Source organism: Rhizobium phaseoli (genome assembly GCF_003985125.1).
Classification (GTDB): domain Bacteria; phylum Pseudomonadota; class Alphaproteobacteria; order Rhizobiales; family Rhizobiaceae; genus Rhizobium; species Rhizobium phaseoli.
Window position 1 is genome coordinate 57,672 of record NZ_ML133576.1, and the last position, 100,925, is coordinate 158,596.

A 100,925-nucleotide genomic window follows, 5' to 3' on the forward strand; every position below is an offset into this window, starting at 1 on the left:
TTGAGAGGCCAAATTGCCGAGCGGACTGGATCTCGACCCGCACCGCCGATGAGGAGCCGCCATAAAATCGAGGATCGGCTGCATGGACAATATCAAAATGCATTCGAAAGCCAGATTGGGTCTATCAATGCTACCAAAGTCAGTTCGCCGTTGACAGGTTGGTTGCTTCAATAAGCGCTGCCGCTGCGGCCGAAAGACGAGTTACGTTCGGGATTGTCCAAATTTCTGACAGCTACTGGCTTCGGTTTGATCGACCGGGTAACCCTTGATGCCGCAACCGGGACATAGGAACTGTTCGGATACTTGCTGATAAAGTTGCGATAGGCTTGATCGGTGTTGCTTCGCCGTGCGTTGCGCCAGGCCACTTCTTCATCGGCGGTAGGCGCATTTCGGTAACCGCTGATCATCGACGCCAGCGTCATATTCGAGCCTTGAGAGGTGCATGAGGCAAGAATCAGCGTTCCGAGGATAGAAATTTTGCGAAGCATATGTTGCCCTCCCCGCAGCTTATTTTAGTAAGCATTCACAAACTACCGAAGTCAATGCCCGCAAGGTCAAACTCATTATTTTCGCTGGTACGAGGCGGCCTTGAAGGACTTCTCCGGCCTTTCAAGCAACGAATAGATGCACGTTTCAACTGACAGATTAATCAGCGGCTTGTCCAGGGTGCCCGCCTTTTCGCTATGACAACTGTTCGGCGAGGAATTCCTCGAAGCTCAGCCCCAACGTCACCTCGCGCGAGATCGCCCATTTTTGCAAGATAAGGTCGTAGCGTCGGCGAACATAGTCCTGATATTGCCCGGACGAAAGCGACGGAAGGTGGCGCACCTGCGGAATGAATTCGGCCGGCGTCTCTACCCGGGACATGAGTTCCTGATGGAAATCGGAAAGAACGATGATCGGATATTCGTTCTTGGCCATGCAAATTTTACGGATGGACTCGATGGCTTCGAGAAAGCCGTCTGGTCTTGGCCCGAGCCAGGTGACAAGCGTTCGCGACTTTGCCCGATTGTGCGCATCGGCAATCGTATAGCGGAGCGCCTCAGGGATTGTCTGCTCTCGCCTCAAGAACGCGAAAGGGTCGAAAGGCATTCTCATGTTGAACAAGCCGCGCAACGGGGTGGTTGGTAAAACCATCTGGTGGGTCTCCGTGCAAAGGACTGGCTTGTTCGACAATCTAGCAATCTCGTTCGCCTGCCTAAGATCACTCTCGACAAAGATCTCAGCGTCACACTGCCGATAAAAGGCCGCCTTGAATTTTGCATGCGTGCCCCGCCGCCGACGCTCCGCCGCGCTCGGCAGATCCAGCATGATGAGCTTGCCGTAGTCGATCGCATTTGTACGTAGCCAGGCCTCGGTCAAGGACCGGTACTTCTCGAGCCGGCTGGTCACGAGATAGGCGATGAATCGCGTCGGTTTGTGAAGCGCCCGTGCATTTCTCAAGAAGGCTTCATAGGCCGGGCCATCGTCATTTTCCGTATCGGTCGGGTCGAGGCAGAGCACCCCATCAATATCGATGCACGCCTTCGACAACAGGCCGTGATGCATGAAATTCCACTGGAACAGCCTGGGCTGTTCGACGACCTCGAATATAAAGTCGACATCGTCGTCGCTACCGTGCAGGCCGTAGACCGCCGCGAAGACAAATTGAGCGCGTGTTTTGCATGCCATCAATTTGGCTTTGGCTTCCCGCATGGCGCCGCCGGTATTGATGCTGTCGTCGAGGACAAGAACCTTTCGAACATCCGACGCGCTCCTGAACGAAGCGGTATTCTTCGTTGCACCGAACGAATAGACGCGGCCTTCGATGAAGCTGTCCAGATCGGTCGTCGGCAGGTTGGCGACAAGGCCGAGCATGTTCGCAGCCAGCAGGCCGCTGCGTGGGATACCGACGACCAGATCGATCTCGCGAGGCAGCATGTGCAACCCGTCGACAATCGTTCTGTGCAGATCCGATATCGAGCGATACGCTATCCCCATGCCGATACCCCTTTCAGGTCACCTCCGAAACGTCATTTGCCGTTCTGTTCCAGAAAGAGATCGACCTGGGCTTCGATCTTCTGCCGTGTTGCCGTGTCGAGCTTCTTGCCGATCGCCGCGCGCGCTTCATCGGCTCGATTGACGCCCAGCTTTTCGGCCAGCACCCCATAATAATAGGCGAGCGGCACATCCGCCTTTCCCGTGAAGCTGCCTTTGTCGTAACCGAAGGCAAGATCGAGATTAGCCAGTTCCAGGCCGCGATTGGCAGATAACTTGAAGAGGGAAAGCGCTCGGTTCCGATCGGCAGGAAGTTTATCGGCGCCTTTCAGGTACAATCTCGCGGCATAATAGGGGGCGTATTTGTTGCCCATGTCCGTTGCCTTGAGCAGGGTCTCCAAGCCACGTCCAAGGTCCTTCTTGCTGCCCTCTCCGCTGATATAGGCCTGGCCTAGATTTGCCATGGCGTCGATCTGGCCCGTATCGGCCGCCGCAGTGTAAAGTGCGACAGCCTGCGAGGCATCCTGCTTTACCCCCGTGCCCAGCCTGTAGCAGTCACCCAGCGCCGTGATGGCGTTGGCCCACCCGCTGGAAGCGGCAAGACGATACCAGAGAATGCCTTCTTCCGGCGCCTTCGAGACCCCTTGGCCAAGAATATAGGCCGTGCCGACGTTGGTGCGCGCGCGCAGGTTGCCCATTTTTGCGGCCGCCATGTAGTAGGAGAGCGCCTGGTCGTAGTCGACCTTCCGGCCAATCCCCATGCGAGCCATATAGCCAAGGTTGACGAGAGCCGCGCTATACTGATGGCCGCCGGCGACTTTATAGAAATACTCCGCCCAATTATATCGACCGGCGATCTCGAGAACACGACCAAGCTGATACTGCAGCCGGGGATTGTTCGGGTCTGCTGCAAGCGCAAAGGCGCAGGCCCGTAACGCGTCGCGAACATTGACGAGACCATTACTGACGCCGGGAACCTGTCGCTGCGGATCGTTCGGGTCGGCACCATAAAGATCGCATTCGGTCACAAGACTGCGCATCCCGCCCGCCGTCTCAGGCAGTACACTCGGCCACATTCTGAACGTTTCGCTCACCGCCCGCTCGCCCGATTGCTGGAAGACGAACTCCTTAGCCTCGGCCTCGCCCGCGCTCGGCACCTGGCTGGCAATGGATGAGGCGACAAGGCTCTCGCGCACATAGAGCCCGCGTTTCGAAAGGGCGGCAACCTGGACACGACTCTTTTCCTCCGCCTCGGCCGCGTGCGCGCTTTGGGGAAAGATCTTCGCGAAGCGCTCGAAATCGGCAGGATCCGGACTATCCTTGATGAAGGTCCACAGCACCTCGTCAATTTTAACCGGGCTCGAGGTTTCGGCGGGGGGAACGACGGCTTCCGCGTCCAAGATTGCCGCCTGTGGCCGGAACACGAACCGCGTTTCAATCGAACCGGTGATCCAAGGTATTTGGGCATTGCCAGTCGCTTGCCTGACATCGCCGCGAACCGTTCGAAACGTGTCATAAACATCCAGGTTCGGTCGCTGCAGGGCATTGGCGAGCGCCGACGAATACGGGCTATTCAGCCCGGTGCCATCATAGGCGACTTCACCGGCGCTCGTTGCGTAAGCCACCAAGACCTGCCCACTTCCCGCCTCAGTGTCTGCCAGCCCCTGATGCAGACCCTGGAAATTGGCAGCCGGATTGTTTCTGCATGCATCAAGAATGAAGAGCTTCAGCCCGACGGGGTCGTTCTTGACGATATCGATGAGGTCGTTGAGCACGATTGCATCGGCAACGACCCGTTGCGCGGAGCTGGTATCGACGTCCACCGGCAATAAGAGATTGCGGCCGGCGGCCTGCAAGGCGTGGCCGGCATAGTAAAAAACGGCAATATCGGCACCGACCAGATGCGTCCGAACCGTCTCTTTGAGATCCCCGACCGCCTCTTTCTTCAGGTCGTAAAACAACAGTACGTCAAAATTCAATTCGGTGAGCGTACTGGCGATCAGCTTGGCGTCATTCTGGGGATTGCTCAACGGCGCAAAAGGATAGTCGCTATTGCCAATAACAATTGCCGCACGCCTTTCTGCGTGAGCAGATCCCGTGAAGACTTGACACGCGATCAGTAGGAACAGGCAGATAAAAAAACGTAAGACTCGTCCTTGCGCAGATGTGGAAACCATCACTATCGCTCCATGACAAGACCGCGCCCGAAACCATCGGAGCAAAGCCCGAACGTCGCTTTGTCTGCCTCATTCCCACAATTGAGAATTTGAAGTGGATTCGCGCCCGGATAATCTCAGCCAGTCTAGCTATTTACACACCAAGGAGTGGCCCTTCTGCAATACACAAATGAGAGCGAATCTCATCTGATGCACCCGCATCATTATGCCGTCGATCGTGCTTAGCGCCGACTATAGCCCACTCGGTTTCGCGATCTTCGAAAGCTTCGATTACTTCGCATAGAGCGCGCGTGAGCGCTCGAGATGCTTGAGGAGCGCCGTTTCCGAGCCGTCGACATCGTTGGCTTCGAGGCGGTCGACGATTTCGTCGTGTTCTGCGAGGGTGAACTTTTCCTTGCCGGTCCAGATCAGCATCTCGGTATGATATTCCTTCAGCCAGGCGAGCATCGCCTCGCTGACGGCGACATAGATCGGGTTTCCGGAGATCTGGGCGATGCGGGTGTGGAATTCCATATCGGCGTCGATGAACTCTTCGGCCCGCCCGAGCGAGGCGCGCTGACGTTCGATGATGTCTCGGAGATCGCTGATATCATTTGCCGAAGCGCGCTGTGCGGCCTCGCGGGCCATGCCGCGCTCGAAGAAGATGCGGGCGCTCTTCAGATGTTCGAGCGAGTCGGCCGATTGCGACAGCATGATCTTGGCGGTGAGATCGACCTGGCGGAAGATCGATTTTGCCGTGAGCCGCAGTACCTTCGCGCGCTCGCCGTGCGAGATGCTGACGAGACCCTTGTTGGCGAGCGATTGCATGGCTTCGCGGATCGCCGGCCGGCCGACGCCGAAGCGCTCCATCAGCACCCGCTCGGAGGGCATTTCATCGCCGGGCTGAAGCTCGCCTGAGGTGATCATTCGCTCGAGTCGATCAAACACTTCGTCGGAGAGTTTCCGGCGGACGATTTGTTCGATGGGCTGGGTCATGAGATCTCGCTGGCTCAAAATGCTTCCTCCTAACAGTTTTCCGCGCCGAGAACAAAGCTTGCGGCTGAAAATTTGCGCCGCCGAAGATTCCGCTTTTCATCAGTTGGAATACTCATTATACCAGATCATGAGTTGACGCCATGACAATCTCCGTGGCGAGAGGAGCAGCCGGCCGTTTCATGATGATAACCCTGACCTACCGCATCGAAACGCCCGGCAGCGTCGAGGCGATGGCGGACAAGATCGCCAGCGACCAGTCGACCGGAACCTTCGTGCCGGTTCCCGGCGAGACTGAGGAGCTGAAATCACGCGTCGCCGCCCGGGTTTTGGCGATCCGCCCGCTCGAGAATGCGCATCATCCGACCTGGCCCGAGGCCGCGCCCGGCATGCTGCTTCACCGCGCCGATGTCGACATCGCCTTCCCGCTGGAGGCGATCGGCACCGATCTCTCCGCCCTGATGACCATCGCGATCGGCGGCGTCTATTCGATCAAGGGCATGACCGGCATCCGCATCGTCGACATGAAGCTGCCCGAAGCTTTCCGGAGCGCCCATCCCGGGCCGCAGTTCGGCATAGCGGGCAGCCGGCACCTCACCGGCGTCGAGGGCCGCCCGATCATCGGCACCATCGTCAAGCCGGCACTGGGGCTGAGGCCGCACGAGACGGCGGAACTCGTCGGCGAATTGATTGGGTCGGGCGTCGACTTCATCAAGGACGACGAGAAGCTGATGAGCCCGGCCTATTCGCCGCTCAAGGAGCGCGTTGCCGCGATCATGCCGCGCATTCTCGATCACGAGCAGAAGACCGGCAAGAAGGTCATGTATGCCTTCGGCATCTCGCATGCCGATCCTGACGAGATGATGCGCAACCACGATATCGTCGCTGCGGCCGGCGGCAATTGCGCCGTCGTCAACATCAATTCGATCGGCTTTGGCGGCATGAGCTTCCTGCGCAAGCGCTCCAGCCTGGTGCTGCATGCGCATCGCAACGGCTGGGATGTGCTGACGCGCGATCCGGGCGCCGGCATGGATTTCAAGGTCTATCAGCAGTTCTGGCGGCTGCTCGGCGTCGATCAGTTCCAGATCAACGGCATCAGGGTCAAATATTGGGAGCCGGACGACAGCTTCGTCTCCTCCTTCAAGGCCGTGAGCACGCCGCTCTTCGATGCCGCCGATTGCCCGCTTCCCGTCGCGGGCTCCGGCCAGTGGGGCGGGCAGGCGCCGGAGACCTACCAGCGCACCGGCCGCACCGTCGATCTTCTCTACCTCTGCGGCGGCGGCATCGTCAGCCATCCCGGCGGCCCAGCGGCCGGTGTGCGCGCCGTGCAGCAGGCCTGGCAGGCGGCGGTCGCCGGCATTCCACTGGAGGTCTATGCCAAGGACCATCCGGAGCTTGCCGCCTCGATTGCCAAGTTCAGCGACGGCAAGGGCGCGTGACGGCGATGGATGAAGTTCTCGTCAGCTATTACGGGGATGATTTCACCGGCTCCACCGATGTCATGGAGGCTTTGGCCTCGAACGGCGTCGAGACCGTGCTCTTCCTAGACATTCCCAAGCCGGAGCTGCTTGCCCGTTTCAGCCATTGCCGCGCCATCGGCATTGCCGGAACGAGCCGCAGCGAGACGCCGGCATGGATGGAGGAGCAGCTTGCCCCGGCCTTTGACTGGCTGAAATCGCTTGGCGCCGCCATCTGCCATTACAAGGTCTGCTCGACCTTCGATTCCAGCCCCGGCATCGGCAATATCGGCAAGGCGATCGAGATCGGCCGCGCGAGTTTCGGGCAATCCATCGTGCCCGTCATCGTCGGCGCGCCGCAATTGAAGCGCTATACCGCTTTCGGCAATCTTTTCGCCGCCTATCAGGGCCGCGTCTTCCGCATCGACCGCCATCCCGTCATGAGCCGCCATCCCGTCACGCCGATGGATGAGGCGGACCTCGCGCTGCACCTGTCGAAGCAGACTTCCCTCCCCGTGCTGCTTGCCGATCTCGTCGCGATCGCCGCGGCGGATGCCGACCGGCGGGTCGACGAGCTGGCGTCGGATCGGGAAGGCATTCTGTTGCTCGATGTCGATTCCGACGCGACACAGGCGGCAGCCGGCCGGCAGATGCTGCGTGTCGCCGCCCGCTCGGGAGGCTTCGTCGCCGGCTCCTCGGGGGTCGAATATGCCCTGCTCAGCGCCTGGCGGCAGGCCGGCGTGATCGGCGGAGGCAGCGCCGATTTTCCTGATATCGGCCCGGTCGAGCGGCTTGCCGTCGTCTCCGGCAGCGTCTCGCCGACAACCGAACGCCAGATCCGCACGGCCGTCGAAAACGGTTTCGAAAGCATCGCACTCGATCCGCTTGCGCTGGTCTCGAATGGCGAGGCTGCGGTGGATGCGGCGGTGCAGGCGGGTAGCCGGACGCTGAAGGAAGGCCGGAGCGTCATCCTTTACACGGCGCTCGGCCCATCCGCCGACCGCGGCGCCGATATCGACCGGCTTCCCGGCGCACGCCACCGGCTGGGCAGCGCCCTCGGCACAATCCTGCGCAGGCTGATCGAGCAGGAAGCACTGCCGCGCGCGGTCGTCGCCGGCGGCGACACGTCGAGCCACGCGCTGCGGCATTTGAAGATCGACGCGCTGACGACGTTGCTGCCGCTGCCCCAGACGCCGGGCTCGCCGCTCTGCCTCGCCCATGGCGACTATGCGCCGACCAATGGCCTGCAGATCGCGCTGAAAGGCGGGCAGGTCGGCACGGATGACTATTTCGCGCAGATCCGCGACGGGAGGAAGAACTGAGATGGTCGTCTGGGTCGGCACCAGCTTCAAGATGAACAAGACGCTTGAGGAAGCGCTCGCCTTCGCGCGCGGCCTCGCCGATGCGGATCTTGAACGCGATCCCCGCGTGCAGCGCTTCGTCATCCCCTCCTTCACGGCGGTGCGCGAGGTCAAGCGCGTGCTTTCCGAGACCTCGGTGAAGGTCGGCGCCCAGAACATGCATTGGGAGGATGCCGGCGCCTGGACCGGCGAAGTTTCGCCGCTGATGCTGAAGGATTGCCGACTCGATCTCGTCGAGCTCGGCCACTCTGAACGGCGCGAACATTTCGGCGAGACCGACGAAACCGTCGGCCTCAAGGTTGCCGCTGGCATCCGCCACGGCCTGACGCCGCTGGTCTGCATCGGCGAGACCCTGCAGGAGCGCAACGAGGGCCGGGCCGACGCCGTGCTACGGCGGCAGGTTGAGGCCGCACTGAGGGGTGTCGACACCGAGGCCGGCGAGGCTTCGATCCTGCTGGCCTACGAGCCGGTCTGGGCGATCGGCGTCAACGGCATTCCGGCGACGGCCGGTTATGCCTCCGAGCGGCACGGCAAGATCGCCGAGGTGGCGAAATCCATTCTCGGCCGCCCGGTGCCGGTCCTTTACGGCGGCAGCGTCAATCCCGGCAATTGCGAGGAACTGATCGGCGAGCCTGATATCGACGGCCTGTTCATCGGCCGCTCCGCCTGGTCCGTCGAAGGCTATCTCGACATTCTCGCCCGCGTCAGCGCGGCGATCGACCGCTCATCTCCACGCCAGACGGCGAGTGAAAGGAAACTGCCATGAAGATCGCAATTGGCGCCGACAGCGCCGGCAAACCGCTCCTGGATGTCATTGCCGCCCATCTCGCCGGCAAGGCGGATCTCGAAGTGCACGATCTCAGCCAATCCGGCTTCTATGCCGATCTCTCCCAGCGCCTGGCGCAGACGATCGTCGACGGCGAGCATGAGCGCGGCATCCTGTTCTGCGGCACCGGCATCGGCGTGTGCATCTCCGCCAACAAGGTGCCGGGCATTCGCGCCGCCCTCACCCACGACACCTATTCGGCCGAACGTGCAGTGAAATCCAACAACGCCCAGATCATCACCATGGGCGCGCGCGTCATCGGGCCGGAACTGGCGAAATCGATCGTCGACGTCTGGCTCGCCTCCGAATTCGATCCCGATGGCCCGTCGGCCGGCAACGTGCAGGCGATCGACCGGCTCGATGCGGAAAAACATGGGCCCTAAGCCCCTAAGTAATGATATGGTGATTGACTCATCATACCAGTATATGCTCCTATCCAGAACTGAAAAGGTGAGGAAAACATGACCAAGATTGCTCTCTTCGGCGCCGGCGGCAAAATGGGATACCGGCTTGCCAAAAATCTCAAAGGCTCGCGCTTCGAAGTGCGTCATGTCGAGGTGAGCGATGCCGGCAAGGCCCGCCTGAAGAACGATCTTGGCCTCGATTGCGTGCCTGTCGATGCCGCGCTCGACGGCGCCGACGTCGTCATCCTCGCCGTGCCGGATACGGCGATCGGCAAGGTCGCGGCCGGCATCGTCGACAAGCTCGCTCCCGGCACCATGGTGGTGGCGCTCGATGCCGCCGCGCCCTTCGCCGGCCATCTGCCGAAGCGCGACGACCTCACCTATTTCGTCACCCATCCCTGCCATCCGCCGATCTTTAACGACGAGACGGATATGCAGGCCAAGAAAGATCATTTCGGCGGCCTTTTCGCCAAGCAGCACATCGTCTCGGCGCTGATGCAGGGTCCCGACAGTGCTTACGCGCTCGGCGAGGAAATCGCCAAGGTCATCTGGGCGCCGGTCATGCGTTCGCACCGGGTGACGGTCGATCAGCTCGCCATGCTCGAACCCGGCCTTTCCGAAACCGTCTGCGCCTCGCTGCTCGTCATCATGCGCCAGGCCATGGACGAATGCGTGGCCCGCGGTGTGCCGGCGGAAGCCGCCCGCGATTTCCTGCTCGGCCACATGAACGTGCTCGGCGCGGTCATCTTCAAGGAAGTCGACGGTGTCTTCTCGGATGCCTGCAACAAGGCGATCGAGTTCGGCATCCCGGCGCTGATGCGCGACGACTGGAAGAAAGTTTTCGAACCGCAGGAGATCGCTGAAAGCATTCGGCGCATCACCTGAACCGGCCCGGGGGAGGCAAGCCTCCCCCTGCTACCGCTCCGGAGACGGGGCACCGCTCCGGGGAGACGGAGCGTCATTCACAACAGGGAGGAAAGAATGAAACTGACACGCAGACTGACACTCGCAGCCTTCGCCAGTGCGCTGGCGCTCGGCACGGCCATGCCGGCCTTCGCGGCCGATCTCATTGCCATCATCACCCCGGCGCACGACAATCCCTTCTTCAAGGCCGAAGCCGTCGGCGCCGAAGCCAAGGCGAAGGAGCTCGGCTACGAGACGCTCGTCATGACCCATGACGACGACGCCAACAAGCAGTCGGAAATGATCGATACGGCGATCGGGCGCGGCGCCAAGGCGATCATTCTCGACAATGCGGGCGCGGACGCTTCCGTCGCCGCCGTCAAGAAGGCCAAGGATGCCGGCATCCCCTCCTTCCTGATCGACCGCGAGATCAACGCGACCGGCGTCGCCGTCGCCCAGATCGTCTCGAACAACTATCAGGGTGCGCAGCTCGGCGCGCAGGAATTCGTCAAGCTGATGGGCGAGAAGGGCAACTATGTCGAGCTGGTCGGCAAGGAGTCCGACACCAATGCCGGCATCCGCTCGCAGGGCTATCACGACGTCATCGACGATTATCCCGAGCTGAAGTCGGTCGCCAAGCAGTCGGCCAACTGGAGCCAGACGGAAGCCTATTCGAAGATGGAAACCATCCTTCAGGCCAATCCGGATATCAAGGGCGTCATCTCAGGCAATGACACCATGGCGATGGGCGCGATCGCAGCCCTGCAGGCCGCCGGCCGCAAGGACGTGATCGTCGTCGGCTTCGACGGCTCCAACGACGTGCGCGACTCCATCAAGTCGGGCGGCATCAAGGCGACGGTGCTGCAGCCCGCCTATGCGCAGGCGCAGCTCGCGGTGGAGCAGGCCGACGCCTACATCAAGAACAAGACGACGCCGAAGGAAGAGAAGCAGCTGATGGACTGCGTTCTCATCAATGCCGACAATGCCGGCAAGCTCGAAACCTTCGCCCTGACGAACTGATCAGCCCCAATTGCGGAGGGTGCAATGTTGCGCCCTCCGCAATGCATTTTGCAAGACGCCGAGGTTCACCCGCATGTTGAGAATGAAGGGCGCATTGCTGGCTGCCGTCGTGGCGGCGGCCCTGCCCGGTTGCAAGATCATCAAGACGCCGACCGCGGAGGAGAAGGCGGCGGCCGCAGCCAAGACCGCTTTCGATCCGAATGCCAAGGTCGAGGCGATCTGGCAGCCTCAGGTCGTGCCCTATTTCGAAAAGCGCGCCGGCGAGCTGAAGGACGTCATGCAGCTCGTTTCAACGAGCCCGGATGCCGCGGGCGAAAAATACGGTAATCCGCGCAAGCAGAGCAGCTCGCCCTGGACCTATGCGGTGAAGATCACCGGCACGGTCGTCGCGGCCGACACGGCCTCGCGCGCGGCGACGCTCGATGTCGACGCCGATGGCGACGGCAAGGCCGATGCGAAGGTGCAGATCGGCCCGGCGCTACGCGGCACAGCACTGCGCGACACGCTCGATTTCGTCAATTTCAACGAGTTCAAGAACCAGATCGAATGGGCGCAGTTCGGCAAGGCGTTCAACGAGAAGGCCAATACCGCCTTCCTCTCCGCCGTCCCGCGCGATGGTCTCAACGGCAAGACGGTGACGGTGATCGGCGCCTTCCCGCTGCCGAGAAGCGGCGAGCTGCCGCTCGTCACACCTTCGGAACTGAAGGTGGGATCATGACGGCGGCAGACGCACATCAGGACGATATCATCCTCCGTCTCGACGACGTGTCGAAGGTCTATTCCGGCATCGTCGCCGTCAAGCGCGCCAATCTGGAGCTGCGCCGCGGCGCGGTGAATGTTCTCGTCGGCGAAAACGGCGCCGGCAAATCGACGCTGATGAAGATTATCGCCGGCGTCGAGCGCCCGACGCTCGGCCGCATCATCCTGGACGGCAAGCCCGTGTCCTTCGACAGCCCGGCCGACGCGCAGGCGAACGGCATCGGCATGATCTTCCAGGAGCTCAATCTCTTCGCCAACATGTCGGTCGCCGAAAACATCTTCACCCGGCGCGAGATCACCCGCGGCCTGCTCGGCATCGATCACAAGGCGCAGGTCGAAAAGGCCAATGAATTTCTGCGGCGCCTCGATGCCGGCATCGAGGCGGACACGATGGTCGAGGACCTGCCGATCGGTCAGCAGCAGCTGGTGGAGATCGCCAAGGCGATGTCGCTTAATGCCCGCATCCTGATCATGGATGAGCCGACCTCGGCGCTGTCGGCGGCCGAAGTCGAAATCCTGTTCAAGGTGATCGCCGAGCTGAAGGCGCAGGGCGTGGCGATCGTCTATATCTCGCACCGGCTGGAAGAGCTGATGCGGATCGGCGACTACATCACCGTGCTGCGCGACGGCCAGATCACCGGCCATGCCACGGTGCGCGATATCGACACGCGCTGGATCGTCCGTTCGATGATCGGCTCGGACGCCAAGGATTTCGCCAAATCCGTCACCCATTCCATCGGCAAGGAAGTCTTCCGCGCCGAAAACATCACACTTCCCCGGCCGACCGGCGGGCTTGCGGTCAACGACGTTTCCCTGTCGGTCAAGGCGGGTGAGATCCTTGGCATCTACGGCCTGATGGGCGCCGGGCGCAGCGAATTCTTTGAATGCGTGATCGGGCGCCATACGCATTCGACCGGCAAGATCTTCATCGACGGCAGGCAAGTGCGCGCCCGCGACACCACGCGGCGCATCCGCCGCGGCCTTGCGCTGATCCCGGAGGACCGGCAGCGCGAGGGGCTGGTGCAGGTGCTCTCCATCGCTTCCAACCTGACGCTCGCGAGCCTGTCGCGCTTCACCCGGCTTTTTCATATCGACAGCGGCGCGGAGAAGAACGCCATTCAGGAGGCGATCCGCGATCTCTCCATCAAGGCGCCGAACCCGGATTTCGAGGTCACCTCCATGTCCGGCGGCAACCAGCAGAAGGTCGTCATCGGCAAGGCGCTGATGACCAATCCGAAGGTGCTGCTGATGGACGAGCCGAGCCGCGGCATCGATGTCGGCGCCAAGGCCGACGTCTTCCGCACCATGCGGCGGCTGGCGGCAAACGGGCTCGCCATCCTGTTTTCGACCTCCGACCTCGAAGAGGTCATGGCGCTATCCGACCGCATCGCGGTCTTGAGCAATGGCCAGCTCGTCGCCGTCTTCGATCGGGACGAAGCGACGGAAGACGCCATTATCGCGGCTTCGGCCAAGGGACACGGACATCAAGGGAAACTCGCGTCATGATGGCGGCTACCTCAACTCTTGCGCCGAAGGGCGCCAACGGCTCTGCGCTTCTGACGCTGATGAAGCTCAGGACCTTCATCGCGCTCTTTGCCGTCATCATCTTCTTTGCGATCTTCGCGCCGAACTTCACCTCGACGGCGAACATGATCCTTATGTCGAAGCATGTGGCGCTGAACGCGTTCCTCGCGATGGGCATGACCTTCGTCATCATCACCGGCGGCATCGACCTTTCGGTCGGCTCGATCGTCGGGCTCTGCGGCATGGTCGCCGGCGGGCTGATCCTCTACGGCATCGAGCTGCCGATCGGCTACACCATCTATTTCAACCTCTTCGAGATCGTGCTGATCACGCTGTCGATCGGCCTTGTCATCGGCCTCATCAACGGCCTCTTGATCACCAAGCTCAACGTCGCGCCCTTCATCGCCACGCTCGGCACGCTCTATATCGCCCGCGGCCTGGCGCTGCTGTCCTCTGATGGCCAGACCTTTCCGAACCTCGTCGGCCGGCCGGAATATGCCACCACCGGTTTCGACTTCTTCGGCGCCGGCCGCATTCTCGGCCTGCCGGTGTCGATCTGGATCCTGATCGTGCTGGCGCTCGCGGCCGCCTATGTCGCGCGTTCGACGCCGATCGGCCGCCACATCTTCGCCGTCGGCGGCAATGAGCGGGCGGCGCGCATGTCCGGCATCCGCGTCGATCTCGTGAAAATCTTCGTCTACATGTTCTCCGGGCTTTGCGCGGCGATCGTCGGCGTTGTCATCTCCTCGGAGCTGATGGCCGCCCATCCGGCGACCGGCGAAAGCTTCGAACTCAATGCGATCGCCGCAGCCGTGCTCGGCGGCACCTCGATGTCGGGCGGCCGCGGCACGATCGGCGGCACGATCATCGGCGCCTTCGTCATCGGCATCCTTTCCGACGGTCTCGTCATGATGGGCGTTTCCTCCTTCTGGCAGATGGTCATCAAGGGCCTCGTCATCATCATCGCCGTGGTCGTCGACCAGGCGCAGCGCCGCCTGCAGCAGCGCGTCACCCTCATGCAGATGGCAAAGGCAGGTTGAGATGGCCGGATTGAAAGGCGCGCTGATCGGCTGTGGCTTCTTTGCGATCAACCAGATGCACGGCTGGAACGATGTCGAAGGTGCGGAGATCGTCGCGATCTGCGACCGCGATCCCGAGCGGCTGAAGCTCGTTGGCGACCAGTTCGGCATCGAGCGGCGCTACAGCGATGCCGAGGCGATGTTTGCCGATGGCGGCTTCGATTTCGTCGATATCGCCACGACAGTCCAAAGCCACCGTGCCCTGGTGGAAATGGCCGCGAGGAATAAGATCCCCGCCATCTGCCAGAAGCCCTTCGCCAGGACGCTTTCGGAGGCGAAGGCGATGGTCGAAGCCTGCCGTGCTGCCGGCGTGGCCTTGATGGTGCACGAGAATTTCCGTTGGCAGACGCCAATCCAGGCGGTGCGCAAGGCGCTCGATGCGGGCGCCATCGGCACGCCCTTCTGGGGCCGCTTCTCCTTCCGCTCGGGCTACGACGTCTTTTCCGGCCAGCCCTATCTCGCCGAAGGCGAGCGCTTTATCATCGAAGATCTCGGCATCCATACGCTCGATATCGCCCGCTATATCCTCGGCGACGTCAGCGCGCTGACCGCCCGCACCAAGCGGGTCAACCCTGGGATTAAGGGCGAGGATGTCGCGACCATCCTGCTCGATCATGAGAATGGCGCGACCTCGGTCGTCGACGTCAGCTACGCCACCAGGCTGTCGAAGGAGCCCTTCCCCGAGACGCTGATCGAGCTCGACGGCTCCGAAGGCACGATCCGCCTCAGCCAGGGCTACGGTCTGGAGATCACCAACGGCAAGGGCACGACCAGGATGGATGTCGCGCCGAAGCTGCTGTCCTGGGCCTCGCGGCCCTGGCACAACATCCAGGAAAGCGTCTATGCGATCGAGCAGCATTGGGTCGACCAGCTCAGGCGCGGCGCAGAGCATTCGACCTCGGGCGCCGACAATCTGAAGACCTTCGCCCTCGTCGAGGCCGCCTATGACAGCGCCGCCCGCGGCCAGACGATCGATGTCCGGGCTCTGCTGCGATGACCGCCGATGCGTTCCAGCTTTACGGCACCCGCACTGCGGAAAGGCCGCCGGTCCGCCTGACGGCGGGAAAGCTGACGGCCGATCTCGCCGACGGCAATCTCCGCACGATCCGCTACGACGGGACCGAGGTGCTGCGGGCGATTTCCTACCTCGTCCGCGACCGGGACTGGGGCACCTACAGCCCTGACATCACCGACCTCAGGATCGAGCAAGGCGAGCATCGTTTCGAGGTCGCCTATCTCGCCCGCTGCCAGGGACCGGACGCGACAACGCTCGTCATCGACGTCCGCATCAGCGGAGATCGCGACCGGCTCGATTTCGAGGCCGAAGCCATCTCGGGGACCGGCTTCGAGACCAATCGCTGCGGCTTCTGCATCCTGCATCCGATCGTCGGCGTCGCCGGTTCGCCGGCGGCGGTCGAACATGTCGACGGCCAGATCACGGCGACGCGTTTTCCCAATGTCATCGAGCCCTGGCAGCCATTCAAGGATATGCGTGCCATCACCCATCAGGTCATGCCTGATGTGAGCGCGGAATGCCGGATGGAGGGCGACACGTTCGAGATGGAAGATCAGCGCAACTGGTCGGACGCCTCCTACAAGACCTATGTCAGGCCGCTCGCTCTGCCCTGGCCTTACCAGATCCCGGCGAACCAGCCCGTCCGGCAGAAGACGTCGCTGATCATCAGCGATATCAGCCGCTCCGTTGCGCCATCAGCCGCGACGCAGAGCAGCGTCATAAGGCTTGAACTCGGTACGCGAACCGGCACCATGCCCGATATCGGCGTGATCGTGACGCCCGAGGAGGCCGAGGCGACGCGCGCGGCCACGTTCCTCCTGTCGGAGATCGCGCCCAAGGAACTGCTCTTCCATTTCGATCCCGATGCCGGGCACGGCCTCGACGCGCTAGAGAACTTCGCCGCGATCGCCGCTCTCCATCGCGGCCGCTCGACGCTGGAGATCGCGCTCCCTTGCAAATCATCGCCGGCAGTCGAGGCACCCGAAATCGCCCGACAGATGCAGCAGGCGGGATTCAAGCCGGACGCGATCCTGATATCGCCTTCCGTCGATCGGCAATCGACGCCACCCGGCAGCAAATGGCCGGACTGCCCTCCTCTCGAGGAGGTCTATGCCGCGGCCCGCGCCGCCTTTCACGGCAACCGCATCGGCGGCGGTATGCTGAGCTATTTCACCGAGCTCAATCGCAAGCCCGTGCCGGCAGGCGAGATCGATTTCGTCAGCCATTGCACCAACCCGATCGTGCATGCGGCCGACGATCTCAGCGTCATGCAGACATTGGAGGCGCTGCCCTTCATCACGCGCTCCGTGCGCGCAATCTACGGCGACAAGCCGTATCGCATCGGCCCGTCGACGATCCCGATGCGGCAGAACCCCTATGGCAGCCGCACGATGGACAATCCGGCCGGCGGGCGCATTCCGATGGCCAACCGCGACCCCCGCCACAATGGCCGCTTCGCCGAGGCCTTCGCGCTCGGCTATGCGATCCGGGTGCTGGATGCCGAGCTCGAATGCCTGACGCTTTCGGCGCTGACCGGTCCTTTCGGCCTGATCGCCGGTCGCGATGAGCCGGTTCAGCAAGGCGGGCGGCGGCCGCTCTTCAACACGGTGCGGACCTTGTCGGCACTTGCGGGCGCCTCCTGGCAGGAATGCATCTCGTCCTCGCCCTCCGAGGTGCTGTCTTTCGTCGCAAGGGATGCCGTTGGCGCCAAGCTCTACGTGGTCAATCTCACAGGCGAAGAGCGAAGAGTGGATGGCGGCGCATTGGACAAAGAGGTGCGGCTTGCGCCGTTCGCGACGGCCGCCTTGCCGCTAGAACAGGATGATTTTAGGCCCGGTTGGCCTAAAATCTGAATCCTGCTCTAAATTAAAGAGTTAGAGCATGATGTCGTCCGAAAACCGCTCACACTTTTCGCCATCATGCTCTAGCGGATTGACCTCTGGCCCGCCCGCCGCATCTATGCAGTCGGAGCTCGTTCTGGGAGGATCGGCGTGAAGACGAAGAAGCTTATCAATGCGGGCGCGGATGCCGTCGATGAGATGCTGCAAGGGGTCCTCGCGGCGCATCCTGAGCACCTCTACGCCGTGGACAGCATGCCGCGCGCCATCATTGCCAGAAGCGGCCCGCGCAAGGGCAAGGTCGGGCTGGTGATCGGCGGCGGCTCCGGGCACGAGCCGACCTTCCTCGGCTATGTCGGCAAGGGGCTTGCCGATGCCGCCGCGATCGGCAATGTCTTCGCCTCGCCGCCGCCCGATCCGATCATGGCCTGCGCCATGGCCGTCGATGGCGGCGTCGGCGTGCTCTTCATGTACGGCAATTATGCCGGCGACGTCATGAACTTCGATATGGCCGCGGAAATGCTGGCGCTCGACGACATCGCGGTGCGCACCGTTCTGACCACCGACGATGTCGCGTCCGCCCCAGCCGATCAGCAGGACAGGCGGCGCGGCGTGGCCGGCAATGTCTTCATCTTCAAAGCGGCCGGCGCTGCCTGCGATCTTCTCTATTCCTTCGACGAGGCCGAGCGCGCCGCGCGCCATGCCAATGCGCGCACCTATACGATGGGCGTGGCGCTCTCGCCCTGCTCGCTGCCGCAGACATTGAAGCCGAACTTCCAGATCGGCGAGGAGGAGATGGAGATCGGCATGGGCATCCACGGCGAGCCTGGCGTGGCGCGCGGGCCGCTGAAGACGGCCGATGTGGTGACCGACGAACTGATGGACAATCTTCTCCGGGAGATGAAGGCCGAGCGCGGCGACCGCGTCGCCGTCCTCGTCAATTCGCTCGGCTCCACGCCGATGATGGAGCTCTACATCATGATGCGGCGCGTCAAGGCGCGGCTCGACGGGGCCGGACTTGTCATCCACACATCGCTCGTCGGCAATTACTGCACCTCGCTCGAAATGGCCGGCGCCTCCATCACGCTCATGCATCTCGACGACGAGCTTCAGCGGCTGATCGACCATCCCTGCGATTGCGCCATGTTCAGGAGGTGATCGATGGCGATCACGACCAAAGACCTGCAGCACCTCTTTGCCATGATCGCTGTAGACATCTTGGCGCAGCGCGACCATCTCTGCGAGCTGGATGGCGCGATCGGCGATGGCGATCACGGTATTGCCATGGACGCCGGCTGTGAGGCGGCGGCCAGGGCGGTCGCCGCGCTCGACGCTACACAGACTCCGCCGACGGCCGTCTTCAACACCGCGGCAAAGGCATTCCTGAATGCGGTCGGCGCGTCTTCCGGCCCGCTGTATGCCACGGCCTTCATGCGCGCCGGAGCTGCAGTCAAAGACAGGCCTGAACTCAGCGATGACGACTTCCTGCGCGCTTTTGCGGCGATGGCTGAGGGTATTCAGGAGCGCGGCAAGGCCAAGCCCGGCGAAAAGACCATGGTCGATGCCTGGAGGCCCGCGGCGGATGCGGCGCTCGATGCCTGGCAGCCGGGGGCCTCGTTTCACCAGTGCTTCGATCTGGCCGAGCGGGCGGCGCGCCGGGGATGCGAAGCGACGAGGGATATGACGGCGGCCAAGGGGCGGGCGTCGCGGCTGGGCGAACGGGTGATCGGCCATATCGACCCCGGCGCGGCGTCGGCCGCGATCGTCATCGCCTCGATCGCGAAATTCGCACAGCATCGTGATGGTTAGCTCATCATACCAGTTGACATGTAAATGATCATCTGCGACAAGGGGCCGGCTTATCAAGAGGAGGACGGTAATGCTGACCCTATCCGCGAAATTGAAGACGGCGAGCATCGTCGCGATCGCCGTGGCGTCTTTCGCCGCGACGCCGGTTCTTGCCGAAGACATCACGCTCTGGACCCTCAACTTCGACAACAATGCCGCCAATACGGCTCTGAAGAAGGTGGCATCCGATTTCGAAGCGGCGAACCCGGGTACGCATGTCGAGATCGTCCAGCGCGCCGTCGACGAGCACAAGACGGCGCTGCGCGTCGCGGCCGGCTCCGACAAGGGCCCCGACATCTACTTCAGCTGGGCGGGCCTCGGCCTTGGCGGCGAATTTGTGAAGGCCGGTCTCTCCCTGCCCCTCGACAAGTATTACACCGAATATAAGTGGAGCGACGAACTGCTGCCGTCCGCAGCCGCCTTCGCCGATCTCTATCCCGGCGGCAAGCACGGCGTTCCCTTCACATTCAAGGGCGAAGCCGTCTATTACAGCAAGAAGCTGTTCGAACAGGCCGGCATCACCGAAGAGCCGAAGACCTATGACGAGCTTCTCGCCGCCGCCGAGAAGCTGAAGGCTGCCGGCATTCCCGCCTTCACCTTCGGCGGCACGGTCAACTGGCACGTCATGCGCCTGATGGACGTCATCCTCGAAACCAAGTGCGGCGCCGAGAAGCACGACGCGCTGAAGGCGATGACGTTGGACTGGACCAAGGAGCCCTGCGCGACGGACGCCTTCGCCGAATTCGCCAAGTGGACCAAGGACTACACGCTGCAGCCCTTCATGGGCATCGACAACAAGCAGTCCTACAGCCTCTTTACCGCAGGCCGCGCGGCGATGATGCTCGAAGGCGACTGGCTGGTCAGTCAGCTCAACGGCTCCGGCGCCAACCTCGACGATTACGGCATCTTCCCCTTCCCGACCAATACCGAACGTCTCTATGGCTTCGCCGAGTACAATTACATCAGCACCAAGAGCAAGAATCCCGACATCGCCGCCAAGTTCCTCGACTATTTCCTGTCGACGAAGGTGCAGCAGGATCTGCTCGGCCAGCTGAGCTCGACCTCCGTCAACAAGAACGTCCAATATGCCAACCAGAAGCCGCTCGAGGCGGAATGGCTGGGCATCTTCCAGAAATACGGCAAGGTCTACATGAACGGCGACCAGGCTTTCCCGCTCGATGTCACGACGGAATATTTCCGCGTCATCAACGACGTCGCCTCCGGCAACACCGAGCCGGCCGAGGCGGCCAAGCAGTTGCAGACCTTCATCGCCAGCAGAACCTGATTCCTCCCAAGCGCCGGCCGATCGACCATGTTGATCGGTTGGCACCTTCTTTCGCGAGCTGGCTGCAAAGGCCCTGCCAGCGCATCGGCGCAAAAATCGGAATCGATTTTCGGAAAGCACGATGCGCAGATTCAAAGCGCTACAGCGTCCTTCGTGCGTCTGAAGGACGCGCGGCGCTGTAGGAGGAAAGCATGTCACTTCGACAATCGACGCATGATCCGCGCATGCAGGCGGCCATCCTGCTGGTGCCGGCGCTGGCGATCTACGCGGTCTTCGCGCTCTACCCGATGCTCAACGTCGTCATCCTGAGCTTCCAGAAGTGGAACGGGCTCGATGCCAACCGGCAGTTCGTGGGCATGGCCAATTATTCGGCGATCTTCACCCGCGATCCGGTCTTTTGGGTCGCCTTCCGCAACACCGTGATCTGGACCCTGATGAGCCTGATCTTCCCGCCTCTGGTCGGCCTGTTGCTGGCGCTCAGCCTCAACCAGAAGATCTTCGGTCGCAACGGGTTGCGGGCGATCTTCTACCTGCCGGTCATCATTGCGCCGATCGCCGTCGCCACCATGTGGAAGTGGATGTACGATCCCTTCTTCGGCCTGTTCGCCCAGCTGCTGACCTCCTGGGGCATGCAGGGCTGGATCAAGGACTGGCTCGGCAACAAGGATATCGCGCTTTACTCCGTCTTCGTCGCCTATCTCTGGCAGACGGTCGGCTTCTCCATGGTGCTGTTCCTCGCCGGCCTGCAGAACGTCTCGCAGACGCTGGTCGAGGCGGCGCGCATCGACGGCGCCGGCCGCTGGGCCGTGTTCAAGCATGTGACGCTGCCGGCGCTTCGTCCGACGATCACCATCGTCCTCGTTCTTTCCGTCATCTCGTCGCTGAAGGCCTTCGACATCGTCTATGGCCTGACCGGCGGCGGCCCTGCCCAGTCCACCCAGATGCTGGCGCTCTGGGCCTTCACCCAGGCCATGCAGATCTTCGATTTCGGCCGGGGCGCGGCAATCTCCGTCGTCCTGCTGCTGATCACCATGGCCGTCGTCATCCCCTATCTGAGATGGACCCAGAGGCATGAGGAGGTCGAATCGTGACAGCAGTGCCGAGCGATACCGCCGCCGTGCATGCCGATGTCCAGCCGTCGTCGATGAAGCGCGACCCCGTCCTGATCGGTCTCTGGATCGCGCTCGTTCTCGTGGCGCTTATCTGGGTGGCGCCCTTCATCTTCATCGTCTTCACCTCGCTGAAGACGCCGGCGGCGGTGACGAGCACGGGTGCCTTCATGCCGCCGACCGAGCTTGCCTATGACAATTACAGCGCTGCCTGGAGCCGCGGCAATTTCGCGAACTCCTTCTTCAACAGCGTCATCATCACCGTCATCAAGGTGCCGCTCGGCCTGTTCCTCTCGGCCATGGCCGCCTATGCGCTGGCCAAGATCAAGCTGAAGATCTCGAAGGCGCTGCTGCTTCTCGTCGTCTTCGGCACGATGATCCCCTTCCAGGTGATGCTGGCGCCGCTCTTCACGCTGGTCAATTCCTTCGGGCTGATCGACACCTATCCCGGCGTCATCCTGCCCTACATCGCCTTCGGCGTGCCCTACCAGGTCTTCATCCTGCACGGCTTCTTCAGGAGCATTCCGAAGGAGCTTTCGGAAGCGGCGCTCATCGATGGCGCAAGCCATTTCACCATCTTTCGCAGGATCTTCCTGCCGGTCTGCCTGCCGGTGCTCGCCGCGCTGCTCATCCTCGATTTCGTCTCCACCTGGAACGAATTCGCCATGGCGCTGGTGCTGCTGCAGGACCAGCACATGTGGACCCTGCCGCTCGGCCTGATGTCGTTCCAGGGTCAGTTTTCCAGCAATTACGGCCAGCTCAACGCCGCGATCGTCATGACCGTGCTTCCGGCGACGATCGTCTATCTCATGTTCCAGCGCTACTTCGTCTCCGGCCTCACCTCCGGCGCCGTCAAGGGCTGATCGCGAAATCACTTTACGAGGAGAGACAGAATGTCCGATGCAGCAGTCGAAAAATGGGGCGTGTTCGAGGCCGCCTTCGAAGGGCCGGCCGGCGGCAATCCCTATCTCGACGTGGCATTCGATGCCGTCTTCACCCATAAGAGCCGCGAAGTGCGCGTGCCCGGTTTCTACGACGGCAACGGCACCTACCGCATCCGCTTCATGCCCGACAGCGAAGGCGAGTGGTCGTTCAAGACGCGCTCCAAGACCGCAGCCCTCGACGGCAAGACCGGCGCCTTGATCACGACCGCCCCTTCATCAGGCAATCACGGCCCGGTGCGGGTGCGCAACAAATTCCACTTCGCCTATGCCGACGGCACGCCGTTCCTCTCCTTCGGAACGACCTGCTACGCCTGGACGCACCAGCCACTCGAGATGCAGAGGCAGACGCTGGAGACGCTGAAGAAGGCCCGCTTCAACAAGATGCGCATGGGCGTTTTTCCGAAGGATTATCCCTATAACGTCAACGAGCCGCTGCATGCCAGCTTCGAGCAGGGCGCGGACGGCAGGCAAGATTTCGACCGCCCGAACCCCGCCGCTTTCCGGCATTTCGAGCAACAGGTCGCGGCGCTCTGCGCCCTCGGCATCGAAGCCGATATCATCATCTTCCATCCCTATGACCGCTGGGGCTATGCCGACATGTCGGCGGCGCAGGATTTCCGCTATGTCGAATATCTCGCCGCGCGACTTGCCGCTTACCGGAACGTCTGGTGGTCGCTCGCCAACGAATATGATTTCCTGATCGACACCAAGCCGATGGAGCAATGGGACCGCTATTTCCACATTCTGGAGGAAAACGATCCCTACCAGCACCTGCGCTCCATCCATAATGGCGACGTGACGGCCAATTTCGATCACCGCAAGCCGTGGGTCACGCATACCTGCATTCAGAACCCCGACGTCAAGCGCACCCAGGAATGGCGCAACGCCTATGGCAAACCCGTCATCAACGACGAGCCCGAATATGAGGGCGACATCCTGCAGTCCTGGGGCAATCTCCATGCCGGGGAACTCGTGCACCGCTTCTGGATCACCATGGCCCGCGGCGGCTATGCCGGCCATGGCGAGACCTATTCCCATCCAGAGGATCTGATCTGGTGGGCCAAGGGCGGGGAACTCCGCGGCGAGGCGTGGAAACGGATCGGCTTCCTGCGCGATCTGCTGGAGGCGGACGTCAAGCACGGCCTCGAGCCGCTCGGCGTCATCGGTGAATGGCCCTGGTCGCGCGTATCCGGCGCGCGTGACGGCGATGGGGATTTCCGCCTGATCTATTTCGGCGAGCATCAGCCTGTCGTCTGGTCCACCGGCCTGCCGGTCGATGGCGACGATTACGATGTCGATATCATCGACACCTGGGAGATGACGATCACCCCGGCCGAGAAGGTGGCGGCACCCGTTCCGCATCCGACGCGCCACGGCTCGGTCGTGCGCGGCGGCAAGCCGGACGCCGCCTTCGGCGTCAAGATCCCGCGCAAGCCGTTCCAGGCGCTGCGCGTGCGCAGGAAAGGATAGATCCATGTCCGGCTTGAGCATCAGAAACGTCAAGAAATCCTTCGGCCCGGTCGATATCATCCACGGCGTCGACGTCGAGATCGCCGATGGCGAATTCACCATTCTCGTCGGCCCCTCCGGCTGCGGAAAATCGACCTTGCTGCGCATGATCGCCGGCCTCGAAGACATCACCGGCGGCGAGATCAGCATCGACGGGCGGGTGGTGAACAATCTGCAGCCGAAGGATCGCGACATCGCGATGGTCTTCCAGAACTATGCGCTCTATCCGCAGATGACGGTTTCCCAGAATATGGGATTTGCGCTGGAGCTTGCCGGCGCTAAGCGGCCCGAGATCGAGAAGAAGGTCGGCGAGGCCGCCGCCATTCTCGGCCTGCAGCCGCTGCTCGACCGCAAGCCGGCGCAGCTTTCCGGCGGCCAGCGCCAGCGCGTCGCCATGGGCCGCGCCATCGTCCGCGATCCGAAGGTCTTCCTCTTCGACGAGCCGCTCTCCAACCTCGATGCGAAGCTGCGGGTGAAGATGCGCGCCGAGATCAAGGCGCTGCACCAGCGCCTGAAGACCACGATCGTCTACGTTACCCACGACCAGATCGAGGCCATGACCATGGCCGACAAGATCGTCGTGCTGCATGGCGGCCGCGTCGAGCAGATCGGCAGCCCGCTGGAGCTTTACGACAAGCCGCGCAACATCTTCGTCGCCGGCTTCCTCGGCTCCCCGGCCATGAATTTCCTCGAAGGGACGATCTCCGATGCCGGCAGCCCGGCGCTGGCGCTGAACGGCGGTGCGCGCGTCAAGCTGTCTCGCGCGCCGGCCAGTTCCGCCAACCGGCCGCTGACGCTCGGCATCCGTCCCGAAGACATCGCCTTCGGCGGCGAGACCGGCGTCGATGCCGTGGTCAAGGTGGTCGAGCCCACGGGATCGGAAACCCATGTCGCGGTGGAAGTCGACGGCAGGGAACTGACCTGGGTGGTGCGCGAGCGTGTCGATCTCGCTCCCGAACAGCCGGTGAAGCTCTCCTTCGAAACGTCGAAGGTGCATTTCTTCGACCAGCAGACACAACAGCGGGTGAACTCGTGATCTGCGGTGCAGCAACTGAAGCATAGAGAACTTTCAGTCAGATGGTTTCATGCCGGGATCGGTTGCAGCGACCGTGAATTGAGGGAAATAGCTTCCGTCGCCGCCTCTCCGAGCAGGCATTCGCAACCGCGGTCATTTGCCTCGCGCATGGTCGTCTGGATACAGACCTCCGTCGTCACGCCGGGAAACACCAGTTGCGTGACGTCCCTCCGCTGCAGTGTTTCTCGGGGGGCATAGAAGGCGCCGCTACCGGGCTTTTCGATGACCACTTCGCCCTAGGTCGGGCTGGTGGCATCCATCGTTGCGTTCGCGCCCCCCCGGATATCTCTTTTCCTGGTAGCAAATTCCACCGGCCGGAATGTCAGCCCCGACAAGGCGCTTTCGGCCGAGAAGTTGTCGTCGCGATCGGGAGATCGCGCGGCAATTGCCTGAGCAAGTGTAGCCTTGCCGGAACCAGAGGCTCCAATCAATATCGCTGCGGGCATGGTGTCCTCCGCGGGGAAGCCGGCGCCGGGCCGTCAACGAATAACGGAATCTTGATCGGTCGCAACGGTTTACCGATCGCCGCGTCGGCCTATGTGCAGGGTGATCACGCTGAAGACGCTGGCGCTCAGCCAGCGATGGGGAGGGTGGGATGCTCCAGATTCGCAAATCATTGGCAGCCGCAGCAACCGTCGTCGCGGTTGTCGTGTCCTTGTCTTCGTGCACGACCAGCTCAACCGACTCGGTGCAAACCGGCTCGATTGGATACAGCAGCGTCGACTATGGACTCAGACCTGCCTGCCGGGACGGCTTCGGCAACGATCGCCCCTGCAGCTACTAAATCGTAGAGCCGGTCGGAGCGACATCAGGAGATGAGCCGCCGGAAGCAGATATTCATCCCGCTTCAGCGTTGTCGTGAGCGTTCAAAGTAGCGATTCACGACGTCCTTGACTTCGCTTGAACGGAACCCCGGAACCCATCTGTGCGGTATCGCGACGGTCCTTTCAAGAGGTTGCCGCTTGCGCAGCACTTCAAGTATCTCCGGATCAGCCTCTTTCCGTACAGTTAGATAAATGAATCCCGCCCACCGGGCCTCTGGGATATCAACACGTTCGATCATCTGCCAAGGGATGAGCTTCGGCAGCCGTTGGCCAGCGATGCCGTCGGGCCCGATCACCATTGTGGGCTTCGTGAAGTCCACCTGCCGAGCCTTTACCGCGACATAGACGATGAGGGCGAGGAACAGGATCGCGAACAGGGCCTCTCCGACACCGCTCGTACGGGTGTGCATTTCGATCTGCCCAAGGGCGATAAGTAGGAGGTAGACGGAACAGAGTGCCATGACGCCAAGGATCATGAAGAGGTGTCTCACACTCCCTCGCAAGACGAGAATTGGTTGGGTGGCGTTTGCGTCACGATCAGTGGCGGGAGAATGTTCATCAGTCATCGGTTGAATTCAACGCTCCACGCAAGTAATTCCGATACTGTGTAGAGCCGCGGCCCTTCGTTACAACCATCTACCGGAAAATCGTTACGAACACCTGCAAGCGTGATACACAACCGAGGTAGTGCTCTAGGAAAGGCGGTCATGCGGTATCTTCGGTCAGGGCCGCGTCGGCTTCACACCCAGGAGATGGGCGGTCCGCGCGCCAAAACGGTGGGGCTCAGGTCAGGCGAGATCGCCGACCGGAATATTCGCGTCATCCTGGAAGCGATCCGCCGGCATGGGCCGCTGACGCGCACCGAGCTTGGGCGACATAGCGGGCTGACCGGCCCCGGCATCACCAATATTCTGCGGCGGCTGGCGGAGGAGAAGCTCGTCACCTCGAACCGCCGCAACGGGCTCGGCGGCGGCGCCACGGCGACGGAATTCGCGTTGCGGCCAGAAGGCGCCTTTTCGGTCGGGGTCAAGCTTCGCGAGCGGCGTGGCGAGATCGTGCTCGTCGATCTGAGCGGCCAGGTGCATGAGCGGGCCTATTTCGAGGTGGAGCCGGCGAACAAGGTCGGGCTTGTGCATGCGGCCGTCCGCGACATGGTCGATCGGCATGCCGCCAGGCCGGTCATCGGGCTTGGCATCGCCACCAACGACTGGACGGAGGACGAGAGCGACGCGATCGCCGCGATGTCGACGATCGCGCGCCCCTATGTCGAGAACGAATGCACCGCGGGTCTTCTTGCCGAGCGCACGATCGGCAGCGCCCTGCCGGAGGGTGGGCTCGCGATGATCGTCATCGATGACGACGTGCAGGCGGGCTTCCTCATCCGCGGCGCTCCCTATTCCGGCGTGCACGGGAGGGCGGGCAGCATCGGCGAAATGCTTACCGGGCCCGACAATGTTCGGCTCAACACCGTCGTCGGTTTCGGATCGCTGCGGGCGCGCATCGGCGACGAAGATTTCGCCCGGCTGCTGAACGGCGAGGAATTCTCCTGTCCCCTGCTGTCGCAATGGATCCGCGAGGCGGCCGGCCATCTTCTCGATCCGATCATCGCCATGGCCGGCTTCTTCGCCCCGAGCACCGTCATGATCGGCGGAGACCTGCCGCAAAGCGTGATCGAGGCGCTGATCCACCAGCTTTCCATCGAGCGGCGCGATACCGCGACGCGGCCAATCATCACGCCATGGATTTCGCCGATGCGGCCCGCCAGCTTCAGCGGCGGCGGCGTAGCGCTCGGCGCGGCGCTGCTGCCCTTCCTCAACACGCTGCTGCTGCCGCCGGCATCGGCTTAAGTGAGCGCTTCGTCTTTGTGACTGAGGTCGGAGGCGAGTGCCTTATCGAGCACCTTCTGGATATTCGCCGCGCGGCGGAACGACGGCTCCTGGGTTTTGCCCGCCCGCACCGCCTGGACGAAACGCTGGTAATTGGTCTCGACGGGATCGAAGGGCACGTCGCGCCAGGTCGCCGTGTGGACGTCTTCGCCGAGGCAGGCGCGCAGCGTCGATTTGCCGGTATCGTAGATCATCTCGACCGAGCCGGTTTCGCCGTAGACCCTGAGGCGCAGCTGATCCATCTGGCCGGCGGCGGTGCGTGTCGCCTGGATCGTGCCGATCGCGCCATTGGTGAAATCGACATTCATGGTGAAACTGTCATTGGCATCGAGATCATACTCGCCGATCTTGTGGTCGGGCGCCTTGTCGAAGGTCTTCAGCCGGGCGAAGACGTGGGCGACGTCGAGGCCGGAGCCATAAGAGGCGAAATCGACGATGTGGATGCCGATATCGCCGAGCGCGCCGTTCGAGCCGTGCTTCTTGCTCAGCCGCCACAGCCATTTGCTTTCGCTCTTCCAGTCGCCCCAGTGCCGGCCGACCAGCCAGCTCTGCAGATGCGACGCCTCGACATGGCGCACAGCGCCGATCTCGCCGGCGAGCACCATCTGCCGGCCCTTCTGCAGCGCCGGCGAGTTGCGGTAGGTGAAATTGACCATGCCCACCTTGCCTGCCCGCTCGATCGCCTCGGTCATCTCCATGGCCTTCGCCGCATCGGTGGCGAGCGGCTTTTCGCAGAAGACATGCTTGCCGGCGGCGATCGCCTGCAGCGTCGTCGGGTGGTGGATGCTGTCGGGCGTGACATTGGCGACCGCATCGAACTCGCCCCAGGCAAGCGCATCCTCGAGCGAGAGGAAATGATTGGCGATGCCGTGTTCGGTGCAGAAGGCCGCGAGCCGCTCCGGAACGACATCGACGCCGCCGACGACGCTGACGCCTTCGATCGCCTTGAAGCGTGCGGCATGCTGATTGGCCATGCCGCCGGTGCCGAGAATGAGTAGACGCATCTTATCCTCCATGGGCTGACTTCCGGCTGCGCCGCAGCCGGGCAAAAACCAGACCGGGCCATCGCGACCATCGCGATTGCCTCATGGCCTTCTTCAGGAAAATTGCGAGAGCAGATATACCGCGGGCCTGAAAGGCGCGCCCCGTCACTTTAATTGGCGCATGCCCCCTTCCGAAAATCAGGGCGCGCGCTAGCTGCTGTTGAATGTCGCCAGCATCTCAACCTCCCAGGCTTTCGCCTCCCAAAGCTGTGGCTTGACATCAAATCAAAGTAACTTAATCTAATTAATGCAGCACGGAAATGAGGAGAGGTCAACCGACCGCCAGGCTGTATTCGTTCAAAATGGGGAGGAGACCCATCATGAAGAGCGCCACCGTCAGCGCATTGACGCTGAGCACTGTCTTATTTTCAGCATCCGCCATTTTTGCCCAGGAACTTGCCACCAAAGACCGGATCGGCCTTGCCGATGCGCCGAAAACCCTCGTCGTCCGCCTGACGAACGACAGCCCGAACAATTCCGATCCCGCGATCGCCGAGGGCTATCAGAAGATCTTCGTCGATTTCATCAAGAAGCACCCGGACTGGAAGCTGCAGATGCAGTTCATGTCCTCCGACATCGGCACCGAACAGGCCAAGATGCTGGAGCAGGCCAAGGCCGGCAATGCGCCCGATTGCGCCGCTGTCGACTCCTTCGTGCTTTCGCAGTTCATGGTCAACCACGTGCTGGCCGATTTCACGCCCTATTTCTCCAAGGAAGAAGTGGACGATCTCTTCCCCTTCATCCGCGCCGGCATCACCGACAAGGACAAGACCATCCGCGCCTGGTGGTGGGATACTGACCTTCGCGTGCTCTACCGCAACAAGTCGATTGTATCAGATGCGCCTGCGACCTGGGACGACCTGAAGAAGGCCGCGATTGCCTCCACCAAGGAAGGCATGGAAGGCGTGCTCTTCAATGGCGGGCGCTGGGAAGGCACGACCTTCGACTGGCTCGCCAACTACTGGGCACTCGGCGGCAAGCTCGTCGACGACAGCGGCAAGCCGGTGTTCGGCGAAGGCGAGAACAAGGAGAAATTCCTCAAGGCGCTTAACTACTTCAAGGATCTCGTCGATTCCGGCGCAGCTCCCAAGCGCGTCAGCACCATTGCCAACTACGACGACATGAACGCTGCGGCCGCGGCCGGGACTACAGCGCTCTTCATCGGCGGCAACTGGCAATATGCACAGCTGAAGGCCACTCTCGACGAGGACGAATTCAAGAACTGGACCTTCTCGCCGATCCCCGGCCCCTCCGCCGACCAGCGCTCGACCGGCACCGGCGGGTGGACAATCGCCTCCTTCAGCAAGGACAAGGACAAGATCGAGATGTGCGCCAATCTGGCGCGTGACGTCTATATGGGCCCGGGCAACGCGCTGCAGCAGCAGCTGCCGACGAGGAAGTCGCTCTTCGACAAATACGAGGTCTTCTCGACGGAAGCCAACAAGACCTTCGCCAACGCCCTGGTCGACGGCCAGGCCCGCCCCGGCGTGCCGATCTATCCTGAAATATCGAACCAGATCCAGATCATGATGGGCGACGTGCTCTCGGGCACGAAGAAACCGGAAGAAGCCCTGGATGCCGCATTCAGCGCGGCGATCGAGGCCTACAAGCGGCTGTGATGCTGCGTCGCTAGGCAGCCCCTCATCCGGCTGCCGCCACCTTCTCCCCGTTGTGACGGGGAGAAGGGGACAAGCCGCAAGCTCCCCGTTTCCATCTACCCCTCGCAGGGCACGTCCCCTCTCCCCGCGAGCGGAGAGAGGTTAGGGTGAGGGGCAGCGGCGATCTCCAACGCTTCAGACAGCGGCGGCGCCTGCCTGCGGGCGTCGCCGGCTTTGCCAAATCAGGACAGGGAAGCCAATGAGCCCAATTGCCATCGAGGCCGACAGCCCGCCTCAAAGCAGAACGTTCATGCGCCGTTTCGCCGGCGCTCCCCTGCCCTGGATCATGCCCGTGATCATCGTCATCGGCATATTCTACCTTTATCCCGTCATCGATGTTTTCCGGCTTTCCTTCACCAATGCGACGCTGATCGGTGAAAATCAGGACTATACGCTCGGCTCGATCACCAATGCATTGAGCTCGCCGCAGCTGCCCGACATTTTATGGGCCACCCTGATTTTCGTCGGCGGCAGCGTCATCGGCCAGCAGATCCTTGGACTTGCCGTCGCCGTCACCGTCATCCGCGGCGAAAAGCGCGGCCTGTTCGGCACCACGATCCTCCGGACGACGGCGCTCATTGCCTGGGTCGTTCCCGGCATTGCCGGCGGTATCATCTGGCAGATGCTGTTTTCCGAGGCGCCCTATGGCGCGCTGAACAGCATTCTCAGGCTCATGCACATGCCGACCGTTGCCTGGCTCTCCGATCCGGCGATGGCGCCCTGGTCGACGCTGATCTCCAACATCTGGCGCGGCACCGCCTTTTCGATGGTCGTCATGTATGCGGCGCTAAAGGCGATCGATCCATCGCTCTATGAAGCCGCCGAGGTCGACGGCGCGACCGCCTCGCAGCAGTTCTTCTTCGTTACGCTGCCGCAGCTGCGCGCCGCGATCCTCGTCAACATGATCCTGATTACCATCCAGACGGTGAACACCTTCGATGCGATCATCACGCTGACCGGCGGCGGGCCGGGCCGCGCGACCGAGGTGATCTCGCTCTACGTCTTCAACATCGTTTTCCGGAACTACGACCTGTCGGGCGGCAGCGTGCTCTCCGTGCTCATGCTGATCATCAGCCTCGGCCTTGCCTTCGTCTATGCGTCGTTCCTGCCGAAGGAAGAAGAGCAATGAGCGGACGCACTGGAACGCGGCTCGGCGATGCCTTCAGCTATCTCTTCATGCTGGTGATGTTCGTCTTCTTCGCCGGCCCCCTCACCTATCTCTTGTCGATGGCGCTGCGCGACAAGCGCGAGGTCTATCGCGGCGCGGCGCGTTATATTCCCGACAACCCCACCATCCAGAATTTCATCACCGTTCTCAACAACAGCTATTTTCCGATCTATCTCTGGAACGGGCTGAAGCTTGCCGCCTTGAGCGGGCTCGGGGTGCTGATCGTGGCACTGCCCGCGGCTTACGCTTTTTCTCGCTTCCAGTTCCGCGGCAAGGGCCTGTCGATGATGGGGCTGCTGCTCTTCCAGATGATCTCGCCGCTCGTCATCATGGTGCCGCTTTACCGCTACATGAACCGGCTCGGCCTGCTCGACACGCATTTTGCCGTCGTCATGGTCTATATCGCGCTCGGCGTTCCGCTGGCGACCTGGCTGCTGAAAAGCACGGTCGACGGTATTCCGCGCAGCCTCGACGAAGCCGCGATGATCGACGGCTGCAACCGCTACTCGGTCTTCTGGCGCATCATCCTGCCCTTGTCAGCGCCGGGCATCGCCTCGGTCTTCATCATCACCGTCATTGCCGGCTGGTCGCAATTCCTCGTGCCTTTCCTGCTGCTCACCAAAAATGACCTGATGCCGATCGGCGTCGGAATCTTTAACTTCCGCGGCATGCAGACCGACTCGTCCATCCAGCTACTGGCCGCCGCCTGCCTGATCTCGGTCGTTCCGGCGATCGTGGCCTTCCTGTCGCTCCAGAGGCTGATCCTCGGCGCGATGACCAGCGGCGCGGTGAAGGGATGAGGCCGGTCCTGCTTTTCTGGCGCGAGGAAGGATGTGACGTATGAACCAGATGCCCGGCGCAAAGCTCTCCCCCGATCTGACGGGCGCCAATGTCGAGGACGCCGGCGAACACAACAGGGCCGTCGTCCTGCGCTGCATCCATCGCCAGGCGCCGATTTCGCGCGCCGAAATCGCGCGGCGCACCGGCTTCACCAAACCGGCGATCGCCCGCATCGTCGACCGGCTGCTGGACGAGGGCCTGATCATGGAGGCCCGCCGCCGGCACGGGCTGCGGGGCCAGCCGGCAATCGAGCTCGAAATCAATCCCGACGCCTGTTTCGCGATCGGCATCAATATCGACCGCGACCATCTGACGATTCTGGCCGTCGATGCCGTCGGCAATGTGCGCGCCCGCGTGCATCACGAAAAGCGCTTCATCCTGCCTGGTGAATTCATGCAGCTGACTTCAGATGCGATCTCGCATTTCCAGCGCAGCCGGCTGATCGACGATGCGCGCCTTGCCGGCATCGGCCTTGCCGTGCCGGATTGGCTGGGTGAAATCTCGCTGCTCGGCAAGCCGGATGCCTATCAGGAATGGACGGAATTCGACGTGCGCGCCGCACTCGAGAACCTGACACAGCACCCCGTCTTCATCGAGAACGAGGCCAATGCGGCAGCCCTTGCCGAGCTCGATTACGGCCTCGGCGCTGAAAGCAGCAGCTTCTTCTATATCGCCGTCAATGCCTGCCCGGGCGGCGGCCTTGTGCTCGACGGCAACGGCCATCGCGGCGCCATGGGTCTCAGCGGCGAGATCGGCTGGCTGCCGATCGCCGACGGCCGCGACGGCAAGGGCCAGAAGGTCCAGCTTCTCGGCGAGATCTTCTCGCTGTTCTTCCTCTATGATTTCCTGGCCAAACACGGCATCAAGGTCGACATTCCCCAGGATCTGCTGACGCTCGACGCGCATGGCAAGCGTCTCGTTTCGCAATGGCTGAAGGAAATGAGTGCGCATCTGGCGGTCGCCGTCAAACATATCGCCATGATCGTCGATCCCGACGCCGTGCTCGTCGGCGGCCGGCTGCCGATCCGCATCGTCGACGAATTGCTGCGTTATGTGCACGAACATCTCGACGCCGAGGATACCAACCTGCCCTCGCTGCATCGCGCCTCGATCGGCGAGGACGCCTCGGCCATCGGCGCAGCGGCGATGCCGATGGCAGCCGCCCTCATGCTCGCATCGGCGGACGTGGCGCAACGCACCCGCTCGCCGCTGAAAAACATGGATCGCCTGAACGGCTGAAACGGGCAACAGGCCCGGGAGGATATGGTGAAGATCGGCTTCTATACCTCGACATTCAATGACCGCCCGCTGGAGGAAGTGGTGGACTTCGCCGCCTCGGCCGGTTTCGACGCCATCGAGATCGATGTCGGCGGCCATATCAAGACGCCGGACCGGGTGGCGGACGCCGTCGCGCTTGCGAGGCAGCGCAACCTCTTCGTCTCCTCTCTCACCTATTTCGGCAACCAGCTCGATGCCGACCGCGACAAACGCCGGGAGCTCCGGGCAAGGACGGCGGAATTCGCCCGGGCGATCGGCGAGACCGGCGTGCCGATCTTCGTGATCTTCCCCGGACGCGACGACAGCGCGGGCGAGGAGGCCAATTATGACGATTTCGCCGACTTCGCGAACGGGCTGATCGCCGAGACGCGATCCTCCGGCCTGACCTTCGCGATCGAGAACTGGCCGGGACCGAAAGACAATTTCGTCGGCACGACGCCGAAGGGATGGCAGGCGCTTTTCGCGAGGATCCCGGACCGCCGCTTCGGGCTGGAATTCGATCCCTCGCATCTCATCCGCATCGGCGTCGATCCCTATCGGGCGTTGGAGGCGGTGAAGGATCGCATCGCCATCCTGCACGCCAAGGACACGGCGATCGATCGCGAGGCGCTGCAGGCGCTCGGTTATCACAGCAGGGGCTGGTGGCAGTACAAACTGCCGGGGCTTGGCCTCCTCGACTGGCCGCGTTTCATCAGGCAGGCGCGCAGCCACGGTTTTAACGGCACGCTTTCGATCGAGCACGAGGATGCCGCCTATGGCTGGCCGGGCAAGGATCTGGCCGCCCGCAAAGAGGGCGAGCGCCTCGGCCTCGATTATCTCAAAAATGTCTTGAACGGACTTTGACGGCGAATTCGGGAGGAGTTTCATGGCCCATGTTTCGGTCAACAATGCGCGCAAGGATTACGGCGCATTCAAAGCCATCAAAGGCGTCTCGGTCGATATCGGTGATGGTGAATTCGTGGTGCTGGTCGGCCCCTCCGGCTGCGGGAAATCGACGCTGCTACGGATGATCGCCGGCCTCGAAGGCATCACCTCGGGCCAGATCCAGATCGGCAAGCACATCGTCAACGAGCTGGCGCCCAAGGATCGCGACATCGCGATGGTGTTCCAGAACTACGCGCTCTATCCCCATATGACGGTCGCCAAGAACATGGGCTTCTCGCTGCGGCTGAAGCGCATGCCGAGGTCGGAGATCGACCACCGGGTCGGCAACGCCGCCAAGATTCTCGGCCTCGAAAATCTCCTGGAGCGCTATCCGAAGCAATTGTCCGGCGGTCAGCGGCAACGCGTAGCGATGGGCCGCGCCATCGTGCGCGATCCCGCCGTCTTTCTCTTCGACGAACCCCTGTCGAACCTCGACGCCAAGCTGCGCGTGCAGATGCGCTCGGAAATCAAGGAGCTGCACCAGCGGCTGCAGACGACCACCATCTACGTCACCCACGACCAGATCGAGGCCATGACCATGGCCGACAAGATCGTCGTCATGAAGGACGGGTTGATCGAACAGTCCGGCTCGCCGCTCGAACTCTACGACCGGCCGAGCAATCTGTTCGTCGCGGGGTTCATCGGCTCGCCGGCGATGAATTTCATCAAGGGCAGCATGACCGAGGACGGCTTCCGCACTGAGGATGGCCTGCTGCTGCCGAGCGAGCGCCGCCCGCGCGACGCGGTTATCTACGGCATCCGTCCCGAACATATCAGTCTCGACCCCGACGGCATCGAGGTGACGACCATCGTTGTGGAGCCGACCGGCTCGGAAACGCTGGTCCTCGTCCGGCTGGGAGGGCAGACGCTCACCTGCGTCTTCCGCGAGCGGATCAGGGCCGCCCCCGGCGATGTCCTAAGGATCGCGCCGATCCACGATGCCGTACACCTTTTCGGCGCTGACGAGCAGCGCATTGCCACAGGTGAAGCGCTGTTGAGTTAAGCCCGCCGAATGCCCCTCCCCTTCGGCCGGGCGCCGCCGGGGGCGCGTTATAAGCGCCCCCGGCCCAACTCCCCGGCCTTTCCGGACATCATGCAGCACCGACCGAAATTTGAACGCGCAGCCAAAAGGTTAATATGCGTTAACCTTAAAATTCTTGGCCGGCATCAGAGAATCGCGGATAATAACGGTTAGACGGGCTTTTGAGCCCGAAAATCGTTATCCGAGAGATTGCCGCCGATGAACGCTAATTTGAATGCCTTGAAGGCAGCACCACTGCATTTCGAGGATCAGATTCTCGAACATGGCGACGTGATTTCAAAGAAGCTGCATCTGCTCAGCGTGCAGCGTTTTCCGCCGAATGCGAAGAAGACGCTGCGCAGCTTCTCGCTGGCGGAGGTCGCCAATTATGTCGGGGCGTCGCAGAGCACGCTGAAGAAGCTGCATCTCGAAGGCAAAGGCCCCTGCCCCAAGACCTCGCCTTCCGGGCGGCGCTCCTACGGCGCCGAGCAGATGCTGGAACTGAGGCGCTATCTCGATGCGCATGGCCGCTCCGAAAGTCGCATGTATGTGCCCCATCGCCGCGGCAATGAGAAACTGCAGGTCATCGCCGTCGTCAACTTCAAGGGCGGCTCCGGCAAGACGACGACGGCTGCCCATCTTGCCCAGCATCTGGCGCTGACCGGCCATCGCGTGCTCGCCGTCGATCTCGATCCGCAGGCCTCGCTCTCTTCCCTGCACGGCTTCCAGCCGGAATTCGACCAGGCCTCCTCGCTCTACGAGGCGATCCGCTACGACGGCGAGAAGAAGAAGCTCTCGGAAATCATCCACCAGACCAATTTTCCCGGCCTTGATATCGTGCCGGCCAATCTGGATCTGCAGGAATATGAATACGATACGCCGCTCGCCATGGCCGACAAATCGAGCAATGACGGCAAGACCTTCTTCACCCGCATCTCGCGTGCGCTCGCCGAGGTCGACGACCGCTACGACGTCGTCGTCATCGATTGCCCGCCGCAGCTCGGCTATCTCACGCTGACGGCGCTGACCGCGGCGACCAGCGTCTTGATCACCATCCATCCGCAGATGCTCGACGTCATGTCGATGGGCCAGTTCCTGCTGATGCTCGGCGGCATACTGAAGCCGATCCGGGCGGCCGGCGCCGAGGTGAACCTTTCCTGGTACCGCTATCTCATCACCCGCTACGAACCGACCGACGTGCCGCAGGCGCAGATGGTCGGCTTCATGTCGACCATGTTCCACGAATTCATGCTGAAGAACCAGATGGTCAAATCGACGGCGATTTCGGATGCCGGCATTACCAAGCAGACCCTTTACGAGGTCGAGCGCTCCTCGATGAACCGGGGAACCTATGACCGGGCGATCGAGGCGATGGACGCCGTCAATGCCGAGATCGCCGGCCTCATTCACCAAGCATGGGGACGGTGAGTTTGTCGGCTGACAAATTCGCCGTTTCCTTGAAGCAAATCAATGGAATGCCCGCAATCGGAGAAAGTCATGGCACGAAAGAACCTGCTTGAGGGGCTGGCCGAAATGCCTGACGAGAGCGCCGGCGCGCCGAACTATCCGATGCGCGGGGCCGGCCGCTCGCTCGTCCGCTCGCTGGATGAGCTTGCCAAGCAGGCGGAAAAATTCCTCGAAGGCGAGGCGGTAGTCGATCTCGACCCTGACACCGTCGAGGTCTCCTTTGTCAAGGACCGGCTGTCGGAGGACGACGAGGCGTTCCGCGCGCTGGTCGAGGCGATCCGCGTACGCGGACAGGACACGCCCATTCTCGTGCGTCCCCATGGGACGATCGACGGACGCTATCAGGTGGTCTTCGGCCACCGGCGCCTGCGCGCCGCCCGCGAGCTCGGCCGCAATGTCCGCGCCGTCGTCAAGGCGATCGACGACCGCACCCATGTCATCGCTCAGGGCCAGGAAAATTCGGCCCGCGCCGACCTCACCTTCATCGAGCGGGCGCTCTTTGCCCGGCGGCTGGAGGAGCTCGGCTATGACCGGGAGGTGATCTCGACGGCGCTCGCCGCCAATGCGGCTTCGGTCTCGAAGATGATATCGGTGATGGAGCGGCTGCCGCAGGAAGTCGTCCAGGCGATCGGCCCGGCGCCCGGCGTCGGGCGCGAGCGCTGGGTGGAACTGTCGCTGCTCGCCGGCAAATCGGCCAATGCCGCAAGTGTCGCCAAGGTCCTCGAAGGCGACAACTTTCATCAGTTACCTTCCGACAAACGTTTCGAAGCGCTCTATGCGGCGCTGAACAAAAGCGCGCGGCCGGTGAAGAAAACAGCGGCCGCCAGGAAGGTGACATGGCAGCCGCTTGATAAGGCTGTCCACGCGGAAATGAGGAATGACGGCAAGGCGTTCTCGCTCTCGATGAAGGCGAAAAATGCCGGCCGTTTCGGTGAATTTCTCTCCGGCAGGCTGGATGCGCTCTATGAGCAATTCCTCGCCGAGGAGGGCAAACAAGGAGACTGAAACCGCAAAAGAAAAAGGCCCCCAAACGAACGAGTCGTGGAAGCCCTTCTCACATCCTTAAGCAAGACAGAGAATCGCATTTTCACGAATCCCCGTCAAGAGTCCTGAAGCGCGCACCCCGTGTCTTTTCAGACGCGCAAATGACGCTGCAGCACTTTTCCCTCGCATCGTTTCGGTGAGCGGACTTCTTTTGCCTGAACAGAGGTGAAGGAAATGGAGAGTGAATCTGTGACGACGCCCTTCGGGCGGCGGCCGATGACGCTTGCCTTTTTCCGATCCGTCTGCGAAGCCCGGGCAGGGCTCGGCGTGACCGACCGGGCGCTCACCGTGCTCGATTCGCTGCTGAGCTTCTATCCCGAGGACGAGCTCTCCAGTGAGAAAGGGCTGGTGGTCTTTCCCTCGAATGCGCAGCTTTCGCTTCGGGCACGCGGCATGGCCGCCGCCACGCTGCGCCGGCATCTCGCCTTGCTCGTCGAGGCCGGCCTCATCTCCCGCAAGGACAGCCCGAACGGCAAGCGTTATGTCCGCCGCGGCCGGGATGGCGTGATCGAAGAGGCCTATGGCTTCAGCCTCGCCCCGCTGCTGGCCCGCGCCTCGGAGATCGAGGTGATGGCGGCTCGGATCGCCGCCGACCGGCAGATGCTGCGCGCGATGAAGGAGCGGCTGACCATCTGCCGGCGCGACATTGCCAAGCTTCTTGCCGCCGCGGCCGCGGAAGCCGTTCCGGGCGATTGGGAGCACGTAACTTCAATGTTCCAGACGATCCTGCAGGGTATCCCGAGGGCCGCGACCATCGAAAGCCTCAGGCCGATCCTCGAAGACCTCGAGGCGACCCGCGAAGACATCGCCAACCTGCTGGATCTTCATGAGAAAATGCGGATAGCGAGCACCAGTGAATCCCAGATTGAGCGTCACATACAGGATTCCCACACCGAATCTATATCTGAATCTGAACCGAGCTTTGAAACGCGGCAGAGGCAAGCGGCGGGGCAGCCTGACTGGCTTTTGCGATCGGCAACGAAGCCGCAGAAAGACGGGCTGCGAGCGCAAACAAACCACCGGGAGGAATCGCGCTTCGCCGTTGGGCCGAGGGCAGGGGAACTGACATCCTTCCCCCTCGCCACTGTTCTCCTGGCCTGCCCCGACATCGCCGACTATGGCCCGGGTGGGGTGATAGGCAGCTGGCGGGATCTGCTGACAGCCGCCATCGTGGTGCGCTCGATGCTCGCCGTCAGTCCGTCCGCCTATGAGGCGGCGTCACGCGTGATGGGGCCGGAAAGCGCCGCCATCGTCATGGCCTGCATCCTGCAAAGGGGAGAGTGCATCAACTCCGCCGGAGGCTATCTCAGGCACCTGACGCGGCGCGCCGAACGGGGTGAATTTGCACTCGGCTCGATGCTGATGGCCCTGCTGCGTGTAAAAATCCCGGCTGTCGGCCGGGCCGGGAGCTAATCGTGCTTACCTCACGCTGCGTCGCGATAGCTCCGCGTGCCGGACTCTGCCCCGCCCAATTCGAACTGGGTGACCAGTTCGCGCAGCCGTTCGGCTTCGCTGGCCAGTGTGACGCTGGCGGCGGTTGTTTCCTCCACCATGGCCGCGTTCTGCTGGGTTACCTGGTCGAGTTGGCCCATGGCCGAATTGACTTCCGACAGGCTGGTCGCCTGATCGCGCGCCGAGGCGGCGAGCGCTTCCATGCGCTGGTTGATATCGACGATGAAACGGCCGATGTCGCTAAGCGCCGCGCCGGTGTGGTTGACCAGCTCGACGCCGCTCGCGACCTTGGCGGATGCCCGCCCGATCAGCTCCTTGATCTCCCGGGCGGCCTGGGCCGAACGCTGGGCAAGCTCGCGCACTTCCTGGGCGACGACGGCAAAACCCTTGCCGGCCTCGCCGGCGCGTGCAGCTTCGACGCCTGCGTTGAGCGCCAGCAGATTGGTCTGGAAGGCGATCTGGTCGATGACGCCGATGATATTGTTGATCTGCTTGGAGGATTCCTCGATCTGACCCATGGCGTCGACGGTCTGAGCCACCACCTTGCCGGATGCCATCGCGCTGCGATTGGCGTTGTCGGCAACGTTGCGCGCCTCTTCGGCGATCGTGAAGGCTTGGCTCACCTTGGCGGTCACGGCGTCGAGCGCAGCGGCGGTCTCCTCGAGCGTCGCAGCCTGCCGTTCGGTACGGCCGGAAAGTTCGCTGGAACCGTTGTTGATCTCGCGAGTGCCCGAATTGATGATCGACACGCTTTTTGAAACCGAAAGCAGCGTGCCGCCGAGCTGCTCCACCGATGCGTTGAAGTCGTGCCGCAGCGGCTCGAATTCCGGCGCGAACCGATCCGAGAGCTGGAAGGCGAGATCGCCCTCGGCGAGACGTTTCAGGCCGGCGGCGAGGCCCGAGGTCGCAGTCTTCAGCCGTGCTGCAGCGCTGCGCTCCGCCTGCTCCTGGTCGGCCAGCCGGTTTGCTTCGGCCAGACGCCGGTTTTCCTCGGCCTGGCTTTCCAGCCGGATCCGGGCGATGGCGTTCTGGCGGAAGATTTCGACGGAGCCCGCCATCAGCCCGATTTCGTCGCCGCGCCCGGCATAGGGGATCGCCTTATCAGTCTCGCCCGCGGCCAGTTCCTGCATGGATCGGGTGATGCGCTGGATCGGACGCGACACATGCCGGGCGATGGCAATGAGAATGCCGAGGCCGATGATGGCGGCAAGACCCGCGAGCGCCAGTTCGGCTTCGATCTTCGATTCCAGGGCCTTGCCCGCTTCGGCGACGCTTTCGGTCGCGATCCTGTCGACGATACTGTTGACGGTTGTGATGCCGGTCATGATCGCCTGCTGCGAGCGCGCCAGCTTCTCGGCCGTCGGGACTTGGTCTGCCTGCTGCAGGCCGAGGCTCACCTTGACGTCCGTTTCCCAGGCGCCATGCGCCTCGCGAAGCGAGCGCACCCCCTCGGTCAGCGACATTGCGAGATCAACGCGCCCAAGTTCATCGAGCGATTGCGAAAGTGCGCCATTTCTTTCCTCGAACGCTGCCTTGACCTCGGCTGCCGGCACGAAATTCGTCATCGATAGTACCCGGTCGACCACCGATGTCGCCTGCCGGAACTGTTGTTCGATATGGGCCGACGCCAACTTGGCGTTCACAGCCTCCTGCACCACAGCGGCGACCCGGGCCTGGCCGGTGATAGCCTGGTTGCCGATCAGGAGGGCGCTGCCGAAGCCGACGACGATTGTCGCCACCATGGGGAAGAGTATCTGCATGCGTATGGAGAGTGTCATGATATGCACCTCAGTTTGGCAACGTCGGCAGGGGAATGTCCTGCTTCTCGGCGGTCAGAGTTCCCAAAAAGGCGATCAGATCATCGCGCTCCTGGTCCGTCAGCAGGAAGGGCATCATGGCGGCATCTTGCGAGGGGCGGCCGACGCCGCCGCTTTCATAATGGGCAATCACCTCGTCCATGCTCTTCAGGCTGCCATCGTGCATATAGGGGCCGCGATAGAGCGTGTTTCGCAGTCCCGGCGTCTTGAAAGCATGCTGATTGTTCGGACTGCTCGGATCGATCTTGAAGCGGCCCATATCCTCATCCGGCAGGCCGATGTCATGGAACTTGTTGTCAGTGAAATTCCAGCCGGAGTGGCACGCGGAACAGCCGGCGCTACCGGTGAAGACCTCGAAGCCGCGCTTGGCGCCGTCGGAGACCGCCTTCTCGTCGCCATCCACCCAGCGGTCGAAGGGCGACCAGTTGGAAACCACGGTCCGCTCATAGGTGGCGATCGCCGTCAGGATCGTCTCCCTTGTGATGCCCTTTTCGGGGAAGACCTCGCCAAACCACGCCTTGTAATCGGGAATGTTCTGCATTTCAGCGACAGCAGTCTCGAGCTTGCCGTTCATCTCGGCGGCTGCGGTGATGGGGCCCGCCGCCTGCTCCTCCAGATTCTGCGCGCGGCCATCCCAGAAGAAGGGGGACACCCAGGCGACGTTCAGAACCGTCGGTGCCTGCCGGGCGAGCGCGGTATTGGCCGCGCCGATCGGTGTCTTCACCGGCGTCTCGAAGCCGAAGGAAGGATTATGACAGCTGGCGCAGGTCATGTTCTTGTTGCCGGAAAGCCGGGGATCGAAGAACAACATCTTGCCGAGCGTCGCGAGTTGCGGCGAATAGGGCGTCACCTTCTCGAAAGGCACCGTCAGCGGCCGCTTGTAGGCGGAAAGATCGGCCGCCGCGGACTGGGCTGCGGCCATTGCAAAGAGGGAAGCTGCAACCAGAAAGCGCATCGTTTTAGAACGTCCAGCGAGATTTAATAGCTGGTGCTTAAATTAGAGTAATAGCGTTAAAGCTCTGTAAAGCGTGAAATAACTGAAGTTATAACTACCTTACGTTGCACAGGAAATAGTCTGACCTGAGAATACACCAGCAGGTTATTCTTCCACTGCATGTCGAGCGCAATATTCTTCAAGACTTCTGCGTCATGGTTGCTTTGACGACGAGGAGGGCAGCGTCGGCGAGCCCCGCAAAGGCCGCGCCGGCGGCGAAGGTGATGGCCGGCCCCGCGGCTTCCCACCGGGCGCCCGCCACCACACTGGCAAGCAGAATCCGCCAGGCGCGCCGTCGTCGACCCGTTGCAGCATTCTTATGCGGCAAACGGCAACCTGCCGTGGAAACGCACCGGTCTGGCGGCAGGAGGAGCAAGACCTACGTCGGTTACCCTATTGGACGGCGTTTCTTTTGCGGAGGAGGGCGGCGCGGATCTGCTCGTTCTTGCTGATGACGGGAGGAGGGACCGGCGCCACCTCCTCGGGCGGCTCGGACTTGTGGGCGGTCTGCTTCAGGCTCAGGAAGCGCTTCTGCGCGACCAGCCTGTCCTCCTGCGACAGCGCTTCAACGGGTTCGCCCTCGAGATTATGGCGCATGGAATCGGGTTGGGCGCTTGCGAAATAATAGCGCCGACAGTGGACATAGGCAGCGGTCGCGCGCCGGAGCGCCGTCACGCCGGCATCAGGCTTTAAGAGCGGGCGCAGCTCGTTGAACAGGCCGACGACGAAGGGGAGGACGGGATCACCGGGCTTGGCCGGAAGCACGCCGACCGGCCGGATCAACAGCGAGTTGATCGCGTTTGCCTTCTCAACATCGAGCTCGGTCGCCGCTATCGGCCCGCGGCTGATCTTCCAGGGTTTGTTCATGTAAACTCCATAACGGCCGACTGTGATGGTATCTTGAAGGAGGGGGGGTAGATAGAGGCGCAGTTCGCAAATTGCTAGCCCCGCGCTAGCCGTGCGGCGAGCCGGGTATGAGATTCGATTTCCGAGTTGACTGGGCCAGCCTGATCCGCCGGCCATGCATCTAATCGTTTTTTGTCAGGAAGTGCATTGACCTCTGGCTTCGATTACATTTCTTATCCGCGCCCAAGAAGAATGACCGGCCGCGGGGAGGATGCATGCGGGTTTTCTCGAATATTGAAGAGCTGCGCCACACGCTCGACGCGCTGAAGCGGCAGGGGCGCACCGTCGGCCTCGTGCCGACCATGGGTTATCTCCATGCCGGGCACATGCAGCTCGTCACGCGCGCCCGGGCCGAAAACGACATTGTCGTCGTCTCGATCTTCGTCAATCCGCTGCAATTCGGGCCGGCCGAAGACCTCGGCAAATATCCGCGCGATCTCGAACGCGATGGCGCCATGCTCAAGCAGGCCGGCGTCAACTTCCTCTTCGCGCCCGGCGTCGAGGACATGTATCCTCGCCCTATGGAGACGGTGGTCGACGTTCCCGATCTCGGCCGCGAGCTCGAAGGCGCAGTCCGGCCCGGCCATTTCGCCGGTGTCGCCACCGTCGTTTCTAAGCTGTTCAACATCGTCCAGCCGCAGACCGCCTATTTCGGAGAGAAGGACTACCAGCAGGTCGTCATCATCAAGCGCATGGTGGAGGATCTCGCCGTGCCGGTGCGGGTGATTGCGGTTCCGACGGTGCGCGACAGCGACGGCCTCGCTCTGTCGTCGCGCAATGTCTATCTCAGCCCCGACGAACGTCGCGCGGCGGTGATCGTTCCTCAGACGCTCGATGAGGCCGAGCGCCTGGTCTCCGAGGGTCTCACCGATGCCGGGGAGCTCGAGAAAAAGCTCACCGCCTTCATCGGCCGGCAGCCCCTGGCAAAGGCGGAAGTTGTCGCCGTCCGGGATGCTTCGACGCTCGCGCCGGTCGCTAGGATCGAAGACCCCATCGTCGTGGCGCTCTTCATCAGCATCGGCACGACGCGGCTTCTCGACAATCGGGTGATCCGTAGCCAAAGCGCCGGGGACAATAACATCGTCCGGAACAACCGCATGACCGGGCAGTCCGGAAAGGGAGTGACGAAATGAGCGCCACCGGAACCCAGAAGCGCCTGACGCCAGCCCGCATCTCGGCCATGAAGGGCGGCAAACCGATTGTCTGCCTGACGGCCTACACCACGCCGATTGCACGGCTGCTCGATGAGCATTGCGACCTGCTGCTGGTCGGGGATTCGCTCGGCATGGTGCTCTACGGCATGGAGACCACCATCGGCGTCACGCTCGATATGATGATCGCCCACGGCAGGGCTGTGATGCGCGGCGTCGCCAAGGCCTGCGTCGTCGTCGACATGCCGTTCGGCAGTTACCAGGAATCGAAAGAGGTTGCATTCCGCAACGCCGTGCGCATCCTGCAGGAGACCGGCTGCGACGCCGTCAAGCTGGAAGGCGGGGAGGAGATGGCCGAGACCATCGGCTTCCTGACGAAGCGCGGGATACCGGTCATGGGGCATATCGGGCTGATGCCGCAGCAGGTCCAGACCGCCGGGGGCTATCGTTCCGTCGGGCACTCCGAACACGAGACCTCGAAGATCCGGCGCGACGCACATGCCATCGGCGGCTCGGGAGCTTTTGCCGTCGTCGTCGAAGGCACGGTGGAACCGCTTGCGCGCGAGGTGACTTCAGCCATACACATACCGACCATCGGCATCGGCGCCTCGGCCGCGTGCGACGGCCAGGTTCTGGTCTGCGACGACATTCTCGGGCTCTTCAACGATTTCAAGCCTCGTTTCGTCAAGCGTTACGACGATCTTGGCAAGAGGGTCGCGGATGCCGCCGCCGCCTATGCCGACGAGGTGCGCGCGCGGAAGTTCCCCACAGCCGACCATACCTTCAAGCGAAGGCCGTAACGCGAAGGCGCTGGCACTTATCGATCCTCAACCTTCCCCACAAAGGCAAGTGTTGGGCACCGACTGCGACAGCCGTCGTTCGTCACCCCTCGGCATACTGCTCCCGCATCGCCTCCGCCGAGCGGCGCACCGCCTCGGCGACCTCCTGCAACTGCTTGGCCATCGGCGTGGAATTGCGCCAGACCATGCCGATGGTTCGCGATGGCTGCGGCGACGGGAAGCGGGAGATCGAGACATGGGCCGAGCGCGTTTCGACCGGAACGGCCATCTCCGGGATCAAAGTGACGCCGATGCCGGCGCCGACCATCTGGACGAGGGTGGAGAGCGAGCTGCCTTCCATGATTTCCCGCGGGCGGGCGGGCCCCACCTTGCAGAATGACAGGGCCTGGTCGCGGAAGCAGTGGCCCTCTTCGAGCAGCAGCAGCCGCATTTCGCGTAGCGCCTCGCGTTCGGGCACCGGCTTGCCGCCATCCTCGTGCCGCCGGACCAGCACGAACTCCTCCTTGAACAGTTCGAGCTCGGTCAGCGAGGGTTCCGATACCGGCAGCGCGACGATCGCCATATCGAGCTGGCCCTGCGCCAGCTCCTGGACCAGCTTGCCCGTCTGCGTCTCGCGCACCTCGATCTGAATTCCCGCGAAGCTTTTGTTGAGATCGTTTATAATCGCCGGCAGCAGATAAGGCGCGATCGTCGGGATGATGCCGATGCGCAGGCGCGTGAGGAAACTGTCGCGCGAGGCGCGGGCAAACTCGCCGAGCTCGTCCACGGCGCGCAGGATATCGCGAACGCGCAGCGCGAAGGTCTGGCCGAACGGGGTGAGCTTCACCTCGCGGGCGCCGCGCTCGAAGAGTTCGCTGCCCAACTCCTGCTCAAGTTCTTTGATCTGCATGGAGAGCGCCGGCTGGGAGATGGCGCAGGCATCGGCGGCACGGCGAAAACGGCCGTCCCTTGCCAAGGCTTCAAAATAACGTAGCTGTTTCAGGGTAAGATTTTTCATAAGCTCAGCTTATCGCAGCAATCAGTAAATCCAACTTAAAATTATTGAACGCTTCCGATATGAAGACTGCAAGGGAGAGAGTGGGGCGCCAGCTCGGCTCATCTTTTTGAACCGCAGACAGATCAAGCAATGAAGGAGACGATCATGGACAACCCCACTGACACCGCAGGCAAATGTCCTGTGGCCCATGGCAACAAGCCGCGCGGCCCTTCCAACCGCGACTGGTGGCCGAACCAGCTGAACGTGCAGATTCTTCATCACAATTCCGGCCGCGCCGATCCGATGGGCAAGGATTTCGACTATGCCGAGGAGTTCAAGAAGCTCGATCTCGACGCGCTGAAGAAGGATCTCACCGCGCTGATGACCGATTCGCAGGATTGGTGGCCGGCCGACTTCGGCCATTACGGCGGTCTCTTCATCCGCATGGCCTGGCACAGCGCCGGCACCTACCGCATCACCGACGGGCGCGGCGGCGCCGGCCAGGGCCAGCAGCGTTTTGCGCCACTCAACAGCTGGCCCGACAATGCCAACCTCGACAAGGCCCGCCGCCTGCTCTGGCCGATCAAGCAGAAATACGGCAACCGCATCTCCTGGGCCGACCTTCTGATCCTCACCGGCAACGTCGCCTTGGAATCCATGGGCTTCAAGACCTTCGGGTTCGCCGGCGGCCGCGCCGACGTCTGGGAGCCGGAAGAGCTCTACTGGGGTCCTGAAGGCACCTGGCTCGGTGATGAGCGCTACAGCGGCGAACGGCAGCTCGCCGAGCCGCTCGGCGCTGTGCAGATGGGCCTGATCTACGTCAACCCGGAAGGCCCGGGCGGCAATCCCGACCCGCTCGCTTCGGCGCGTGACATCCGCGAAACCTTTGCCCGCATGGCGATGAACGACGAAGAAACCGTGGCGCTGATCGCCGGCGGCCACACCTTCGGCAAGACGCATGGCGCCGGCGACCCGTCCTTCATCGGCGCCGAGCCGGAAGGCGGGGCGATCGAGGACCAGGGCCTCGGCTGGAAAAGCTCGTTCGGCAGCGGCGTTGGCAAGGATGCGATCACCGCCGGCCTCGAAGTCACCTGGTCGCAAACGCCGACCAAGTGGAGCAACTACTTCTTCGAAAACCTATTCGCCTATGAATGGGAGCTGACGAAGAGCCCGGCCGGCGCGCATCAGTGGCAGGCCAAGAACGCCGAAGCCTCCATTCCGGATGCTTACGAGGCCGGCAAGAAGCATCTGCCGACCATGCTGACGAGCGACCTGGCGCTGCGTTTCGACCCGATCTACGAAAAGATCTCGCGCCGTTTCCTGGAGAATCCGGATCAGTTCGCCGACGCTTTCGCCCGCGCCTGGTTCAAGCTGACCCACCGCGACATGGGCCCAAAAGTCCGCTACCTCGGCCCTGAGGTTCCTGCCGAAGACCTGATCTGGCAGGACGTGATCCCGGCCGTCGATCATCCCCTCGTCGACGACAAGGACATTGCCGAGCTGAAGGCCAAGGTTCTCGCCACCGGCCTTAGCGTGCAGGAGCTGGTTTCGACCGCTTGGGCGTCTGCCTCGACCTTCCGCGGCTCCGACAAGCGCGGCGGCGCCAATGGCGCCCGCATCCGGCTTGCGCCGCAGAAGGACTGGGAAGCCAACCAGCCGGCCCAGCTCGCCAAGGTGCTCGGCGTCCTCGAAGGCCTCCAGAAGGACTTCAACGCCGCCCAGACCGGCGGCAAGAAGATCTCGCTCGCCGACCTGATCGTGCTCGCCGGTGCAGCCGGCGTCGAGAAGGCCGCGGCAGCCGGCGGCACCGCCGTCAGCGTGCCCTTCACGCCGGGCCGCATGGATGCCTCCGAAGCCCAGACGGATGCGCATTCCTTCGCAGCGCTCGAGCCGCGCATCGACGGCTTCCGCAACTACGTGAACGACAAGCGCCTGCAGTTCATGAAGCCGGAAGAAGCGCTCGTCGACCGCGCCCAGCTGCTGACGCTGACCGGCCCTGAGATGACCGTCCTCGTCGGCGGCCTGCGTGTCCTCAAGGCCGGCCAGCCGGAACACGGCGTCTTCACCGCCCGTCCCGAGACGCTGACGAACGACTTCTTCGTCAACCTGCTCGACATGGCCACCCAGTGGGTTCCGGCCGCCGGCAAGGACGGAGTCTATGAAGGCCGCGACCGCAAGACGGGTGCTGCCAAGTGGACCGGCACCCGCGTCGACCTGATCTTCGGCTCGCACTCGCAGCTGCGCGCCTTCGCCGAAGTCTACGGCCAGGCCGACGCCAAGGAGAAGTTCGTCAAGGACTTCGTCGCCGCCTGGAACAAGGTGATGAACGCCGACCGCTTCGATCTCGTCTGATCGGTTCAGTGAGTTTTGCCCGGGCGCGGTTTCGGCCGCGCCCGGGCTTTTTTGTCTGTACGGGATGCCTTGTATTGCTCAAGGCGTTCATTCTCCTGTCTCACCGAGTCAGATTAGGTGGATATAGGCACCTCTCCGCCGTCATCCCTGTAGCCTCAGGCTTCGCCCGAGGGATGTCACAGGGATCCAGTGCGCCCAAGTCCTTGGGCGCAGAAGACTCCTTTGCCTGGCAGTAAGTCATTCACCGCGCGGACGCGCGGTGGCTGGATTCCTGTGACAGGCACAGGAATGACGGCCGAGAGTGGGGCCTTGTCCACATGACCTGATTTCGTGAGGAGTGTGGGGTTGGCCTCCGGCCACTTTTCTGCAGCCGTTTCATTTCTACTCGGCGTCGTCCTCGGCCTTGTGCCGAGGATCTGCTGCCCTATCGACCGGAGGCAGATACTCGGGACAAGCCAGGACAAGCCTGAGTATGACGGACGAGATGTCAGGCATTCTCTCCCGCGCCGAAGCACCCGGCGCACCACCGCCCGATCATCCACACCATCCCCGCCACGCCGCGAACTTCTAGCCATGGCGGACCTCGCATGCGATAGAAGATCGACACAGTGGAGGAGTGGATATGAACGGTTTGCAAGGCAAAGTCGCGGCCATCACTGGCGCTGCCTCGGGCATTGGATTGGCGTCGACAGAAGCGATCATCGCGGCCGGCGGTACGGTCGTGATGATAGACCGGGACGAGGCGGCGCTGAGTGCGGCCTGCGGCAGGCTGGGAGAGAAGGCGATCGCGCTGCCGCTCGACCTCCTCAACCCCGAGGATTGCGCCGGCCTGCTCGATGGCATTCTCTCGAAGGTCGGTCAGCTCGACATCTTCCACGCCAATGCCGGCAGCTATATCGGCGGGGATCTGGTGGAAGCGAATCTCGACGCGATCGACCGCATGCTCAATCTGAACGTCAACGTGGTCATCAAGAACGTCCGCACGGTCATGCCCCACATGATCGAGAGAGGGACGGGAGACATCATCGTCACCAGTTCGGTCGCGGGCCAAGCCGCGGTTCCATGGGAGCCTGTCTATTCGCCTTCGAAGTGGGCGATGCACTGCTTCGTCCAGACCATGCGGCGGCAACTCCTGAAGAACGGCATTCGCGTCGGCTCCGTCTCGCCGGGCCCTGTCAGCAGCGCGCTGCTGAAAGACTGGCCGGAAGAGAACCTGCGCAAGGCAAAAGAGGCGGGCGCGCTGATCGAACCTCGCGACGTAGCGGAAGCCGTGCTCTTCATGCTGACCCGGCCGCGCAATGTGACGATCCGCGACGTGGTGATCCTCCCGAGTTCCTTCGACATCTGACACGAGGCCGTATGTCGGGAGAGGGGCGCGCTCCTCTCCGCTAGCGCGGCACGACACCGAAAGGCGATAGCGACAGCAGATCCGGGTCTTTCGTTGCCGTCGCCTTCGCCACCTCGGCATGACCCATGCTGTAGCCGTAGGACAGGACGCGGACACCGTCGATCATGAAGAACTGCGCCTGATCCAGGCCGGGCCGCAGCGCGCCCGTCACGGTGACGGTCTCATAGATTTTTTCAAGGTGCAGAGGCTCCTGCGGGATGACACGGACCAGCTGGTTGGGCGGCGGCGTGGGCATGTGGCTGCAGGCCCCGGCCCAAGGCACCAGCAGGAATTCATAGACGAGATCGCCGTCCTGATCGATCGGCAGGACGAAGCCTGTCAGTTCGACCGATTGGCCCTCGTCACGCCAGACCAGCGTTTCGCCCTGCGGGCCGCTGACCATTTTCGGCGACAGCGGAACCGTCGCCCTGGCCTGATCGGCCGGCCGCAAGGCGCTCCAGAAAATCGGCTGCGCCGTAGCGAAGGCGCCGGACACCGGCCATGCCGAGCCGAGCGCGAGCATCGCGAACATCAGGAATCTGTGCTTCATTATCGCATCTCCCGGGCCCGCCGCTTGAGTCTTGCCGCTGCCCAAGGATGCTAGCCGATACCGCTCGCCCATCAAAGCTCTATGATCGGTGCCAGCTTTCAAATTTACCCGACCTCGTCATGGCCTTGTGCCATTGGCAACCGGAGAGGGCCCCGGCTTCCTCATAATAGAACAACGCCCTCCGATTGTCCTGGCGGCGCAGCTGGAACCAGTCCAGCGACCGGGCCTGAAAGATCAAGAGGCCGAAGCGCGCCTTTCCCTCGGCCACATCCGCAGGCTCTGGCATATCGGTGGTTTGGAAGGCGCGCTGGTCCCCGGGCGGGCCGCCGGCATAGGTCGTCCGTGTCCGCGCGGGCAGCTTGTCCCATGCGGCCTCAGCCGCTCCGCTTCCCGGCCCGTGAAGCTCGACCTTTCCCTGTAGCCGAAGCTGCAGCCGGCTCCCGGCGCTGAAGCCCAGGACCGTGACGTGAGGATTGGCCGAAAGCTCCAGCCATTTGGGGCTCCGCGTATCCGTATGAAATTCGAGACGCCGCGCCGACCTGTCAGCCGCGCGGAGCACCACCATGCGCGCCTGCGGTCTCGCCTCGGCATCGACGGAGCAGAGGTTGAGATAGCGGAAACCGGACTGCGGGTCCGCCGCAGCCGTTTCGAGCTCCGCCCATGCCGCGGCGTCGATGTCAGTCAAATCCACCGGCGAGCTCCCGCTCAGACGGACCGGGCGATGCCGCCGTCGACGCGGATGTTCTGGCCGGTGATGTAGCCCGCGCCCTCCGACAGGAGGAAGGCGATGGTGGCCGCGATCTCCTCGCTCGTGCCGTAGCGGCGCATCGGAACGCTGTCGCGCCGCTCCTCGGTGGCGGGCAGGCTGTCGATCCAGCCGGGCAGGACGTTGTTCAGGCGGATATTCTTGGCCGCATAGCTATCCGCGAAGATCTTGGTGAAACTCGCCAGGCCCGCCCGGAAGACGGCCGAGGTCGGGAACATCGGCGAGGGTTCGAAAGCCCATGCCGTCGAGATATTGACGATGGCGCCGCCGCCCTGCCTCTCCATGATCGGCGCGACCAGCCGGATCGGGCGCACAGCGCTCAGGAAATAAACCTCCATGCCCTTGTGCCAGTCTTCGTCCGAGATATCGAGGATCGGCGCGCGCGGGCCGTGGCCAGCGGAATTGACCAGCGCGTCGATGCGCCCCCATCGCTCCATCGAGAGATCGACGAGCCGCTTCACGTCCTCGTTGGACTGGTTGGAGCCGGTGACGCCGACGCCGCCGAGTTCCTCTGCCAGCGCCTCGCCCTTGCCGGAGGAGGAGAGCACGGCGACGTGGTAGCCGTCCGCGGCCAGTTTCCGCGCGGCTGCGGCGCCCATGCCGGATCCGCCAGCGGTGATGAGAGCGACTTTTTCTTCAGACATTGAAATCTCCGACTGCTGAATTTCCAAGGCATTATGCCAGATGCGGTGCTGACTTTCGCGCGAGAAAGAAACATGCCAGACTGTAGAAAATCTACTGGGTGAATCAATGACTCAATCCCGCCGCCAGCTGCCGCCCCTGAATGCGCTGCGTGCCTTCGAGGTTTCCGGCCGCAGGCTGAATTTCCGCACCGCCGCCGAGGAGCTGGGCATCACGCAAGGGGCGGTTGCGCAGCAGGTTCGCGGGCTGGAAGGTCAGCTCGGCCTGATGCTGTTCCAGCGCCTTCCCCGCGGGCTCGCGCTGACCGCGCAGGGCGCGGCCTATCTGGCGGACGTGACCCGAGCCTTCGATACGCTCGGCGAGGCAACCGGACGGCTTCTCGCGCGGCCGGAAACCGTGACGATCAGCGTCACACCGACCGTCGCCGCAAAGCTGTTGATACCGCGCCTAGCCGAACTCTACACCGCCCTTCCCGACATAGATCTGAGAACGGTCGCCACCGAGGCGCTGGCGGATTTCGACCGCGACCAGGTGGATATCGCCGTGCGCCTCACCCGGCAGCCTTTTCCGGCGACCCTGCAGGCAGAGCTGCTGTTTCGCCAGGAACTGGTCGCGGTCGCGAGCCCGCATCTGGTCAAAGGCCTCACCCTTCCGCTCGCCAATGAAGCGCTTCGCAGCCTGCCGCTCCTGCATGACTCGCAAGATCACTGGCGGGTATTCCTGGGAAGCCGCGAGAAGCTGTCCGGCGCGGCATTCAACCACACGACGCTGGCCCTGGATGCGGCACTCGCCGGCCAGGGCGTGGTGCTCGCATGCCGCGCCTTCGTGGCAGCCGATCTCGAGGCCGGGCGCCTGGTGCAGGTCACGGACGCGACGGCGACCATCGGTCCCAATTACTTCCTCGTCCGCAAACGCTCGTCATCGCCGCGAAAGGCCGTGGACGCGGTATGGGACTGGTGCGCGACGCGGCTGTCGCTCACCTAACCGCCCAATGGTCGAGGCCGGCGAGAGCCGGCCCCATTGTTTCAGAACATAGTGTTCTTGTTGGCTGCTTCTTTCGGAACGGCCTGGATCACGTCCCAGTGCTCGACGATCTTGCCGTCCTTGACGCGGAAAACATCGACGATCGCCTCGCCGCGGTCGTCCGCGCCGTTCGTCGCATGAACATGCAGCCAGACGAGATCGCCGTCAGCCGCGGTGCGAACGATTTCTGCCTTCGATTGAGGATTGTCCTTGAAGAAACCGGTGAAGAAGGAAACGAGTGGCTTCCTCCCATCGGGAACCTGAGGATTGTGCTGTCGATAATCCTCCGCGACCACCGACGCCGCCTCGACATCATGCTTGTTGAAGAAGCGGTCGTAGAACTCCACCACCAGCTTCCGATTGGCTTCCTCGACCTTCAAATCCCGAGAGGCGGCAAAAGCGCCGGAAGGCATGGCGATGCCCCCTAGAATGGCGAGCGCGCAAAGCGATTTCCCGAATGTCATGCATCAAGCTCCTTGGTATGGCTCCGCGATCTAGTCTAAGAAACAGACTATAAGGCTTGGTCTAGGACAGCGCGAAATGCCCAGCAAGAAGGCAGTTTTCAGTGCCAAGGTCAGCGCGCGATGACCGAGAGGAAGGACGCCATGCCTGAGAAAACGGACGGGCCGGGCGCGGGATGCCCGATCAGGGGCGTGCTCGACCGCATCGGCGATCAATGGAGCCTGCTGACGCTCGAGGCGCTGGAAACCGAAAAGAAGCGCTTCAACGAGCTGCTGCGCGAGGTCGGCGACATCTCCAAACAGATGCTCTCCAAGACGCTGCGGCACCTGGAGCAGGACGGCTATATCAGCCGCACCGTCTACCCCGAGGTGCCGCCGCGCGTGGAATACGAGCTGACGGAACTGGGTCGATCTTTCCTCACTCCCATGAAAACCCTGATCCAATGGGCTGAGCAGAACCATCCTGAGATCATCCGATCGCGGCTCCGGCATGGGGCCGAGTAGGGTTTGAATAGAGGCAAGAAACAAGATCGGAGCGTGTCCTTCGAGGCTTCGGCCTTCGGCCTGCGCACCTCGGGATGAGGGGGTTGGTGGATGCCGCGCGGACAACAATGGGTGTTGGAGAAGGCCGCGGCCTCTCTCCGACCTCATCCTGAGGTGCCCCGCAGGGGCCTCGAAGGGCGAGGTCGGCCACCCGGGGCTGGGCGCAAGAAGCAAGGTTGGAGCGTGGCCCCTCAAGCGAGCAGCACCTTGCCGCCAGTCCGGAAGGGAAGGGCGGCTTGCAGCGCCTCGCCGATCCTTTCCAAGGGAAACACCTCCCGCACCTCGGTTGCGATCACCTTTGCGGCGATCTGCGCGGCCACCTCTGAATAAGCGCGCTGGACATTGTCGATGGTTTCGGAATGGACCCATTCCCGAAGATGGCAGAAGGAAAAGGTGATGTCGGAATGGGTGGCCCAGAAGGAATTCGGGATGCTTTCACCGGAGAGCAGCCCATAGTGCACGAAATGGCCGCCGGGCTTCAGCGCATCGGCAAGAACAGAGGCGCGCGGGCCGCCGACGCAGTCGAGCACGGCGTCCAGGCCATGCCGGCCGGCGAGCCCGGCTGCCAGGTCGCTGTCCTCCCTGTCGACGATGACAGCCTCGAGCCGGCCGCGCAGGCGCCGGCGGGATTCTTCGCTGCGGACGATCGCCACCGGCTCGACACCAACGGCATTCGCGAGGCCGATCAGGATCGATCCGATCGAGGAGGCGGCGGCATTGACGGCGATGCGCATGCCCGGTCTCAGCCCGATCTTGATATGCAGCATCAGCCAGGCCGTCATCGGGTTTACGTAGCTGGTCGCCGCCTCGAAATCGGAAAGCGTCTCCGGCACGCGCAGGCACCAGTTCGGGTCGGTGTCCTTGAACTCCTGCCAGCCGCCGGCGCTGCGCACCGGCAGTACGCGCGTCCCCGGCGGCAGTCCATAGACCTCTTCACCGCAGGCTTCGACCACGCCGAAGGCCTCGAAGCCCGGAATGAAGGGCAGGGTCGTGCGGCCGGCATAGGCGCCCGAAATGGTGATGATATCGGAAGGATTGATCGAGCGCGCCAGCAGCCGCACCCGCACCTGATCGCGCCGCAGCGCCGGCAGCGGCGTCCGCTCGATCCCGACGACCTCTTGGACCGGACCGAATTTTCGCACCACCGCCTGATATTGCATTTGCATCCCCCTGAGAACAGCGGTTAGAACAGCCCACCAATTTTGGGTGATCGAATGAGCGTTGACGACAGGCCTTTAGCATCGTTCCGGGTCTCGATGCGAGACATCGACATCTATGGCCATGTCCATAATTCGGTTTACCTCGATTATTGCGAGGATGCCGTCGTCGAGTTCCTCAGGCACCGCGAGATCCTCGGCCATTTCCGTCACACCACCTCGGGTGTGGCCTATCACGTCAAGAAGGCGGAAATCACCTTTCACAACCCGATCGACGTTGACGATGTCGTCGAGGCGAAGGTCGCCGTCGAGAAGATCGGGCGCACCAGCCTCGCCTTTACGATCGAGCTCTTTCGCCGGCGCGACGGCGCCCATTGCGCAACGGCTGGACTTGTTTGGGTCTGCGTCGCCCTTTCCGACAGCCGCCCGACGCCGATCCCGGAGGCGACCAGAGCCGCCTTGTCGCAGGGCTGATCCATGCCGATCCACGCAGCGCTTCTTCGCCACGCCAAGGACAGGCCCGACAAGCCGGCGCTGGTGATCGACGGCAGCACCCTGAGCTATGGCGCGCTCTATCTGCGCGCCCGGGCGATCTGCCGCTTTCTCCGTGAGCTTCCGTGCTCCGGCAACCGCACGTTCGATCTGCCCGGCGTCGAGAAACTCGTGGTCTTGAGCCTCGGCAACCACATCGGATTTGCCGAATATTTCACGGCAGCGACCGCCTTGCCGAATGCCTGCGCCGTCATCGACCCGATGATGCCGCCGGAAAGGATCGAGCGCATCATCGAGCGTCTGGCGCCCGACGTGCTCGTCGTCGACGACGATGCGAGCCGAAGTGCCGGGATCGCCCGCAGGCTCGGCGTTCCTGTCATCGTCGCCGGCGCCGAGCCCTTCGATCTCTCCGCTGCGGCAGCCGACCTGCCCTGTGATGCCGAGGGCATCTTCCTGATCGGTTTCACATCAGGCACCACCGCCGAGCCGAAGGCCTATTGCCGCTCACGCGAGCAGTGGCGCCGCAGCCTCGATCGCGGGCGCTTCATCTTCGAACTCGAAGACGCACCCTCGACGCTATGCCCGGGCGCGCTCGCGCATGGGCTGGCGCTTTACGCCCTGGTCGAAGCGCTCGATGCCGGAGGAAGCTTTCATTCGGTGCGGAAATGGGACCCGGCTTCCGTCGCGCGCATTCTCGCCGCCGAAAAGATCGAACGGCTGGTTGCCGTCCCGACCCATATCGCCGGGATTGCCCGGGCATGGGCGGGCGAGCCGGCGCTGAATTGCCTGCGCGACGTGCTGACCGCCGGCGCCAAGCTGAACCTCAACGAGGTCGGATCCATGCGCCGCCTCTTTCCCAAGGCGCGCATCCGGGAATATTACGGCGCATCCGAGATTGGCTTCATGACCGTCTCGACGCTTGTCGGCGGGCCGGTCGATTTCCCGATCGACCGGGTGGGGCAGGCCTATCCCGGCGTCGAAATCTCCATCCGCGACCCTGAGGGAAACGATGTCGGCGCCGATGTGCCGGGGACCATCTTCGTGAACAGCGATCTGATCGCCGACGGTTATCTCTGGGGCGACGACGGCCAGGCTTTCCGGGTCACCGAGGCGGGTGCCACGGTCGGCGATCTCGGCGAGATCGATGCCGGCGGCATGCTGCGGGTGATCGGCCGGGCGGGCGGAATGATGATATCGGGCGGCAACAACGTCTATCCCGCCGAAGTCGAGAGCGCGCTCAAAACCTGCCCCGGCGTCGAGGATGCCGTGGTCTTCGGCCTGCCGGATGACTATTACGGCCAGAGCATCGTCGCCGTCGTCTCCGGCGAGGCCGTTGATGCAAAAATTCTGGCCGGCCATTGCGCAGACAAGCTTGCCAGGTTCAAAATCCCCAAGCAGTTCTACCATATCGCCTCCTGGCCGATGACGAGCAGCGGCAAGATAGCAAGGGGGCGGGTGGAAGCGGCGGTCACCGCGGGAGATGGTCTTGTCCTACGCCTACCAGCCTGACGAGGATTGGCAGCCTGTCGTGGTTGCCGCCTACCGCACGCCGATCGGCCGGGCCTTCGGCGCGCTTGCGACGGTGACGGCCGAAGACCTGCTTGCGCCGATCATCCGCCGCATCCTCGCCGAAACGGCGATCGCGCCCGAGGACATAGACGACGTGCTGGTCGGCAACGCCGCCGGCGGCGGCGGCAATATCGGCCGGCTGGCGGCACTCGCTGCCGGCCTGCCCGTTGCCGTTCCCGGCGTCGCCATCGACCGGCAATGCGGCTCGGGGCTGGAGGCGATCATCATGGCCGCACGGCTGATCCAGGCAAAGGCCGGCGCCTGCTTTCTCGCCGGCGGCGTGGAAAGCGTCAGCACCGCGCCATGGCGTGTCGAAAGGCCGAAAGCCAATGGCGCGCTGCCGCGCTTTTACGGTCGCGCCCGGTTCTCGCCCGAAACGGTCGGCGACCCGGATATGGGCATCGCCGCCGAAAACGTCGCCCGGGAATTCGCCATCTCGCGTGAGCGGCAGGATGAATTCGCGCTGCGCAGCCACCGGCTCGCCGTCGCAGCTGCCGAAGCGGGCGCCTTCCGGCCCGAGATCGTCGGCATCGCCACCGGCCACGGCCTGATCGAACGCGACGAGTGCCCGCGCCCGACGACATCGCTCGAGGCACTGGCCAACCTCCGGCCGGCTTTCTTGACCGACGGCACAGTGACTGCAGGCAATGCCTGCCCTGTGAATGACGGCGCATGCCTGGTGCTCGTCATGAGCCGCGGCATGGCAAGACGCCTGGGCATCGAAAAAGGCCTCGCCTTCATCGACAGCGCCGCCGCCGGCGTCGATCCCAACCTGCTCGGCATAGGCCCGGTCGCCTCGACGAAGAAGCTTCTGCAGCGCCAGCCCGGGCTCTCGCTCTCCAGCGTCGACGCCATCGAATTCAACGAGGCTTTCGCCGCCCAGGTTCTGGCTTCGCTGGATCAGCTCGCAATCTCTTCGGATGCGGTCAACAGGGAAGGCGGCGCCATCGCACTCGGCCATCCCTTCGGCGCCTCGGGCGCGATTCTCGTTACCCGGCTACATACCCAGCTGGTGCGCAGCGGCGCTGCCGGAACAACCGGCCTCGCCATGCTCGGCATCGGCGGCGGCATCGGGCTGACGGCGCTGTTCGAGACTGTCGCGCTTTCCTGAAGCGACGCTCTTCGTCCCTGCGGATCAATTCTCGGATCGTTCGACCGATGATGAGAATGAAGGCGTCTCCGGCGCGGCGAGCGCGTGCGCGATTTCGCTTCGCAGCCATGCACTTCCCGGATCGCCGTCGAAACGGCGAAGCCAGTACATGGTCACATCCATTTTCGGCGATTCCATCGGCGGCATGAACACATCGAGCTTGAGCCGGCCGATCAGGGTGCGGGCAAAATGAACCGGAATGCTTCCCAGCATTTCGCTCGATTCAACCGCGAGGGCGACTGCCTGGAAATGCGGCACCGTGACCATGACGCGCCGGGCAAGGCCAAGGCGGGCGAGGGCGGGATCGATCGTTCCGGTGCGGCTCCCATCGGCGGAGCGCAGAATGTGAGGGACGGCGCAGAAGAGATCTGCCGGTATGGCGTCTCCCGGGCGAAGTCCGTGGCTGGCAAGAAGCGGATGCCCCTGTTTTGCGATGCAGACCAGCCATGACTGGAGCACCTTGCGGCTCGCAACCCATTCGGGCGGTTCGAGCGATCGGTCGATGACGATATCCGCGCGGCCGTCGCGCAGCATCTCGAAGACTTCCGACGAGGCATGATCGATCATCTGCAAGGTGACGGAGGGCGCAGCTTCGGCCACGCGCGCAGCCAGCGGCGGCATCAGCAATGTCGAGAAGTAATCCGATCCGATCAGCATGAAGGAACGGGTCGAGGTGGCGGGATCGAAAACAGCGGTCGTCGCCAATGCCTCTTCCATGCCGGCCAGCGCCTGCCTGATCGGCTGGCGCAATTCGAGGGCGCGCGCCGTCGGCATCATCTGGTTGCCTTCCCTGACGAACAATTCGTCATCCAACAAGGCGCGCAACCTGCCGAGCGCCGAACTCACGGCTGGCTGGGATAAGCCGACCCGCTCGCCTGCCCGCACCGTCGAGAGCTCTGCCATCATGGCGTCGAAGACGCGCAACAGGTTCAGGTCGAGGGCGGAGAAATTCAAGCGGTCAATATCCCTTATACGATCATTCGATTTCCGTGCGGCGGCCGTCGGCGATAGCGATGGAGAGCAGCCTGGAACTCTATTCCAAATGACCTCGGAAGGAAATTGCCATGAACGTTGCGGCGAGAACCGTGCGGACGGTAAACTGGATGAACACGACCTACGCCATCAATATCGGCAGGTTTGAAAGCGGCGGCATCCTTGGCGTTTTCGAAAGCAAGGTGCCTTCAGGCGGTGGGCCACCGATCCACATTCATCACAACGAGGACGAAGTGATCCATGTGATCGAAGGCGACTACGAGTTCTGGTGCGATGGCAAGCTTGTTCCGGTCGGTCCCGGCAGCTCGATCTTCCTGCCGCGCGGCGTGCCGCACACTTTTCGGGTCACCGGCACGTCTCCCGGACGCAACCTCACCATCCTGACGCCGGGCGGCCTGGAGGAATTCTTCATCGAGGCGGCCGCCGAGGCACCGCGGCTGCCGGAAGACATGGATCGGCTCCTGCAGCTGGCGGAACGCTACGGCATCGAATTTCGGGGGCCGGCGAACTGGGAGGCGGACCGGACGCACTGACGGCCGCGACTTGCTGCTGCCCGTCAATCAACGCCTCACAGGTGAAGATCGCCGCTGCACTCAGGATCGGCGGAGAGGAAGACGCCAGCCACAAAACATGATTGAGCCCTGACGAAGCGCTCCGCCCGGTTCTCCGCCTGCGCCCAAGGCCGATCGCCGGCCCTGTTCCAGCTGCCAATCGCCGCAAGACGCCTCGCCGTAAATATTCGTCAAGCGCACGGCTTTCCGTGATCTGCACGAGGGCTTCGGTCATCGTTTGGCCGTTTACCTCGGTCGCAAGGCGAGCAGCACTACTGCCTTCGCATAGGATGACAGCGACTAGCGAAGAATGGCTCGAGGGCAAGATCCGGCGCATTCTGCGGCCGTCGGTTTTGGCCGGCCAAGCCGGACATCGCGAGCGGGACGGCCACAGAAGCCTTCGCCAGCCTCATCGGGACCATTGTTTCGGCGCCTGCCTTCAAGTCAACAGAGGATACTCCTCGCAAAGGACAAGGAGACTACCCATGAAAATCGTCATTATCGGCGGCACCGGCCTCATCGGCTCGAAAACCGTGGAAAGATTGCGCAAGAAGGGACATGACGTGCTGCCCGCTTCGCCGAATTCAGGCGTCGATACGATCACCGGCAAGGGTCTTGCCGAAGCGCTGGCAGGCGCACAGGTGGTGCTCGACCTCGCCAACTCGCCCTCCTTCGAGGACAAGGCGGTGATGGAATTCTTCCAGACCTCCGGCCGCAACCTGCTGAAGGCAGCAGCTGCCGCCGGCGTCAAGCATCACATCGCACTGTCGATCGTCGGCATGGAGCGGCTGCAGGACAGCGGCTACATGCGCGCCAAGAAAGCCCAGGAGGATCTGATCAAGGGCTCCGGCATTCCCTACACCATCGTGCACTCCACGCAGTTTCATGAGTTCATGGCGGGCATCGCCCAGGCGGGCGCGGTCGGCCAGATGGTGCACCTGTCGCCGGCTTACGTGCAGCCGATCGCCTCGGACGACGTCGCCGACGTCATGGCCGACGTGGCCCTCTCAGCACCCGTCAACGGCACGATCGAAATCGGCGGCCCGGAGAAGATCCGCCTCACCGAGGTCGTGACGCGGCTCTTCAAGGCGACGAACGATCCGCGTCAGATTATGGCCGATCCGCACGCCCGCTATTTCGGCGTCGAGCTTGAGGACAATTCGCTCGTGGCAGGGCCGAAGGCCCGGCTCGGCCGCATCCGCTTCGATGACTGGCTGCGCCAGCATCCGCCCCAGAAGATGAGCGCCTGATCGCCGGGGCCGCTTTCGCGGCCCTCGCTGCAACCGTTCCCGCCAATCCAAGGAGACCAGACATGTCAGGAAAAAAAATTTCGGCAGCGGCATTCGCCGTTGCCCTTGTTGCCTGCACCGCAGCCTATGCCGCGGGCGACAAGGCCAAGGTAACCCTCGTCTACGACCATCAGCTTCCGAACGTTCCCGGCAAGAGCATCAAGGCCGTGCTCGTCGAATATAAGCCCGGCGGTACATCGCCGGGCCATACCCACCCGAAATCGGCCTTCATCTACGCCACCGTTCTGGAGGGCTCGATCAAAAGCCAGGTGAACGACGGACCGGTGAAGATTTACAAAGCCGGCGAAAGCTTTCCCGAATTCCCCGGCGATCATCACAGCGTCAGCGCCAACGGCAGCAAGACCGAGCCGGCGAAACTTCTCGCCGTCTTCGTGGTGAACTCCGACGAGACCGAACTGACGACCGACGACAAGTAGGCAGCCCTCGATGCCCGGCGCCGCCGGGCATCGTTTCCTGCCTGCGCCGTCAAGCGGATTGCAGCGCCAGTTCCAGATCGGCGATCAGGTCATCGGGATGCTCGATGCCGATCGACAGGCGGATCGTCGATTCCAGCACGCCGATCCGCTCCCTTACATCGGCGGGCACGCCGGAATGCGTCATCGTGGCAGGATGGCTCGCAAGCGATTCCGTGCCGCCCAGGCTGACGGCGAGCTTGAAGACCTGCAGCGCGTTCAGGAATTTGAACGAGGCCGGCTGGCCGCCGCGGATATCGAAGGAGAAGGTCGAGCCGGCGCCGCTGCATTGGGCGGCGAAGGTGCGGCCCGATGGCGATTCCGGATCGTGGTAAGGCAGGTAATGAACCTTCTCGACCTTCGGGTGATCACGCAGGAAATCGGCGACGGCCCGCGCGTTGCTGTTTGCCCGCTCCATGCGCAGCTGCAGCGTCTCGAGCGACCGGCCGAGCATCCAGCAGGAATGCGGATCGAGCTGCGTGCCGATCGCCCCGCGCAGCGCCTTGACCTGCTTGATCACGGCCTTGCGGCCGAGAACGGCGCCGGCGATGAGATCGGAATGGCCGCCGACATATTTGGTCAGCGAATAGAGCGAGATATCGGCGCCATGCTCGATCGGCCGCTGGAACACCGGCCCGAGCAGGGTGTTGTCGCAGACGATGATGGGCGTGTGCCCCTGCTTTGCGCCGATCGCATCGGCCACACGCCGGATCATCGCGACGTCGACCAGGCTGTTGGTCGGATTGGCAGGTGTCTCGATCAGGATGACGGAGACGCGGCCCTTGGCGACCGCCTCGTCGGCGGCCTTCTGCACCGAGCCTTCGCTGACGCCATCGGCAAAGCCGACGGCGGCGACGCCGAAATTGAGGAATGTCTTCGCCAGCAGGGTTTCCGTGCCGCCGTAGAGCGGCTGCGAATGCAGGATCGCATCACCCGGCCGGACGAAGGCGAACAAGGTCGTGGCGATCGCCGCCATGCCCGAGGAAAACAGCGCCCCGCTTTCCGTCCGCTCATAGACGGCAAGCCTGTCCTCGACGATCTCGCTGTTGGGATGGTTGAAGCGCGAATAAACGAGGCCGGCGCCCTTGCCCGCCGGCGGCTCGCGCCGGCCGGAGACATAGTCGAAGAAATCGCGTCCGTCCTCGGCCGAATTGAAGACGAAGGTGGAGGTGAGGAACACCGGCGGCTTGACCGCCCCTTCCGAGAGCTCGGGATCGTAGCCGTAGTTCAGCATCTGCGTTTCGGGATGCAGAGCGTGATTGCCGATATGGGTTTTGGAAGGATGCGGGGCGGTCATGATCGTCTCCTCTATCGAGCCTGCCGAGAGATACGGTACATCAAAATCACATCCGAGGAGCAGTCATCGACAATGCTCCTTGACGGTCAGTTTACGGTCTCGCCCAAAGTGTCCGCGACATAGGCACCGCGCGCGCCCATCGGCAGCGGATATCCCGTCGTCGTGTCGCATGCCGTCTGATGCTCGAGCTCGGCGTTGAGTTCGGCCCCGACGATGAGAATGACGACGGACAGCCAGATCCAGATGAGGAAGCCGATCAGCGCACCGAGCGTGCCGTAGGTCGCGTTGTAATTGGCAAAATGATCGAGGTAGAAGGAAAAGCCGATCGACATGACGGCCCAGGCGAGCGTCGTCAGCGCCGCCCCCCATGTCATCCATCGGATCCTGGCAGGCTCACGGCTCGGGCCGAAGCGGTAGACCAATGTCACGGCCACCGCGACAACAAAGAGCAGCAGCGGCCACCTCAAGAGAAGGGCCAGGTGCTCCTTGAACTGGTCGAGCCAGAGATAAGACAGCATGACGGGCATGACGCCGACGAGCACCACCATGACGACCGCAAAGACCATCGCGCACAAGGTGAAGCAGAGGCCGGTCAGGTTCAGGCGGAGGAAGCCACGCTTCTCATTCTCCTCATAGGCGACGTTCATCGCGTCGAAGATCGCCAGCGTGCCGCTATGCGTGCTCCAGAGCGCGATGGCAAGGCCGACGAAGAAGGTGATGCCGAGGGTGCTCTCGCGCTTTTCGACCAGCGCCTTGATCTGATCGGCGATGAGATCAAAGGCGCCGGGCGGCAGGAGGCCGGCGAGCTCCCGCAGATGTTCTGATATCGTGACCGGATCGGCAACCAGCCCGTAGAGAGAGACGAGTGCCGCCAAAGCGGGAAACAGCGCGAGCAGCAGATAGAAGGTCACGCCGGCGGCAATCAGCATGATCCGGTCATCCAGCACTTCATGATAGACACGCCAGAACACGTCGCGAAGGCCGCTAATCGGAATCGCCTCAGGCACGGCGGCGCTGCGCCCATGATCGTCACCGACCCGGTCGGGTTTCCCGGGAGCCATCGAAGCTTGCTGCCGCGCTTCCAACAACACGAGCGCGCCGACCGCAGCGGCCGTTATCAGAGCGGCGGTGGGGAACCTCTTGAGGTGAAGCCCGTCTGCCATTACCTTATCCTCCGATTTGCTGCGTGGATAACGCCCGAGTGTCGCTAAAGGATGCAAGCCGTTGCTTCCTGGCGAAGATTCCGAAGAGGGAAGGGGTCCGGCGCGCTGAGAAAGGCCGGGATCCGCCACAGGTTCAAAGATTATAAGCCGATGATTTTGTTGGATTCGTTTCGCGCTACGGAACCGAAAGCGAAGTTTAGTTTCGTTACTGCTACGCCGATTTCTTGACCGGGTCGCCGATAGCGATCGCTTGACGGCCGTTTACGGCGTCACATTGGAGCGCTGAAACCGTTTATGAGCGCAACTCTGCTGGAATTCCGCCTGCTATCATCGTCGGTCTTCAGGCATCACACGAAACAGCTGCGCGACAAATCCGCCAAGCAACTCCGCCTTCACCAATGGGCCCAGCGGCAGCGGCCGGCAAGACTTGACTTGTCATCCACAACAAACATTGGATCCGATTGATGAACCGGCGTCCCGTTCGGCGAGGCCCACAAGCGTGCATCGACGAGGCCGGAACCGCGCGACTCGATCGGAGCGATGATGGACAAAGCGTCAGCTTCGCCTCACGTCTAGATCAACACAGCAGACAGCAGCCGACGCCGCTACGCGCGGGCGAAGCGCGCCTTCTCCGGAATTCACCCCTCTCGAAGTCCTGCATCGAACTCGGACCGACGCCCTCCCCGACAGATATCAGATGCGCGGCCTCGGCAATCCCCGGGACACCGTTCCAGAGGACGGAACATCCTCCACGCCCCTGCGAGCACACCCGGTTGCCCGCGGACAACCAACTATCCCGCCAACGTCGCTCGATGACTCGGACCTAAAACATGGCTCGAACAAAACTCGTCTGCGCCGGGAGCGCCAGCGCTAGCTTCCAGGAAACCTCGCCCTGATCTCCCGGAAGGGGCCTCGAAAGCTAGACGGGTGCGCCGAGACTGGAAGGATGCAAGAAGTAATGCTGCGGCGTGTCCTTCGAGGCTCCGGCCTCAGGATGAGGGACGCTGGAGGTTGCCGCGATTGCCCCTCGCCGCGGGGAAGGGACAGCTTGCGGCTTGTTCCCTTCTCCTCGCAGGCAGGGAGAATATCGCAGCAGCAGAATGAAGGCTGCTGCGGTTAATAGCCAACGCCAAAACGCTTAAGAGAGCCTGATCCCGAGCGCGCCCGGGGCCTCGAAGGACGAGGCGGGTACGCTAGCATCGCCATCGCTCAAGGAGCCTCACTCTGAAGTGCGGAGGCTGGAGGCCGAACTTCACGGGGCGAGGTGGCACGCCGTGGGCGGATCGATGCAAGAAGCAGCACTGAAGCGTGCTTGAGGCCTCGTCCTTTTAGCGCTCGCACCTCAGAACGACGGAGGTTGGAAATGCCGAACCGGACATGAGCAGAAGAAATCGGCTGCCGGAGGGAGCAACACGGCCTTCCGCGCCGGCTCGATCGGCACTCTCGATCCCAACTGGCAGGAATTTCATGCAGGCTCTCCCCCTGTGGGCGAACCGGTTGCCCGCGGACAACGGAGCGGTCAAGCGCCATCGTTCGCCGATCCGCGCCTGATGAAGTCCGCCAAAGGCAGTCCGGCTCGCCCGCTCGCAGCCAACCCCAGCGCAGCCTGGCGCATCGTTGCGGAAGCGGACAACCGCGCCCTTGCCACCGACGGCCACGTCGAGTTGCGCCTTTGAGGATCGATGGCAACCACGAAAGCTTGAGGGGCATGCATGCCCGCGCCTCCTCGCTTCGTCGGCTCGAAGCCCAGCCAATCGTTCCAGCGGAGAGGATGCAACGGAGACGCTCGTGAGGCACGGGTTCAAACCGAGGATGACGCTCGTGTCACACCGCTCAATCCACAGATCCCCAACATACAAAGATCAGGGAGACTAGGAATGCCGCGCTGATGACGACGCTTGGCGGGAATGCCACACTCTCGCTCCGACCTCCCCTGGAGCCCTTCCTGGTTAGATTGAAGCATTCTGCCGGAGCAGGTTTTCGTCAGGGCAGAGGCGATTGGCGACGGGCATACCCCAAGGTACGTCCGAGCCGATCGCCTCTGATCCTGGCTAGAGATGCCCGGCCCACCGGACCCGCCGCTTCGCCGCGGCGAAGCAATCAGTGCGTCCTACGATTCCCAAGTCTTGCAGATTTGCCTGAAGAATCTGCGGGAGGCTGACTGAAACGGGCCGGCTGATCGACCGGCCGGCTCCGCTTGAGCCAACAGAATGCTTCAATCTAACCCGGAAAAGCTCTCGATGTGAGCTTTCAGGAGGTTGTCCATTCTGTCCTGGTCGAGAAAGCTGAGGTTGCCAAGCTTCAGTGATTCTCGGAGGACCGAATGAACATTCACAAGAATGCCCGTTTGACACCGGGGCGTCGAGAGGAGATGGCACGCGCCGTTCTTGAGGGCGCTTGCTCCAAAGCCGATGCTGTGAGGATATATGGGGGTGACGTCGAAGGTGGTCGCTCGTTGGACGGCGCGTTTTCTGGCGGATGGCACCGCCGGCATGGCGGACCGGTCGTCGCGGCCGAGGAGAAGTCCGAGACGCACCGCGACCAACATTGCCGGCGAGATTGCAGTGTTGCGCTGACAGCGGCTGACAGGCAAGCACATCGCCAAGCAGACGGGCGTGTCGGCGGCAACGACGGCGCAGAGCTTCGAGTTGTCCGCGGACAACCGCCGGAGTCGGTCACCTTGACTCTCACGGCGAATTTCCGCCGCCGGCAGTCGACGCCCGCAGCTATTCCGCGTTAGCAGCCGCCGGCCGCCTGCGGGCCTGGATGATTTCTTCCACCGCGCTGTCGTATCTCTCATCGGGGAATTCAATATTCCAGAGGAGGCGATGCAGCACCTCCCGGGGAAGGTTCCGATATCCAAGCTCTTCCAGCCGAAGCAGCATAAGCAGATGGTCGGTCACGACGACCAGTCTCGCATAGGCGCTGAGTTGATGCAGCGTCGGACGCATGGCTGCATAGGAGTTGAAGCCAAAAGATGCGGCGATGGCTTCATCGAGGTGCGACGACTTAATGTGGGGATATTGCCGCCGCAGAGCTTTCTTCAAAGCGGCGACATTCGAAGGCGAGAATCTCATCGATGGATGGAGCATAGGACGATCCAATGTTCTTGGTCGAAGTCTGCCGATTACGCTTCGACCGCGGTGAACATGGCCGTCGATAAACTCCAAGCGCCCTTCAACCCGGCAGAAGGTTTGGAATGGGCCCCCAGACTCAGATTCTAGCCTTCAAATCCGCCACCCTCAAGGGCCGCGCTTCGCCGGTCTATGCTTATTCACGATGTCTATCACATGACGGATTCAACTAGCGACCGAGCTTCGTTGTCCACGGACAACGATCATATATTCACGCGGGTCACCCGAGACCTGACGGCATTTGCCGCACGCAGCCCGCCTCTCGCCCGCATTTACATCTGCGCAATATCGACGCAACCGCCCGGCTTGAATTTGCCGCATTGGGTCACTAACTCATGATGAGCTGAAGCGCTGCACCCTCCTAAGCGGCTTCGGCCCGACGGGCAGCACTTCTCCTCCCAGGCTGTCGGTCACTATCGAAGCCCGGCGCATCTCCCCCCCCCGCGCCGGGCTTCTGCCCTCCCGAAAAATGCCGACACCTCCTCCTCATCCTTCGAGGCACTTCAAGCTGAGGCTCTCATCGTCGCTCCGTTCCTTACCCCCGCATCTCTCATCGAATGCTCCTCGGACATTCGACAGGACCAACAGCAAAGCAAGCGAGATTGGACATGGAAAGACTTGCACAATGCCACTGCGGATCGCTCCGCGCGAAGACCTCAGGCGACCCGCTGATGGTGAGCCTATGCCACTGCCGTGATTGCCAGCGCCGAACGGGCGCCGTGGCGGGCAGCGGCGCGATCTTCGAGAAATCCGAGGTGACGATTGAGGGAGAGCGGAAGGTTTTCGTGCGCGACGCGGCGCAGGGGCGCACCGTTCGGTTTCACTTCTGCCCGAATTGCGGGACGTCCTTATACTGGGAAGGCGACTTCAATCCGAACCTCTGCGTCGTCGCCGTCGGCGCCTTTGCGGACCCGACGTTTCCTGCGGCCTCGGTGTCCGTCTTCGAACAGTCCAAGCACGAGTGGCTCCATCTGCCTGACGACATCGAGCACGCACAGCGCGGATTGGTTTCGCCGGCCGCTACCGTAGATGACCAGCCGTGGGGCAATTGAACGCTGATCGAAGGGGCGCCTTGCCCGGGTTTGACCGCACTGTTCCGATCTAGGTGCACCCGCCTCGCCCTTCGAGGCTCCAGCCTTCGTCTTCCGCGCCTCAGGATGAGGCTCTCTTGAGCGCTTGCGGGATCTTGGAACTACTTGAGTGTTGGCGGCCCCGTGAAGGCTTCTCGTCAGCGCCGGCGCGGCATCCTCCGACGCTCATCATCCTGAGGCGCGCAGCCCAAAGGGCGAAGCCTCGAAGGACCCGCCGCAACGTTGCTTCTTGCATGAACGAAGATCGGCACACCCGCCCCGAGATTTAAGGTTCCAGCCCTCGGCAGAGATTTCACGCATCCCTCCATGCGGACACGATGTAGCGGAAATGATTCATAGTATTACTTCCATAAGGCAATACGGCGCAGAGAAATCAATGCGTTATGTTCCAGATTTTTCTCTCGACAGTGAAAAGCCGAGCCAACCGAGTGCCAACTGTGGTGCGACAACAGCACCTCCTCTAAGGCGGGCCAAAATCGCCGGCGGCAACGCTCAAAACGTGATGCTGGATTGCTGCTGCGCTGGCCTCTGCGGTTTTGGCAGTCACGTCCAAGTCCAGGGTAAACCGATGTTTGGGATCGAGCACGCGCGCTTGCCTGCATTTCTCTCTGGAGGCTTGCGCGTCAATTGACTTCAGCCGGTCGCGACGCGCCGGCGTCGAAACACGGCGCGCCAATTCCTCCTCGTCGCAAAGCAATCTAATCGGAACCAGCAATGCCTCGCACCGTCGGGCCGCGTCGGAGATCTGCTGATACGTGCGGGCGCTACGCTCGTCGCCGTCGATACAGGCATGGGTGAAAATGAAGTTCGACGGGGGAGGGCAGTATGCGACAATCGCATCCAGCACCGCTTGCCGCACTCTGCCGGTGTATTCCCAGATTCCTTTCGGAAGCGGTGTCGCGCCATCGTCATCGAGCAGGCGGAGTATCGGATTATTGAACCAATGATTATCGATGATCTTTGCGGGAAAGACAGAACTCAGTTCGGTCGCGATCGTCAGCTTTCCGACGCCGGGGAAACCCATCAGCAAAACGAAAACGCTCATGGCAGTGTCAGCTTTCCAATTTCCCGCTGAGATATGCTCAGAATAGGGGATATCGCGGAGGTCGCAATGGCCGTAATCGCCCTGCATCGGATCCCCCGCCGCTCAAACCACCAGCAACCCCTGCCTTTCCGCGACGGTTACCACCGCCCGTGTCCCGGCGTTGAACTCCAGAAAATCCGCCTCGATGCCGTCGCTGAAGATCACGCCGTGTTCCGGCATTTCCGAGACGATGGTCAGCGGATGGGTATTGGAGACGAGGCCGGCAACGATGCTGGCGCCGGTGGTGCGACTCGGGAAGGGTTCGCGAACGAAATAGCGCAGGTAATCGGCGTCCCAGGCAAACGACATATCGATCGTCCTGTCGCTGGGTTCGAGGCCGAGGGCGCTTGCGGCTCCGAGCCAGCCGGAATAGAGGCTCTTCAGCCAGCCGGTCGAGCCCATGCCTGTCGAGACGATGATGCCGCTGGAGGACTGGCGCTCCTCGCGCTCCTCGGCCTTCAGGAGATAACGGGCCGAGACATGGCTTTGCGGGCCGATGAAGAGATCGTTGACCGCGTGGATGACGGCGCCGGTATTCAGCGTCGCCTTGGCCATGCTGACGCGCTTGATCGGCCGCTTGTTCCTGAGCGCCTCGCCGATCACCTTCTGAAGGCTCTTCGGATTGAAGGGAAGCAGCAGGCCGTCCCAGCGCTTGGGATCGGGATTGACGCCAAGCACCGGCTGACCGTCGAGATATTTCAGCGTATTGGCGACCAGCCCGTCCTGGCCGAGCACGACGACGACATCGTCGGGGCCGAAGACGAAGTTCGGGAGGTAGCGGCGGTCGAGTCGCTGCACGCGGGCGACCGCGCGCAGGCTGGCCTCGACCTCGGCGATCGCCGTTTCATAGCGCTTCTTCTCGGCGAGGTAATCGCTGAAATCGGCGCCGAGATGTTCGACATAGAATTGCGCCTGCTGCACCGTGTTGAACCGGGCGATGAGTTCGTCGAGGCGGGTCGGGCGGACGACCAGGATGATCTTGCGTTCGTCAGAGGCCGGCACGGTCCTTGCCCTCCTGCGGCTGCAATATCTCGCGCAGAAGATCGGGCGAAACGTTGAGCTGGCCGATCTTCGTGGCATTGTCGGCAAGGTCGCGGAAGGCGAGCGCCATCAGCTGGCCGGGCTTCATGCCGACCGAGGCGAGCGCCTGCAGCACTTTCGGATCGGCCTGCTCGAAGGATTTCATCATCGCCGTCAGCGCATAGGCCTGCGCGTCGGCCTCGGCCTTGGCGTTGGTCGCGGCAAGCGTCACCAGATCGCGGTTCTGCTCCTCCAGCGCGATTTTGCCGGCCATCTCCTCCCGCCGGATCTGCAGCTGCCGTTCCTGCACGGCGCGCTCGGCTTCCATCTGCGCCTCGCGCACCTGGCGCCTCTTGTTCTCCAGCATGATCTCAGTGGCGATCTCGTTTTCCTTGATCGTCCGCTCCTGCTCGATCGCGGCATTGCGCCTGCTGTAGATGGCCTCGTCGGCCTGGCGGAGCAGGGCCTCGCGGGCCTGCGCTTCCAGCGCCTTTGATGTCTCGGCCTTCGGCATGACGGCGAGCAGCGACAGGCCGAGGATTTCGAGGCCGAGCGCTTCGATCGTCGGGTGTACCCTGAGCGCTTCCGCCACGCCGGCGACGAGCGCCTCGCCGGAAGCGAGAACTTCCTTCAGCGACAGCATCTGCACCTCGGCGCGCATCGCCACCTGCACCCGGTCGATCACCCGGGTCGAAAGCTTCTGCGGATCTTCCGAGACATAACGGCCCTTGCGGTCGAGCGTGAAGTTCAAGAGTGCTGCCGTGCGGCGCGGCTCGGCGATGCGGTAGGTGATCTGCCCCTGCACGGTCACTTCCTGGAAGTCCGACGTCACCAGCGGAAAGATGAAGGGGTCGTTGACGCTCGCCGTCGGCACCAGGACCAGCGAGCTCGATGGCGCGAAATGCCAGAAGGCCAGGCCCGCACCTTCGCGGACGGCGGTGCCGTTTTGATATTGGATGACGTATTGCGTAGGTTCCGTCTTGATGAAGCGCAGTCCGAACATGACCGTTTCCTTGTTCCTGGCACGAGCCCCCTGCTCGTGTCGAAATGGAGAAAACATGACTTAGTGATAAATGTCAACTAACTTAGTTGAAGATTTACACTAAGACTTTCGCATGCTATGTTCGCATTATGACAACGCACGACAATGACGCCTTCAAACCGATCGCGACGGTCGATCTCGCGATCTTCTCGCTGTCGCCGGACGGCCTCTCCGTGCTTCTCGTGCGGCGGGCGAACGCGCCCTTTTCCGGCGAATGGGCCTTGCCCGGCGGCTGGATCCATATCAATGAAGACGCCGATCTCGAGGCTGCGGCGCGGCGCGTGCTGAAGGAAAAGACCGGGGTCGAAACACCCTATCTCGAACAGCTGCAAACCAGGGGCAGCCGCGGCCGCGACCCGAGGGGCTGGAGCATCAGCATCGTCTATATCGCACTGCTTTCGGCCGATGACGTCGCCGAACGGCAGGATGAGATGGCCGGGGAGGCGGAATGGCGGCTAATCGAGGGGGAGGGCGTCGGCTTGTCGCTTGCCTTCGACCATCTATCGCTCTTGAAGGAGGCGCTCGGCCGCATCCGCAGCAAGGTCGAATATTCGAGCCTGCCCGGCCACTTGCTGCCGGCCCGCTTCACATTGAGCGAGCTGCAATCGGTCTATGAGCACCTGCTCGGCCGGAAGCTCGACAAGTCGGCCTTTCGAAAGCGCGTCGCCGAAGCCGATTTCCTGGAACGGATCGAGGGCGAAATGCGCCGGGCGAGCAACCGGCCTGCCCAGGTCTTCCGATTGAAGGACACCCGGTCGCTGGCGCTCTTCGACCGGACGATCTGACACACCCGATCAGACGTTTGTCGCTGCTGCATCTTCCGGTCGAAGGCTCCGGACCTACCGCCTATTTTGTCAACGGCGGTGGCGGAACAATGACCTGCCGTCGTTGTTGTGGATAGGCCAAGAAGGCAAAGTTCCCCAAGGAGGAAATCGCAATGCATATGAAACTCGTAGCAGCCTCGCTTTTTGCTCTGGGCATGGCCACGCCCGCTTTCGCCCAATCCAACCCGGCGCCGGCCGGGGCCACCATCGACAAGAACCAGGCCGATCAGGGTGGTGGCGCGACCAGCGACACGAAGGCCAAAAAGCCGATGGCAACCGACACCACCACGACCGGTTCCACGACCGGCGGCACGATGAAAATGGACAAGACCAAGTGCCCCAACCCGGTCGATAACTCGGCAAACCTCCAGACGCAGGGCGGCACGAGCAACGCCACGCCGATGGACGAAGCCTGCGCTGCACACAACAATTGAGGAAACCCTAAGGGAAAAACCCCGCTTCGGCGGGGTTTTTACGCGTGTGTACCGCGCTTTCCGAAACTCTCACTTTCGAACATCGCAAGAATTCTGGTTGAATTGACCAGAGCGCTCGGTCAAAGCTCCGGGAACAGGCATTTTGCGTTCAGCAACGCCATCCCAACTTGACTCCCGGCAAAACGATCGGTATCTAATTGGGTAATCGATAACCCAAAGAGATCCCGTGACCGCCTCACTCAGCGACATAGCCATCCGCGCAGGTGTCTCCGTCAAGACGGTGTCTGGCGCACTGCATGGCGGCTCGGCGCGCATGTCGGAGGAAACCCGGCAACGGATCAAGGAAATTGCTGAGGAGCTCGGTTATGTCACCAACTTCGCCGCGCGCAGCATGCGGCAGGGCTGGATGCCGCTCGTCGGCCTTGTCGCCGACGACCTGATCACCTCGCCTTTTGCGACCGAGATCATCAGGGGCCTCGATGGCGCCGTGCGCGCCGCCGACATGGCTGTCTTTGCCATGACGCTTGGCGGCCACAGGAGCATCGCCTCGATCCTCGACGAAATGCGACGTTTTCGCCCGCGGGCGATCGCCTATGCCGCGATGTATCACAAGAGTGTCGACCTGCCGCGCGAATTTGCCGATGTCGTCGGCGTCATGATCAATTGCCGGGATGCCAACGACCGCGTCACCTCGCTGGTGCCCGATGAAACGGGGGCGGCGCTGGAGATTACCAACTATCTCATCGATGCCGGCCGCCGCAACATCGCCTTCATCAATCTGCCGGGGCTGCTCGCCGGCGAACTCCGGGAACTCGGTTTCCGGCGGGCGCTCGATCAAGCCGGCATCGACGGAGCCGGCGCCATCGTCCTGCCCGCCGTCAGCAAGGCGATCTACAGCGACCGGGCGCACAGCCTCGTGGCCACGCATGTGCAAGCGCTCATGAACGGTCCTCGGCGCCCCGATGCCATCCTGTGCGGCAATGACCGCGTGGCCATGGAGGTCTATGCCGCGCTGCGCCGCGAAGGGGCGGCCATTCCCGACGACGTTGCCGTTGCGAGTTTCGACAACCAGGTCGAGATCGCCTCGCGGCTCGACCCGCCGCTGACCACGATGGCGCTTCCCCATCGCGCCATGGGCCGCCAGGCCGCGCAAATCCTGCTTGCCGAAGACCGGGCTCCGGTCGGGGTGCAGAAACTGCCGTTCCAGCTGGTGGAACGGGCATCGGTATAAATTGAAATAGGTACATTCAAATGGAGGAGGAATTCTAATGGGTAAACGTTTACTTTGGTCTCTGGTCCTGTCCTCGGCACTATCCGGCATGGGCGCTCAGGCCGCGGAGAAAACCGTCATCCAGGTCATGCATCAGGGCGATCCCGGTTTTGTCGCCGCCTATGGCAAGGTCGCCGAGCGCTTCGAGGCCGCCAACCCCGATGTCGACGTCCAGTTCATCTACGCGCCGCACGATGCCTATAACGAGAAGTTCAGTGCCGCCGTCATGGCCAAGCAGCTGCCCGACGTGATGGAGCTCGATGCGCCGTTCCTCGCCAATTACGTCTGGTCGGGCTATCTTCAGCCCATCAAGCCGCTGATCGACAAGGATGTCCTTGAAGACATGACGGAGTCCAACATCGCCCAGGGCACATACCCGATCGACAAGGACCTCTATGCGATCGGCCTGACCGACTCCTCGGTCGTTCTTTACGGCAACAAGAAATATCTGGAAGCGATCGGCGCCCGCATCCCGAAATCCGTCGACGATGCCTGGACCCGGGAGGAGTTCGAAACCTATCTCGAGAAGCTGTCGAAACTCGACGGCGTGAAGTGGCCGATCGACACCTTCCGCGGCTACGGCATCAAGACCGAATGGATCACCTATGCCTATGGCCCGATCCTGCAATCGGCCGGCTGCGATCTCATCGACCGCAAGGCCTGGAAATCCGAGGGTACGCTCGATAGCGACGCCTGCGTCGATGCGCTGGCGATGATGCAGGAATGGGTCAAGAACGGCTGGGTCGTGCCGCAATCGGCCGGGACCAACCAGTTCTTCGCCGAAGGCAATCCGGCAGCACTGGCGCTTGGCGGACACTGGGTCTATGCCGAGGCCGCCGCGGCCATGAAGGACAACATCGTCGTGCTTCCGCTTCCGAAGTTCGGCGCCAAGGGCGCGAGCCCCGACGGCACCTGGATATGGGCGGTCACCAAGACGTCGGCCCATCCCGATATATCAGGCAAGTTCGTCAGCTTCCTGCTGAAGGACAAGGAGTTCCGCACTTACGTCGCCAGCCAGTCCGGCTATCCCGGCCTGAAGAGCTTCGCTGCCGAATCTCCGCTCTATGCCCCTGGTGGCCCGATGGCGATCGCCTTCGAGCAGGCATCGAAGACAGCCGTCGCCCGCCCGCCGCATCCTGCCTATCCGACCATCACCTCCGCCTTCATGCAGGCCGTCGACGAGGCCTTCAATGGCGGCGATCCGAAGGAGGCGCTGGCGTCCGCCGCCAAGAAGATCGACCAGGATATCGAGGACAACGACGGCTATCCGCCATTCGGCGACGAGCAATAGGCATCATCGCCGCCAGGTCGCGGCCCGGCGATGTCTCCAGCAGATATCGCCGGGCGGGACCGGCAGTCAGGTTGGGAAAGGAGGAGCCATATGGTCCTGCAGCAATCGACATCTTCGACCGTCGTTCGAAAGGCCTCGGCGCGCCGCCATGACAGGGGACGGCTGATGCAGGAAGCCGCCATGCTGGCGCCGGCCGTCATCCTGTTGACCCTCTTTCTGATCGTGCCGTTCCTTCTGTCCTTCTGGACGGCGATGACCAACCAGCCGCTGGTGCCGCGGCCGACGCCCGTCCGGTTCGTCTGGTTCAACAATTTCATCCGTATCTTCCAGGACGATCTCTTCTGGACGGCCCTTTGGAACGTCTCGCGCTTCACCTTCTGGATCATCCCGGCACAATGCGGCCTCGCCTTCGCGACGGCGCTGCTGCTTCACCAGAAGCTGCCGTTCCGCAATCTGTTGCGCGGCATGTTCTTCCTGCCGGCGATCACCTCGATGGTCGTCGTCTGCGTCATCTGGGGCACGCTGTTCCAGTATCCGACGGGCCCCTTCAACCAGATCCTCGGCTTCCTCTCCGGCGGCGCGATCCAGCCGATCGATTGGCTCGGCGATCCGCAATGGGCGATGTTTTCGCTCGTCCTGCTCTCGGCCTGGCAGGCCTACGGCTTCCAGATGATCGTCTATCTCGCCGGCCTTCAGGGCATTCCCGATGAACTCTACGATGCCGCCAAGATCGACGGCGCCAATGCTTTCCGCCGCTTCTGGCATGTGACCATGCCCGGCCTCAGGCCGACCCATGTCTTCGTTCTCGTGATCACCACCATCCAGGCCTTCAAGCTCTATACCCAGGTCGCCATTCTCACCCAGGGCGGGCCGAAGAGCAGCACCGAAACGGTGGTGCACTACATGGTTCGGGCCGGCTTCGAAGAGCAGAAGATGGGTTATGCCTCCGCCGTCTCGGTCATCCTGTTCGTGATCGTTCTCGTCATCGCGCTGATCCAGCGCCAGCTCCTGAGGCGCTTCGATGTCTGATCTCGCTCTCTCGATCCCTGAGGCCCGCGCCGCACGGCCCCGCTCAGCCACCAGGATTCTGCGCACCGTGCAGACCGTCAGCATCTTCATCATCGCATTGGTGATCGTCTCGCCTTTGCTGCTGCTGGTCGTCGCGAGCCTCAAGGACGACCGGTTCCAGATTCTCGCCGACATGGGCAGCTTCCGGGCCTTCTGGGTGTCGAACCCGACGCTTTCCAACTATGCCGAAGTCGGCCACCTCTCGGGCGAACTCGCCTTCGGGCGTTACCTCATCAACTCGCTGATCATCCTGATCACCACGGTCTGCTCCGGCCTGATCGTCAATTCGATGGCCGGCTTCGTTCTCGCCTGGGGATCGCACAAGGGCCGCGCCGTCATTCTGTCCATCGTGATTGCGCTCTATGTGATCCCGCAGGAAAGCATCATCATGCCGCTGGTGATCATGGTCTCCAGAGCGGGTATGTCCGATACCTTCGCGGTGCAGATCGTGCCCTGGATCGCCAGCCCGCTTTACATCTTCCTGTTCTACCAGTTCTTCGCGCAGCTGCCGAAGGAGTTGCTGGAGGCGGCAGAGATCGACGGCGCCTCCTTTTTCCGGGCCTATCGCTCGATCTTCCTGCCGCTCAGCCTGCCGGCGCTCGCTACCGTCTCGATCCTCATGGGCATCGAGACCTGGAACCAGTATCTCTGGCCGATCCTCGTCACGCAGACCGATTATGCCCGGCCGATCGCGGTGGCCATCGCCACTTTCTTCGGGCAGGACAGCATCTACTGGGATCGGGCGATGGCGGCCTCCGTTTTGATGATGATCCCGATTCTGGGGCTCTACCTCGCATTCCAGCGCTGGTTCGTGAGCTCCTTTATCGGCTCTGCCGTGAAAGGTTGAATTGATGACAAGCCAAGCGATTTCTCCGTCCGATGACGCGGGGCGGGAGACGATCAGCGCCGTCCTGCCCGCCGGGTCCACGATCCATGCCTGGATCAAGGCGTCGCATGGCGGCGCCGCAGGAAGGCTGAGCGTCTGCGTCGGCGGCGAGCTGTTCGCTGCCATCGACGTGTCGAATTCCGATGAATTCCAATTCCGGCGGCTGACGCTGGAAAGAGGCGGGGAGACCGCTTTCGCCTATGATCCCGTCACGACCGAACTCTCGGTCCTCTATGCTTTTGCCCAATCCCATGTGCTGGAAGACGGCATCCGGCTGCTTCACACCGGGCCTGCCAACGCCGCACCCGAGATTTCCGGCGGCTACCACTTCCGTCCGCCATTCGGCTGGATGAACGATCCCAACGGGTTTGGTCGTTTCGACGGCAGGCTGCACCTCTTCTACCAGCATTATCCGCACAGCCTTCGCTGGAACAACATGCACTGGGGCCATGCGATCTCGGACGACTACCTTCGCTGGAAACATCTGCCGGTGTTTCTTCCTCCGTCGGACGAGGTTGCCGCACGGGCCGATGGGCGCGGCGGCGCATTTTCCGGCTCGGCGATCGCGCTCCCCGGCGAGGAAGCCGGCATTCGCATCTTCTTCACCGAGCACGTGAAGGATCGCAAACCGGAAGAGCAAGTTCAGCTTACCGCCGCCAGCCGCGACCTGGTGGCCGCCGAGCCGGCCAAGCTGATCCTGCCGGCGCGCCCCGCGGGCCTCGATCTGACGACCGATTTCCGCGATCCCTATGTCTTTAAGGGACCGGACGAGAAGTGGAAGATGCTGCTTGGGACCCGCGACCGTGAGGGCGGCGTCATTCTGCTCTATGAGACGGATGACCCGGCCGCGGCGGCGGGATGGACCTTCCTCGGCATGCTTCACCGCGAAAACCGCTTCGGGATGACCGCAGCGGAGTGCCCCTGCATGGTGCCGCTCGACGGTGCCGCGAAGGATCCTTCGACGCGCTGGGCCCTGATCTTCGGCCTGCTGACCAGCCGCGACCCGGTGACCGGCCGGCGCAACATGACGCTTGCCACCGTCGGCCGGTTCGATGGCCAGCGGTTTCTGGTGGAATTCGAACAGGAACTGGATTTCGCTACCGATGCCTATGCTTTCCAGGCCTTCGTCGACGATGCCGGCCCGATCGGCATTGCTTGGCTTGCGAACTGGACGGATATATCAAGAGAACTCGACATGCCGACGGCGATGACCCTGCCGCGCCGGCTGGCTTTGCAAGGCGGTGCGCTGATCACGCCGCCGGTCTCAGCCGTCGAAAGCCTGCGGCAGCGCCGGCTGGATGCCGTAAGTCTTCTCGTTGGCGAGACCGTCGATCTCGCCAACGGCTCCGTCGAAATCCTGCTCACCCTCGGACAAGCCGGCAACGCTTTCCGCCTCGATCTCGAACATCCCGATGCGACGATCGCGGTTCAGTTGAACGACGAGGGGCTGAGCATTCCCTTCTCGGTGGCGAATGCCAAGGCATCGCCCCGCTATATCGCCGCCGGTGCACGCCCGTCGACCATCCGGATCTTTCTCGATGCGGGCTCGATCGAAGTCTTCGCCGACGATGGCCGCTGGACGGGAACCAAACGGCTGCCCGGCTTCAAGGGGGTGAGCTCGGCGCGTCTGATCGCAGACGAGGGAAATGTAATCGCGGCCGAAATCTGGCAGCTCGGTCTTTGATCTCGGCATGAGCCGGTGCAAAGCACGGCCGCCGGGAAGGCGGCCGTTGCTGAATGGACGAGCTCAGGCCGCCTTGCCTTTGCCTTTCACATTGGCCGAAGACTCGGCGATCCGTGAGAGCTTCTTGTCGGTTGCTTCTTCTTCGGCGAGCGTCGCCTGCAGCAGCGGCACGGCATCCCTGAGACCAAGCTGCTTTGCCCATGCGATCAGCGTCCCATAGCGGGCGATTTCATAATGCTCGACGGCCTGCGCCGATGAGATCAGGCCGGCATCGAGCGCGGGCGTGCCCTTGAACTCATCCATGATTTCTTCGGCCTCGGCGATGATGCCCTGAATGGCTTCGCAGGTCTTGCCGCGGGCCGGCTTGCCGATCATTTCGAAAACCTGTTCGAGACGCTCAACCTGGGCCTGGGTCTCGTCGCGATGCTGCAGAAACCCTGCCTTGCCCTCTTCCGATTGCGCGGCACGGGCCATCTTCGGCAAAGCCTTCAGGATCTGCTTTTCCGCATAGTAGATGTCCTTGAGAGTATCGAGAAACAGATCATTCAAAGTCTTCTCGGTTGCCATGTTGGTCCTCCTATGGCGTGCATGACGACAAACAACTCTCGCATCGGTCGGATGTTCCGATTGGAGATATGACGCCTCCGCGGCCGGAGGCGTCATCTCTATCCGGCCAAGGAAGAGGCCGGCCCGACAGCATCGGGCGGCGATGACCGAACGATTGCAAGAGGTGGTGGTTCCATTCGGCCGGCGGGAGTTGCCCGCCGCCCTCGGCGTCTGTCCGGTATCGTACGGCAACGAATAGGCAGTCAGCGACTTTCCTTCACATTCCGGGAGAAAAAAATGACTTCCTTGTCCCCAGGACGCTCCGCGTCGCAATGTAAAGAAAAGTCCGCAATCGAGCTGGAGATCGTCGAACTGACACCGGCATTGCGCGCCTTTGCCCGACGGTTTCTGCGTAGCGAGGACGACATCGATGATCTTGTGCAGGAAACATTGCTCAAAGCACTGAACTCGCTCCATCTCTATCAGCCCGGCACCTCACTTAAATCCTGGCTTTTCACCATTCTCCGAAATACGTTCTGCACTAATTATCGCCGCAAGAAGCGCGAGCCGTCGGGAATGGACGCCGCGATGGAGCAGGTCGCAATTGCGCCGACCCAGGAGTGGGTGCTGCGGGAACATGAGCTTCAGCGGGCGTTGACGCTTCTATCCGAGGACCGGCGTCGCGCGCTGACATTGGTAGCCGCCGGAACGAGCTATGAAGATGCCGCCAGAATGTGCGGGTGCCGGATCGGCACCTTGAAAAGCCGTGTCAGTCGTGCCCGCGAATCCCTGGTGGCGATGCTCGGAAACAACTTGGTCGACTGAGCGCTGTTTCGCCGGCTTTGGCCTGTGAGGCGGAACAAAACGGCCGTGGTGCTGGTTCCAACCCAGCCGATAGGATCACTTCAGACCATCCGCTGCGGAGGGCCTGCTGCCGCCGATTGAATACCATGAACGCACGAAGCCACGCCATCTTTCCCAGAGTGAACCGCGCCGGGTGGATCGATACGCTTCGGGTGATGACGAGGGTCATAGTCCCGACGGTTGCCAAGGGCACCATCATCCGCCGCCAGACAATGGAGCGTCTGGCGGAGCGGCAGAGCCTTCATATAAGGGCTGTGAAAGAGATGCAGCGGCTGAAGGACAAATACGGTCCGTCACCTCTTCTGCTGCCTATCCCATTCCGACCACAGCTCCTCATCCTGGATCCGGCAGACCTTGCCACCGTGCTCCGATCCTCGCCCGAGCCTTTCGCCGCGGCAACTGCGGAAAAGCATGCGGCCCTTGCGCACTTCGAACCGGAAAATGTCCTGATTTCATCGACCGCTCGGCGGGCCGAGCTTCGGCCGGCGCATGAACACGCTCTGGCGACCGCAGACCGGCTCCATCCATATTCGATTCATTTCAAGCGTATCGTCGACACCGAATTCCTGCAACTAATCAGCGGCATCGGATCCAACCGGCCGAATGAGCTCGACTGGCTGGGTTTTTCGCAAGCTTGGTTGCGAGTGGTCCGGCGAGTTGTCCTTGGCGAGCGCGCGCGCAACGACGTGACCTTGACCGAAACCTTAAACGAACTGCGAGAACGGGCAAACTGGCCGTTTACCGCTCGGGTCGACCGGCGCAAGCTTGCGTTATTCCATCAGCAACTCGCTGGCTATCTTGGCGAGCCAGACAAGCACAGCCTGGTCGGCCGTCTTCCGACAAGCGACCAGATCGCTTGGGAAGACCAGGTGGCTCAGTGGCTGTTCGCCTTCGATGCTGCCGGCACTGCCGTCATGAGGACGCTGGCCCTGCTCGCCAGCCATGCGAGCTATTGGGCCCCAGCCGTGGAAGAGGCGATGGGCGGGCATCTTGATCGTCCGTTTACGCGCAGTTGCCTGCTCGAGGCCTTGCGGCTCTGGCCGACTACGCCCGCCATCCTCAGGCAAGTGACCACAGAGATCAGATCCGCCGACAGGATCGTCCCGAGCGGCGCGGGCGTCGTCATCTTTGCCCCCTTCTTCCATAGAAACCCCGCGCTTCTCTATGCCAATCGGATGGAACCGAGCATCTGGGGAGAGAATGATGCTTTGCCGGACGCCGGGCTCGTGCCCTTCAGCGCCGGTCCCGTCATTTGCCCAGCACATAATCTCGTGCCGACGATCGCAAGCCTTGCTGTGGGCACGGTGTTATCGGAGAGCGATCTTGCGCTGATCGACCCCGTGTTGCCCGTGGACAACCTGCCCGGCACGCTCGATCACTTCGCCATCCGGCTCCGGCTGAGCGCGCGCCGCAGAGAGAAATAGAGGCGGCACATTACCGCGACCGCTCACATCCTCTGCATCACAGCGTAGACGAGGATCGAGACGTAGAGCAGAAAAGCGATGGCGATCGTTGTGGCGAACAGGGCGACGGCCAACCATAAGGCTTTCAGCCCGTTCCGCTGCTGCTCGGCGCTCAGCCCATCCACCGGGGCCGGGTCGTCTTTGGGCCGTTTCATCACGGCTTGGCTTCCCTCGAAAACTGTGTGCCGTGATCGCTTATGCCGTTAGCGTTCCAGGAAAGTGTGGCGCCGAGCACGATCAGTAGTCCGACCAAAACGATAGCCCCGATATAGATTGCGAAAGCGCGACGATCCGATTCGTGGTTCATCTTCCTCTCCTTCGGCTCTCGAACCAGCCGAAAGGCGGAATGTTCCAGTCAACAGGGTGACAAGGGCTTCACCAGCGGAGCAGGCGAGGCCCGGTAAGGGCGCCGAGAACGCCCGTGATCAGGATACCGAGCGTGTACCAGATCAGCACGAAAGGCATGCCGTTTTCGGTGCAGAACCAGGAATAAACCCAGGCGCCGGCCGCTCCCGCGGCAATGCCGGCGACGAAGCCCGTCAACTGCAGATCCGAGGGCGCTGCCCGCCGTAGTGCCCAGACAATACCGGCATAAACGGGTAGCGCGAAACCGAAGATCAAGAGCGGGCAGTGGAGCGCCGAGGAGCCGAGAATCAGGACCGGATAGGTTTCAACCGGAGCCATCATGAGCTGGGTGGCTGCGACCGCCGCCATGGCAGCGAAGATCAAGGCAAGCAAACCAAAAAAGCCGCCCTCGGAACCATCAGGGCGGGAAAGCCGATAAACGGCGACGATGCCCGCCATGGCAATGAGGGCATTGTAGGCCGACTTGATCCAGAAAACCGGCAGCATCAACACGTCGGGCATATCGATCCTGAGGCCGAGACCGATCAGCATCAGCAGCAGGGAGACCGAGAGGGCAGGGACTATGCCGAGCGCGAAGCGGCGCCGCAGTGCTTGGCGCGGGACGGCCTTCAGATCGCTTGCCAAGCGTTCGATGATGTCATCCGTCTTTGTCACGATACGCCTCGCAATCTCTCCCCGAGCGCCTTCAGCGCACGATGGATACCGACTTTCACCGCCGATTCAGACTGGCCTGTGCGGGTTGCGGTATCGGCGACCGACTGGCCCTCAAGCTTCACCTGCCGGATCAGTTCCTGCTGCCGCGGCGGCAGCCCGTCAAGCAATCGCTCGACATCCATGCGGGCCGTCAGCGTATCCTCGCTGAACCCGCTCTCGATCTCCTCGCCAAGTTCGGTCTCAGCCAGCCTGCGTCCGCCGCGGCCGCGATGATGGTCGATCAGCTTGTAGCGGGCGATCGAGAAGAACCAGGCGGTGAACGGTCTTTCACGGTCATATGTGGACCGACGGGAATGCAGCGCCAGCAATGTCTCCTGGACCAGGTCTTCCATATCCGCTTTCGTCGCCGCCGCCATTCTGCGGCCGTAATAGCCGACAAGCAACACGCGCAAGGCGGTCAGCAAACGCCGATAGGCTGCCTCGTCCCCATCGAGGGACAGAAGCATCAATGCTTTCAGGGCTTCTTCCGAATGGGCGGTTGTCATGCTGTCACGGAATTCATTCGCAGAAACGGCCAACCGGTTACAGGAAAGATCAAAACAATTTTGTCATCACAGCTCTATCACATGCGCGTGAGCCTGTAACGCATGCCGACACTCCCTCGAATAACCGGATGTGAGCCATCGGCAAGTCGCCGGTGGACACGAAAATCCTTTCAGGAGAGTTCCATGACCAAGCTTTTTCCCCGTTTCGCAGCTTGCACCTTCATCCTCGGTCTTTCGCTTGCCGGCGCCGCCTCGGCGGAGGACGCCATGAAGTCCGGCACGATGAAGAAGGACACGATGAAAAAGGATGCGATGCAAAGCAGCGCGATGTCGAAGGATGCGATGAAGATGTCGGGCACCAAGACCGACTGCATGCATAAGGCCGGCATGGAAAAGGACGCGATGAAAAAGGCCGACATGATGAAGAGCTGCGACGCGATGAAATAGCAATCTGCGCGGCCGCTGAAACTCTATCCGCTGCGGCCGCGTCTCCTCCTCTCGAAACGTCCGACCTTCGGAGAACGATCATGGCGACGATCGATGCCGGCGCGAAAACCGGCCGCATGCTTATATACCGCCACAGCCTTGTCGTGCGCCTGTCGCATTGGGTGAACGTGCTTTGCCTCACCGTGCTGCTGTTCAGCGGCTTGCAGATATTCAACGCGCATCCGGCGCTCTATTGGGGCCAGTACGGCGCCGACAACGACCCCTCCTTCATCGCGATGGAAGCCGTCGAAGATGGTGCCCGGGTGAAGGGGCTGACGCATATCGGCTCGTTTACTTTCAACACGACGGGCTTTCTTGGCCTCTCAACGGCTGAAGGCGAGGCGACGGCTAGAGGTTTTCCAAGCTGGTTGACGCTTCCGAGCTATCAGGATCTGTCGAGCGGTCGGCGCTGGCATTTCTTCTTTGCCTGGCTCTTCGTCGTCAACGGCCTTGCCTACCTGGCCTATGGGCTGATCAGCCGGCATTTCCGGCGGGATCTGGCGCCCGCCCGCAGTGAACTGGCGCTTACCCATCTCGGCCAAGAGGTCGTCAACCACGCCCGGTTGCGCTTTCCGAAGGGGCCCGAGGCACGGCACTACAACACGCTGCAGAAATTGACCTATCTCGTGGTGATCTTCCTGTTGTTGCCGCTGATGATTGCGACAGGTCTCACCATGTCGCCGGGGTTTAATGCCGTTGCGCCCTGGCTGCTCGATGTCTTCGGCGGACGGCAATCGGCCCGCACCTTGCACTTCCTCACGGCTTTCTCGCTCGTCGCCTTCGTCATCGTGCATATCGTCATGGTGGTCCTGTCGGGTGTGTTCAACAATCTGCGTTCGATGATCACCGGCTACTACGCCATCGAACAGGGAGAGAAATGATGAGCCGTCTGATCACCCGCCGCCGCTTCCTGGTCGGCTCGGCCCTCACCGCCTCTGCAATGGGTCTCAGCGGCTGCGACGCTTTGGTCGAAAGCGACCGGACGAAATCGGTGCTGAAGATCGCCGAGCGCTTCAGCATGAAAACGCAGCGCTTCCTGCTTGGTGACGCCGCGCTCGCCCGTGAGTTCACCGAGGCCGATCTGTCGCCGATTTTCCGCTCGAACGGCACCAGCATGCCCGATAACCCGCAATATCTCGACTGGATGAGCCGGCAGTTCTCGACCTGGAGGCTCGACGTCGGCGGGCTTGTCGAAAAGCCGTCGCAGCTCTCGCTCGCGCAGCTGAAGGCGATGCCGTCGCGCACGCAGATCACCCGGCACGATTGCGTCGAAGGCTGGAGCGCGATCGGCAAATGGACGGGCCTGCCGCTTGGCGCCCTGCTGCAGTCGGTCGGGCTGAAGCCGGAGGCGCGCTACATCGTGTTCCATTGCGCCGACGAATACGAAAAGACGCTTGATGGCAGCGGTTGGTACTATGAGAGCGTCGATCTCGTTGACGCCTTCCATCCGCAGACGATCCTTGCCTATTCGATGAATGGCCGCGACCTGGAAGTGGCGCATGGAGCGCCGCTGCGGCTGAGGGTCGAGCGGCAGCTCGGATACAAGCAGGCGAAATATCTGACCCGCATCGAGGCCGTCGCCGATCTCGGTCAGCTTTACGGCGGCAATGGCGGATTCTGGGAAGATCGCGGCTACGAATGGTATGCGGGAATATAAGTCATCGACAGAGCTTCGACCCGCTTGCTCAGACGGGGCGCGGGATAGGTACGTCGATAAGGCCGCGCTTCGGTTTTCTGAGAGGCCCGATCAGCCGCTCATATTCGTCCTCCGCCTTGCCATAGGCGTCGGCGGCGAAGTCCTCCAGGCCGGCGCGATTCCTGACGATCACCATGCCTCGGACGGAGCGGATGAACCGATAACCTTCGAGCAGATGCAGGGCGGTGGTGACACTCGGCCGCCGCGCCGCCAGCATCAAGGCGATGAACTCATGCGTCAGCGCGAGTTCGTTGCCGTCGATCCTGTCGTGGCACATCAATATCCAGCGGGCCAACCGCTCATCGATCTCATGGACGGCGTTGGAGAGTGCGGTGAAGCCGGCCTGCGTTGCCAGAACATGAGCGGCCTTGTGGAGGAGGGCGGCGAAGAACGGCTGCGTTTCCATCAGATCCAGCAATGCGCTTTGCCTCAGGCGATATGCGAAACCCGGCACCTGGACGGCGACCTGAGGGACGCTGATGCTTGCACCAATTGCCGCCGCCACCGGTGCAAAGCCGTCGCGGCCGAACAGCCCCGCTTCGACGCGATTGCCCTCAGGCGAGATATTGATGACCGAGCCTACGCCCGAGCATGGGAAATAGGCATGCTCGATCGCGGCGTCTGCCGGGACGATAACGTAACCGCGGGGTGTGGCGCAGGGTTCGAGATGGGCGGCAACCGCTTCATACTCCGCTTTCGGCAAGAGGCCGAGCAAGCAATTCTCTCTAGGCTGCATCGTCGTTTCTGCCATATCGCCCTCCTACGAGTGCGGGATCTGCAGGCAGCGTGGCGCCGTCATTGGCCGATTTCGTCATTTCAACTTGCTTGAGCGTGATTGGTTCCGCTCTGGCGACCGGTGAGCCGCTGACGGCCAAGACCTACACTTTGGCCGTTTCACCCGACTGGCGCAGCGACAGGAACTTTGTCGTGAGGGCGACCAGATTGCCATTGATCCATTCCGCCATCGCCAGCTCCTCGCTCAAATTTGCCTGAAGACCCGTCGTCGCCGTCCCGTATCCGCCCGCCTCGGCAATCGCCAACAACGATTTATAAGCGGCAGCTTCGTAATTCTCGAAGGCGAAATTGGCAAAGGCATTCTTCAGAATTTCGTCGCCGGCAACCGCATGGCCGAGCGCAGCCGCGGACCCGGTGAAGGAAAGCACCATATCCTTCAGGGTCGACTTGTCCTCGTCCAATCCATCGAGGATCTCTTCCAGCCGCACGATCTGCCCGTCGGTTTCGCGAATATGCCGATCGAGCTTTTCAGCGACTTCAGGATAGTTCTCGATCCGTTTCAATTGCGGTTTCATGATGCTTAGCGCCTGGTTTTCCATGGCGTGCGCATTTCTCAAGCCTGCGACGAAAACATCGCGAATTTCGCTCTCTGCCATATCAGTGCTCCTTTTTCGCGCCGGTCTAACTGCAGGGGCTGCTCCTGGTTCCGAAGAAGATTCAAGCGCCGGATGCCATCAACGTCCGGAACCGTCCCCGCATCCGATTGTTGGGTTGCGTTCGCAATCGCGACGTCGGTGGATCAAGGACGAGGAGAACAATCATGCGGCTGATATCCAAGCTTTGCCTTCTCTTGTTGACGGCCGCACCCGGCTTGGCTGCCGACGATGCCGCTCGCAGCAAAGCGACCGTTTTTGTCACCAGCGCCGCCACTTCGAACATGTTCGAAGTGGAGGCAGCAAAGATCGAAACTGCCAAAGGCAAGGCTCAGGACGCCAGAGGGTTTGCCGACGACATGCTGAAGGATCATGGCCGCGCGGGATCGATGCTTGCCGACGCAGCCAGGGAGGACGGAATTGCGCTGCCCACCGCGATCGACGACGAGCACAGCAAGAAGCTTGAAGCGCTTCGGCAAAGCGACGCGTCAATCCTCGACCAGGCTTATCTTTCGACGCAGGTGACGGCGCACGAGGAGGCTGTCACGCTTTTTGCCGATTACGCGCAAAAGGGCCCGGACGGCGCGCTGAAGCGCGCAGCGCAGAAGATTTTGCCGGACCTCAGAATGCATCTCACCAGAATTCAGGGGTTGGCCTCGAAGTGAAGAAGGCTGCGCCAGCAACGGCACCGGGTTTGTGCCTGCTGCCGGTGACCCGTCGAGAAAGCGGCCGCTCGCGCAGGCTCAATGCTCTGCTCAGGCTTCTTCCCCGATATCACACCAACCGTCGCTGGAACGCCAAGACCGTGCAGGCCGCGGTGCGCACAGCACAGTTCCTGCTTTCCGACGGATTGATCGGCCGTGGCGAAGTCGCCTGCCGCACCATCCTCATCGATGGCAGGCGGCTCCGTCTGAGGCTGCTATTCCCGGCAGGCTCTCGCCGTGGCCTTTACGTTCACTTCCACGGCGGCGCGTGGGTCATGGGAAATGCCCGCCTCGATGACGGCATCACTCGCCCGATCGCGGCGGAATGCGGAATGATGGTCGCAGGCGTCGACTTTCATAACGCGATCGATGATCGCCTCGACATTACGCTGCAGGACTGCAAGGCGGCGGTCGAGTGGGTGGTCGAGCATCTAGGCGAACTTCAGGTCGAGCGCATCATCATCGGCGGCGAATCGTCCGGCGCGCATCTTGCCGCCGAAGCGCTTCTTCATCTGCGCGAGCGCGGCAGGGCTGGCGCCGTCGCAGGATTTGTTTCGGTTTGCGGCGCCTTCGATTTGACCGGATCGGACAGTCTCCGGCGCTCCACAGGCACGAGCCTCATCATCGACGGTCCGGCGGCGCTTCATAACCTCCGGCGATTGACGCGGAGCCTTTCGGGACGGGAGGCCGAGGGGCCTTTGTCTGCCGATCTCTCGGGACTACCCCCAGCCCTGCTCATTGCAGGCGCGCTCGATCCTATCGTCGACGACAGTCTTTCGATGGCGCGGCAGTGGCAGGAGCAGAGCGGCAACGCCGACTGTGTCGTCGTTCCCGATGCCCCCCACGGCTTCAATCGGCTCCCAACGAAGCTGGCGGCCAAGGCAAACGCCCTTGTCCGGGAGTGGATTTTGCGAACGCTCGCACCGCTTGACGGCTGATCAGGACCGACGCGGTGGCGGCGATTGCCTCTGTACGCTATTGCACAGTGCATTGCTCAATGATTCTAGATGGTTAGGTTCGCCCGCAACGACGATCGCATGATCATCGATGCGTGGATGGATATGGACGACGAACAATTGAATTTTCGCAATGAACTGCTGCGCGCCATGGGTCCGCAAGAGCGTGAGCTTCTGCTGCCGCATCTGGAGCCTGTTGCTCTTGAGGTCCCCCAGATTCTGGAGACGGAGGATACGCCGGTCAGTGACGTCTACATAATGGAATCCGGCCTTGCCTCGATCGTGGCGCGGTTCCCCGGCGGGCGCGACATCGAGGTAGGGATTGTCGGCCGCGAAGGCATGACCGGCGCCGCCGTCATCCTCGGCGGCGATCAGTCCGCCAATCGAACGTTCATGCAGGTCTCCGGGCACGGTTTCAAATTGCCGGCGCGTATCCTCTCGGCGGCGATGGAAGAAAGCCGGGCCCTGCGCGGTCTTCTTCTCGCCTATGTCCAGGCGCTGCTTGCGCAAACGACGTCGACGGTTCTTGCCAATGGCCACGCGAAACTCGAGGAACGGCTTGCGCGTTGGTTGCTGATGGTTCACGACCGCACCGACGGCATGACCATCGGGCTGACCCATGAATTCCTCGCAGTCATGCTTGGTGTACGCCGCGCCGGCGTCACCGTCGCGTTGCACCTGCTCGAAGGCAAGGGTCTGATCCGCTCTACGCGGCGGCAGATCGTCATTCTCAATCGGCGGGGCCTGATCGAAGAGGCGCACGGCTCCTATGGGGCGGCCGAGGAAGAATATCGGCGTTTGATCGGCAGGCAGCTTGCGCGTTGACATCAATGCAGCCGCCGCCGGGCTCGTATTCCACTTTACGATCCGGCCATTCCGCCTTTCGTTCTGCGAGCGCCCGTTACGATCGCAGCAGCTACGCCGGGCGCCTTCTGCGCCAGCGCCAGACGGCCGACTGACAGCAGCTTATCGTGGTCCATTACACCGTGACGATAGAGTCCGATCAACAATACCGCGATCCTTTGCATTGCCGGGCCGCGCAACGGTTCATCGGCTTCGCAGCTGATCACCTTCAAGATCGCCTGCAATCGGCCGAGATCGGCTGAATCCAAGGCTTTCAGATGAATGGACTGACAGTTGGGCATAGCATCTTTCCTGATGCCGATGTTTCCATCGTAGCCTCTGATAATGGGACCCGATGATACTCGATACAACTCTCCCCGCCGAACTGTACGGAAGCAGACACCCTCAATGATAGTAGGAGAGGTCCGGCCCGAACAACGCTGTGATCATCGCGTCAATATCGGCGCGACGGCCGCTGAGAATAAAGCCGCCGGCAGGTGCTTTTGATCGCTGATCATGCGCAAAGACGAACGGTATTCCTCGTGTCTCCAGCCATTCATTCAGCCAGAGCATAGCCTCGTCGGAGATCCTGACGTCAATGATCGCCGCCTCGAACTCGAGGCCCTCGCTCAAGCAATCCATCGCCGTGGAGACGACGATGGGCCCGGTGATCGAAGCCTGACGGGCGATCAATGCCTGTTTGGCGCCATCCGAAAGGAAGCCCGGTTCACCAATGATAAGAATAGTTTTGCCGGCAAGGGGGCTGAGCGATTTCATGAGGGATGACCACACTAGCCTTGGTTCGACGGCACTCATGCTTTCCAATGGCGAACTCAAACCTCAGCCGATCCGCTTCCTCGTGCGTAACACAGCCAAGCCTGCCGTGCGACATCTTTGTCGTCCCCGTCGAACCTGATCGGACGGCGTTGGTTCCACGGCTTTCGGCGCGGCAAGTCGAAGGCGATTCCGAGGTCAGTACGCTTCCGTACTCGTGGTTGAAATCGAGAACCCGAAGATTAGGATCGCCTTACGTAACCGGGAGGAATGCGGATGAGCCAGCATTCGGGAATTACGAAGCCGGCACTGCAACCCGATGACATAGCCATGCTGCATGCTGTGCTGAGGGAATGGTGTCAGGAAAAATCATGCGAGATCGGCAGTCCGGACGCGCAACACGTTGCACGGGAGCTTGTCTCCTGGTTCGAATGCGGCATCCGCAACCGGCAAAAGCTCAGCGGCCTGATGCGACACATGCACATGGAGGTCCCGAGTGCAGCGAATGCGTGTTGCGAGGGTTCGCTTCCAGCTGCGAAAGCCGGTCGCCTAGCGTGTCATGATGGATAAGAGCCAGCGCAAAGCGTCCATTGCCATCGCCGGTCTCAGCTTCCCTGACCGGCAGAATGTGCTTAGACGCATCGTCGACGAACTTCAGGATCTTTGCGACAGCGCTCCCGGCGGCGAGCGGCGTCCGGCGCTCGACAGCCTCCTTCACACGATCCGCGCGTCGACCGGGTTAATCGCCGGCGCCGACGAAGATTGCTGGGATGACATTATCGGAGAACTTCTCCAGTTGCGCGCGACCATGCTGCACCTGGCCGGACCCGCGAGGATCTGCCATTGATCCGCTTCCCGGAGAGGGATAGCGGGTGTAAGACAGGGGCTCTTTTGCTTGATTGGTGAACAGGTCCTTTTCCGAGGAACTTATCCCAAGTTGTGGCATTGCTTCGGCAACGATGGGGCCGCGGATGCCAAGATATTATTTCAACATCGTTTCGAATGCAGCAACTGTCGTCGACCCCGACGGCACGGAACTTGCGACGATCGAGGATGCGAGGGGTGAAGCCGTGAAGGACGCCAGGGCTTTGATGAGCCAGGCAGTGCTCTCAGGGAAAGATATTTCTGGACGGAAAATCCACATTTGCGACGAGCAGGGGGCGCTCCTGCTGGTCGTGGCTTTCAGCGAAACGATTAAAATGGCTGACTAGCGTTGGATGACAACGCATGGCGCTTTCGGCGACATTCTGTTTATCTAGCTCAGGGATCTCGGAGCACGACGGATCGGCAGTCCGATCAAGCGGTGGTATTCCCGTTCGGGGACGCCAATCGAGGCCAGTCCATCCTCAATGAAACAGACATGTTCGTTCGGGCGATCGACCAAGATGTGCTTCACCGGGAGTTCGATCGTCTGCGCATTGAAGACGATCAGATTGGCTTCGACAGGCAAGGCCTTCAACAATAAATTGCGGGTGTTGTGCCGATCGAGCGTAGCCATGACCGTCTCCTGCGGGAGCGACCCCGCGCTCATACCTTCGTCATCGCGGCAATGATCAGCTTATGCGCCAAAACAGCCGCTATGGCCATCTGCGTTCGAACTTTTGTACGGTTCTGACAAAACTGACGGTGGCCCGTGCAGGAAAGCGGAGAAGGTGACCGTTCAAATATTTCTCGGCAGTCGAATGACAAAACTTGTTCCCGGACGACGGTCCTCGACCTGGAGTTCGGCCCGCAGTTGCTGCACCAGCGCTCGCACGACCTTCATTCCAAGGCTTTTTCCGTCGTTTTCGTCAGCTGAAAATTCCGCAGGCAGGCCTTTGCCGGCGTCGGCGACCTCGAGGCAAATTTCATCGCCGGTGCTGCGCGCAATTACGCTAACCGTGCCACATGTGTCGGAATAGGCGTGCTTGAAGGCATTGGTCACCAGTTCGTTGACAAGAAGGGCGATCTGGATTGCCCGATCCGCATCGACCGTGCATGAATCCACATCAACGGAAACTGCATGACGGGACGTCGACTGCTCCAGGCGCTGGCAGAGGCTCGACAGAAAATCCGCAAGATCAACCGTTTCGATATGCGGCTGGCGCCACAATTGATCATGCACCTGGGCAATCGTGCCGACACGCGCCTCCGCATCACGCAGCGCCTGACCGACCTCGGCCTGTTTCGCCGAGCGAGCCTGCATGGCAAGCATGCCCGCAACCAGCGCCAGGCTATTCTTGATGCGATGGCTCATCTCCCGCATCATGATCTCCTGGTGCTCGTCGGCGAAATGGCGCTCGGTGTCGTCCCGGAGCACTTTAAGAAACCCGGCGCGCTGATGACGGGCTCGAAGCGGCATGGTCAGTCCGCTGCCCCAGAAGGTCGATCCGTCCTTGCGTAAGTGAAAGCGTTCATTTTCGGCGCGACCACGCTCCAGCGCCGTCTTCATCTCACGCTGCGGCGCCCCATCCTCGCGGTCCGTCGGCAGGAACAGGGTACCCACGTCGCGACCGAGGATTTCACGCTCCTCATAGCCGAAGATGCGACAGGCCCCGGTATTCCAGCTGATGACCCTGCCATCCCGGTCGAAGGCAAAGATCGCATAGTCGATCGCGCTTTCCAGTATGAGCTGCAGCCGTTCTTCGCTGGCACGCAGCGCTTCATCGTCCTGAAGCGCCCGTGTTCGGTCACGGACGATTTTCATAAGGCCGTAGATCTTGCCGTCATCGTTACGCAGCGGCATCATCAGTCCGGAGGCCCAGAACATGCTGCCGTCTTTTCTGACGTGCCATCGATTGTCGTCGGCGCGACCGGTCGCCAGAGCAACCCTCATCTCCTTCAACGCCGCTCCGGCAAGCTGATCCTCGAAGGTAAAGATGACGGCGCCGCTCTGCCCGACGACCTCGTTCGCGCAATAGCCGAAAAGATTTTCCGCACCAGCGCTCCACGTCGCCACAGTGCCGTCGAGATCCATCGAAATGATAGCGTAATCCAGCGCGCTCTCGATCATATGCCGGTAGATCCCGGCCTCGTCGCTTGGAAAGGGATACCGATCCATGCCAGCGCACTCCCAGCCTTAATGCTACGCATATTAACACCTATTGCAGCGATTTCCTTTCGCGTGCGTTTGCGTACAAAAGTCCCGCTGGGTCGAAATTTCTCCATCGCTCGTATAGCGTCACCAATGGCTTACAAATCCGGGGGCATCCCATCTATTCAGGCAGCGGCAGGGGCATCCCTATAGTCGTCCCGCTCGAAGAGGGATTCCGCCTAGTGAAGGCCGCCAGCGCTCGCGTGACCGGCAGGCTGCCTTGCATCGGCGCGCCGCTTTGATCGCTCCGGCCGGCGAAGCCAGTCCTTGTAGGGCCGCAGCATCTGGCCGGGGAAGCGTCTTTCGATAGCGCTTTCGGTGAGCACGAGCTTTGCAAAGATTTCGTCTGCCGGCGAGGGGCGGTCCAGAGCCTCCCCACGCATTTCCAGGTCCCTCATCAGATTAAAAAGCTCGTCATCCGTCATCTCCTCGAGAGCTGCGGCGAAGGCGCGCTCCTGAACGATTGCAAAGCCTGTCATGATATGTACCTCCTGCCGATTTGCGGGCACGGCAGCTGCCACCTTCACTTTCCGGGCAGATCCTTTGGCGTCGTTGCAGCCGCAGGAAGCCTGTTCTGCGATCCCTCCCTGTCCGACGCGCGCAAGGGTGCGGTCGGCGCAGTGGCCACATAGAGGCCAAGGCCCAAAGCCCCGACCGCAACGATAAAGGCACCGGCAATGGCAGCAATCGAACGCCGGCCGTCCTGCTTGATCATTCCAAAGGCCAGAGCAACACCCAAAAGTGTTGCTCCTCCCGCCACTGCGAAAAGCCAGATATAATTCATCATCGTCGTCCCATATCAGGCCAACCCAACCCTGGATGAAAGCCAAAGGTTCCCGCAGTCACCTGGAACTGATCCTGGGCGCGCACCGGTGCCGCCGGCGCTCGTGTTAAGCGTTTATGCGGCGGATTGACGCACAACCGCCAGGGTGGTACCTCTAAGGAAATTGGTCAGGCCAGTTGACCAGCAACGAGGAGAGGCCGCCAGGGAGGCCAGCATGTTTTCGCCCGTTGAATCCCGCCGTCTTTATCGCCAGGTGGCGGATCAGATTCGGTTGATGATCGCGAGCGGCGAGTTGGCCGTCGGCCAGCGGCTGCCGGCCGAGCGCGACCTGGCGGAGCAATTGTCGGTATCACGCCCGACGGTTCGCGAGGCGCTGATCGTCCTGGAGGTCGAGGGCCTCGTCAACATCCGCATGGGATCGGGCATCTATGTGGTGCGCCAGCATGCCGCCAATGCCGCGGCAAGCGACCGCGAGCCAGTGGAGGGACCTTTCGAACTGCTGCAGGCGCGCGCCATCATCGAATGCGCCATTGCCGAGGAAGCCGCGGGCTGCGCCAGGCCGGACGGCATCGCGCTCCTCGACGAGGCGCTGATGCGCATGAGCGGCGGCGTCAATGATGCGAGCACGGTGCTGGCTGCCGACCGCGCCTTCCATACCGGCATTGCCGCCATCGTCGGCAACGCGACCTTGATCCGCGTGACGGGCGAAATGTTCGACATGCGCATGACCCCGTATTTCGCGAAGCTCGCCAGCCATTTCGAGGGACCGACGACGTGGCGCAGCGCTCTCGATGAGCACCGGGCCATTCGCGATGCGATCGCCGCCGGCGATGCCGCCGGCGCGAAGGCCGCCATGCGGGCTCATCTTACCATGTCACAGAAGAGGTTTTCCGAGAGCTTCGGGGAGGAGTTTTCGGGAGAGGAGAAGCGCGACCACAAGGGGCGCGCGAAAGGAACGGACAAGACCTAACCGAGCTCGGAGGAGAGAGCGATGAAGAGCAGACTGGCAACGATACTTTGCACCGCAGCCGCGATCATGGCGACGACCGCGATCGCCCACGCTGAGACCGTACTGAAATGGGCGCATGTCTATGAAACGTCCGAGCCCTTCCATACCGATTCCGTCTGGGCCGCGGAAGAGATCGCCAAGCGCACTGACGGACGTTACAAGATCGAGGTCTATCCGGCATCGCAGCTCGGCAAGGAAGCCGATATCAACCAGGGTCTCAAGCTCGGCACGGTCGACATCATCATATCAGGATCGAGTTTTGCGGCGCGCGACTACAAGCCGATCGGCGTCACCTACTTCCCCTATATATTCCGCAGCCCCGACCACCTGATCGCCTATACCAAGAGCGATATCTTCAAGCGGCTCGCCAAGGGTTATGAGGACAAGACCGGCAACCACATCGCCGCCGTCAGCTATTACGGCACGCGCCAGACGACCTCGAACAAGCCGATCGCCAAATGCGCCGATATGCAGGGCCTGAAGATCCGCGTTCCCGACGTCCCGGCCTATCTCGCCATGCCGCGCGCCTGCGGCGCCAACACGACGCCGATCGCCTTCGCCGAAGTCTATCTCGCTCTGCAGAACGGCACGGTCGAGGCGCAGGAAAACCCGCTGACGACGATCGAGGCGAAGAAATTCTATGAGGTTCAGAAGAACATCATCCTCACCGGCCATATCGTCGATCACCTCAATACGGTGATCTCCAAGCAGCTGTGGGCGAAACTTTCCGACGAGGACAAGAAGATCTTCGGTGAAGTGATGCAGCAGGCGGCCGAGCGGACCACCAAGACCATCGCCGGCAAGGAGAACAGCCTGGTGGCGACCTTCAAGGAAAAGGGCGTCAACGTCACCGAGGTCGACAAATCAGACTTCGAAAAGACGGTGATGGAAAAGGTCAAGTTCGAGGATTTCGGCTACGAGAAGGCCGATTGGGAAGCGATCCGGGCGATCCAGTAAGAGCCGCCGGAGGCATTGCCGGCCCCTCATCCGGCTGCCGCCACCTTCTCCCCGCCCACGGGGAGAAGGGACAAGCGGCAACCTCTCCGTCCCCCGCCTACCTCTCGCAGGGCACGTCCCCTCTCCCCGTCAGAACGGGGAGAGGGCTAGGGTGAGGGCAGCCCCGGAGACAGGCAGCAGCAACGTGGGGCCGCGCCGCCCAGTAAGGAACAGGACTCGTCAACAGACCAAAGGTCGCGCCGCCCGCGCCGCGCCCTCCTTCCCCAACAGGAACAAGGCCGATCATGTCGCAAGAAATTCACACGCCTATCACGGCCGAGGAAATCGGCCACGAGTTCGAAGATCACGCGCCGACCGCAAATGTCTCGGATTACGCCGTCGAGGACTGGATCACGCTGATCGTCTTCTGGCTGATGGCAGGCTGCGTCTTCCTGCAGTTCTTCACGCGTTATGTGCTGAACGACAGTTACGCATGGACCGAGGAAATCGCGATCAACTGCCTCATCGGCGTCGTCTTTCTGGGCGCCGTCATGTGCGTGCGCACCTCGCGGCATATCCAGGTCGACGTGTTCTATCACTATATGCCGGCGGGACTGGCGCGCGTGCTTGCTACCTTTGTCGATATCGTCCGCATCGGCTTCTTCGCCTACGGCTGTTATCTGATGTGGCGTTATGTCGGCATCGTCGCCGACGAGCAGATGGTCACCATCGAACTGCCGCGCAACATCGTCTTCTACTCGGTGCTGATCGCTTTCGTGCTGATGCTGATCCGCGCCGTGATCGTCTTCATCGCCAACATGCGCCGCGGCTACTCCGTTCTGGAGCGCCCGGAAGAATTCCAGACTGTCGAGGGTTGATCCAATGCTGCTGCTTCTTGGCTCCTTTTTGGTGATGATGTTGATCGGCGTGCCTGTCGCCATCTCGATGGCCGTCGCATCCGTGCTCTACATCGTGCTCTACGGCATCGCGCCGGACATCATTGTCGCCCAGCGCATGATCGCCGGCGTCGAAAGCTTCCCGCTGCTCGCCGTGCCCTTCTTCATCCTGGCCGGCAATCTGATGAACTCGGCGGGTGTGACCGGCCGTATCTATTCCTTCGCGGTCGCATTGGTCGGCTGGATGAAGGGCGGGCTGGCCCAGGTCAACATCATTGGCTCGGTCATCTTCTCCGGCATGTCGGGTACGGCGCTCGCCGATGCGGCCGGCATCGGCACGATCGAGATCAAGGCGATGAAGGATCACGGCTATCCGGTCGAAGCGGCGGTCGGGGTGACGGCGGCGTCTGCCACGCTCGGGCCGATCTTTCCGCCGTCACTGCCTTTCGTCATCTACGGCATGATGGCGAACGTCTCGATCGGCGCTCTGTTCATGGCCGGCATCCTGCCCGGCATCGTCATGACGCTGCTGATGATGATCACCGTCGCCGCTTTTGCCTATTACAAGCGCTGGGGCTCGGACGCGCCCTTCGACGTCAGGCAGCTGCTGTCGGCCGGATTGGAGATCGTCGTCGTGCTGATGGTACCGGTCGCGATCTATCTGATGATGCGGGCCGGCCTGTCGATGAATGCCGCCGCCGGCATCGCCCTTCTCGTGCTTCTGGCGCTCGACTGGTATTTCGGCTTTTCCGCCGTCATGGCGCTGATGACCCCGGTCATCCTGATCGGCGGCATGACCATGGGCTGGTTCACGCCGACCGAAGCCGCCGTCGCCGCCGTGCTCTGGTCCTTGTTCCTCGGCCTGGTGCGCTACCGCACCATGACGTTCTCGACGCTCGCAAAGGCCAGCTTCGATACGATCGAGACGACGGCGTCCGTTCTCTTCATTGTTACCGCGGCTTCGGTCTTCGCATGGCTCTTGACAGTCAGCCAGGCCGCCCAGCTGCTTTCTGATGCGATCCTGTCGATCACCGACAACAAATGGGTGTTCCTGATCCTCGTCAACCTGCTGATGCTTTTCGTCGGCTGCTTCCTCGATACGATCGCCGCAATTACCATCCTCGTGCCGATCCTGCTGCCGATTGTCGCGAAGTTCGGGATCGATCCGGTTCAGTTCGGCCTGATCATGACGCTGAACCTCATGATCGGCCTGTTGCATCCACCGCTCGGCATGGTGCTGTTCGTCCTGTCCAGAGTCGCGAAACTCTCGGTCGAACGCACCACTATGGCGATCCTGCCCTGGTTGGTCCCGCTCTTCCTCGCATTGATCCTGATCACCTTCATCCCAGCCGTATCGCTCTGGCTGCCGCAGCAGCTCGGGCTGTTGAGATAGGAGGGGGCGATGCAGACGCGTCTGGCACGGCTCTACCAGAAAGGCGATCTGAGGGTCGAGACCGACAGCGTTCCGTCGCCCGGTCCGGGCGAGGTGCTTCTGAAAATGGCGGCCGCAGGCATTTGCGGCTCCGATCTGCATTATTACCAGGATGGTGGATTCGGCCCGGTCAGGGTGCGAGAGCCGATCATACCGGGTCACGAGGCATCAGGAACCGTGGAGAGGGCAGGGGAAGGGGTCGAGCTGAAACCCGGGACGCTGGTCGCAGTCAATCCGAGCCAGCCCTGCGGCCAATGCGAATATTGCGGGAAGGGCCTGCCGATCCACTGCCTCGACATGCGCTTCATGGGCAGCGCGATGCGCCTGCCGCATGAGCAGGGCATGTTCCGGGAATGGCTGGTCGTGCCGGCCAAGCAGTGCGTCGAAATGGGAGCGGCGACGACGGCCGCGGAGGCGGCCTGCAGCGAGCCCTTGGCCGTTTGCCTGCACGCGGCATCGCGTGCCGCAGAGATCTCGGGCAAGCGCGTCCTCATCACAGGCGCCGGCCCGATCGGCTGCCTGATGGTTGCCGCCGCCCGCTATCATGACGCGGCCGAGATCATCGCGACCGACCTGGCCGATGCGGCGCTGGAGAGAGCCGAGGCGATGGGCGCGAGCCGGACGATCAATGTGTCTCGAGAGGCTGCAGCGCTTGCCGAATTCGAGACGGGGAAGGGCTATTTCGATCTCGTCTTCGAATGCTCGGCCGCTGCCCCCGCAATCCGCAGCGCCATTGCTGCCATCAAGCCGCGCGGCACGGTCGTGCAGGTCGGTGTGACGGGCGAGATCCCGGTCCCGCTCAACGCCATCGTCGGCAAGGAGCTCCATATCCACGGCACCCAGCGTTTCCACGAGGAATTCGCCGCCGCCGCCGAGCTGATCTCAAGCCGCAGAATCGACGTAAGACCGATCATCAGTCACAGCCTGCCGCTTGAGGAAGCCGCAACCGCCTTTATCCTTGCCGGCAATCGCATGGCCGCCTGCAAGGTGCAACTGACCTTTTAGAGCGCAGGAAGAGCTTCCGGGCGGCAGTTTCCGCTAGCACGAAAGCTCAGGCCCCCTTCACCATTCTGGTCTATTATCGAAACGGTCAACGTTCCGATTTCCGACCCGGTCGTAGCAGCTATTCGGAACAGCTGGGCTACGAGAGCGTTTCCACCTTAAATAGATGTGACCTGGAGACTGACCGGCATGAATACGGCTTTTGACAAACCTGCGGGAAGGGTTGTCTTGGTCGTCGAGGACGACTACGTCCTGGCGAGCGATCTCGCCTCGAAGCTGGGCGACATCGGCGTCACGGTCGCCGGCCCCGCACCCAACGTCGAGCAGGCCTTGAAATGTATCGAGGAAGGTCCCCGGATTGACGTTGCGATCCTGGACATCAACCTTGCGGGAACGATGGTATTTCCCGTCGCCGACGAGCTATCAAAGCGGAAAATCCCCTTCTTCTTCGCAACCGGCTATAGCCGAGACGTTGTTCCTCCCCGCTTTGCGGACCGGATCTTCGTGGAAAAGCCGCTGGACAAGAACGCGGTTTATAGCGCCCTTTCCGACTGCCGAGGTCCGGCGGAAAACAAACCGGACCGTCAGAAGAATCACATTCTCTCGGCACTCTCCCATCGGGAAAGTGAAGTGATCCGGCCACATCTGAAACCGGTCCGGCTGGCACAAGGCGAAGTCATCGAACAGCAATTCGGAGAAATAAGCGCGGTCTCCTTTATCGAAACCGGCGTCGTTTCGCTGGTCGCCTTGTCTCTCGATGGCTCACAGGTGGAGGCCGGTCTGATTGGCCGCGAAGGCTTGACCGGCACCGGCCTGCTGGAAGGGGATTGGCGGACGCCCTACAATCTGATGGTGCAGATCGAAGGGACGGCTCAGCGCATCGACGTCGACAGCTTCCTTCGCCTGACTCACCGGGCGCCGCAGCTGCGATCGCTTTCATCGTCGTTTTCGAGATCGCTCGGAATCCAGATCAGCTATACGGCTTTGGCCAATGGCCGATATTCGATAGAGCAGAGGCTGGCACGGTGGCTGCTCATGTTGAACGATCGAGTGGACAGCCAAGTGCTGCACCTTACCCACGAATACATGTCTGCCATGCTTGGCGTGCGGCGATCCGGGGTGACGGGCGCACTTCATGTGCTGGAAGGCGAACGGCTGATCAGGTCCGTGCGCGGGAAAGTCATTGTCGTCGATCGCGATGGCCTCATCCTCAAGGCCCATGGCTCCTACGGCATTCCGGAGGCGGAATACGAGCGTTTGATGGGTTTTCCGATCAGGGGCGCCGACACAACTGCAAAGAACACAGCCTATGTTGCCCCGACCTTCGCAGGTTCCAAATAACCCGCGCTAGATGTGGAGCCTCAACAGGTTGTCCTTGATCAGGCCGAGTCTACTGACGGGCGGTTTGGATTGTAGGCTGCCGTGCGGGCGATGCCAATTGTAACGGTGGAGCCAGAGCGGCAGGTCGGCGGCGCGCTGCTGCGAGGTTTC

General features: G+C 62.1%; 106 protein-coding genes and 2 pseudogenes (1 of these 108 only partly in view). 69 read left to right on the forward strand and 39 right to left on the reverse strand.

Translation table 11 applies throughout. The features are described from left to right. Positions 1–4: the 3' portion of a hypothetical protein gene (locus tag EFD56_RS33720; protein WP_425376308.1), read on the forward strand. It extends 1,112 nt beyond the left edge of the window; the window shows 4 of its 1,116 coding nt (coding positions 1,113–1,116); its start codon lies off the left edge, out of view; its stop codon occupies positions 2–4. A gap of 163 nt (positions 5–167) precedes the next feature. On the opposite strand, the gene EFD56_RS19835 is transcribed toward EFD56_RS33720, so the two are convergent. The 4 genes from EFD56_RS19835 to EFD56_RS19850 all read right to left on the reverse strand — a co-directional run bounded on the left by EFD56_RS19835 (position 168) and on the right by EFD56_RS19850 (position 5,129). Continuing rightward, positions 168–488, reverse strand: a complete 321-nt coding sequence (locus EFD56_RS19835; RefSeq protein ID WP_126906040.1) for a hypothetical protein — start codon at positions 486–488, stop codon at positions 168–170. Positions 489–681: 193 nt separating this feature from the next. Beyond that, positions 682–1,980: a phosphoribosyltransferase family protein gene (locus tag EFD56_RS19840; protein ID WP_126906041.1), complete on the reverse strand. Its 1,299-nt coding sequence runs from the start codon at positions 1,978–1,980 to the stop codon at positions 682–684. Between the two features lie 32 nt (positions 1,981–2,012). Continuing rightward, positions 2,013–4,154, reverse strand: a complete 2,142-nt coding sequence (locus EFD56_RS19845; RefSeq protein WP_126906042.1) for a caspase family protein — start codon at positions 4,152–4,154, stop codon at positions 2,013–2,015. Positions 4,155–4,424: 270 nt separating this feature from the next. Beyond that, complete coding sequence (locus EFD56_RS19850; RefSeq protein ID WP_016735333.1) at positions 4,425–5,129, reverse strand: transcriptional regulator NanR; 705 nt, start codon at positions 5,127–5,129, stop codon at positions 4,425–4,427. A 140-nt stretch (positions 5,130–5,269) separates the two neighbouring features. Here EFD56_RS19850 and oiaX point away from each other — a divergent pair, with 140 nt between their 5' ends. The 18 genes from oiaX to EFD56_RS19940 all read left to right on the forward strand — a co-directional run bounded on the left by oiaX (position 5,270) and on the right by EFD56_RS19940 (position 25,043). Further along, on the forward strand, positions 5,270–6,565 hold the full coding sequence (gene oiaX, locus EFD56_RS19855) for a 3-oxo-isoapionate-4-phosphate decarboxylase OiaX (protein ID WP_245440613.1): 1,296 nt from the start codon (positions 5,270–5,272) through the stop codon (positions 6,563–6,565). A 5-nt stretch (positions 6,566–6,570) separates the two neighbouring features. Next, on the forward strand, positions 6,571–7,905 hold the full coding sequence (locus tag EFD56_RS19860) for a four-carbon acid sugar kinase family protein (RefSeq protein WP_126906043.1): 1,335 nt from the start codon (positions 6,571–6,573) through the stop codon (positions 7,903–7,905). A 1-nt stretch (position 7,906) separates the two neighbouring features. Then, a complete protein-coding gene (locus EFD56_RS19865) occupies positions 7,907–8,710 on the forward strand; it encodes a triose-phosphate isomerase (RefSeq protein WP_126906044.1) in 804 nt (267 codons plus the stop codon). Beyond that, positions 8,707–9,153 carry a D-erythrulose-4-phosphate isomerase gene (gene derI / locus EFD56_RS19870; protein WP_126906045.1) on the forward strand — a complete coding sequence of 149 codons (447 nt, stop codon included), beginning with the start codon at positions 8,707–8,709 and terminating at the stop codon, positions 9,151–9,153. The genes EFD56_RS19865 and derI overlap by 4 nt, the downstream gene beginning before the upstream one ends. Before the next feature lie 78 nt (positions 9,154–9,231). Continuing rightward, positions 9,232–10,059, forward strand: a complete 828-nt coding sequence (locus EFD56_RS19875; protein ID WP_004678736.1) for a phosphogluconate dehydrogenase C-terminal domain-containing protein — start codon at positions 9,232–9,234, stop codon at positions 10,057–10,059. Between the two features lie 96 nt (positions 10,060–10,155). Next, the gene (locus EFD56_RS19880; protein ID WP_004678737.1) at positions 10,156–11,097 is read left to right on the forward strand and encodes a D-ribose ABC transporter substrate-binding protein; all 942 of its coding nucleotides are present in this window, start codon (positions 10,156–10,158) and stop codon (positions 11,095–11,097) included. Between the two features lie 73 nt (positions 11,098–11,170). After that, on the forward strand, positions 11,171–11,815 hold the full coding sequence (locus EFD56_RS19885; protein WP_097603183.1) for a DUF2291 family protein: 645 nt from the start codon (positions 11,171–11,173) through the stop codon (positions 11,813–11,815). Further along, positions 11,812–13,362 carry a sugar ABC transporter ATP-binding protein gene (locus tag EFD56_RS19890; protein WP_126906046.1) on the forward strand — a complete coding sequence of 517 codons (1,551 nt, stop codon included), beginning with the start codon at positions 11,812–11,814 and terminating at the stop codon, positions 13,360–13,362. The genes EFD56_RS19885 and EFD56_RS19890 overlap by 4 nt, the downstream gene beginning before the upstream one ends. Continuing rightward, on the forward strand, positions 13,359–14,420 hold the full coding sequence (locus EFD56_RS19895; protein ID WP_004678742.1) for an ABC transporter permease: 1,062 nt from the start codon (positions 13,359–13,361) through the stop codon (positions 14,418–14,420). Before EFD56_RS19890 ends, EFD56_RS19895 begins: the two co-directional genes overlap by 4 nt. Before the next feature lies 1 nt (position 14,421). Further along, positions 14,422–15,456 carry a Gfo/Idh/MocA family protein gene (locus tag EFD56_RS19900; RefSeq protein ID WP_126906047.1) on the forward strand — a complete coding sequence of 345 codons (1,035 nt, stop codon included), beginning with the start codon at positions 14,422–14,424 and terminating at the stop codon, positions 15,454–15,456. After that, complete coding sequence (gene apnL, locus EFD56_RS19905) at positions 15,453–17,327, forward strand: D-apionate lactonase (protein WP_126906048.1); 1,875 nt, start codon at positions 15,453–15,455, stop codon at positions 17,325–17,327. The genes EFD56_RS19900 and apnL overlap by 4 nt, the downstream gene beginning before the upstream one ends. Before the next feature lie 138 nt (positions 17,328–17,465). Further along, positions 17,466–18,470, forward strand: a complete 1,005-nt coding sequence (locus EFD56_RS19910; RefSeq protein ID WP_126906049.1) for a dihydroxyacetone kinase subunit DhaK — start codon at positions 17,466–17,468, stop codon at positions 18,468–18,470. 3 nt (positions 18,471–18,473) lie between these two features. Then, positions 18,474–19,121 carry a dihydroxyacetone kinase subunit DhaL gene (gene dhaL, locus EFD56_RS19915; RefSeq protein WP_037147114.1) on the forward strand — a complete coding sequence of 216 codons (648 nt, stop codon included), beginning with the start codon at positions 18,474–18,476 and terminating at the stop codon, positions 19,119–19,121. A 70-nt stretch (positions 19,122–19,191) separates the two neighbouring features. After that, entirely contained in the window at positions 19,192–20,445 is a 1,254-nt protein-coding gene (locus EFD56_RS19920) for an ABC transporter substrate-binding protein (protein ID WP_126906050.1), read from the forward strand. Between the two features lie 191 nt (positions 20,446–20,636). Then, positions 20,637–21,536 carry a carbohydrate ABC transporter permease gene (locus tag EFD56_RS19925; RefSeq protein ID WP_037147108.1) on the forward strand — a complete coding sequence of 300 codons (900 nt, stop codon included), beginning with the start codon at positions 20,637–20,639 and terminating at the stop codon, positions 21,534–21,536. A gap of 53 nt (positions 21,537–21,589) precedes the next feature. Next, positions 21,590–22,417, forward strand: coding sequence for a carbohydrate ABC transporter permease (locus EFD56_RS19930; RefSeq protein ID WP_210256191.1), 828 nt, complete (start codon positions 21,590–21,592; stop codon positions 22,415–22,417). A gap of 30 nt (positions 22,418–22,447) precedes the next feature. Continuing rightward, positions 22,448–23,968: a DUF5060 domain-containing protein gene (locus EFD56_RS19935; RefSeq protein ID WP_037147104.1), complete on the forward strand. Its 1,521-nt coding sequence runs from the start codon at positions 22,448–22,450 to the stop codon at positions 23,966–23,968. Between the two features lie 4 nt (positions 23,969–23,972). Then, a complete protein-coding gene (locus tag EFD56_RS19940; RefSeq protein ID WP_004678758.1) occupies positions 23,973–25,043 on the forward strand; it encodes an ABC transporter ATP-binding protein in 1,071 nt (356 codons plus the stop codon). Between the two features lie 63 nt (positions 25,044–25,106). Here the strand turns inward: EFD56_RS19940 and EFD56_RS33190 are convergent. Then, positions 25,107–25,318, reverse strand: a pseudogene (locus EFD56_RS33190) (cysteine hydrolase family protein); the annotation flags it as partial. Then, positions 25,319–25,528, reverse strand: a complete 210-nt coding sequence (locus tag EFD56_RS33195; protein WP_051679618.1) for an adenylate kinase family protein — start codon at positions 25,526–25,528, stop codon at positions 25,319–25,321. It lies immediately after the preceding pseudogene. Positions 25,529–25,677: 149 nt separating this feature from the next. On the opposite strand from EFD56_RS33195, the gene EFD56_RS33200 reads away from it, so the two are divergent. Next, positions 25,678–25,866 carry a hypothetical protein gene (locus tag EFD56_RS33200; RefSeq protein WP_037147100.1) on the forward strand — a complete coding sequence of 63 codons (189 nt, stop codon included), beginning with the start codon at positions 25,678–25,680 and terminating at the stop codon, positions 25,864–25,866. Between the two features lie 63 nt (positions 25,867–25,929). On the opposite strand, the gene EFD56_RS19955 is transcribed toward EFD56_RS33200, so the two are convergent. Then, complete coding sequence (locus tag EFD56_RS19955) at positions 25,930–26,382, reverse strand: hypothetical protein (RefSeq protein WP_225882730.1); 453 nt, start codon at positions 26,380–26,382, stop codon at positions 25,930–25,932. Between the two features lie 231 nt (positions 26,383–26,613). Between EFD56_RS19955 and EFD56_RS19960 the strand changes: the two genes are divergently transcribed. After that, the gene (locus EFD56_RS19960; protein WP_037147093.1) at positions 26,614–27,753 is read left to right on the forward strand and encodes an ROK family transcriptional regulator; all 1,140 of its coding nucleotides are present in this window, start codon (positions 26,614–26,616) and stop codon (positions 27,751–27,753) included. Here the strand turns inward: EFD56_RS19960 and EFD56_RS19965 are convergent. Next, positions 27,750–28,796 (reverse strand): Gfo/Idh/MocA family protein, encoded by a 1,047-nt coding sequence (locus EFD56_RS19965; RefSeq protein WP_037147245.1) that lies wholly within the window; start codon positions 28,794–28,796, stop codon positions 27,750–27,752. The two genes, EFD56_RS19960 and EFD56_RS19965, sit on opposite strands and share 4 nt — an antisense overlap. 359 nt (positions 28,797–29,155) lie before the next feature. Between EFD56_RS19965 and EFD56_RS19970 the strand changes: the two genes are divergently transcribed. The 9 genes from EFD56_RS19970 to repC all read left to right on the forward strand — a co-directional run bounded on the left by EFD56_RS19970 (position 29,156) and on the right by repC (position 39,648). After that, positions 29,156–30,454 carry an extracellular solute-binding protein gene (locus EFD56_RS19970; RefSeq protein WP_126906051.1) on the forward strand — a complete coding sequence of 433 codons (1,299 nt, stop codon included), beginning with the start codon at positions 29,156–29,158 and terminating at the stop codon, positions 30,452–30,454. A 238-nt stretch (positions 30,455–30,692) separates the two neighbouring features. Then, positions 30,693–31,622 carry a carbohydrate ABC transporter permease gene (locus tag EFD56_RS19975; protein WP_004678775.1) on the forward strand — a complete coding sequence of 310 codons (930 nt, stop codon included), beginning with the start codon at positions 30,693–30,695 and terminating at the stop codon, positions 31,620–31,622. After that, entirely contained in the window at positions 31,619–32,461 is an 843-nt protein-coding gene (locus tag EFD56_RS19980; RefSeq protein WP_126906052.1) for a carbohydrate ABC transporter permease, read from the forward strand. Before EFD56_RS19975 ends, EFD56_RS19980 begins: the two co-directional genes overlap by 4 nt. Before the next feature lie 40 nt (positions 32,462–32,501). Then, entirely contained in the window at positions 32,502–33,740 is a 1,239-nt protein-coding gene (locus EFD56_RS19985; RefSeq protein WP_012490396.1) for an ROK family transcriptional regulator, read from the forward strand. Between the two features lie 27 nt (positions 33,741–33,767). Next, positions 33,768–34,622: a sugar phosphate isomerase/epimerase family protein gene (locus EFD56_RS19990; RefSeq protein WP_041684158.1), complete on the forward strand. Its 855-nt coding sequence runs from the start codon at positions 33,768–33,770 to the stop codon at positions 34,620–34,622. Positions 34,623–34,644: 22 nt separating this feature from the next. Beyond that, the gene (locus EFD56_RS19995) at positions 34,645–35,706 is read left to right on the forward strand and encodes an ABC transporter ATP-binding protein (RefSeq protein ID WP_004676952.1); all 1,062 of its coding nucleotides are present in this window, start codon (positions 34,645–34,647) and stop codon (positions 35,704–35,706) included. 237 nt (positions 35,707–35,943) lie between these two features. Continuing rightward, the gene (gene repA / locus EFD56_RS20000) at positions 35,944–37,152 is read left to right on the forward strand and encodes a plasmid partitioning protein RepA (RefSeq protein WP_012490398.1); all 1,209 of its coding nucleotides are present in this window, start codon (positions 35,944–35,946) and stop codon (positions 37,150–37,152) included. Between the two features lie 69 nt (positions 37,153–37,221). Beyond that, positions 37,222–38,196 (forward strand): plasmid partitioning protein RepB, encoded by a 975-nt coding sequence (gene repB, locus EFD56_RS20005; protein ID WP_037147085.1) that lies wholly within the window; start codon positions 37,222–37,224, stop codon positions 38,194–38,196. Between the two features lie 213 nt (positions 38,197–38,409). Further along, on the forward strand, positions 38,410–39,648 hold the full coding sequence (repC, locus tag EFD56_RS20010) for a plasmid replication protein RepC (RefSeq protein WP_126906053.1): 1,239 nt from the start codon (positions 38,410–38,412) through the stop codon (positions 39,646–39,648). Between the two features lie 11 nt (positions 39,649–39,659). On the opposite strand, the gene EFD56_RS20015 is transcribed toward repC, so the two are convergent. From EFD56_RS20015 to EFD56_RS20030, 4 genes are all read right to left on the reverse strand, one after another. Then, entirely contained in the window at positions 39,660–41,465 is a 1,806-nt protein-coding gene (locus EFD56_RS20015; protein WP_085744422.1) for a methyl-accepting chemotaxis protein, read from the reverse strand. A gap of 10 nt (positions 41,466–41,475) precedes the next feature. Further along, positions 41,476–42,459 carry a cytochrome-c peroxidase gene (locus EFD56_RS20020; RefSeq protein WP_016735355.1) on the reverse strand — a complete coding sequence of 328 codons (984 nt, stop codon included), beginning with the start codon at positions 42,457–42,459 and terminating at the stop codon, positions 41,476–41,478. A 178-nt stretch (positions 42,460–42,637) separates the two neighbouring features. After that, complete coding sequence (locus EFD56_RS20025; RefSeq protein WP_010006213.1) at positions 42,638–42,826, reverse strand: hypothetical protein; 189 nt, start codon at positions 42,824–42,826, stop codon at positions 42,638–42,640. A gap of 65 nt (positions 42,827–42,891) precedes the next feature. Continuing rightward, the gene (locus EFD56_RS20030; protein WP_010006212.1) at positions 42,892–43,365 is read right to left on the reverse strand and encodes a ProQ/FINO family protein; all 474 of its coding nucleotides are present in this window, start codon (positions 43,363–43,365) and stop codon (positions 42,892–42,894) included. Positions 43,366–43,619: 254 nt separating this feature from the next. On the opposite strand from EFD56_RS20030, the gene panC reads away from it, so the two are divergent. Beyond that, the gene (gene panC / locus EFD56_RS20035; protein ID WP_064823808.1) at positions 43,620–44,537 is read left to right on the forward strand and encodes a pantoate--beta-alanine ligase; all 918 of its coding nucleotides are present in this window, start codon (positions 43,620–43,622) and stop codon (positions 44,535–44,537) included. Continuing rightward, positions 44,534–45,355, forward strand: a complete 822-nt coding sequence (gene panB / locus EFD56_RS20040) for a 3-methyl-2-oxobutanoate hydroxymethyltransferase (RefSeq protein ID WP_016735359.1) — start codon at positions 44,534–44,536, stop codon at positions 45,353–45,355. The genes panC and panB overlap by 4 nt, the downstream gene beginning before the upstream one ends. Positions 45,356–45,437: 82 nt before the next feature. Here panB and EFD56_RS20045 read toward each other — a convergent pair whose 3' ends face one another. Beyond that, the gene (locus EFD56_RS20045) at positions 45,438–46,352 is read right to left on the reverse strand and encodes a hydrogen peroxide-inducible genes activator (protein WP_004674065.1); all 915 of its coding nucleotides are present in this window, start codon (positions 46,350–46,352) and stop codon (positions 45,438–45,440) included. A 144-nt stretch (positions 46,353–46,496) separates the two neighbouring features. Here EFD56_RS20045 and katG point away from each other — a divergent pair, with 144 nt between their 5' ends. Next, positions 46,497–48,683, forward strand: a complete 2,187-nt coding sequence (katG, locus tag EFD56_RS20050) for a catalase/peroxidase HPI (RefSeq protein WP_064824284.1) — start codon at positions 46,497–46,499, stop codon at positions 48,681–48,683. 622 nt (positions 48,684–49,305) lie between these two features. Then, positions 49,306–50,031, forward strand: coding sequence for an SDR family oxidoreductase (locus EFD56_RS20055; protein WP_064823809.1), 726 nt, complete (start codon positions 49,306–49,308; stop codon positions 50,029–50,031). Positions 50,032–50,071: 40 nt separating this feature from the next. Here the strand turns inward: EFD56_RS20055 and EFD56_RS20060 are convergent, their stop codons facing one another. From EFD56_RS20060 to EFD56_RS20070, 3 genes are all read right to left on the reverse strand, one after another. After that, complete coding sequence (locus EFD56_RS20060; RefSeq protein WP_210289248.1) at positions 50,072–50,620, reverse strand: DUF3299 domain-containing protein; 549 nt, start codon at positions 50,618–50,620, stop codon at positions 50,072–50,074. A 79-nt stretch (positions 50,621–50,699) separates the two neighbouring features. Further along, positions 50,700–51,311, reverse strand: coding sequence for a pyridoxamine 5'-phosphate oxidase family protein (locus EFD56_RS20065; protein WP_085744421.1), 612 nt, complete (start codon positions 51,309–51,311; stop codon positions 50,700–50,702). A 14-nt stretch (positions 51,312–51,325) separates the two neighbouring features. Next, positions 51,326–52,030 (reverse strand): SDR family oxidoreductase, encoded by a 705-nt coding sequence (locus EFD56_RS20070; protein ID WP_010025415.1) that lies wholly within the window; start codon positions 52,028–52,030, stop codon positions 51,326–51,328. Between the two features lie 106 nt (positions 52,031–52,136). On the opposite strand from EFD56_RS20070, the gene EFD56_RS20075 reads away from it, so the two are divergent. Beyond that, positions 52,137–53,012: a LysR substrate-binding domain-containing protein gene (locus EFD56_RS20075; protein ID WP_004674075.1), complete on the forward strand. Its 876-nt coding sequence runs from the start codon at positions 52,137–52,139 to the stop codon at positions 53,010–53,012. A 41-nt stretch (positions 53,013–53,053) separates the two neighbouring features. Here the strand turns inward: EFD56_RS20075 and EFD56_RS20080 are convergent, their stop codons facing one another. Beyond that, positions 53,054–53,515: a nuclear transport factor 2 family protein gene (locus tag EFD56_RS20080; protein WP_010008154.1), complete on the reverse strand. Its 462-nt coding sequence runs from the start codon at positions 53,513–53,515 to the stop codon at positions 53,054–53,056. Positions 53,516–53,656: 141 nt separating this feature from the next. Between EFD56_RS20080 and EFD56_RS20085 the strand changes: the two genes are divergently transcribed. Continuing rightward, the gene (locus EFD56_RS20085) at positions 53,657–54,016 is read left to right on the forward strand and encodes a winged helix-turn-helix transcriptional regulator (RefSeq protein WP_064823811.1); all 360 of its coding nucleotides are present in this window, start codon (positions 53,657–53,659) and stop codon (positions 54,014–54,016) included. Positions 54,017–54,246: 230 nt separating this feature from the next. Here EFD56_RS20085 and EFD56_RS20090 read toward each other — a convergent pair whose 3' ends face one another. Next, positions 54,247–55,215, reverse strand: a complete 969-nt coding sequence (locus EFD56_RS20090) for a zinc-dependent alcohol dehydrogenase family protein (RefSeq protein ID WP_126906054.1) — start codon at positions 55,213–55,215, stop codon at positions 54,247–54,249. A gap of 54 nt (positions 55,216–55,269) precedes the next feature. On the opposite strand from EFD56_RS20090, the gene EFD56_RS20095 reads away from it, so the two are divergent. From EFD56_RS20095 to EFD56_RS20105, 3 genes are read left to right on the forward strand one after another with little or no spacing between them, the layout of a single operon-like run. After that, on the forward strand, positions 55,270–55,686 hold the full coding sequence (locus tag EFD56_RS20095; protein ID WP_010008077.1) for an acyl-CoA thioesterase: 417 nt from the start codon (positions 55,270–55,272) through the stop codon (positions 55,684–55,686). A gap of 3 nt (positions 55,687–55,689) precedes the next feature. Beyond that, on the forward strand, positions 55,690–57,213 hold the full coding sequence (locus tag EFD56_RS20100) for a class I adenylate-forming enzyme family protein (protein ID WP_126906055.1): 1,524 nt from the start codon (positions 55,690–55,692) through the stop codon (positions 57,211–57,213). Further along, entirely contained in the window at positions 57,191–58,384 is a 1,194-nt protein-coding gene (locus EFD56_RS20105; RefSeq protein WP_183817945.1) for a thiolase family protein, read from the forward strand. Before EFD56_RS20100 ends, EFD56_RS20105 begins: the two co-directional genes overlap by 23 nt. 24 nt (positions 58,385–58,408) lie before the next feature. Here the strand turns inward: EFD56_RS20105 and EFD56_RS20110 are convergent, their stop codons facing one another. Then, on the reverse strand, positions 58,409–59,377 hold the full coding sequence (locus EFD56_RS20110) for a LysR family transcriptional regulator (protein WP_010009566.1): 969 nt from the start codon (positions 59,375–59,377) through the stop codon (positions 58,409–58,411). A gap of 110 nt (positions 59,378–59,487) precedes the next feature. On the opposite strand from EFD56_RS20110, the gene EFD56_RS20115 reads away from it, so the two are divergent. The 3 genes from EFD56_RS20115 (at position 59,488) to EFD56_RS20125 (ending at position 61,693) form a co-directional block, all read left to right on the forward strand. Next, complete coding sequence (locus EFD56_RS20115; RefSeq protein WP_016735372.1) at positions 59,488–59,949, forward strand: cupin domain-containing protein; 462 nt, start codon at positions 59,488–59,490, stop codon at positions 59,947–59,949. Between the two features lie 503 nt (positions 59,950–60,452). Continuing rightward, positions 60,453–61,217 (forward strand): SDR family oxidoreductase, encoded by a 765-nt coding sequence (locus tag EFD56_RS20120; RefSeq protein WP_010009564.1) that lies wholly within the window; start codon positions 60,453–60,455, stop codon positions 61,215–61,217. A gap of 62 nt (positions 61,218–61,279) precedes the next feature. Then, positions 61,280–61,693 carry a cupin domain-containing protein gene (locus EFD56_RS20125; protein ID WP_012489617.1) on the forward strand — a complete coding sequence of 138 codons (414 nt, stop codon included), beginning with the start codon at positions 61,280–61,282 and terminating at the stop codon, positions 61,691–61,693. Between the two features lie 49 nt (positions 61,694–61,742). Here the strand turns inward: EFD56_RS20125 and EFD56_RS20130 are convergent, their stop codons facing one another. Beyond that, a complete protein-coding gene (locus EFD56_RS20130; RefSeq protein ID WP_085744417.1) occupies positions 61,743–63,026 on the reverse strand; it encodes a cystathionine gamma-synthase family protein in 1,284 nt (427 codons plus the stop codon). Positions 63,027–63,112: 86 nt separating this feature from the next. Next, positions 63,113–64,189, reverse strand: coding sequence for a YihY/virulence factor BrkB family protein (locus EFD56_RS20135; protein WP_126906056.1), 1,077 nt, complete (start codon positions 64,187–64,189; stop codon positions 63,113–63,115). A gap of 1,550 nt (positions 64,190–65,739) precedes the next feature. Between EFD56_RS20135 and EFD56_RS33475 the strand changes: the two genes are divergently transcribed. Beyond that, positions 65,740–65,865: a hypothetical protein gene (locus EFD56_RS33475; RefSeq protein WP_281040048.1), complete on the forward strand. Its 126-nt coding sequence runs from the start codon at positions 65,740–65,742 to the stop codon at positions 65,863–65,865. A gap of 647 nt (positions 65,866–66,512) precedes the next feature. Beyond that, positions 66,513–66,828, forward strand: a pseudogene (locus EFD56_RS20145) (leucine zipper domain-containing protein); the annotation flags it as partial. Positions 66,829–66,915: 87 nt separating this feature from the next. On the opposite strand, the gene EFD56_RS20150 reads toward EFD56_RS20145, so the two are convergent. Then, entirely contained in the window at positions 66,916–67,281 is a 366-nt protein-coding gene (locus EFD56_RS20150; protein WP_010008800.1) for a hypothetical protein, read from the reverse strand. Positions 67,282–67,931: 650 nt separating this feature from the next. On the opposite strand from EFD56_RS20150, the gene EFD56_RS20155 reads away from it, so the two are divergent. Beyond that, on the forward strand, positions 67,932–68,375 hold the full coding sequence (locus EFD56_RS20155) for a GFA family protein (RefSeq protein ID WP_164736844.1): 444 nt from the start codon (positions 67,932–67,934) through the stop codon (positions 68,373–68,375). Between the two features lie 499 nt (positions 68,376–68,874). Here EFD56_RS20155 and EFD56_RS20160 read toward each other — a convergent pair whose 3' ends face one another. The 3 genes from EFD56_RS20160 to EFD56_RS20170 all read right to left on the reverse strand — a co-directional run bounded on the left by EFD56_RS20160 (position 68,875) and on the right by EFD56_RS20170 (position 71,521). Next, positions 68,875–69,459, reverse strand: coding sequence for a phosphotransferase-like protein (locus tag EFD56_RS20160; protein ID WP_206513420.1), 585 nt, complete (start codon positions 69,457–69,459; stop codon positions 68,875–68,877). 102 nt (positions 69,460–69,561) lie between these two features. Beyond that, positions 69,562–70,500 carry a diacylglycerol kinase catalytic domain-containing protein gene (locus tag EFD56_RS20165; protein WP_064826311.1) on the reverse strand — a complete coding sequence of 313 codons (939 nt, stop codon included), beginning with the start codon at positions 70,498–70,500 and terminating at the stop codon, positions 69,562–69,564. After that, positions 70,487–71,521, reverse strand: a complete 1,035-nt coding sequence (locus EFD56_RS20170; protein WP_126906058.1) for an SPFH domain-containing protein — start codon at positions 71,519–71,521, stop codon at positions 70,487–70,489. Before EFD56_RS20170 ends, EFD56_RS20165 begins: the two co-directional genes overlap by 14 nt. A gap of 128 nt (positions 71,522–71,649) precedes the next feature. Here EFD56_RS20170 and EFD56_RS20175 point away from each other — a divergent pair, with 128 nt between their 5' ends. From EFD56_RS20175 to EFD56_RS20205, 7 genes are all read left to right on the forward strand, one after another. After that, positions 71,650–72,345 carry an NUDIX hydrolase gene (locus tag EFD56_RS20175; protein ID WP_126906059.1) on the forward strand — a complete coding sequence of 232 codons (696 nt, stop codon included), beginning with the start codon at positions 71,650–71,652 and terminating at the stop codon, positions 72,343–72,345. 152 nt (positions 72,346–72,497) lie between these two features. Beyond that, entirely contained in the window at positions 72,498–72,818 is a 321-nt protein-coding gene (locus tag EFD56_RS20180) for a hypothetical protein (protein WP_126906060.1), read from the forward strand. Positions 72,819–73,044: 226 nt separating this feature from the next. After that, the gene (locus EFD56_RS20185; protein ID WP_126906061.1) at positions 73,045–74,049 is read left to right on the forward strand and encodes a LacI family DNA-binding transcriptional regulator; all 1,005 of its coding nucleotides are present in this window, start codon (positions 73,045–73,047) and stop codon (positions 74,047–74,049) included. Between the two features lie 37 nt (positions 74,050–74,086). Then, the gene (locus EFD56_RS20190) at positions 74,087–75,379 is read left to right on the forward strand and encodes an ABC transporter substrate-binding protein (RefSeq protein WP_126906062.1); all 1,293 of its coding nucleotides are present in this window, start codon (positions 74,087–74,089) and stop codon (positions 75,377–75,379) included. Positions 75,380–75,469: 90 nt separating this feature from the next. Continuing rightward, positions 75,470–76,408 (forward strand): carbohydrate ABC transporter permease, encoded by a 939-nt coding sequence (locus EFD56_RS20195; protein WP_016735384.1) that lies wholly within the window; start codon positions 75,470–75,472, stop codon positions 76,406–76,408. Beyond that, positions 76,401–77,294: a carbohydrate ABC transporter permease gene (locus EFD56_RS20200; RefSeq protein WP_037139061.1), complete on the forward strand. Its 894-nt coding sequence runs from the start codon at positions 76,401–76,403 to the stop codon at positions 77,292–77,294. Before EFD56_RS20195 ends, EFD56_RS20200 begins: the two co-directional genes overlap by 8 nt. A gap of 4 nt (positions 77,295–77,298) precedes the next feature. Beyond that, on the forward strand, positions 77,299–79,017 hold the full coding sequence (locus EFD56_RS20205; protein WP_126906063.1) for a GH32 C-terminal domain-containing protein: 1,719 nt from the start codon (positions 77,299–77,301) through the stop codon (positions 79,015–79,017). Between the two features lie 63 nt (positions 79,018–79,080). Here EFD56_RS20205 and EFD56_RS20210 read toward each other — a convergent pair whose 3' ends face one another. Then, entirely contained in the window at positions 79,081–79,584 is a 504-nt protein-coding gene (locus tag EFD56_RS20210; protein ID WP_010007583.1) for a YciE/YciF ferroxidase family protein, read from the reverse strand. Between the two features lie 276 nt (positions 79,585–79,860). Here EFD56_RS20210 and EFD56_RS20215 point away from each other — a divergent pair, with 276 nt between their 5' ends. Both EFD56_RS20215 and EFD56_RS20220 read left to right on the forward strand, forming a co-directional pair. Next, complete coding sequence (locus EFD56_RS20215) at positions 79,861–80,388, forward strand: sigma-70 family RNA polymerase sigma factor (protein WP_004671163.1); 528 nt, start codon at positions 79,861–79,863, stop codon at positions 80,386–80,388. A gap of 125 nt (positions 80,389–80,513) precedes the next feature. After that, positions 80,514–81,851: a cytochrome P450 gene (locus EFD56_RS20220; RefSeq protein WP_126906064.1), complete on the forward strand. Its 1,338-nt coding sequence runs from the start codon at positions 80,514–80,516 to the stop codon at positions 81,849–81,851. Positions 81,852–81,874: 23 nt separating this feature from the next. Here the strand turns inward: EFD56_RS20220 and EFD56_RS32685 are convergent, their stop codons facing one another. From EFD56_RS32685 to EFD56_RS20230, 4 genes are all read right to left on the reverse strand, one after another. After that, complete coding sequence (locus EFD56_RS32685) at positions 81,875–82,045, reverse strand: hypothetical protein (RefSeq protein WP_164736845.1); 171 nt, start codon at positions 82,043–82,045, stop codon at positions 81,875–81,877. Beyond that, positions 82,045–82,197, reverse strand: a complete 153-nt coding sequence (locus tag EFD56_RS32690; RefSeq protein WP_004671170.1) for a hypothetical protein — start codon at positions 82,195–82,197, stop codon at positions 82,045–82,047. Before EFD56_RS32690 ends, EFD56_RS32685 begins: the two co-directional genes overlap by 1 nt. Before the next feature lie 68 nt (positions 82,198–82,265). After that, positions 82,266–82,910, reverse strand: a complete 645-nt coding sequence (locus tag EFD56_RS20225) for an NrsF family protein (protein WP_085744410.1) — start codon at positions 82,908–82,910, stop codon at positions 82,266–82,268. Continuing rightward, positions 82,907–83,455 (reverse strand): sigma-70 family RNA polymerase sigma factor, encoded by a 549-nt coding sequence (locus EFD56_RS20230; RefSeq protein WP_037139068.1) that lies wholly within the window; start codon positions 83,453–83,455, stop codon positions 82,907–82,909. Before EFD56_RS20230 ends, EFD56_RS20225 begins: the two co-directional genes overlap by 4 nt. 183 nt (positions 83,456–83,638) lie before the next feature. On the opposite strand from EFD56_RS20230, the gene EFD56_RS20235 reads away from it, so the two are divergent. The 3 genes from EFD56_RS20235 (at position 83,639) to EFD56_RS20245 (ending at position 85,598) form a co-directional block, all read left to right on the forward strand. Further along, positions 83,639–83,902 carry a pentapeptide MXKDX repeat protein gene (locus tag EFD56_RS20235; protein WP_126906065.1) on the forward strand — a complete coding sequence of 88 codons (264 nt, stop codon included), beginning with the start codon at positions 83,639–83,641 and terminating at the stop codon, positions 83,900–83,902. Between the two features lie 80 nt (positions 83,903–83,982). Continuing rightward, positions 83,983–84,822, forward strand: coding sequence for a cytochrome b/b6 domain-containing protein (locus tag EFD56_RS20240; protein ID WP_037139073.1), 840 nt, complete (start codon positions 83,983–83,985; stop codon positions 84,820–84,822). Further along, positions 84,822–85,598, forward strand: coding sequence for a molybdopterin-binding protein (locus tag EFD56_RS20245; RefSeq protein ID WP_164736846.1), 777 nt, complete (start codon positions 84,822–84,824; stop codon positions 85,596–85,598). Before EFD56_RS20240 ends, EFD56_RS20245 begins: the two co-directional genes overlap by 1 nt. A gap of 28 nt (positions 85,599–85,626) precedes the next feature. Here the strand turns inward: EFD56_RS20245 and EFD56_RS20255 are convergent, their stop codons facing one another. Both EFD56_RS20255 and EFD56_RS20260 read right to left on the reverse strand, forming a co-directional pair. Next, positions 85,627–86,388, reverse strand: a complete 762-nt coding sequence (locus tag EFD56_RS20255; RefSeq protein ID WP_126906066.1) for a Crp/Fnr family transcriptional regulator — start codon at positions 86,386–86,388, stop codon at positions 85,627–85,629. A gap of 127 nt (positions 86,389–86,515) precedes the next feature. After that, positions 86,516–87,028: a YciE/YciF ferroxidase family protein gene (locus tag EFD56_RS20260; protein WP_004671185.1), complete on the reverse strand. Its 513-nt coding sequence runs from the start codon at positions 87,026–87,028 to the stop codon at positions 86,516–86,518. Between the two features lie 164 nt (positions 87,029–87,192). On the opposite strand from EFD56_RS20260, the gene EFD56_RS20265 reads away from it, so the two are divergent. The 3 genes from EFD56_RS20265 to EFD56_RS20275 all read left to right on the forward strand — a co-directional run bounded on the left by EFD56_RS20265 (position 87,193) and on the right by EFD56_RS20275 (position 89,510). Continuing rightward, positions 87,193–87,690 (forward strand): DUF4142 domain-containing protein, encoded by a 498-nt coding sequence (locus tag EFD56_RS20265; protein ID WP_010009607.1) that lies wholly within the window; start codon positions 87,193–87,195, stop codon positions 87,688–87,690. Then, entirely contained in the window at positions 87,687–88,667 is a 981-nt protein-coding gene (locus EFD56_RS20270; RefSeq protein WP_245440614.1) for an alpha/beta hydrolase, read from the forward strand. The genes EFD56_RS20265 and EFD56_RS20270 overlap by 4 nt, the downstream gene beginning before the upstream one ends. 123 nt (positions 88,668–88,790) lie before the next feature. Further along, on the forward strand, positions 88,791–89,510 hold the full coding sequence (locus tag EFD56_RS20275; RefSeq protein WP_029531723.1) for a Crp/Fnr family transcriptional regulator: 720 nt from the start codon (positions 88,791–88,793) through the stop codon (positions 89,508–89,510). 35 nt (positions 89,511–89,545) lie between these two features. On the opposite strand, the gene EFD56_RS20280 is transcribed toward EFD56_RS20275, so the two are convergent. Further along, positions 89,546–89,761: a hypothetical protein gene (locus tag EFD56_RS20280; RefSeq protein WP_245440615.1), complete on the reverse strand. Its 216-nt coding sequence runs from the start codon at positions 89,759–89,761 to the stop codon at positions 89,546–89,548. Between the two features lie 172 nt (positions 89,762–89,933). Beyond that, positions 89,934–90,305 carry a hypothetical protein gene (locus EFD56_RS20285; RefSeq protein WP_037113777.1) on the reverse strand — a complete coding sequence of 124 codons (372 nt, stop codon included), beginning with the start codon at positions 90,303–90,305 and terminating at the stop codon, positions 89,934–89,936. A gap of 273 nt (positions 90,306–90,578) precedes the next feature. Between EFD56_RS20285 and EFD56_RS33205 the strand changes: the two genes are divergently transcribed. From EFD56_RS33205 to EFD56_RS20300, 3 genes are all read left to right on the forward strand, one after another. After that, positions 90,579–90,872 carry a hypothetical protein gene (locus tag EFD56_RS33205; RefSeq protein WP_085744408.1) on the forward strand — a complete coding sequence of 98 codons (294 nt, stop codon included), beginning with the start codon at positions 90,579–90,581 and terminating at the stop codon, positions 90,870–90,872. Continuing rightward, complete coding sequence (locus EFD56_RS20295; RefSeq protein WP_010001379.1) at positions 90,862–91,149, forward strand: hypothetical protein; 288 nt, start codon at positions 90,862–90,864, stop codon at positions 91,147–91,149. Before EFD56_RS33205 ends, EFD56_RS20295 begins: the two co-directional genes overlap by 11 nt. Before the next feature lie 124 nt (positions 91,150–91,273). Next, positions 91,274–91,513, forward strand: a complete 240-nt coding sequence (locus EFD56_RS20300) for a DUF6894 family protein (RefSeq protein WP_037113788.1) — start codon at positions 91,274–91,276, stop codon at positions 91,511–91,513. A gap of 44 nt (positions 91,514–91,557) precedes the next feature. Here EFD56_RS20300 and EFD56_RS20305 read toward each other — a convergent pair whose 3' ends face one another. From EFD56_RS20305 to EFD56_RS20320, 4 genes are all read right to left on the reverse strand, one after another. Beyond that, the gene (locus EFD56_RS20305; RefSeq protein ID WP_183817966.1) at positions 91,558–91,800 is read right to left on the reverse strand and encodes a hypothetical protein; all 243 of its coding nucleotides are present in this window, start codon (positions 91,798–91,800) and stop codon (positions 91,558–91,560) included. Positions 91,801–91,962: 162 nt separating this feature from the next. Next, complete coding sequence (locus EFD56_RS20310; protein WP_004671206.1) at positions 91,963–93,342, reverse strand: sensor histidine kinase; 1,380 nt, start codon at positions 93,340–93,342, stop codon at positions 91,963–91,965. A 212-nt stretch (positions 93,343–93,554) separates the two neighbouring features. Continuing rightward, complete coding sequence (locus EFD56_RS20315; protein WP_089152681.1) at positions 93,555–93,854, reverse strand: hypothetical protein; 300 nt, start codon at positions 93,852–93,854, stop codon at positions 93,555–93,557. A 44-nt stretch (positions 93,855–93,898) separates the two neighbouring features. Beyond that, a complete protein-coding gene (locus EFD56_RS20320) occupies positions 93,899–94,159 on the reverse strand; it encodes a hypothetical protein (protein WP_064824287.1) in 261 nt (86 codons plus the stop codon). A 214-nt stretch (positions 94,160–94,373) separates the two neighbouring features. On the opposite strand from EFD56_RS20320, the gene EFD56_RS20325 reads away from it, so the two are divergent. From EFD56_RS20325 to EFD56_RS20355, 6 genes are all read left to right on the forward strand, one after another. Beyond that, a complete protein-coding gene (locus tag EFD56_RS20325) occupies positions 94,374–95,129 on the forward strand; it encodes a FadR/GntR family transcriptional regulator (protein WP_126906067.1) in 756 nt (251 codons plus the stop codon). 21 nt (positions 95,130–95,150) lie between these two features. Then, complete coding sequence (locus EFD56_RS20330; RefSeq protein WP_012489647.1) at positions 95,151–96,125, forward strand: sialic acid TRAP transporter substrate-binding protein SiaP; 975 nt, start codon at positions 95,151–95,153, stop codon at positions 96,123–96,125. Between the two features lie 284 nt (positions 96,126–96,409). Beyond that, on the forward strand, positions 96,410–96,982 hold the full coding sequence (locus EFD56_RS20340) for a TRAP transporter small permease (protein WP_064820089.1): 573 nt from the start codon (positions 96,410–96,412) through the stop codon (positions 96,980–96,982). 4 nt (positions 96,983–96,986) lie between these two features. Beyond that, the gene (locus EFD56_RS20345) at positions 96,987–98,393 is read left to right on the forward strand and encodes a TRAP transporter large permease (protein WP_004674026.1); all 1,407 of its coding nucleotides are present in this window, start codon (positions 96,987–96,989) and stop codon (positions 98,391–98,393) included. 9 nt (positions 98,394–98,402) lie between these two features. Next, positions 98,403–99,437, forward strand: coding sequence for an L-idonate 5-dehydrogenase (locus EFD56_RS20350; RefSeq protein ID WP_126906068.1), 1,035 nt, complete (start codon positions 98,403–98,405; stop codon positions 99,435–99,437). Between the two features lie 186 nt (positions 99,438–99,623). Further along, positions 99,624–100,775 carry a helix-turn-helix domain-containing protein gene (locus tag EFD56_RS20355; protein WP_126906069.1) on the forward strand — a complete coding sequence of 384 codons (1,152 nt, stop codon included), beginning with the start codon at positions 99,624–99,626 and terminating at the stop codon, positions 100,773–100,775. A gap of 6 nt (positions 100,776–100,781) precedes the next feature. On the opposite strand, the gene EFD56_RS20360 is transcribed toward EFD56_RS20355, so the two are convergent. Beyond that, on the reverse strand, positions 100,782–100,925 hold a 144-nt coding region (locus tag EFD56_RS20360; protein ID WP_164736847.1), incomplete at its 5' end, for an integrase core domain-containing protein.

Bases quoted from the DNA above. Each gene is read 5' to 3' on its own strand.
- EFD56_RS19835 (WP_126906040.1), bottom strand. From the start codon at position 488: ATGCTTCGCAAAATTTCTATCCTCGGAACGCTGATTCTTGCCTCATGC.
- EFD56_RS19840 (WP_126906041.1), bottom strand. From the start codon at position 1,980: ATGGGGATAGCGTATCGCTCGATATCGGATCTGCACAGAACGATTGTC.
- EFD56_RS19845 (WP_126906042.1), bottom strand. From the start codon at position 4,154: ATGGTTTCCACATCTGCGCAAGGACGAGTCTTACGTTTTTTTATCTGC.
- EFD56_RS19850 (WP_016735333.1), bottom strand. From the start codon at position 5,129: ATGACCCAGCCCATCGAACAAATCGTCCGCCGGAAACTCTCCGACGAA.
- oiaX (WP_245440613.1), top strand. From the start codon at position 5,270: ATGACAATCTCCGTGGCGAGAGGAGCAGCCGGCCGTTTCATGATGATA.
- EFD56_RS19860 (WP_126906043.1), top strand. From the start codon at position 6,571: ATGGATGAAGTTCTCGTCAGCTATTACGGGGATGATTTCACCGGCTCC.
- EFD56_RS19865 (WP_126906044.1), top strand. From the start codon at position 7,907: ATGGTCGTCTGGGTCGGCACCAGCTTCAAGATGAACAAGACGCTTGAG.
- derI (WP_126906045.1), top strand. From the start codon at position 8,707: ATGAAGATCGCAATTGGCGCCGACAGCGCCGGCAAACCGCTCCTGGAT.
- EFD56_RS19875 (WP_004678736.1), top strand. From the start codon at position 9,232: ATGACCAAGATTGCTCTCTTCGGCGCCGGCGGCAAAATGGGATACCGG.
- EFD56_RS19880 (WP_004678737.1), top strand. From the start codon at position 10,156: ATGAAACTGACACGCAGACTGACACTCGCAGCCTTCGCCAGTGCGCTG.
- EFD56_RS19885 (WP_097603183.1), top strand. From the start codon at position 11,171: ATGTTGAGAATGAAGGGCGCATTGCTGGCTGCCGTCGTGGCGGCGGCC.
- EFD56_RS19890 (WP_126906046.1), top strand. From the start codon at position 11,812: ATGACGGCGGCAGACGCACATCAGGACGATATCATCCTCCGTCTCGAC.
- EFD56_RS19895 (WP_004678742.1), top strand. From the start codon at position 13,359: ATGATGGCGGCTACCTCAACTCTTGCGCCGAAGGGCGCCAACGGCTCT.
- EFD56_RS19900 (WP_126906047.1), top strand. From the start codon at position 14,422: ATGGCCGGATTGAAAGGCGCGCTGATCGGCTGTGGCTTCTTTGCGATC.
- apnL (WP_126906048.1), top strand. From the start codon at position 15,453: ATGACCGCCGATGCGTTCCAGCTTTACGGCACCCGCACTGCGGAAAGG.
- dhaL (WP_037147114.1), top strand. From the start codon at position 18,474: ATGGCGATCACGACCAAAGACCTGCAGCACCTCTTTGCCATGATCGCT.
- EFD56_RS19920 (WP_126906050.1), top strand. From the start codon at position 19,192: ATGCTGACCCTATCCGCGAAATTGAAGACGGCGAGCATCGTCGCGATC.
- EFD56_RS19925 (WP_037147108.1), top strand. From the start codon at position 20,637: ATGTCACTTCGACAATCGACGCATGATCCGCGCATGCAGGCGGCCATC.
- EFD56_RS19930 (WP_210256191.1), top strand. From the start codon at position 21,590: ATGAAGCGCGACCCCGTCCTGATCGGTCTCTGGATCGCGCTCGTTCTC.
- EFD56_RS19935 (WP_037147104.1), top strand. From the start codon at position 22,448: ATGTCCGATGCAGCAGTCGAAAAATGGGGCGTGTTCGAGGCCGCCTTC.
- EFD56_RS19940 (WP_004678758.1), top strand. From the start codon at position 23,973: ATGTCCGGCTTGAGCATCAGAAACGTCAAGAAATCCTTCGGCCCGGTC.
- EFD56_RS33195 (WP_051679618.1), bottom strand. From the start codon at position 25,528: ATGCCCGCAGCGATATTGATTGGAGCCTCTGGTTCCGGCAAGGCTACA.
- EFD56_RS33200 (WP_037147100.1), top strand. From the start codon at position 25,678: ATGCTCCAGATTCGCAAATCATTGGCAGCCGCAGCAACCGTCGTCGCG.
- EFD56_RS19955 (WP_225882730.1), bottom strand. From the start codon at position 26,382: ATGATCCTTGGCGTCATGGCACTCTGTTCCGTCTACCTCCTACTTATC.
- EFD56_RS19960 (WP_037147093.1), top strand. From the start codon at position 26,614: ATGCGGTATCTTCGGTCAGGGCCGCGTCGGCTTCACACCCAGGAGATG.
- EFD56_RS19965 (WP_037147245.1), bottom strand. From the start codon at position 28,796: ATGCGTCTACTCATTCTCGGCACCGGCGGCATGGCCAATCAGCATGCC.
- EFD56_RS19970 (WP_126906051.1), top strand. From the start codon at position 29,156: ATGAAGAGCGCCACCGTCAGCGCATTGACGCTGAGCACTGTCTTATTT.
- EFD56_RS19975 (WP_004678775.1), top strand. From the start codon at position 30,693: ATGAGCCCAATTGCCATCGAGGCCGACAGCCCGCCTCAAAGCAGAACG.
- EFD56_RS19980 (WP_126906052.1), top strand. From the start codon at position 31,619: ATGAGCGGACGCACTGGAACGCGGCTCGGCGATGCCTTCAGCTATCTC.
- EFD56_RS19985 (WP_012490396.1), top strand. From the start codon at position 32,502: ATGAACCAGATGCCCGGCGCAAAGCTCTCCCCCGATCTGACGGGCGCC.
- EFD56_RS19995 (WP_004676952.1), top strand. From the start codon at position 34,645: ATGGCCCATGTTTCGGTCAACAATGCGCGCAAGGATTACGGCGCATTC.
- repA (WP_012490398.1), top strand. From the start codon at position 35,944: ATGAACGCTAATTTGAATGCCTTGAAGGCAGCACCACTGCATTTCGAG.
- repB (WP_037147085.1), top strand. From the start codon at position 37,222: ATGGCACGAAAGAACCTGCTTGAGGGGCTGGCCGAAATGCCTGACGAG.
- repC (WP_126906053.1), top strand. From the start codon at position 38,410: ATGGAGAGTGAATCTGTGACGACGCCCTTCGGGCGGCGGCCGATGACG.
- EFD56_RS20015 (WP_085744422.1), bottom strand. From the start codon at position 41,465: ATGACACTCTCCATACGCATGCAGATACTCTTCCCCATGGTGGCGACA.
- EFD56_RS20020 (WP_016735355.1), bottom strand. From the start codon at position 42,459: ATGCGCTTTCTGGTTGCAGCTTCCCTCTTTGCAATGGCCGCAGCCCAG.
- EFD56_RS20030 (WP_010006212.1), bottom strand. From the start codon at position 43,365: ATGAACAAACCCTGGAAGATCAGCCGCGGGCCGATAGCGGCGACCGAG.
- panC (WP_064823808.1), top strand. From the start codon at position 43,620: ATGCGGGTTTTCTCGAATATTGAAGAGCTGCGCCACACGCTCGACGCG.
- panB (WP_016735359.1), top strand. From the start codon at position 44,534: ATGAGCGCCACCGGAACCCAGAAGCGCCTGACGCCAGCCCGCATCTCG.
- EFD56_RS20045 (WP_004674065.1), bottom strand. From the start codon at position 46,352: ATGAAAAATCTTACCCTGAAACAGCTACGTTATTTTGAAGCCTTGGCA.
- katG (WP_064824284.1), top strand. From the start codon at position 46,497: ATGGACAACCCCACTGACACCGCAGGCAAATGTCCTGTGGCCCATGGC.
- EFD56_RS20055 (WP_064823809.1), top strand. From the start codon at position 49,306: ATGAACGGTTTGCAAGGCAAAGTCGCGGCCATCACTGGCGCTGCCTCG.
- EFD56_RS20060 (WP_210289248.1), bottom strand. From the start codon at position 50,620: ATGAAGCACAGATTCCTGATGTTCGCGATGCTCGCGCTCGGCTCGGCA.
- EFD56_RS20070 (WP_010025415.1), bottom strand. From the start codon at position 52,030: ATGTCTGAAGAAAAAGTCGCTCTCATCACCGCTGGCGGATCCGGCATG.
- EFD56_RS20075 (WP_004674075.1), top strand. From the start codon at position 52,137: ATGACTCAATCCCGCCGCCAGCTGCCGCCCCTGAATGCGCTGCGTGCC.
- EFD56_RS20080 (WP_010008154.1), bottom strand. From the start codon at position 53,515: ATGACATTCGGGAAATCGCTTTGCGCGCTCGCCATTCTAGGGGGCATC.
- EFD56_RS20085 (WP_064823811.1), top strand. From the start codon at position 53,657: ATGCCTGAGAAAACGGACGGGCCGGGCGCGGGATGCCCGATCAGGGGC.
- EFD56_RS20090 (WP_126906054.1), bottom strand. From the start codon at position 55,215: ATGCAATATCAGGCGGTGGTGCGAAAATTCGGTCCGGTCCAAGAGGTC.
- EFD56_RS20095 (WP_010008077.1), top strand. From the start codon at position 55,270: ATGAGCGTTGACGACAGGCCTTTAGCATCGTTCCGGGTCTCGATGCGA.
- EFD56_RS20100 (WP_126906055.1), top strand. From the start codon at position 55,690: ATGCCGATCCACGCAGCGCTTCTTCGCCACGCCAAGGACAGGCCCGAC.
- EFD56_RS20115 (WP_016735372.1), top strand. From the start codon at position 59,488: ATGAACGTTGCGGCGAGAACCGTGCGGACGGTAAACTGGATGAACACG.
- EFD56_RS20120 (WP_010009564.1), top strand. From the start codon at position 60,453: ATGAAAATCGTCATTATCGGCGGCACCGGCCTCATCGGCTCGAAAACC.
- EFD56_RS20125 (WP_012489617.1), top strand. From the start codon at position 61,280: ATGTCAGGAAAAAAAATTTCGGCAGCGGCATTCGCCGTTGCCCTTGTT.
- EFD56_RS20130 (WP_085744417.1), bottom strand. From the start codon at position 63,026: ATGACCGCCCCGCATCCTTCCAAAACCCATATCGGCAATCACGCTCTG.
- EFD56_RS20135 (WP_126906056.1), bottom strand. From the start codon at position 64,189: ATGGCAGACGGGCTTCACCTCAAGAGGTTCCCCACCGCCGCTCTGATA.
- EFD56_RS33475 (WP_281040048.1), top strand. From the start codon at position 65,740: ATGAAGTCCGCCAAAGGCAGTCCGGCTCGCCCGCTCGCAGCCAACCCC.
- EFD56_RS20150 (WP_010008800.1), bottom strand. From the start codon at position 67,281: ATGCTCCATCCATCGATGAGATTCTCGCCTTCGAATGTCGCCGCTTTG.
- EFD56_RS20155 (WP_164736844.1), top strand. From the start codon at position 67,932: ATGGAAAGACTTGCACAATGCCACTGCGGATCGCTCCGCGCGAAGACC.
- EFD56_RS20160 (WP_206513420.1), bottom strand. From the start codon at position 69,459: ATGAGCGTTTTCGTTTTGCTGATGGGTTTCCCCGGCGTCGGAAAGCTG.
- EFD56_RS20170 (WP_126906058.1), bottom strand. From the start codon at position 71,521: ATGTTCGGACTGCGCTTCATCAAGACGGAACCTACGCAATACGTCATC.
- EFD56_RS20175 (WP_126906059.1), top strand. From the start codon at position 71,650: ATGACAACGCACGACAATGACGCCTTCAAACCGATCGCGACGGTCGAT.
- EFD56_RS20180 (WP_126906060.1), top strand. From the start codon at position 72,498: ATGCATATGAAACTCGTAGCAGCCTCGCTTTTTGCTCTGGGCATGGCC.
- EFD56_RS20190 (WP_126906062.1), top strand. From the start codon at position 74,087: ATGGGTAAACGTTTACTTTGGTCTCTGGTCCTGTCCTCGGCACTATCC.
- EFD56_RS20195 (WP_016735384.1), top strand. From the start codon at position 75,470: ATGGTCCTGCAGCAATCGACATCTTCGACCGTCGTTCGAAAGGCCTCG.
- EFD56_RS20200 (WP_037139061.1), top strand. From the start codon at position 76,401: ATGTCTGATCTCGCTCTCTCGATCCCTGAGGCCCGCGCCGCACGGCCC.
- EFD56_RS20205 (WP_126906063.1), top strand. From the start codon at position 77,299: ATGACAAGCCAAGCGATTTCTCCGTCCGATGACGCGGGGCGGGAGACG.
- EFD56_RS20210 (WP_010007583.1), bottom strand. From the start codon at position 79,584: ATGGCAACCGAGAAGACTTTGAATGATCTGTTTCTCGATACTCTCAAG.
- EFD56_RS20215 (WP_004671163.1), top strand. From the start codon at position 79,861: ATGACTTCCTTGTCCCCAGGACGCTCCGCGTCGCAATGTAAAGAAAAG.
- EFD56_RS20220 (WP_126906064.1), top strand. From the start codon at position 80,514: ATGAACGCACGAAGCCACGCCATCTTTCCCAGAGTGAACCGCGCCGGG.
- EFD56_RS32685 (WP_164736845.1), bottom strand. From the start codon at position 82,045: ATGAAACGGCCCAAAGACGACCCGGCCCCGGTGGATGGGCTGAGCGCC.
- EFD56_RS32690 (WP_004671170.1), bottom strand. From the start codon at position 82,197: ATGAACCACGAATCGGATCGTCGCGCTTTCGCAATCTATATCGGGGCT.
- EFD56_RS20230 (WP_037139068.1), bottom strand. From the start codon at position 83,455: ATGACAACCGCCCATTCGGAAGAAGCCCTGAAAGCATTGATGCTTCTG.
- EFD56_RS20235 (WP_126906065.1), top strand. From the start codon at position 83,639: ATGACCAAGCTTTTTCCCCGTTTCGCAGCTTGCACCTTCATCCTCGGT.
- EFD56_RS20240 (WP_037139073.1), top strand. From the start codon at position 83,983: ATGGCGACGATCGATGCCGGCGCGAAAACCGGCCGCATGCTTATATAC.
- EFD56_RS20245 (WP_164736846.1), top strand. From the start codon at position 84,822: ATGAGCCGTCTGATCACCCGCCGCCGCTTCCTGGTCGGCTCGGCCCTC.
- EFD56_RS20255 (WP_126906066.1), bottom strand. From the start codon at position 86,388: ATGGCAGAAACGACGATGCAGCCTAGAGAGAATTGCTTGCTCGGCCTC.
- EFD56_RS20260 (WP_004671185.1), bottom strand. From the start codon at position 87,028: ATGGCAGAGAGCGAAATTCGCGATGTTTTCGTCGCAGGCTTGAGAAAT.
- EFD56_RS20265 (WP_010009607.1), top strand. From the start codon at position 87,193: ATGCGGCTGATATCCAAGCTTTGCCTTCTCTTGTTGACGGCCGCACCC.
- EFD56_RS20275 (WP_029531723.1), top strand. From the start codon at position 88,791: ATGGACGACGAACAATTGAATTTTCGCAATGAACTGCTGCGCGCCATG.
- EFD56_RS20285 (WP_037113777.1), bottom strand. From the start codon at position 90,305: ATGAAATCGCTCAGCCCCCTTGCCGGCAAAACTATTCTTATCATTGGT.
- EFD56_RS33205 (WP_085744408.1), top strand. From the start codon at position 90,579: ATGAGCCAGCATTCGGGAATTACGAAGCCGGCACTGCAACCCGATGAC.
- EFD56_RS20295 (WP_010001379.1), top strand. From the start codon at position 90,862: ATGATGGATAAGAGCCAGCGCAAAGCGTCCATTGCCATCGCCGGTCTC.
- EFD56_RS20300 (WP_037113788.1), top strand. From the start codon at position 91,274: ATGCCAAGATATTATTTCAACATCGTTTCGAATGCAGCAACTGTCGTC.
- EFD56_RS20305 (WP_183817966.1), bottom strand. From the start codon at position 91,800: ATGGCTACGCTCGATCGGCACAACACCCGCAATTTATTGTTGAAGGCC.
- EFD56_RS20310 (WP_004671206.1), bottom strand. From the start codon at position 93,342: ATGGATCGGTATCCCTTTCCAAGCGACGAGGCCGGGATCTACCGGCAT.
- EFD56_RS20315 (WP_089152681.1), bottom strand. From the start codon at position 93,854: ATGACAGGCTTTGCAATCGTTCAGGAGCGCGCCTTCGCCGCAGCTCTC.
- EFD56_RS20320 (WP_064824287.1), bottom strand. From the start codon at position 94,159: ATGAATTATATCTGGCTTTTCGCAGTGGCGGGAGGAGCAACACTTTTG.
- EFD56_RS20325 (WP_126906067.1), top strand. From the start codon at position 94,374: ATGTTTTCGCCCGTTGAATCCCGCCGTCTTTATCGCCAGGTGGCGGAT.
- EFD56_RS20330 (WP_012489647.1), top strand. From the start codon at position 95,151: ATGAAGAGCAGACTGGCAACGATACTTTGCACCGCAGCCGCGATCATG.
- EFD56_RS20340 (WP_064820089.1), top strand. From the start codon at position 96,410: ATGTCGCAAGAAATTCACACGCCTATCACGGCCGAGGAAATCGGCCAC.
- EFD56_RS20345 (WP_004674026.1), top strand. From the start codon at position 96,987: ATGCTGCTGCTTCTTGGCTCCTTTTTGGTGATGATGTTGATCGGCGTG.
- EFD56_RS20350 (WP_126906068.1), top strand. From the start codon at position 98,403: ATGCAGACGCGTCTGGCACGGCTCTACCAGAAAGGCGATCTGAGGGTC.
- EFD56_RS20355 (WP_126906069.1), top strand. From the start codon at position 99,624: ATGAATACGGCTTTTGACAAACCTGCGGGAAGGGTTGTCTTGGTCGTC.